102 protein-coding genes, 3 tRNA genes, 1 other RNA gene and 4 pseudogenes (2 of these 110 cut by a window edge) are annotated in these 115,343 nt (G+C 56.2%); 57 read left to right on the top strand and 53 right to left on the bottom strand.

The features are described 5' to 3' along the window. Both dcp and guaD read right to left on the bottom strand, forming a co-directional pair. Nucleotides 1–1,474: the 5' portion of a peptidyl-dipeptidase Dcp gene (gene dcp, locus AC559G_RS17540; RefSeq protein ID WP_498913483.1), read on the bottom strand. It extends 728 nt beyond the left edge of the window; the window shows 1,474 of its 2,202 coding nt (coding positions 1–1,474); the start codon lies at nucleotides 1,472–1,474; its stop codon lies off the left edge, out of view. An 80-nt stretch (nucleotides 1,475–1,554) separates the two neighbouring features. After that, nucleotides 1,555–2,886 carry a guanine deaminase gene (guaD, locus tag AC559G_RS17535; RefSeq protein WP_498913482.1) on the bottom strand — a complete coding sequence of 444 codons (1,332 nt, stop codon included), beginning with the start codon at nucleotides 2,884–2,886 and terminating at the stop codon, nucleotides 1,555–1,557. Nucleotides 2,887–3,327: 441 nt separating this feature from the next. Between guaD and AC559G_RS17530 the strand changes: the two genes are divergently transcribed. From AC559G_RS17530 to clcB, 7 genes are all read left to right on the top strand, one after another. Continuing rightward, on the top strand, nucleotides 3,328–4,770 hold the full coding sequence (locus AC559G_RS17530) for an MFS transporter (RefSeq protein WP_498913480.1): 1,443 nt from the start codon (nucleotides 3,328–3,330) through the stop codon (nucleotides 4,768–4,770). Between the two features lie 120 nt (nucleotides 4,771–4,890). After that, nucleotides 4,891–5,412: a GNAT family N-acetyltransferase gene (locus AC559G_RS17525; protein WP_462616246.1), complete on the top strand. Its 522-nt coding sequence runs from the start codon at nucleotides 4,891–4,893 to the stop codon at nucleotides 5,410–5,412. Between the two features lie 107 nt (nucleotides 5,413–5,519). After that, nucleotides 5,520–6,071, top strand: a complete 552-nt coding sequence (idi, locus tag AC559G_RS17520) for an isopentenyl-diphosphate Delta-isomerase (protein ID WP_498913664.1) — start codon at nucleotides 5,520–5,522, stop codon at nucleotides 6,069–6,071. Nucleotides 6,072–6,196: 125 nt separating this feature from the next. Beyond that, nucleotides 6,197–6,946, top strand: a complete 750-nt coding sequence (gene ydfG, locus AC559G_RS17515) for a bifunctional NADP-dependent 3-hydroxy acid dehydrogenase/3-hydroxypropionate dehydrogenase YdfG (RefSeq protein WP_438599612.1) — start codon at nucleotides 6,197–6,199, stop codon at nucleotides 6,944–6,946. A 238-nt stretch (nucleotides 6,947–7,184) separates the two neighbouring features. After that, complete coding sequence (locus tag AC559G_RS17510) at nucleotides 7,185–7,517, top strand: DUF1283 family protein (protein ID WP_498913662.1); 333 nt, start codon at nucleotides 7,185–7,187, stop codon at nucleotides 7,515–7,517. A gap of 88 nt (nucleotides 7,518–7,605) precedes the next feature. Further along, nucleotides 7,606–7,890 (top strand): DUF1161 domain-containing protein, encoded by a 285-nt coding sequence (locus AC559G_RS17505; RefSeq protein WP_498913477.1) that lies wholly within the window; start codon nucleotides 7,606–7,608, stop codon nucleotides 7,888–7,890. Nucleotides 7,891–8,042: 152 nt separating this feature from the next. Continuing rightward, a complete protein-coding gene (clcB, locus tag AC559G_RS17500; RefSeq protein ID WP_498913475.1) occupies nucleotides 8,043–9,323 on the top strand; it encodes a voltage-gated chloride channel family protein in 1,281 nt (426 codons plus the stop codon). A gap of 45 nt (nucleotides 9,324–9,368) precedes the next feature. Here clcB and bioD read toward each other — a convergent pair whose 3' ends face one another. From bioD to AC559G_RS17485, 3 genes are all read right to left on the bottom strand, one after another. Then, a complete protein-coding gene (gene bioD, locus AC559G_RS17495) occupies nucleotides 9,369–10,046 on the bottom strand; it encodes a dethiobiotin synthase (protein WP_095848645.1) in 678 nt (225 codons plus the stop codon). Nucleotides 10,047–10,277: 231 nt separating this feature from the next. Next, nucleotides 10,278–11,495: a sugar metabolism global transcriptional regulator Mlc gene (mlc, locus tag AC559G_RS17490; RefSeq protein ID WP_498913472.1), complete on the bottom strand. Its 1,218-nt coding sequence runs from the start codon at nucleotides 11,493–11,495 to the stop codon at nucleotides 10,278–10,280. A gap of 162 nt (nucleotides 11,496–11,657) precedes the next feature. Then, nucleotides 11,658–12,551 carry a LysR family transcriptional regulator gene (locus tag AC559G_RS17485; protein WP_121552661.1) on the bottom strand — a complete coding sequence of 298 codons (894 nt, stop codon included), beginning with the start codon at nucleotides 12,549–12,551 and terminating at the stop codon, nucleotides 11,658–11,660. A 149-nt stretch (nucleotides 12,552–12,700) separates the two neighbouring features. On the opposite strand from AC559G_RS17485, the gene AC559G_RS17480 reads away from it, so the two are divergent. Together AC559G_RS17480 and tus are read left to right on the top strand one after the other, a co-directional pair. Then, nucleotides 12,701–13,966, top strand: a complete 1,266-nt coding sequence (locus tag AC559G_RS17480; protein ID WP_498913660.1) for an MFS transporter — start codon at nucleotides 12,701–12,703, stop codon at nucleotides 13,964–13,966. A gap of 157 nt (nucleotides 13,967–14,123) precedes the next feature. Then, a complete protein-coding gene (gene tus / locus AC559G_RS17475) occupies nucleotides 14,124–15,053 on the top strand; it encodes a DNA replication terminus site-binding protein (protein WP_498913470.1) in 930 nt (309 codons plus the stop codon). Nucleotides 15,054–15,059: 6 nt separating this feature from the next. Here tus and AC559G_RS17470 read toward each other — a convergent pair whose 3' ends face one another. The 3 genes from AC559G_RS17470 to fumC all read right to left on the bottom strand — a co-directional run bounded on the left by AC559G_RS17470 (nucleotide 15,060) and on the right by fumC (nucleotide 17,699). Further along, entirely contained in the window at nucleotides 15,060–15,434 is a 375-nt protein-coding gene (locus tag AC559G_RS17470; RefSeq protein ID WP_498913467.1) for a VOC family protein, read from the bottom strand. A 62-nt stretch (nucleotides 15,435–15,496) separates the two neighbouring features. Continuing rightward, nucleotides 15,497–16,192: a helix-turn-helix transcriptional regulator gene (locus AC559G_RS17465; RefSeq protein ID WP_498913465.1), complete on the bottom strand. Its 696-nt coding sequence runs from the start codon at nucleotides 16,190–16,192 to the stop codon at nucleotides 15,497–15,499. 109 nt (nucleotides 16,193–16,301) lie between these two features. Further along, nucleotides 16,302–17,699 carry a class II fumarate hydratase gene (fumC, locus tag AC559G_RS17460; RefSeq protein WP_498913463.1) on the bottom strand — a complete coding sequence of 466 codons (1,398 nt, stop codon included), beginning with the start codon at nucleotides 17,697–17,699 and terminating at the stop codon, nucleotides 16,302–16,304. A gap of 199 nt (nucleotides 17,700–17,898) precedes the next feature. Between fumC and manA the strand changes: the two genes are divergently transcribed. After that, nucleotides 17,899–19,068, top strand: a complete 1,170-nt coding sequence (gene manA / locus AC559G_RS17455) for a mannose-6-phosphate isomerase (RefSeq protein WP_498913461.1) — start codon at nucleotides 17,899–17,901, stop codon at nucleotides 19,066–19,068. A gap of 136 nt (nucleotides 19,069–19,204) precedes the next feature. Next, the gene (locus AC559G_RS17450; protein WP_498913459.1) at nucleotides 19,205–20,683 is read left to right on the top strand and encodes a YdgA family protein; all 1,479 of its coding nucleotides are present in this window, start codon (nucleotides 19,205–19,207) and stop codon (nucleotides 20,681–20,683) included. A gap of 18 nt (nucleotides 20,684–20,701) precedes the next feature. On the opposite strand, the gene AC559G_RS17445 is transcribed toward AC559G_RS17450, so the two are convergent. Beyond that, on the bottom strand, nucleotides 20,702–21,859 hold the full coding sequence (locus tag AC559G_RS17445) for a serine hydrolase domain-containing protein (RefSeq protein WP_498913457.1): 1,158 nt from the start codon (nucleotides 21,857–21,859) through the stop codon (nucleotides 20,702–20,704). Between the two features lie 487 nt (nucleotides 21,860–22,346). Between AC559G_RS17445 and add the strand changes: the two genes are divergently transcribed. After that, nucleotides 22,347–23,345 carry an adenosine deaminase family protein gene (gene add / locus AC559G_RS17440; protein WP_498913455.1) on the top strand — a complete coding sequence of 333 codons (999 nt, stop codon included), beginning with the start codon at nucleotides 22,347–22,349 and terminating at the stop codon, nucleotides 23,343–23,345. Nucleotides 23,346–23,380: 35 nt separating this feature from the next. Here add and AC559G_RS17435 read toward each other — a convergent pair whose 3' ends face one another. After that, nucleotides 23,381–24,292, bottom strand: coding sequence for a LysR family transcriptional regulator (locus AC559G_RS17435; protein ID WP_498913453.1), 912 nt, complete (start codon nucleotides 24,290–24,292; stop codon nucleotides 23,381–23,383). A 124-nt stretch (nucleotides 24,293–24,416) separates the two neighbouring features. Between AC559G_RS17435 and AC559G_RS17430 the strand changes: the two genes are divergently transcribed. Continuing rightward, nucleotides 24,417–25,157 (top strand): SDR family NAD(P)-dependent oxidoreductase, encoded by a 741-nt coding sequence (locus AC559G_RS17430; protein ID WP_498913451.1) that lies wholly within the window; start codon nucleotides 24,417–24,419, stop codon nucleotides 25,155–25,157. A gap of 35 nt (nucleotides 25,158–25,192) precedes the next feature. On the opposite strand, the gene AC559G_RS17425 is transcribed toward AC559G_RS17430, so the two are convergent. Both AC559G_RS17425 and AC559G_RS17420 read right to left on the bottom strand, forming a co-directional pair. Next, complete coding sequence (locus AC559G_RS17425) at nucleotides 25,193–26,194, bottom strand: bile acid:sodium symporter family protein (RefSeq protein WP_498913449.1); 1,002 nt, start codon at nucleotides 26,192–26,194, stop codon at nucleotides 25,193–25,195. 186 nt (nucleotides 26,195–26,380) lie between these two features. Further along, nucleotides 26,381–27,421, bottom strand: a complete 1,041-nt coding sequence (locus AC559G_RS17420; protein WP_498913447.1) for an oxidoreductase — start codon at nucleotides 27,419–27,421, stop codon at nucleotides 26,381–26,383. Nucleotides 27,422–27,675: 254 nt separating this feature from the next. Here AC559G_RS17420 and AC559G_RS17415 point away from each other — a divergent pair, with 254 nt between their 5' ends. The 4 genes and pseudogenes from AC559G_RS17415 to rsxC all read left to right on the top strand — a co-directional run. Next, the gene (locus tag AC559G_RS17415) at nucleotides 27,676–28,116 is read left to right on the top strand and encodes a DUF2569 domain-containing protein (RefSeq protein WP_498913445.1); all 441 of its coding nucleotides are present in this window, start codon (nucleotides 27,676–27,678) and stop codon (nucleotides 28,114–28,116) included. A gap of 140 nt (nucleotides 28,117–28,256) precedes the next feature. After that, complete coding sequence (rsxA, locus tag AC559G_RS17410) at nucleotides 28,257–28,838, top strand: electron transport complex subunit RsxA (RefSeq protein WP_095848630.1); 582 nt, start codon at nucleotides 28,257–28,259, stop codon at nucleotides 28,836–28,838. Beyond that, nucleotides 28,838–29,413: an electron transport complex subunit RsxB gene (gene rsxB / locus AC559G_RS17405; protein ID WP_095848629.1), complete on the top strand. Its 576-nt coding sequence runs from the start codon at nucleotides 28,838–28,840 to the stop codon at nucleotides 29,411–29,413. The genes rsxA and rsxB overlap by 1 nt, the downstream gene beginning before the upstream one ends. Continuing rightward, nucleotides 29,406–31,265, top strand: a pseudogene (rsxC, locus tag AC559G_RS17400) (electron transport complex subunit RsxC); the annotation flags it as partial. The gene rsxB and the pseudogene rsxC, both read left to right, overlap by 8 nt. Before the next feature lie 48 nt (nucleotides 31,266–31,313). Here rsxC and AC559G_RS17395 read toward each other — a convergent pair. After that, nucleotides 31,314–32,207 (bottom strand): helix-turn-helix domain-containing protein, encoded by an 894-nt coding sequence (locus AC559G_RS17395; RefSeq protein ID WP_498913443.1) that lies wholly within the window; start codon nucleotides 32,205–32,207, stop codon nucleotides 31,314–31,316. Nucleotides 32,208–32,583: 376 nt separating this feature from the next. On the opposite strand from AC559G_RS17395, the gene rsxD reads away from it, so the two are divergent. From rsxD to dtpA, 5 genes are all read left to right on the top strand, one after another. After that, nucleotides 32,584–33,669 (top strand): electron transport complex subunit D, encoded by a 1,086-nt coding sequence (rsxD, locus tag AC559G_RS17390; protein WP_498913441.1) that lies wholly within the window; start codon nucleotides 32,584–32,586, stop codon nucleotides 33,667–33,669. 15 nt (nucleotides 33,670–33,684) lie between these two features. Further along, nucleotides 33,685–34,314, top strand: a complete 630-nt coding sequence (gene rsxG, locus AC559G_RS17385) for an electron transport complex subunit RsxG (protein ID WP_498913659.1) — start codon at nucleotides 33,685–33,687, stop codon at nucleotides 34,312–34,314. Then, nucleotides 34,311–35,009, top strand: coding sequence for an electron transport complex subunit E (locus AC559G_RS17380; RefSeq protein ID WP_462613586.1), 699 nt, complete (start codon nucleotides 34,311–34,313; stop codon nucleotides 35,007–35,009). The genes rsxG and AC559G_RS17380 overlap by 4 nt, the downstream gene beginning before the upstream one ends. Continuing rightward, nucleotides 35,009–35,650, top strand: a complete 642-nt coding sequence (nth, locus tag AC559G_RS17375; RefSeq protein WP_346080305.1) for an endonuclease III — start codon at nucleotides 35,009–35,011, stop codon at nucleotides 35,648–35,650. Before AC559G_RS17380 ends, nth begins: the two co-directional genes overlap by 1 nt. 570 nt (nucleotides 35,651–36,220) lie before the next feature. Further along, a complete protein-coding gene (gene dtpA, locus AC559G_RS17370) occupies nucleotides 36,221–37,732 on the top strand; it encodes a dipeptide/tripeptide permease DtpA (RefSeq protein ID WP_279028995.1) in 1,512 nt (503 codons plus the stop codon). A gap of 139 nt (nucleotides 37,733–37,871) precedes the next feature. On the opposite strand, the gene AC559G_RS17365 is transcribed toward dtpA, so the two are convergent. The 3 genes from AC559G_RS17365 to AC559G_RS17355 all read right to left on the bottom strand — a co-directional run bounded on the left by AC559G_RS17365 (nucleotide 37,872) and on the right by AC559G_RS17355 (nucleotide 41,305). Then, on the bottom strand, nucleotides 37,872–39,962 hold the full coding sequence (locus AC559G_RS17365) for a prolyl oligopeptidase family serine peptidase (RefSeq protein WP_498913438.1): 2,091 nt from the start codon (nucleotides 39,960–39,962) through the stop codon (nucleotides 37,872–37,874). Between the two features lie 144 nt (nucleotides 39,963–40,106). Further along, nucleotides 40,107–40,961 (bottom strand): aminoglycoside phosphotransferase family protein, encoded by an 855-nt coding sequence (locus tag AC559G_RS17360; protein WP_498913436.1) that lies wholly within the window; start codon nucleotides 40,959–40,961, stop codon nucleotides 40,107–40,109. A gap of 32 nt (nucleotides 40,962–40,993) precedes the next feature. After that, complete coding sequence (locus AC559G_RS17355) at nucleotides 40,994–41,305, bottom strand: hypothetical protein (protein WP_498913434.1); 312 nt, start codon at nucleotides 41,303–41,305, stop codon at nucleotides 40,994–40,996. 196 nt (nucleotides 41,306–41,501) lie between these two features. Here AC559G_RS17355 and AC559G_RS17350 point away from each other — a divergent pair, with 196 nt between their 5' ends. Further along, nucleotides 41,502–41,771 carry a hypothetical protein gene (locus AC559G_RS17350; RefSeq protein ID WP_462613590.1) on the top strand — a complete coding sequence of 90 codons (270 nt, stop codon included), beginning with the start codon at nucleotides 41,502–41,504 and terminating at the stop codon, nucleotides 41,769–41,771. A gap of 38 nt (nucleotides 41,772–41,809) precedes the next feature. Beyond that, on the top strand, nucleotides 41,810–42,469 hold the full coding sequence (locus AC559G_RS17345) for an HD domain-containing protein (protein ID WP_498913431.1): 660 nt from the start codon (nucleotides 41,810–41,812) through the stop codon (nucleotides 42,467–42,469). Between the two features lie 33 nt (nucleotides 42,470–42,502). On the opposite strand, the gene AC559G_RS17340 is transcribed toward AC559G_RS17345, so the two are convergent. After that, nucleotides 42,503–43,564 (bottom strand): NAD(P)-dependent alcohol dehydrogenase, encoded by a 1,062-nt coding sequence (locus tag AC559G_RS17340; RefSeq protein WP_498913429.1) that lies wholly within the window; start codon nucleotides 43,562–43,564, stop codon nucleotides 42,503–42,505. A gap of 280 nt (nucleotides 43,565–43,844) precedes the next feature. Between AC559G_RS17340 and AC559G_RS17335 the strand changes: the two genes are divergently transcribed. The 3 genes from AC559G_RS17335 (at nucleotide 43,845) to gstA (ending at nucleotide 45,704) form a co-directional block, all read left to right on the top strand. Continuing rightward, nucleotides 43,845–43,988, top strand: coding sequence for a hypothetical protein (locus AC559G_RS17335; protein WP_498913427.1), 144 nt, complete (start codon nucleotides 43,845–43,847; stop codon nucleotides 43,986–43,988). Between the two features lie 106 nt (nucleotides 43,989–44,094). Then, a complete protein-coding gene (gene dapA / locus AC559G_RS17330) occupies nucleotides 44,095–44,979 on the top strand; it encodes a 4-hydroxy-tetrahydrodipicolinate synthase family protein (RefSeq protein ID WP_498913425.1) in 885 nt (294 codons plus the stop codon). A 119-nt stretch (nucleotides 44,980–45,098) separates the two neighbouring features. Beyond that, entirely contained in the window at nucleotides 45,099–45,704 is a 606-nt protein-coding gene (gene gstA / locus AC559G_RS17325) for a glutathione S-transferase family protein (protein ID WP_498913423.1), read from the top strand. A gap of 71 nt (nucleotides 45,705–45,775) precedes the next feature. Here the strand turns inward: gstA and tyrS are convergent, their stop codons facing one another. The 4 genes from tyrS to anmK form a co-directional block, all read right to left on the bottom strand. Further along, nucleotides 45,776–47,050 (bottom strand): tyrosine--tRNA ligase, encoded by a 1,275-nt coding sequence (tyrS, locus tag AC559G_RS17320; protein WP_279024214.1) that lies wholly within the window; start codon nucleotides 47,048–47,050, stop codon nucleotides 45,776–45,778. A 137-nt stretch (nucleotides 47,051–47,187) separates the two neighbouring features. After that, entirely contained in the window at nucleotides 47,188–47,841 is a 654-nt protein-coding gene (gene pdxH / locus AC559G_RS17315) for a pyridoxamine 5'-phosphate oxidase (RefSeq protein WP_438599090.1), read from the bottom strand. An 86-nt stretch (nucleotides 47,842–47,927) separates the two neighbouring features. Then, complete coding sequence (locus tag AC559G_RS17310) at nucleotides 47,928–48,230, bottom strand: MliC family protein (RefSeq protein ID WP_498913421.1); 303 nt, start codon at nucleotides 48,228–48,230, stop codon at nucleotides 47,928–47,930. Between the two features lie 63 nt (nucleotides 48,231–48,293). Beyond that, nucleotides 48,294–49,424, bottom strand: a complete 1,131-nt coding sequence (gene anmK, locus AC559G_RS17305; RefSeq protein ID WP_462613594.1) for an anhydro-N-acetylmuramic acid kinase — start codon at nucleotides 49,422–49,424, stop codon at nucleotides 48,294–48,296. A gap of 364 nt (nucleotides 49,425–49,788) precedes the next feature. Between anmK and AC559G_RS17300 the strand changes: the two genes are divergently transcribed. Further along, nucleotides 49,789–50,253 carry an outer membrane lipoprotein gene (locus AC559G_RS17300; protein WP_121552686.1) on the top strand — a complete coding sequence of 155 codons (465 nt, stop codon included), beginning with the start codon at nucleotides 49,789–49,791 and terminating at the stop codon, nucleotides 50,251–50,253. Nucleotides 50,254–50,558: 305 nt separating this feature from the next. On the opposite strand, the gene slyA is transcribed toward AC559G_RS17300, so the two are convergent. The 6 genes from slyA to AC559G_RS17270 all read right to left on the bottom strand — a co-directional run bounded on the left by slyA (nucleotide 50,559) and on the right by AC559G_RS17270 (nucleotide 55,088). Continuing rightward, nucleotides 50,559–50,993: a transcriptional regulator SlyA gene (gene slyA, locus AC559G_RS17295; RefSeq protein WP_095848610.1), complete on the bottom strand. Its 435-nt coding sequence runs from the start codon at nucleotides 50,991–50,993 to the stop codon at nucleotides 50,559–50,561. Between the two features lie 330 nt (nucleotides 50,994–51,323). After that, nucleotides 51,324–52,220: an aldo/keto reductase gene (locus AC559G_RS17290; RefSeq protein ID WP_498913418.1), complete on the bottom strand. Its 897-nt coding sequence runs from the start codon at nucleotides 52,218–52,220 to the stop codon at nucleotides 51,324–51,326. 101 nt (nucleotides 52,221–52,321) lie between these two features. Then, on the bottom strand, nucleotides 52,322–52,561 hold the full coding sequence (locus tag AC559G_RS17285; protein ID WP_438596916.1) for a DUF1289 domain-containing protein: 240 nt from the start codon (nucleotides 52,559–52,561) through the stop codon (nucleotides 52,322–52,324). Between the two features lie 177 nt (nucleotides 52,562–52,738). After that, the gene (locus tag AC559G_RS17280; protein ID WP_462613597.1) at nucleotides 52,739–53,842 is read right to left on the bottom strand and encodes an amidohydrolase; all 1,104 of its coding nucleotides are present in this window, start codon (nucleotides 53,840–53,842) and stop codon (nucleotides 52,739–52,741) included. Between the two features lie 102 nt (nucleotides 53,843–53,944). After that, nucleotides 53,945–54,412, bottom strand: coding sequence for a YjiG family protein (locus AC559G_RS17275; protein WP_462613598.1), 468 nt, complete (start codon nucleotides 54,410–54,412; stop codon nucleotides 53,945–53,947). Continuing rightward, complete coding sequence (locus AC559G_RS17270; protein WP_438596919.1) at nucleotides 54,405–55,088, bottom strand: nucleoside recognition domain-containing protein; 684 nt, start codon at nucleotides 55,086–55,088, stop codon at nucleotides 54,405–54,407. The genes AC559G_RS17275 and AC559G_RS17270 overlap by 8 nt, the downstream gene beginning before the upstream one ends. 409 nt (nucleotides 55,089–55,497) lie before the next feature. Between AC559G_RS17270 and AC559G_RS17265 the strand changes: the two genes are divergently transcribed. The 3 genes from AC559G_RS17265 to rnt all read left to right on the top strand — a co-directional run bounded on the left by AC559G_RS17265 (nucleotide 55,498) and on the right by rnt (nucleotide 57,678). Further along, nucleotides 55,498–56,397: a LysR family transcriptional regulator gene (locus AC559G_RS17265; protein ID WP_438596920.1), complete on the top strand. Its 900-nt coding sequence runs from the start codon at nucleotides 55,498–55,500 to the stop codon at nucleotides 56,395–56,397. Between the two features lie 123 nt (nucleotides 56,398–56,520). Next, on the top strand, nucleotides 56,521–56,928 hold the full coding sequence (gloA, locus tag AC559G_RS17260; protein ID WP_438596921.1) for a lactoylglutathione lyase: 408 nt from the start codon (nucleotides 56,521–56,523) through the stop codon (nucleotides 56,926–56,928). A 69-nt stretch (nucleotides 56,929–56,997) separates the two neighbouring features. Then, nucleotides 56,998–57,678: a ribonuclease T gene (gene rnt, locus AC559G_RS17255; RefSeq protein ID WP_438596922.1), complete on the top strand. Its 681-nt coding sequence runs from the start codon at nucleotides 56,998–57,000 to the stop codon at nucleotides 57,676–57,678. Between the two features lie 57 nt (nucleotides 57,679–57,735). On the opposite strand, the gene AC559G_RS17250 is transcribed toward rnt, so the two are convergent. Then, nucleotides 57,736–58,080, bottom strand: a complete 345-nt coding sequence (locus AC559G_RS17250) for a Grx4 family monothiol glutaredoxin (RefSeq protein WP_095848601.1) — start codon at nucleotides 58,078–58,080, stop codon at nucleotides 57,736–57,738. Nucleotides 58,081–58,715: 635 nt separating this feature from the next. Here AC559G_RS17250 and AC559G_RS17245 point away from each other — a divergent pair. The 3 genes and pseudogenes from AC559G_RS17245 to sodB form a co-directional block, all read left to right on the top strand. Then, nucleotides 58,716–58,881 (top strand): annotated as a pseudogene (locus tag AC559G_RS17245) (C40 family peptidase); the annotation flags it as partial. A 200-nt stretch (nucleotides 58,882–59,081) separates the two neighbouring features. Beyond that, nucleotides 59,082–59,531 (top strand): annotated as a pseudogene (locus AC559G_RS17240) (C40 family peptidase); the annotation flags it as partial. A gap of 222 nt (nucleotides 59,532–59,753) precedes the next feature. Next, nucleotides 59,754–60,332, top strand: coding sequence for a superoxide dismutase (sodB, locus tag AC559G_RS17235; protein ID WP_498913412.1), 579 nt, complete (start codon nucleotides 59,754–59,756; stop codon nucleotides 60,330–60,332). 54 nt (nucleotides 60,333–60,386) lie between these two features. On the opposite strand, the gene cydH is transcribed toward sodB, so the two are convergent. After that, nucleotides 60,387–60,476 carry a cytochrome bd-I oxidase subunit CydH gene (gene cydH / locus AC559G_RS17230; RefSeq protein ID WP_165907102.1) on the bottom strand — a complete coding sequence of 30 codons (90 nt, stop codon included), beginning with the start codon at nucleotides 60,474–60,476 and terminating at the stop codon, nucleotides 60,387–60,389. A gap of 604 nt (nucleotides 60,477–61,080) precedes the next feature. Between cydH and purR the strand changes: the two genes are divergently transcribed. After that, complete coding sequence (gene purR / locus AC559G_RS17225; protein ID WP_498913410.1) at nucleotides 61,081–62,106, top strand: HTH-type transcriptional repressor PurR; 1,026 nt, start codon at nucleotides 61,081–61,083, stop codon at nucleotides 62,104–62,106. Here the strand turns inward: purR and punR are convergent. Then, complete coding sequence (punR, locus tag AC559G_RS17220; protein WP_498913408.1) at nucleotides 62,103–63,044, bottom strand: LysR family transcriptional regulator; 942 nt, start codon at nucleotides 63,042–63,044, stop codon at nucleotides 62,103–62,105. The two genes, purR and punR, sit on opposite strands and share 4 nt — an antisense overlap. A gap of 122 nt (nucleotides 63,045–63,166) precedes the next feature. Between punR and punC the strand changes: the two genes are divergently transcribed. Further along, nucleotides 63,167–64,372: an MFS transporter gene (punC, locus tag AC559G_RS17215; RefSeq protein ID WP_498913406.1), complete on the top strand. Its 1,206-nt coding sequence runs from the start codon at nucleotides 63,167–63,169 to the stop codon at nucleotides 64,370–64,372. A gap of 537 nt (nucleotides 64,373–64,909) precedes the next feature. Next, a complete protein-coding gene (gene cfa / locus AC559G_RS17210; RefSeq protein ID WP_498913404.1) occupies nucleotides 64,910–66,061 on the top strand; it encodes a cyclopropane-fatty-acyl-phospholipid synthase in 1,152 nt (383 codons plus the stop codon). A 103-nt stretch (nucleotides 66,062–66,164) separates the two neighbouring features. On the opposite strand, the gene AC559G_RS17205 is transcribed toward cfa, so the two are convergent. Then, complete coding sequence (locus AC559G_RS17205; protein ID WP_498913402.1) at nucleotides 66,165–66,812, bottom strand: riboflavin synthase; 648 nt, start codon at nucleotides 66,810–66,812, stop codon at nucleotides 66,165–66,167. Nucleotides 66,813–67,048: 236 nt separating this feature from the next. Here AC559G_RS17205 and AC559G_RS17200 point away from each other — a divergent pair, with 236 nt between their 5' ends. The 5 genes from AC559G_RS17200 (at nucleotide 67,049) to AC559G_RS17180 (ending at nucleotide 72,609) form a co-directional block, all read left to right on the top strand. Next, on the top strand, nucleotides 67,049–68,425 hold the full coding sequence (locus AC559G_RS17200; RefSeq protein WP_498913399.1) for an MATE family efflux transporter: 1,377 nt from the start codon (nucleotides 67,049–67,051) through the stop codon (nucleotides 68,423–68,425). A gap of 195 nt (nucleotides 68,426–68,620) precedes the next feature. Continuing rightward, nucleotides 68,621–68,697, top strand: a tRNA-Val gene (locus AC559G_RS17195). A 39-nt stretch (nucleotides 68,698–68,736) separates the two neighbouring features. Then, a tRNA-Val gene (locus tag AC559G_RS17190) sits at nucleotides 68,737–68,813 on the top strand. Between the two features lie 400 nt (nucleotides 68,814–69,213). After that, nucleotides 69,214–71,502 carry a TonB-dependent siderophore receptor gene (locus AC559G_RS17185; protein ID WP_498913397.1) on the top strand — a complete coding sequence of 763 codons (2,289 nt, stop codon included), beginning with the start codon at nucleotides 69,214–69,216 and terminating at the stop codon, nucleotides 71,500–71,502. Nucleotides 71,503–71,664: 162 nt separating this feature from the next. Then, on the top strand, nucleotides 71,665–72,609 hold the full coding sequence (locus AC559G_RS17180; protein ID WP_498913395.1) for an alpha/beta hydrolase: 945 nt from the start codon (nucleotides 71,665–71,667) through the stop codon (nucleotides 72,607–72,609). 91 nt (nucleotides 72,610–72,700) lie between these two features. Here AC559G_RS17180 and iroC read toward each other — a convergent pair whose 3' ends face one another. Further along, a complete protein-coding gene (gene iroC / locus AC559G_RS17175) occupies nucleotides 72,701–76,396 on the bottom strand; it encodes an ABC transporter ATP-binding protein (RefSeq protein ID WP_498913393.1) in 3,696 nt (1,231 codons plus the stop codon). A 131-nt stretch (nucleotides 76,397–76,527) separates the two neighbouring features. Next, nucleotides 76,528–77,643, bottom strand: coding sequence for a nucleotide disphospho-sugar-binding domain-containing protein (locus tag AC559G_RS17170; protein WP_498913391.1), 1,116 nt, complete (start codon nucleotides 77,641–77,643; stop codon nucleotides 76,528–76,530). 726 nt (nucleotides 77,644–78,369) lie between these two features. Here AC559G_RS17170 and AC559G_RS17165 point away from each other — a divergent pair. The 6 genes from AC559G_RS17165 (at nucleotide 78,370) to AC559G_RS17140 (ending at nucleotide 82,980) form a co-directional block, all read left to right on the top strand. After that, nucleotides 78,370–79,614 carry an enterobactin/ferric enterobactin family esterase gene (locus tag AC559G_RS17165; protein WP_498913389.1) on the top strand — a complete coding sequence of 415 codons (1,245 nt, stop codon included), beginning with the start codon at nucleotides 78,370–78,372 and terminating at the stop codon, nucleotides 79,612–79,614. Nucleotides 79,615–79,725: 111 nt separating this feature from the next. Beyond that, nucleotides 79,726–79,905 (top strand): hypothetical protein, encoded by a 180-nt coding sequence (locus AC559G_RS17160; protein ID WP_498913387.1) that lies wholly within the window; start codon nucleotides 79,726–79,728, stop codon nucleotides 79,903–79,905. 199 nt (nucleotides 79,906–80,104) lie between these two features. Beyond that, nucleotides 80,105–80,181 (top strand) — tRNA-Val (locus tag AC559G_RS17155). A gap of 108 nt (nucleotides 80,182–80,289) precedes the next feature. After that, on the top strand, nucleotides 80,290–80,589 hold the full coding sequence (locus AC559G_RS17150; protein ID WP_498913385.1) for a cupin domain-containing protein: 300 nt from the start codon (nucleotides 80,290–80,292) through the stop codon (nucleotides 80,587–80,589). 435 nt (nucleotides 80,590–81,024) lie between these two features. After that, nucleotides 81,025–82,437, top strand: a complete 1,413-nt coding sequence (pykF, locus tag AC559G_RS17145) for a pyruvate kinase PykF (RefSeq protein ID WP_498913383.1) — start codon at nucleotides 81,025–81,027, stop codon at nucleotides 82,435–82,437. Nucleotides 82,438–82,743: 306 nt separating this feature from the next. After that, nucleotides 82,744–82,980, top strand: a complete 237-nt coding sequence (locus tag AC559G_RS17140; protein WP_004943717.1) for a major outer membrane lipoprotein — start codon at nucleotides 82,744–82,746, stop codon at nucleotides 82,978–82,980. Nucleotides 82,981–83,108: 128 nt separating this feature from the next. On the opposite strand, the pseudogene AC559G_RS17135 reads toward AC559G_RS17140, so the two are convergent. The 7 genes and pseudogenes from AC559G_RS17135 to sufA form a co-directional block, all read right to left on the bottom strand. Continuing rightward, nucleotides 83,109–84,041, bottom strand: a pseudogene (locus AC559G_RS17135) (L,D-transpeptidase family protein); the annotation flags it as partial. Between the two features lie 314 nt (nucleotides 84,042–84,355). Then, a complete protein-coding gene (gene sufE / locus AC559G_RS17130) occupies nucleotides 84,356–84,772 on the bottom strand; it encodes a cysteine desulfuration protein SufE (protein WP_498913380.1) in 417 nt (138 codons plus the stop codon). A gap of 93 nt (nucleotides 84,773–84,865) precedes the next feature. Beyond that, complete coding sequence (sufS, locus tag AC559G_RS17125) at nucleotides 84,866–86,086, bottom strand: cysteine desulfurase (protein WP_498913378.1); 1,221 nt, start codon at nucleotides 86,084–86,086, stop codon at nucleotides 84,866–84,868. After that, a complete protein-coding gene (gene sufD / locus AC559G_RS17120) occupies nucleotides 86,083–87,369 on the bottom strand; it encodes a Fe-S cluster assembly protein SufD (protein ID WP_498913376.1) in 1,287 nt (428 codons plus the stop codon). The genes sufS and sufD overlap by 4 nt, the downstream gene beginning before the upstream one ends. After that, on the bottom strand, nucleotides 87,344–88,090 hold the full coding sequence (gene sufC, locus AC559G_RS17115) for a Fe-S cluster assembly ATPase SufC (RefSeq protein WP_121525896.1): 747 nt from the start codon (nucleotides 88,088–88,090) through the stop codon (nucleotides 87,344–87,346). Before sufC ends, sufD begins: the two co-directional genes overlap by 26 nt. Before the next feature lie 137 nt (nucleotides 88,091–88,227). Beyond that, on the bottom strand, nucleotides 88,228–89,727 hold the full coding sequence (gene sufB / locus AC559G_RS17110; RefSeq protein WP_438599063.1) for a Fe-S cluster assembly protein SufB: 1,500 nt from the start codon (nucleotides 89,725–89,727) through the stop codon (nucleotides 88,228–88,230). 14 nt (nucleotides 89,728–89,741) lie between these two features. Next, the gene (gene sufA / locus AC559G_RS17105; protein WP_438599064.1) at nucleotides 89,742–90,113 is read right to left on the bottom strand and encodes a Fe-S cluster assembly scaffold SufA; all 372 of its coding nucleotides are present in this window, start codon (nucleotides 90,111–90,113) and stop codon (nucleotides 89,742–89,744) included. Nucleotides 90,114–90,629: 516 nt separating this feature from the next. On the opposite strand from sufA, the gene AC559G_RS17100 reads away from it, so the two are divergent. Continuing rightward, a complete protein-coding gene (locus AC559G_RS17100) occupies nucleotides 90,630–91,034 on the top strand; it encodes a hypothetical protein (RefSeq protein ID WP_438599065.1) in 405 nt (134 codons plus the stop codon). 38 nt (nucleotides 91,035–91,072) lie between these two features. On the opposite strand, the gene menI is transcribed toward AC559G_RS17100, so the two are convergent. Together menI and ydiJ are read right to left on the bottom strand one after the other, a co-directional pair. After that, the gene (gene menI / locus AC559G_RS17095) at nucleotides 91,073–91,486 is read right to left on the bottom strand and encodes a 1,4-dihydroxy-2-naphthoyl-CoA hydrolase (protein ID WP_438599066.1); all 414 of its coding nucleotides are present in this window, start codon (nucleotides 91,484–91,486) and stop codon (nucleotides 91,073–91,075) included. Then, on the bottom strand, nucleotides 91,486–94,542 hold the full coding sequence (gene ydiJ, locus AC559G_RS17090; RefSeq protein ID WP_498913372.1) for an FAD-binding and (Fe-S)-binding domain-containing protein: 3,057 nt from the start codon (nucleotides 94,540–94,542) through the stop codon (nucleotides 91,486–91,488). The genes menI and ydiJ overlap by 1 nt, the downstream gene beginning before the upstream one ends. Before the next feature lie 479 nt (nucleotides 94,543–95,021). On the opposite strand from ydiJ, the gene ydiK reads away from it, so the two are divergent. Further along, nucleotides 95,022–96,122, top strand: coding sequence for an AI-2E family transporter (gene ydiK / locus AC559G_RS17085; protein ID WP_498913370.1), 1,101 nt, complete (start codon nucleotides 95,022–95,024; stop codon nucleotides 96,120–96,122). 239 nt (nucleotides 96,123–96,361) lie between these two features. After that, nucleotides 96,362–96,471, top strand: an RNA gene (gene rprA, locus AC559G_RS17080) — antisense sRNA RprA. 106 nt (nucleotides 96,472–96,577) lie between these two features. Here the strand turns inward: rprA and ppsA are convergent. Then, nucleotides 96,578–98,956: a phosphoenolpyruvate synthase gene (gene ppsA, locus AC559G_RS17075; protein ID WP_498913368.1), complete on the bottom strand. Its 2,379-nt coding sequence runs from the start codon at nucleotides 98,954–98,956 to the stop codon at nucleotides 96,578–96,580. A gap of 446 nt (nucleotides 98,957–99,402) precedes the next feature. Here ppsA and ppsR point away from each other — a divergent pair, with 446 nt between their 5' ends. From ppsR to AC559G_RS17045, 6 genes are all read left to right on the top strand, one after another. Next, the gene (gene ppsR, locus AC559G_RS17070; RefSeq protein ID WP_095848567.1) at nucleotides 99,403–100,224 is read left to right on the top strand and encodes a posphoenolpyruvate synthetase regulatory kinase/phosphorylase PpsR; all 822 of its coding nucleotides are present in this window, start codon (nucleotides 99,403–99,405) and stop codon (nucleotides 100,222–100,224) included. A gap of 222 nt (nucleotides 100,225–100,446) precedes the next feature. Further along, the gene (locus tag AC559G_RS17065; RefSeq protein ID WP_498913366.1) at nucleotides 100,447–101,493 is read left to right on the top strand and encodes a 3-deoxy-7-phosphoheptulonate synthase AroH; all 1,047 of its coding nucleotides are present in this window, start codon (nucleotides 100,447–100,449) and stop codon (nucleotides 101,491–101,493) included. A gap of 137 nt (nucleotides 101,494–101,630) precedes the next feature. Continuing rightward, nucleotides 101,631–102,131, top strand: a complete 501-nt coding sequence (locus tag AC559G_RS17060) for a glutathione peroxidase (protein ID WP_498913365.1) — start codon at nucleotides 101,631–101,633, stop codon at nucleotides 102,129–102,131. A 235-nt stretch (nucleotides 102,132–102,366) separates the two neighbouring features. Then, nucleotides 102,367–103,197, top strand: coding sequence for a heme/hemin ABC transporter substrate-binding protein (locus tag AC559G_RS17055; RefSeq protein WP_498913363.1), 831 nt, complete (start codon nucleotides 102,367–102,369; stop codon nucleotides 103,195–103,197). Next, nucleotides 103,197–104,201 carry a FecCD family ABC transporter permease gene (locus AC559G_RS17050; protein ID WP_438598785.1) on the top strand — a complete coding sequence of 335 codons (1,005 nt, stop codon included), beginning with the start codon at nucleotides 103,197–103,199 and terminating at the stop codon, nucleotides 104,199–104,201. The genes AC559G_RS17055 and AC559G_RS17050 overlap by 1 nt, the downstream gene beginning before the upstream one ends. Further along, nucleotides 104,194–104,982 carry a heme ABC transporter ATP-binding protein gene (locus tag AC559G_RS17045; protein ID WP_498913360.1) on the top strand — a complete coding sequence of 263 codons (789 nt, stop codon included), beginning with the start codon at nucleotides 104,194–104,196 and terminating at the stop codon, nucleotides 104,980–104,982. The genes AC559G_RS17050 and AC559G_RS17045 overlap by 8 nt, the downstream gene beginning before the upstream one ends. Nucleotides 104,983–105,034: 52 nt before the next feature. Here AC559G_RS17045 and AC559G_RS17040 read toward each other — a convergent pair whose 3' ends face one another. The 10 genes from AC559G_RS17040 to arnB form a co-directional block, all read right to left on the bottom strand. Continuing rightward, nucleotides 105,035–106,477 (bottom strand): protein adenylyltransferase SelO, encoded by a 1,443-nt coding sequence (locus AC559G_RS17040; protein ID WP_498913358.1) that lies wholly within the window; start codon nucleotides 106,475–106,477, stop codon nucleotides 105,035–105,037. 262 nt (nucleotides 106,478–106,739) lie between these two features. Beyond that, complete coding sequence (locus AC559G_RS17035; protein WP_498913357.1) at nucleotides 106,740–107,468, bottom strand: EAL domain-containing protein; 729 nt, start codon at nucleotides 107,466–107,468, stop codon at nucleotides 106,740–106,742. A 358-nt stretch (nucleotides 107,469–107,826) separates the two neighbouring features. Continuing rightward, nucleotides 107,827–108,285, bottom strand: a complete 459-nt coding sequence (locus AC559G_RS17030) for an NlpC/P60 family protein (RefSeq protein WP_095848559.1) — start codon at nucleotides 108,283–108,285, stop codon at nucleotides 107,827–107,829. Nucleotides 108,286–108,452: 167 nt separating this feature from the next. Next, a complete protein-coding gene (arnF, locus tag AC559G_RS17025; RefSeq protein ID WP_498913356.1) occupies nucleotides 108,453–108,857 on the bottom strand; it encodes a 4-amino-4-deoxy-L-arabinose-phospho-UDP flippase in 405 nt (134 codons plus the stop codon). Beyond that, on the bottom strand, nucleotides 108,854–109,198 hold the full coding sequence (arnE, locus tag AC559G_RS17020; RefSeq protein ID WP_498913355.1) for a DMT family transporter: 345 nt from the start codon (nucleotides 109,196–109,198) through the stop codon (nucleotides 108,854–108,856). The genes arnF and arnE overlap by 4 nt, the downstream gene beginning before the upstream one ends. Further along, complete coding sequence (gene arnT / locus AC559G_RS17015; protein WP_498913354.1) at nucleotides 109,195–110,859, bottom strand: 4-amino-4-deoxy-L-arabinose lipid A transferase; 1,665 nt, start codon at nucleotides 110,857–110,859, stop codon at nucleotides 109,195–109,197. Before arnT ends, arnE begins: the two co-directional genes overlap by 4 nt. Further along, nucleotides 110,856–111,761: a 4-deoxy-4-formamido-L-arabinose-phosphoundecaprenol deformylase gene (arnD, locus tag AC559G_RS17010; RefSeq protein ID WP_498913353.1), complete on the bottom strand. Its 906-nt coding sequence runs from the start codon at nucleotides 111,759–111,761 to the stop codon at nucleotides 110,856–110,858. The genes arnT and arnD overlap by 4 nt, the downstream gene beginning before the upstream one ends. Further along, nucleotides 111,758–113,743, bottom strand: coding sequence for a bifunctional UDP-4-amino-4-deoxy-L-arabinose formyltransferase/UDP-glucuronic acid oxidase ArnA (gene arnA, locus AC559G_RS17005; RefSeq protein ID WP_498913352.1), 1,986 nt, complete (start codon nucleotides 113,741–113,743; stop codon nucleotides 111,758–111,760). Before arnA ends, arnD begins: the two co-directional genes overlap by 4 nt. Then, nucleotides 113,743–114,753 carry an undecaprenyl-phosphate 4-deoxy-4-formamido-L-arabinose transferase gene (arnC, locus tag AC559G_RS17000; RefSeq protein ID WP_498913351.1) on the bottom strand — a complete coding sequence of 337 codons (1,011 nt, stop codon included), beginning with the start codon at nucleotides 114,751–114,753 and terminating at the stop codon, nucleotides 113,743–113,745. The genes arnA and arnC overlap by 1 nt, the downstream gene beginning before the upstream one ends. After that, nucleotides 114,710–115,343, bottom strand: partial view of a UDP-4-amino-4-deoxy-L-arabinose aminotransferase gene (arnB, locus tag AC559G_RS16995; RefSeq protein WP_498913350.1) — the 3' portion only. It continues 527 nt past the right edge of the window; 634 of the gene's 1,161 nt are visible here — the last part of the coding sequence; the start codon falls outside the window, past its right edge — the gene reads right to left on this strand; its stop codon occupies nucleotides 114,710–114,712. Before arnB ends, arnC begins: the two co-directional genes overlap by 44 nt.

The raw sequence follows: 115,343 nt of genomic DNA, 5'->3' as shown, positions 1-115,343 counted from the left end.
GTTTGCTGCCGTTGAGCGCCGACTGCTCGACGAAGTTGCCCATCCAGGCGCCACCGCCCTTGTTATCGCGCTTAAAATAATCGGTGTAGAACAGCGCCAGCGGCGCTCCGTTTTTGTCGAGCACTTCATAGACCCTCACGTCCGGGTGATACACCGGGATATCATGGCGTTGTTTGAAGCTGATGCCATACAGGCGGTTAGCCGCATAAAACACGCCGTTATTGAGCACGGAATCCAGTTCGAAATAGGGTTTGATCTGGCTTTCATCCAAATCGTAACGCGCTTTGCGCACCTGTTCTGCGTAAAACGGCCAGTCCCAGGCAGCCAGTGTGAAACCACCCTGCAGCCGATCGATCGCCGCCTGAATATCGTTGGCCTCGACTTTGGCGCGCGCCGTTGCCGCCGGGACAATGGCGCGCATGAACCTCAAGGCGGCATCCGGGGTTTTCGCCATCTGATTTTGTAACTTCCAGGCGGCATAGTTAGGGTAGCCCAGCAGTGTGGCCTGTTCGGCTCGCACTTCCGCCAGGCGGGCGATAGTTTGGCGCGTATCGTCGCCGTTGCCCTTCTCTGCCCGGGTGGTGGAGGCGACGAACAGCGCCTTGCGCGTATCGCGATCTTGTAGACTTTGCAAAGCCGGTTGCTGGGTGGTGTTCTGCAACGCTAGCAGCCACTGATTACTCAATTTTCGCTCACTGGCTGCCTGTGCGGCCGCGGCCAGTTCCCCTTTGGAAAGGCCGTTAAGCCGGGTTTTATCAGCGATTGCCAAAGCGCCGTTTTTTGTGGCCGCCAGCAGCCTGTTGGTGAACTGGCTGCTTAACGTGGCCGCTTCCTGATTCAGCGCCTTGAGTTTGGCTTTGTCGGCGTCGGGCAAATTGGCGCCGGCCAACTCAAAGTTTTGATAGGTAATCTCAAGCAAGCGCTGTGATTCTGCATCCAACCCCAACTGCTCGCGTTGCTGATACAGCGTTTTTATCCGTGTGAAAAGCCGCTCGTTAAGCTTGATGGCATCATCAAGTGCGGCCAGTTTAGGGGCCGTGTCTTCATCCAGTTGCTGCAGAGCATCGCTGGTGTTGGCCGCGGTCATGGCGCTAAAGACGTTGAGCACCCGGTTCAGCATGGCGCCCGCCTGCTCCAGCGCCACTACGGTGTTGGCAAAGGTCGGCGCCGCCGGGTTATCGGCGATCTTTTCTGCCTGGGCCAACTTCTGCTGGATGCCCGCGGCAATCGCCGGCGCGTAGTCTTCCTCTTCGATCAGATCAAACTGCGGCGCCTGAAACGGCAAGCGGCTTTGAGTAGAGAATGGGTTTTCATGTTTGCTGTTGTGTTGCAGCACTGTGCTGGTCACGTCTGCCTCCGTGGTCTGGCCGCCCGGCGGCGCCTGATGTACCGCCTGCGATTCATTGTTTATGGCCTGTGCCTGCGATGCCAGCGCCGGGCTGATTGCCAGCACCAAAATAGATAATCGCTTCAAAGCTAAGCTCCTTTTAGTAGACTCCTTAACCTTCCCTAGCTTAGCCCAGCCGGCGGCTATGGCAAAAACAGATTGCAGGCTTATGCGGCCACTTTACTCTCCCCAGCCTGATAGACCACCTTGCCGTCGACATAGGTGCGGTAAATATTGCGATCGTCCCCTAACGTCATCAATATAAATAGCTGTTCGGCCAGTTCGCGGCTGTTTTCATGGCGCAGCTTTTGCAATGGTGAAACCGCCGGATCGAGCACGACAAAGTCGGCCTCTTTGCCGACGTTGAAGTTGCCGATGTGCGCATCCAGCCCGAGCGCCCGTGCGCCGCCGAGCGTCGCATGATAGAACGCCTCACAGGCAGAAAGTTTATAACGCTGCAATTGCCCCACCTTGTATGCCTCGCCCAGCGTTTGCAGCATATTGAAGGTGGTGCCGGCGCCAACATCGGTACCCACCCCCACCTTCACCCGTTTGTGCCAGGCCTTTTGCATATCGAACAGGCCGCTACCGAGAAACAGATTGGAGGTTGGGCAGAAAGCGATTGATGAATGTGTGTCACACAGGCAACCCCATTCATCCTCTTCCAGATGCAGACAATGGGCAAACACGCTTTTATCGCCGGTTAAGCCATAGTAGTGATACACGTCCAGGTAACCGCTGTGTTCCGGGAACAGGTCTTTCACCCACGCCACTTCATCCGGGTTTTCACTCAAATGGGTGTGCAGGTAAACGTCCGGAAATTCTTCGCGCAGGCGCTGCACCTGGGCCAGCAGTTCCGGGGTGCTGGTCGGCGCGAAACGCGGGGTAATGGCGTAACCCAGCCGCTGTTTGCCGTGCCAGCGTAAAATTAATTCCCGGGTTTGCTGATAGCTTTGCGCCGGGGTCTCCAACAGCGCCTCTGGTGCGTGACGATCCATCATCACCTTGCCGGCGATCAGGCGCATATTCAAACCTGCCGCCTGTTCAAACAGCGCGTTCACCGATTGCGGGTGCACGGTGCCGAATACCAACGCGGTGGTCGTGCCGTTGTTCAACAACTGTTGCAGGAAAAACGCCGACATGCGCGCAGCGTGTTGCTCACAGCCGTACTGGCTCTCCGTTGGGAAGGTGTATTGTTGCAGCCAGGACAACAGTTGTTCGCCGTAAGCGCCAATCATCTCGGTCTGGGGATAATGAATATGGGTGTCGACAAAGCCCGGCACGATCAGCTTGCCGCGGTAATCTACCACCTCAAACCCCGCAGGCAGCAACGTTTCACCCTGCAGCCAACTGCCGTGCCAGACGATAGTGCCGCCATTGAGCAGCAGCAGCCCGTCGGGAATATGCCGTAGCACGTGTTCCAGCTGTTGCGGCTGATCCACACAGGCCGCCATGTCGAAAAAATTGCCACGAATCGCCGTGGTAAAGTGCATGCTCATCTGTTGTTCCTTGTTATGGCTAACCGGTTGTTGTTCTCTGTCTGCACTGACGGTCGATGACCCGCTGCAGATGTTAATAGAAGGTTAGCAATCAACATGCCAGGATATATACCCCTGATTTTTACCATTCAAAAACAATGAGATAAAAACAATAAAAACGGCGATTAAAAATAGCGACGCCGCCGGAAAATAAGCAAACGGTTGCATTTTTCAGGCAACCGTTTGCTTATTTGCGCCGATGAACGGCATGCACCAACACTGGGCATCAGCCCGCTCGCCCAAGAATCAAACATGAAAAACCGCCCATCCCTATGCCTGCTCATAATCGCACCCGGCGTGCTTTTTATGCCGGCACCATTACGCTATGCTCATCATCCTGCGTTAGTTTTGGTTTCGGGGTAGCCCCTAAGACCACTGTAATCTGATGGATATCATTCACGCATGAGCGTATTTACCCGCCTTAACGGCCTGCCACTGCTGGTTGCCGGTGCGATGTTTATGGAAAACCTTGACGGCACGGTAATCGTGACCGCTCTGCCGCAAATGGCGGCGTCTTTTGGCGTGCAGGCCGTTGATATGAACATCGGCGTTTCCGCCTATTTGCTGGCGCTGACGGTGTTTATCCCCGCCAGCGGTTGGATCGCCAACCGTTTCGGCGCACGTAATGTGTTTGCCGCTGCGGTAGTGGCATTCACCCTGGCCTCGGTGCTGTGCGCGCTCAGCATCAGCCTGCCCACTTTCACGGCCGCACGCATTTTGCAGGGGATTGCTGGCGCGCTGATGGTGCCGGTCGGCCGCCTGGTGGTACTGCGTAACACCGCCAAGACGGACCTGATCAAAGCGATTGCCACCATCACCTGGCCGGGACTGGTGGCACCGGTTCTGGGGCCGCCGGTGGGCGGTTTCATTACCACCTATGCTTCATGGCATTGGATTTTTATTCTCAATGTGCCGCTTGGGCTGATCGCATTGTTTTTCACCTGGCGCCTGATCCCGCATGAAGATACGCGCAGCCAAGTTCCATTCGATATGCTGGGCTTTGTGCTTACCGGCGTTGCCTGCTTCGGCCTGATGTTCGGCCTGGATATGATAAGCCACCCGCAGTTGCCGTGGTTGGTGCCAGTGCTGTGCGTTTGCGCCAGCGTGGCGCTCGGCGTGCTGGCGGTATTCCATGCCAAACGCAGCGCTGCCCCGCTGATCGAACTGTGGGCGATGCGGCTAAAAAGTTACGCCGTCACTATTTGGGGCGGTACGCTATTCCGCATCGCCATCGGTGCGGTGCCCTTTCTGCTGCCGCTGATGTTCCAGTTGGCGTTTGGACTAAGTGCCTTTAGCGCCGGGCTACTGGTGCTGACGGTGTTTGCCGGCAACCTGGCGATGAAACCCTTTACCACCGCCATTTTGTATCGCTTCCCGTTCCGCACCACGCTGGTGGTCAACGGCGTGTTGAACGCGGCGGCCATTTTCGCCTGTGCGTTACTCACGCCGCACACGCCGTTCTGGCTGATCGTCATTCTGCTGTTTATCAGCGGCCTGACGCGCTCCATGCAGTTTACCGCGATGAATACGTTGGCGTTTTCTGAAGTGCCGCAGGCAAAGATGAGCGGTGCAAATACCCTTTTTAACATGGCCCAGCAGCTCGGCGGCGGCCTGAGCATCGCCATCGGCGCACTGGCCCTGCGGCTGGCGGAAATGCTATTGCCCGGCGACGGCAACGCGGTACCGTTAGGCGCATTTCAGCTGGCGTTCGTGGCGATCGGCATAATTGCGTTACTGGCGGTGGCCAATGGGCTGACGCTGACCCGCAACGCCGGCGACGTCATCCGCCAACGGATACTGGCGCCGGCCAAGGAGAGCGCAGCAGGCAAGCAGCAACGCGAATAATCACGCCACAAGAAAAATCATTCTCATTGGCGATTAATCAACGTAGTATTAATGATCCGCTCCGTTTTTAACCGGCGCGGATTTTTTGCCTTTATTGGCCTGAAAAGCGAGGTAATAATAATGATATACAGTGACCTTTCTCAGTGCCGCCTGAATACTGACCGGTTGTTAATTGCCCCTTTTACCGCAGCAGACGCCGAAGAGGTTTATCAGGCGATCACCCCTACCCTGACCCGCTATATGAACTTTGAACCGTCGGCTTCGCCCGAAGAGTTCGCCAACGTCTGGCAAGGCTGGCTGCCGTTGATCCGCGAAGGTGAAGAAGCGATCTTCATCGCCCGCCTCTGCGGCAGTAAACAGTTTGTCGGCATGGTCGGCGCGCACAATTTGCAGAGCCAAACGCCGGAGCTGGGGGTTTGGGTGGCAGAAAACCTGCACAACCAGGGCTATGGGCGTGAAATGGTGCACGCCGTCGCCGCCTGGGCCAGCGAGCGCTATCACCCCAAACACTTTGTTTACCCGGTCGCGGAACAAAATACCGCCAGCAGGCGTATTGCGGAAGCGCTGGGTGGCGTTATCAACGGCCGGCGTGACAACATCAAATACGACTGTGTTGTCTATCACCTGCCGCCACAGCATTGATCCCGCTCAGGGCCGCACGTCTGGCCCTGCATTAGCATTCACTTTGCTTTATTATTCGCGTATTCATCATTAGGCAGAACAAGGGATTACCTGTGCAAAAAGACGCAATGCAAGAAATGCTGATTTTAGTCAACAAGGATGACAAGCCGATCGGCGCTGATACCAAGCTGCGGGTTCACCAACTCGGCATGTTACACCGGGCGTTTTCACTGTTCATTTTTGATGAGCAAGGCCGCTTTATGCTGCAACAACGTGCGGCATGCAAATACCACTCCGCCGGGCTGTGGAGCAATACCTGCTGCGGCCATCCGCGCCAGGGGGAAACGCTGGAATCCGCGGCGCACCGCCGTCTGCAGGAAGAAATGGGCTTTGATTGCCCGCTGCAGGAAGTCGCGACGCTGACTTACCGCTCACCGTTGCCCAACGATCTGATCGAGCACGAATACGATCATATTCTGGTTGGCCATTATAACCGGGCTCCCACGCCCAACCCATCTGAAGCCGCCGCTTGGCAATGGCTGGAAGAAACAACGATCGCCGCGCAGTTGCGCCGCCAACCGCAGCGCTACACCATTTGGTTCCAGACCATCTTCCAGCAAACGCCGAGCGCCGAGTTTAAACGCTGGCAGGACGTAGCCAGCGCTGCTGCCCAATCTTAATGCCTTAAATCAGTGAGTTAACAGCACAGAACCCCGTTTTTTTGTCTTGCAGACCATTCCCTCTGCCACTTGGTATAGGATTATGTTAATGGTAGTCAACGGTAAAACAGCTGAGGAACAGGATAATGATCATTTTTGTCACCGGCGCCACCTCCGGTTTTGGTGAAGCAATTGCCCGCAAGTTTATACGTGAAGGCCATCAGGTTATTGGCGCAGGCCGCCGCATCGAACGCCTGCAAACGTTGAAAAACGAATTAGGGGATGCACTGCATATCCTCCGCCTTGACGTGCGTAACCGCGCCGCCATCCAGGAAGCCATCGCCAACCTGCCGGCGGAACTGAAAAATGTCGACGTACTGGTTAACAACGCCGGGCTGGCGTTGGGGCTGGAGCCAGCCTATAAAGCCAATGCAGACGACTGGGAAACCATGATTGATACCAATGCCAAAGGCTTGGTGAACATGACCCGCGCGCTGCTGCCCGAAATGGTGGAACGCAATGTCGGCCATGTGATTAACATCGGTTCAACCGCCGCCAACTGGCCTTATGCCGGCGGCAACGTCTATGGCGCCACCAAAGCCTTCGTCCGCCAGTTCAGCCTGGGGCTGCGGGCGGATCTGCATGGCACCCAGATTCGGGTTACCGATATCGAGCCAGGACTGGTCGGCGGCACAGAATTCTCCAACGTGCGCTTTAAAGGGGATGACGGCAAAGTCAGCAAAACCTATGAAGGCAGCAATGCGTTGACGGCGGAAGATGTGGCGGAAGCCGTGTTCTGGGTGGCGACCCTGCCGGCGCATGTGAATATCAATACGCTGGAAATGATGCCTGTCAGCCAGTCATTCGCCGGGCTGAACGTTTACCGCGGTGCCTGATGCCTTGCCGGCGGCGCCATAGCCGCCGGCCTCAATACGTTCCCTTTCCCCTGCGCCATGATCTCCCTCTCTAAAAAGTAAACGAATGCGGCAGGTAACTGGCATCGCCCAAGATCGTAATGGTATAGTGCCGCCTACGCCCAGTGGCGAGATTATATGGCGTTGTTATCACCGCGCAACGCGAAATCATAAGGATGAATCGATGAAGAAAATGTCTACTCCGTGGTTGCTGCGTGGAATGCTGCCAGCCGCAATGTTGGTGTTTATTGGTGCGTGGCAGGGGCCGGCCGTTGCCGCTACCTGCACACAGGGCAGTACCTGCGTCACCGTCGATGGCAGCGGCAATAGCGCATTAAACAACGAAGCGGCCCGCCAGAACAAAGAGCAGTGGAACGATACGCGTACGCTGCGCAACAAGGTTAATACTCGAACAGAGAAAGAGTTCGACAAGTTCGATAAGGCGATTGATGATGAAGATCGCTGTAACGATAGCACCAACGTCAATGCTTATTGGGAACCCAATACCCGTAAATGCCTGGATCGCCAGACTGGCCGTCGGATTAATCCTTAATCGGCAGGCGAAGGCGCACGTTGGTTAAACTCTGTGATAACAGCTGTTATCCTCAGAAACGGAATTCATGGCAAATAAGGACGGTAGGATGAAAAAAGCGCTTATAGCAAGTGTACTTGTGCTGGCTGCCGCACCGCTGGCCGCTTTTGCGTCATGCGAAAGTGTGAAGGCAGACATCGCCCAGAAGATCATCAATAACGGCGTGCCCGAATCGGGCTTCAAGCTGGATATTGTGGCTAACGATCAGGCCGACCAGGCCGGCGGCCAGGTGGTGGGGCACTGCGAAAACGACACGCAGAAAATTGTCTATACCCGCTTGTCCGGCGATAGCGAAGGCAGTGACGCCGGCCAGGCTAGCGGCGCGCCGCAATAATCCGCTCTCACTCTGGGGCCGTAGCAACGGCCCTTTCTTTTTTGGGCTAATCCCACCGGCTTTCGCCTGCGTAACAATTCTCTGGTTTTCACCGGCACAGACACGCACAATGTACGCATCGCCTTCCCTTTTTCGCTTGCTTTGAAAGACATATGAAACCTTGGGCCCACCTGTACCAATATCGCGCCCTGCTGCGGCGGCTATTTATCGCCATTTTTATTGGCCTGGCCGCCGCACTGGCCGTCTGGGGATTCCATAGCGCCATGCTGCTGCTTGAATGGCTGCTGTTGGATCACAACAGCGGCAGTCTGGTTGCCGCGGCGGCGGCGCTGCCGGGCTGGCGACGGGTTCTGACCCCGGCTCTGGGCGGATTGGCGGCAGGGCTGCTGCTCTGGATCTATCAACGCTATCGCCACCAACGCCCGGCGGCACCAACCGACTACATGGAAGCGATCGAAACCGGCGACGGGCGGCTTGGCGTCAGCGCCAGCCTGGTGAAATGCCTGGCTTCGCTGTTAGTGGTCTCCAGCGGTAGCGCCATCGGCCGTGAAGGGGCGATGATTCTGTTGGCGGCGTTGGTGGCATCGGTATTTGCCCAGCGCTTTACCCACGCGCGGGAATGGAAGCTGTGGGTTGCCTGTGGCGCCGCCGCCGGTATGGCCAGCGCCTATCATGCGCCGCTGGCCGGCAGCCTGTTTATCGCCGAAATCCTCTTTGGCACACTGATGCTAGCCTCTCTGGGGCCGGTGGTGATCTCGGCCGTCAGCGCCCTGCTACTTACCAACCTGCTCAATGGCGGCCAGGCGCCGCTGTATGCCGTCGAAAACCTTCCGGCGCCCTGGCCATTGCAATACCTGCTGATGGCTCTGTTGGGCGTCGTGGCTGGGATTGGTGGGCCGTTGTTCCTGTGGGGGCTGGCGGCCAGCGGGCGTGCTTTTCGCGCGTTGCGCCTGAAGCCGCCGTTTCAGTTGGCGCTCGGCGGGTTGATTGTCGGTTTGCTTTCACTAGTGTTTCCCCAGGCCTGGGGCAATGGTTATAGCGTGGTGCAGGCTCTGCTTTCTGCGCCGCCGGGCGCGTTGCTGGTCAGTGCGATCCTGCTATGTAAACTGCTGGCGGTGCTGGCCAGCAGCGGCTCCGGCGCCCCGGGCGGCGTTTTCACCCCGACGCTGTTTGTCGGCGCGGCTTTGGGGTCGGTCATTGGGCAACTGTGCGCCATGTGGCCGGCGCTGGGTGCCACCACGCCATTGCTAATGGCACTGACCGGGATGGCAACCTTTCTTGCCGCCACGACTCACGCGCCGGTCATGGCCGCGCTAATGGTATTTGAAATGACAGGGGAATATGCCTTGCTGCCGGGGTTTTTGCTTTCTTGCGTGGTAGCCACCACGGTTTCCCGCGGGCTACGACAGGTTTCGGTTTACCACAATGCTTAGGCATTCACGCCCGCGCCAAGGCTGCGGGCGTGAACGAGCTGCACGTTATGCCTCGCGATCGAGCAATGGGGAAATATCCAGGTAGTGCGCCAGCTCGCGCTGCTCGGCACGCGGGAGATACGGGATCTCGCCCAGCAACGGCGCAGGAATACGCAGCTGTAGCGCATCGATGGTTTCGGCATAGTGCGCCAAGCCTGGGTTGATACGGTTGGCTACCCAGCCCAACAGCGGCAGGCCATCGTTAATGATCGATTGCGCTGTCAGCAATGCGTGGCTAACGCAGCCTAATTTAATCCCGACCACCAGGATCACCGGCAGTTGCTCCTGCACCACCCATTCTGCATATGGGCGTAAATCATTCATCAGCACCCGCCAGCCGCCGCTGCCTTCAACCACCACGGTATCAGCCTTGGCGGAAAGCTGCTGCAGGCCACGGCTCATGACATTGTATTCAATATCCTGCGTTGCGTGGGCGTGGAAAACCTCATCCATACAGGTGATAGGATTAACTTCTTCATAAGACAACGGCATGGTTGACGATGCCTGTAAAACCAGAGCGTCTTTATTGCGCACGCCTTCATCAGTTTCCAGGCAGTGCGCCGCAATCGGCTTATACCCTGCCACAGAACGGCCTTGCGCCGCAAAAGCCTGCAACAACGCGCGAGAAACCACAGTTTTACCGACGTCGGTATCCGTACCTGTCACAAATAAACGCTTTAACATGAATGCCCCGGAATACTCCGTTAATAAAAATGATGCTGAATACGCAGACTGAAACCCAGAGATAAAACCCAGCGCCACCACCGTTCACATTGACGGTAAATTTTAGCGTGGCGCAGCGGCCAAAATAGATACAGCCTATGACAGGCAAAAGTCTATGGGATGGCGATCCGAAGCGGATTGAGGTAGCTCAATATTTGTTGTTAAAACAGAAAATGTTATTACGCCTGTTTATTAACCCTGCAACAGTTTCACCAGCAACGAGCCGTTGTATAACGCTTCTTTTACTAGCGCCGCGCCGGGCATCGTGCCCTGATTGAAAAACTGCGTCGAGATCACTTTGATCTGTTCGCTGTAGGCGGGCAGCGACTGCTGACGGATGCAGGAAAGAACGGCCGGGAAAAGAATATCGGCAGCGCGGTTTAACGGCGAACCCACCAGGATTTTTTCCGGATTGAACAGATTAACCATGATCGCCAAAATGCGCCCCACGCTGTGGCCTACGCCAAGAATAACGTCCTTCGCCAATTGATCGCCCGCCAGCGCCGCATCGCACAGCGATTCAACGCTTAACGGCACGCCCTGCAGCATCGAATCTATCGCACCGTTCAGGCGCTGTTGGGTGAGTTCCAGAATACTTTCAATGCTGGCGACGGTTTCCAGGCAACCGTGATTACCGCAGTAACAACGTTTCCCATAGGGATCGACCTGGGTATGGCCAATTTCCACCACGCTGTGGCTGCCGGCATGCAGTACCCTGCCGCCAGAAATAACCCCGGCACCGACGTTGTGGTCGATCACGACCTGAATCACGTTCTGGTTGCCGCGGGAAGCGCCGTACAACGCTTCTGCCATCGTCCAGGCGCTGATGTCATGCTGTATGAACACCGGCAGCCCAGTGCGCTCTTCCAGTACCGGGCCGAGCGGCATTTCGCGCACATCGTAAAACGGCATGCTGTGCACGATGCCGTTGGCGACGTCAATGATGCCCGGTAAAGTGATGGCAATCGCGGTGAGGCGTTCGAGTTTCTGTTGATGGCGGATAAAAAACTGGTCGATTTCAATGACGATCCGCTGCAATAGCGGCTCTGGGTGATCTGCCGCGAGCTCCAGCAGATCTTCAACCACCAAACGGCTGCTGAGATCGCGCAGTGCCAGTGTAATACTGCCCCTGCTGATGCGCACTGAGAGGTAATGCCAGGCTTCGGTATCCAGCACCACCCCCACCGCCGGGCGGCCGCGGCTGCCTATTTCCTGGTATTCGGTTTCTTTCACCAGGTGGGCTTCAAGTAACTCACGCACAATTTTGGTAATGCTGGCTGGCGCGAGTTGCGCGCGTTTTGACAGCTCAATGCGCGAAACAGGCCCCCACAGATCAATCAGCCGATATACGGCACCGGCATTGGTCTGCTTAATCTGGTCAATATGCCCAGGCTTCCCGTCCGCGATCACACGATGCTCCTACTATTTTCGCGCTTCTAAATAAAGATTATTGGCTATGGTGGAGCTTTTATCAGAAGGCGTCAACTGTTTGATTATTTATGTGATTTACAGCACAAATTCGCTATTTCCCGCTGCAGGTAACGCCAATTTGTGCCACTCAAAATTTAGCGGTCAACGCCGCAGCATCAGCGCCTGCAGCGTCTTGGCCGCCGCGGTTAACGGCCGCTGCCGATGGAATACCAGCCACACTTCGGTCAGCGCTTCCGGCTCCGCCAACGGCAGGTAACGAACGCCATCAATTTTAACCCGGGCAAAAGACGCCGGCAGAATAGAAATGCCCAGCCCGGAAGAGACCAGGCCGATGATGGTCATCGCTTCCCCCACTTCCTGGGTAATAAACGGAGTGACCCCTGCGCGGCCAAGCATCGAGAGCGTTTCGTCGTATAGCGCCGTGCCAACTTCACGCGCGAAAAACACGAACGGCTCCTGTGCCAGATGGTGAAAACGCAGCCCACCGGGCGCGATCTGGTTAAGCGGGTGCCCCGCCGGCACCACCGCCACGAGCGGCTCATGCAACAACACCTCATGGCAAAGCGCGTCCGGCAGACGGGTATTGCGCATAACCCCCAGATCCAGTTCGCCGTTCAGCAGTGGGTTCAACTGCTGGCGGGAGTTGATTTCCTGCATTTTGATGTGCACTTCCGGGTGCTGATGGCGAAATGCCCGCAGGCTACGGGCCACGGCGCTAATGAACGGCGCAGAAGAAGTAAAGCCAATGGTCAACTCCCCTATTTCGCCACGCTCAAGGCGCGCGGCCTTTTCTGCCGCTCGGTTTACCTGATCGATAACCTGATAGGCTTCCTTGAGGAACATTTCCCCCGCCTGCGTGAGCGTCACGTTGCGGCTGTTGCGGGACAACAGCCTGGCGCCAACCATTTCTTCCAGCGCCTGAATCTGTTGGCTCAGCGGCGGCTGGGAAATACGCAGCCGCTCTGCGGCGCGGCCAAAGTGCAACTCTTCAGCTACGGTAATGAAATACCGGAGGTGTCTTAGCTCAATATTCATATTTAATACGTATCAATTTTAATTATTAATATATTAGACAAAATAGTACAGGCTACCTATCATTTTCCACACCAACGTAGCACCTATTTAACTCACCCGAAGTTCGGTAAGGAAACACTGTGACAACCCCTCAGCGTTCAGCGGCCGCTATGCCGTCGACGCCGGCCGCCAATGATGACACGGCCCCAGCACCAAAAACCAAACGCGCTTCCCTAAATAGACTCCCTTATATTGAACGTGGCACGCCGCAATTTATGCGCGTGACGTTGGCGCTATTTTCTGCCGGGTTAGCGACCTTCGCCTTGCTCTACTGCGTGCAACCGATATTGCCGGTGTTATCGCAGGATTTTGGTATCTCGCCGGCAGAAAGTAGCCTGTCACTGTCGCTTTCCACCGCGTTATTGGCGATAGGCCTGATGTTCACCGGGCCGCTTTCCGATGCCATCGGCCGCAAATCGGTGATGGTCGTCGCTCTGCTGCTGGCCGCCGTTTGCACGCTAATCTGTGCGTTTATGAGCAGTTGGCAAGGCATCTTGCTGATGCGCGCCTTGATTGGCCTTTCGCTCAGCGGTGTCGCGGCAGTTGGCATGACCTATCTAAGTGAAGAAATCCATCCCAGCTTTGTCGCCTTTTCCATGGGGCTTTATATCAGCGGTAACTCTATCGGCGGCATGAGCGGGCGCCTGATCACCGGTGTGCTGACGGATTTCTTCAGTTGGCGTATTGCCCTGGCGTTCATTGGGCTGTTGGCGTTGGCCGCCGCCTGCATGTTCTGGCGCATTCTGCCCGCTTCACGGCACTTCAGGGCCAGTTCGTTACGCCCGCGCACGCTGCTAATCAATTTTAAACTGCACTGGCACGACAAAGGGCTGCCGTTGTTGTTTGCCGAAGGCTTCTTGCTGATGGGCAGCTTTGTCACGCTGTTCAACTACATTGGCTATCGCCTGCTGGAAAACCCCTATCACTTAAGCCAGGCCGTTGTGGGGTTGCTGTCGGTGGTGTACCTCACTGGTTCATACAGTTCACCGAAGGCCGGCGCACTGACCGCCCGCTTCGGGCGTGGGCCGGTGTTGCGGGCATCTATCCTGATCATGCTGGCCGGCGTGGTGATCACCGCCCTGGCGCCGATTGCCGTGGTGTTTATCGGCATGATGCTGTTCTCCGCGGGCTTTTTCGCTTCCCACTCAGTGGCCAGCAGTTGGATTGGCCGCCGCGCCCGCCGGGCAAAAGGCCAGGCTTCCTCGCTGTACCTGTTCTGTTACTACGCAGGCTCCAGCATCGCCGGGACGTTAGGCGGCGTATTTTGGCACAGCCTTGGCTGGATCGGCGTGGTTGGGTTTATCAGTATTATGCTGCTGCTGGCTCTACTGGTTGTGCATTACCTGAAAAAGTTGCCGGAAGCCGCACGCATCTAATCGCCCTATCTTATGCCGGGGCCAGCCAACCCCCGGCATGACAATTTCTTGCTGTATGACCTGGTTTCCGCTTTATTCCCTGTTTTCACTGTTGCTGATGTTGCCCCCTTTTGTTGATACCCTATAATGTATGTTGTAACTAAAACGGGGTGAGATAATGAGCAAATACGATGTTATAGGCCGCATGAATACCTGTTTCAACACCCTGGAGCAGGAACTGGCGACGTTACAACAACAAATCCTGCCGCTGCGCCTGCTGGCCGCGCGGGTGTTCACCCTGCCAGAAATTGAAAAAGGCAAGGAGCACCAGGAAATTACCCAGATCCCGGTTGAACAACACCTTGGCCAGCAGGCGCGCGATCTGGCGCTGGCGCACTATCAGCGGCTGTTCCTCCACAACAATAAGCAACATATCAGCAGCAAGGCCGCAGTACGCCTGCCCGGCGTGGTGTGCCTGGCGGTGGAACACGCCGACTATCAGGCGTTAACCCAGCGTATCACCACCATTAACCGATTAAAAAAAGAGCTGGAGCACATTATCACCGTGGAATCCGGCCTGGCGCCGGAACAGCGCTTTGATTTTGTGCATACCCATCTGCATGGGCTGCTCACCCTCAGCGCCTACCGGACGCTCACCCTGCTCACTAATCCGGACTCGGTGCGCTTTGGCTGGGCCAACAAGCACATCATCAAGAATGTACGCCGGGACGATATTCTGCGCCAGTTGGAAAAAAGCCAAAAGGCCGGGCGCACCGTGCCGCCCTATAACCGCGAACAGTGGGCTGAAATGGTAGGCCGCGAAATCGCGGATATCGCTCGCCTGCCGCAGCAGGCGGTGTTGAAGATCAAACGGCCGGTCAAAGTACAGCCGATTGCCCGCGTGTGGTATCAGCAGCAGCAAAAACAGGTGCAACACCCCTGCCCGTTACCGCTGCTGGCGCTGTGCCAGGTAGAAAGCGGGCCGCAGATACCGCGCATTGGAGAACTGCTGAATTATGATGCCAATGCAGTAACACACAAATACAAACCTGAAGCCCGCCCGCTGCGGCTATTGATTAAGCGCCTGCATTTATACACCAACGCCTAGGCCGCATTACGATGCGTTATTTAACGCATAAACACGTAGGCGGTGGCGATCGGGATCGATCGCCACAAAAGTATAGCCAAACTCCATTTCTATCGGTGGCTGAATGATTGGCACATTTTTCCCGCACCACTGTTGGTAGAGCGCATCCACCTGCTGCGCGGACGCACACAAGAAACAGAACTCTGCCCCACCGCCACCGGTTTCAGCCGGCGGCACCACCTTATCGCGCTGCCATAACCCCAGTTTGCTCCCGTTATCAAACACAAATAACGCAAAGGTCGGTGAAAGCTCGACCGGCTCCAACGCCAACAGTTGGCGGTAGAAAGCGGCGCTTTTTTCGGGATTGTCGACGTACAACAGGGTAAGGCCTGGGGTATTCATAATGTTCTCCTGATGGATAAAGGCCGGTTGGCCCGATACCCATAGGCTAAACAATCACGTTGTCAGTTTTTGGCAGTAGCGATCCCTTCCTGTTGCCGCCAGTCTTTCAACAGCGCGCGGCGACGACGCGGATAGCGCTGTTCCAGCGCGGTTATTTGCCCAATGCGGTCCAGGCGAAAATGGCGAAATGTCTGGCGGAGTTCGCACCAGGCAACCAGCAGTTGCACCTGTTCAAAATAACCGATAGCAAACGGCCACAGCACCCGCTCGCTGGCGCCGCCTTCAGCATTCACATACTGGATAACGCACTTGCGTTCCTGGCGGATCAAGGCGCGAACCAATACCATCACGTCATCCGCCACCGGGGTGGCGTCCGCAGGCCCGATAAACAGCGTGCTACTGTCTAAATCATCGCGCAATGCGGCGGGCAATACGGCCGCGATCTTGGCTTGCGCATGGTTTGCCGCATCGGCCAATTGGCTGTCGCCACGCCGGCTCACCCAACGAATCCCAAGCACCAAAGCCTCAATTTCCTGCGGTGAAAACATCAGCGGCGGCAGCGTGAACCCAGGCTTCAACAGATAACCAACGCCGGCTTCGCCGCAAATGTCGGCGCCTTGCTGCTGCAGCGTTGCAATATCGCGATACAGAGTGCGCATGCTGACCCCCAGTTCCTGCGCCAGGGTATGGCCGGCGACCGGGTAACGATGCTGCCTGAGCATTTGCATCAACGCTAAAAGGCGCTGGGTACGTGACACCGCATTTTCTCCATAAAAAAGGCCTATGCAGGCGATAATACCTGCCAGCTCAACCCCTCGGTTTAAAGCTGGCGGGCATTATCGCCCCATAGGCCTGTATAACAACAGTTTATTTCTTCAGGCTGCCGACCATATCCTCCGGCCGCACCCATTCATCAAACTGCGCTTCCGTCAGGTAACCAAGCTGCAGCGCCGAGGCTTTCAGGGTCAGCCCTTCTTTGTGCGCCTTCTTGGCAATCTGCGCCGCCTTATCATAGCCGATGTGCGTATTCAGCGCGGTCACCAACATCAACGATTCATTCAGCAACTGGCTGATACGCTCGCGGTTCGGCTGGATCCCCACGGCGCAGTGCTCATTGAAGCCGCTGATACCATCGGCCAGCAAACGAACGGACTGCAGGAAGTTATGGATCACCAGCGGGCGGAACACATTCAGCTCAAAGTTGCCGGATGCGCCGCCGATGTTCACCGCCACGTCATTGCCCAATACCTGGGCGCACAGCATCGTCATGGCTTCGCACTGGGTTGGGTTGACTTTGCCCGGCATGATCGAGCTGCCCGGCTCATTTTCCGGAATGGCGATCTCGCCAATGCCACAGCGCGGGCCGGAAGCCAGCCAGCGCACGTCGTTGGCGATTTTCATCAGCGAAGCCGCCAACCCTTTCAGCGCGCCGTGGCCATGCACCAATGCATCGCAGGTGGCCAGCGCTTCAAACTTGTTGGGCGCCGTGATGAACGGCTGCCCGGTGAGCTCCGCCAGCGCCTTGGCCACCCGCACCGCATATTCTGGGTGGGTATTGAGCCCGGTACCAACCGCCGTTCCACCGAGCGCCAGTTCGCAAATATGCGGAATGCTGGCCTCGATATGCCGAAGATTATGCTCCAGCATGGCGGCCCAGCCGGAGATTTCCTGCCCCAGCGTTAACGGGGTGGCATCTTGCAAGTGGGTACGGCCAATCTTGACGATATCGCTGAACGCGGCGGCCTTATCGTTCAACGTGCTATGTAGCACCTTAAGCTGCGGAATCAACCGTTCGCGCAGGGCGATCACCGCCGCCACGTGCATCGCGGTCGGGAATACGTCATTTGAGCTTTGGCTCTTGTTGACGTCATCGTTCGGGTGCACCCGCCGCCCTTCGCCGCGCTCCCCACCCAACAGCTCGCTGGCGCGGTTAGCCAGCACTTCGTTCATGTTCATGTTGGTTTGGGTACCCGAACCGGTTTGCCAAATCGACAACGGAAACTCGCTTGGGTGTTTGCCCGCCAGCACTTCATCAGCGGCATCGATAATGGCGTGGCCACGCTCCCCCGGCAGCAGGCCAAGATCCATATTCACACTGGCGGCGGCACGTTTGGTCAGCGCCAACGCATGAATCAGTTCGGGCGGCATTTTCTCCGAGGAAATACGGAAATGCTCCAGCGAGCGTTGCGTCTGCGCGCCCCATAGTTGAGCGGCGGGCACTTCAATCGGGCCCATAGTGTCTTTTTCGATACGAACGGCTGCCATTATTGTCTCCTTAGCAGTAGCTAAACGCGCAAGGGCCGGCGGCACGCCTGCCCCGTGACAAACATTCCCAGCATAGTGACATAATAATCATTCGCATTAATAGAGGCGCCTCACAGCATTTTGAGACATCATCTACTTGCACATGGCTAACACTCATTGTTTACTTAGCAACAATTTCCTTATTTAGCAGGCAGTAATCATGCAAAAAATGATCAATACGGTACAAAACTACGCATGGGGCTCCCGCGATGCGCTGACCAACCTGTATGGCATCGCCAATCCGGACGGGAAGCCGATGGCGGAACTGTGGATGGGCGCCCACCCGAAAAGCAGCTCGCGCGTCGCCGGTGATTCTCGTTCGCTGCGGGATATTATAGATGCAGACCAGCCACGGCTGTTGGGCGCGCAAGTCGCCGGACGCTTTGGCGAACTGCCCTTCCTGTTCAAAGTGCTGTGCGCCGATCAACCGTTATCGATCCAGGTACACCCAAGCAAGGCTGCCGCGGAAGTGGGCTTCGCCAAAGAAAACGCCGCCGGTATTCCGCTGGATGCGGCGGAGCGCAACTATAAAGACCCGAACCACAAACCAGAGCTGGTTGTTGCTCTGACGCCATTCCTGGCCATCAATGGCTTTCGTGAACTGGCTGATATCGAAGCCCTGTTGCGGCCGCTTGCCGGCGCTCACCATGATATCGCTGCTTTCCTAAACCAACCGGATACCGCCCACCTCGCCACCTTGTTTGCCAGCCTGCTCAGCATGACCGGTGAGCAAAAAACACGCGCGCTGGGCGTGCTGAAGGCGGCGCTCAACAGCCAGCAAGGCGACCCCTGGGATACCATCCGCTTTATCGCCGGCTTCTACCCGGAAGACAGTGGCCTGTTCTCGCCGCTGTTGCTCAATGTGGTCAAATTAGAGCCGGGCGAAGCCATGTTCCTGTACGCAGAAACCCCGCACGCGTATCTGAAAGGCGTGGCGCTGGAAGTGATGGCCAATTCCGATAACGTGCTGCGCGCCGGCCTGACGCCGAAGTTCATCGATATCCCCGAATTGCTGGCTAATCTGCAGTTTCGCCCGCAGCCAGCCAGGGGGTTGCTCACCCAGCCGGAACAGCGCGGCAATGAGCTGTTCTTCCCGATCCCGGTGGACGACTTTGCCTTTTCACTGCATGAGCTGGCCACGGTGCCGCTGCCGTTAGCGCAAAACAGCGCCGCCATCGTATTTTGCGTTACGGGTGAGGCGGTGTTGGAAAAACAGGGTGAGACGGTGCGCCTGCAACCGGGTGAGTCTTGCTTTATCGGCGCCGACGAGTCCCCTATCACCGTCAGCGGCCAGGGCCGCATTGCTCGCGTGTATAATTTACTGGCGTAATCATCAAGTAAATTTTGCAAATCAGTTGCTATACCACGTGCATTACCTTCACAATTAAACGCCTGCGGGCGTTTTTTTGTTGGCCCATTTAGCCCACACGCCCCGCTCTGGGGCTCTAAAAAGGATGAACAGAACTATGAAAAAATCGTTAGTCGCTGTCAGCGTCATTGTAATTCTTGGCGCAGCATGGACTGGAGCGGCCTGGTACACCGGCAAACTTATCGAACAACGCATGGGCGAAATGGTGGATAACGCCAACGCCCAGTTAAAACAGAATGTGCCGCAACTCGGTATGACGTTGAGCTTCGACAACTACCAGCGTGGGCTGTTCAGCAGCCAGGTGCGCTATGTGTTGCGTAGCAATAACGCCAACGGTGAAGGGCTGTTCAAAGCCGGCGATGAAGTGGTATTACAAGATACTATCGATCACGGCCCGTTCCCGCTGGTGCAGTTGAAAAAGTTCAATCTGATACCCAGCATGGCCTCGGTACATACCCGCCTGGAGAACACTCCTGCGCTGAAAACGCTGTTTGACATCACCAAAGGCCAACCGCTGTTCAGTGCCGATTCGCGCATTTCCTACAGCGGCACCATCTCTACCGTTGCCGAGGTGATCCCGGTTGATTACCAAAAAGATGCGACGTCAGTCAAATTTAGCGGCGCCACCATCAATTCCGAGATCTCGCGGGATATGAAAGGCATGTCGATGAACATCCAGAACGCCAGCACGGTGTTCAGCGGGCCTAACCAGTTTGGCCAGGTCGAGCAGTTCACTTTTCAGGATGTGAAATTAACCGGCAACAACCAGCCGAGTTCGTTAGATATCACTCTGGGCGATCAGCAGTTGTCCGTTAAACAGATGAACGTGGCCATTGACGGTAAAGATACCGTACAGTTGGACGGTTTCAATGTAGTGAGCAAGTTTGGCGAGCAGGAAAGCAACATCAACGGCCAGCTTGACTACACCCTGGATGCGATGAAAGTGCTGGGCAACGATTTCGGCTCCAGCAAGCTCACGATCAAAATCGACCGGCTGGACGGCCAATCAGTAAAAGCCTTCTCTGAGAACTACAACAAACAGGCGTTGGCTCTGCTGCAGAAAAGCAACGAACTGGATAAAACCGAGTACCAACGGCAGGCAACGGATACCCTGCTGCAAAACCTGCCGCTGTTGCTGAAAGGCAACCCGTCAGTCAGCATCGCCCCGCTGAGCTGGAAAAACAGCAAGGGCGAAAGCAATTTCACCCTGAAGCTGGATCTGGCCGATCCAACCCAGGCAGGCACCAGCACGGCGGCGCAAAATCAGCCGTTGGCGAACGCGGTGAAAACCGTGGACGCTAAGCTGAGCATTCCTGTCGCCATGGCGACGGAAACCACTGCGCAAGCCGCGCGTTTGCAAGGCTACAACGCAGACGAAGCCCAAAAGCTGGCGCAGCAGCAAGTGCAAGGGCTGGCGGCTATGGGGCAAATGTTCAAACTGACCACCTTGAAGGACGACGTGATCGGCAGCAGCTTCCACTATGCCGATAATCAGGTGGATCTGAACGGCAATAAAATGACGCTGCAGGAATTCATTGGCCTGTTCGGCCTGATGTCCGGCCCAGCGCAGCAGTAACCTTCCCCACCCCGGCGTTTAGCCGGGGTTTACCCCATACACGGCATCACGAATCTGCATCGTATATTGGCCGTTCATCCCCTCATAAGCCGTGTTGGTTAACGCCACCACGCTCAACTGTGCAACCGGATCGATAAACCAACTGCTGCCATACACGCCGCCCCATTGCAGGGTGCCGTTATGCTGCGGCGTTGCCGCCCGTTGCGCATCCGCCAACAGCGCGCCGCCAAAACCGAAGCCCCAGCCGGGCCCCATCACTTCGGCCTCTGGCCCTACGTGCGGTTGGCGCATCAGTTCGGCGGTCTCTGGCCGGAGCACGTTACCACCGGTGCGCAGCGCTTCCAGCAGCGCCAGAACATCTTGTGCACAGCCCACCATGCCGGCACCGCCGGAAGGATACGCTGCGGCATCCAGCGCACGCGAAGGCGCAAACTCCACAATACTGTCAAAATCAGGCGGAATGGGCAGCTTAATGCCGTCATACATCAGTTGCGGGCCGGTTGCGCTGTTATAGTAGGCCGTTGCCAGATTCGCCGCATTATCCGTGCTAAAGCCGGTGTTGCTCAGCCCAAGCGGCTGTGCCACCCATTGCTCAAACACCTGGGGCAATGGCAAACCTGCCACCCGTTCCAGCACCGCCCCGAGTACATCGATCGCCAATGAATAATTGAACATTTGGCCCGGCTCTGCCAGCAAAGGTGCGCAGCTCAGACGGCGCAGGTTTTGCTCCAGGCTAAGCGACGATGGATCCAGGCCATCCTCCACGCCCAGCGCGTGGTAAGGCCCATCAGGCGGCTGATGGAAGCGGTAATCCAGCCCGGCGGTGTGGGTTAGCAATTGGCGAATGGTTATCGCTGGGCGCCGGCCATCCGGCAACGCCGGGGTAAACCAGGGCAACCACTGGCTGACCGTATCACTCAGCGCCAGTTTTTGTTGCTCGATCATCCGCATAGCCGCCAGCGTGGTGAACGGCTTGGAAACGGAAGCCAGCCGGAATTGCGTTGTGAGCTGCATCGCCTGCTGCCGCTCGCGATCGGCATCACCACAAGCCTCGGCGCAAACCAATGCCCCCGCGCGCGCCACCAGCACCACGCTGCCGACCAGGCGCCCTTCCGCCAGTGCCTGCTGATTGGCGTACCGTATGCGCGCCGCTAAACGCTCATCTTCATTGTGCATCTGCTGCTCCATCAATCGATAATGCCATTATTTTACAAGGCGCATCAGAAAGTTAAAGGCATAAACCATCAGATAGCCGGGTTGAAGTTTATACTGAATGTGACATAAGCGTTTACTGCTTATTTGAAGAAATTCTTTATCCCGGAGCTTGACGGCCAATCTTGCGAAAATGCACAACGAGTATGCTTTTTAACCTATTGCATTTACGGAGGAATTATCTGTTCAGAAAAGGATCTGATTAAGATCCTTTTTTGTTGGTAACAGGTTCTCTCTCACCCAGCATTGGTGCGTTCGTTCCAAGAGGCGCGGCACAGAATGTTATTATGCCTTTCAGCAAGAGCATAAAACGCTTGAGCTGCCTAGTGCTGGCATTGTGCGCAATTAACGTGATAAACATCACTTTTTTATGCAACATGATGGATATTTTCATCCATTTGTTTTTATACTGCTCTGCACTTTACCCACACCAAAACGACGAGTGCACATCATGATTGACTCCCGCCTACCGCTTACCGATATCCACCGCCATCTTGACGGCAACATCCGTGCGAACACCATTCTTGAACTTGGTCGCCAGTTTGCTATGGATCTGCCGGCCGAAGATCTGGAGGCGTTGCGCCCGCATGTGCAAGTGACCCATACCGAGCCGGATCTGGTGAGCTTCCTGCAAAAGCTGGATTGGGGCGTGGCGGTGCTGGGTGATTTGGATGCCTGCCGCCGCGTGGCCTACGAAAACGTTGAGGATGCGGTCAACGCCGGGCTGCATTATGCGGAACTGCGCTTTTCGCCCTACTACATGGCGATGAAGCACCAGTTGCCGGTGGCCGGCGTGGTTGAAGCGGTGATCGACGGGATCCGTTCCGGCTGCCGTGATCATGATATTGATGTGCGCCTGATCGGCATCCTGAGCCGGACCTTCGGTGAACAGGCCTGCCTGCAAGAGCTGGAAGGCTTACTGGCGCACCGCGACGGCATTACCGCGCTGGATTTGGCCGGCGATGAGCTGGGCTTTCCCGGCACGCGGTTCCTGAGCCACTTCAAGCGCGCCCGCGACGCCGGGCTGCGGATCACTGTGCACGCAGGCGAAGCCGCCGGCCCGGAAAGCATCTGGCAGGCGATTCGTGAGCTGGGCGCCGAACGCATCGGCCACGGCGTAAAAGCGATCCAGGATCCGGCATTGATGGATTACCTGGCGGCGCAGGGCATCGGCATTGAATCCTGCCTGACGTCCAATATCCAAACCAGCACCGTGCCTTCCCTTGCGCAGCATCCACTGGCCCAATTCCTGCGCCATGGGGTAACTGCATCAATCAACACTGACGATCCCGCGGTTCAGGGCATTGAGATCGAACACGAATACCGTATCGCCGCCCCGCAGGCAGGGCTAACGCAGCAAGAAATCCGCATCGCACAGAAAAACGGCCTGAAAATGGCATTTCTGAGCGAACAGGAAAAGCAGGCGCTGCGCGCCAAAGTGCAAGGCTGATTTAATGGCGCATCAGGGGTGTATGCCCCTGATGGCTATTGCGCGGTTAACGGCGGCAGCGTCCCCTGCTCACGCCAACACCGTTCCAGATAAGCCACCAGCGCCATCACCCGCGCATTGCCGCGGCGATCGGCCTGATAGACCAGATGCAACGGCATAATCGGCAAATGGTACGTCGGCAAGACCGGCCGCACGCTGCCCGCCTCAAGTTCTTTGCGAAACAGCCAAGGTTGCGCAAAACAGATCCCCATATCGGCCAACACGGCGGCGCGCAGCCCTTCTGAACTATTGCAACTCAACTGCCCATTGACCAAAAAGGTGGAAACCTGATCCTGCCGTTGTAACGTCCAAAAGCGTTGCCGCCCGCTGGCATTCTGATAAGTAATACAGGCGTGTTCGGCCAACTCGTCGGGCGACTGGGGGCAACCACGGGCCGCCAGATACGATGCGGAGGCAAATAATCGGCTGGGTATCCGCGCCAACGGGCGGGCTATCGCCCCTTCCGGCAACAGTTGGCCAAAGCGGAAGGCAACGTCAATGCCGGATTGCAACAGATCGACAATATCGTCGCTGAGCTGTACTTCAACTTTCAGCGCGGGGTGCCTGTCAAGAAAGCCGCTCAGGTATGGCAGAATTTCCAGTCGGCCGAACGCCGCCGCAACGCTCAGCACTCCGGATAAACGCTCCGCGGCGGCATTGAATTGATTTTCTGCCTCATCCAATGCCGCTATCGCTTTCCGGCATGCCTGATAATAGCTTAGCCCTTCCTGCGTTGGCACCACGTGGCGCGTGCTGCGGGTTAACAACGCCATGCCCAGACTTTGCTCCAGCTTGCGAATTTGCTTACTGATCGTGGGCTGCGACAACCCCATTTCGCGCGCTACGGCGGAAAAACTGCCGCGCTCGATAACCCGAATGAATATCCGCAGCGCTAATAATCCCTCCATATCCCCCCATTTATGCCAATAGAGAATGAATCATATACCCTGGCGCTAACTTATCATGCCGCATAAAACCAGAGAAACTGCATTTCCATCACAAAGTACCCGTGTCATTTAATGAGGAATCAGCATGAATCTATTCTCTGGAAAGGTGGCGGCAATTACTGGCGGAAGCAACGGCATCGGCCTGGCTGCAGCGAAATTGTTGCGCCAACAGGGCGCTAACGTCGCTGTCTGCGGGCAAAACCAACCCAGGCTGGCGCAAGCGGAAAGTGAATTGGGGGTCATGGCCTGCCAAACCGATGTTAGCGATACGCAACAATTAGCCGCCTTTTATGCCGCGACGGCCGAACGTTTCGGCCCTATCGATGTTTTGTTGGTTAACGCTGGGGTATTTGAAAGCCGGCCGTTGGCTGAGGTGGACGAAGCGTTTTTCGATTGGCAATTCCGCGTTAATACCAAAGGCGCCTATTTTTCCGTGCAACAGGCCCTGCCTTACTTGCTCGATGGCAGCGCGATTGTGCTGACCAGTTCAATGGTGCATTCTGCCGGTTGGCCGGGGTGCAGCGTCTATGCCGCCAGTAAAGCCGCCGTGCGCTCACTGGCGCGCAGCTTCGCCGCTGAACTGGCCGTGCGAAATATCCGCGTGAACTCGCTGTCGCCCGGCGTCACGCAGACGGCCATGCTAGAATGGCCGGCCATGACGCCGGAACAACGCAGTGCCGGCCACGAGGCGCTGCGGGCGCGTACCCCGCTCGGGCGTTTCGCTGCCCCGGAGCAAATAGCGCAAGCAATGTTGTTCCTGGCCAGCCCCGACGGCTATATGACCGGCGGCGATGTATTGGTGGACGGCGGCATCACCACGCTGTAATTCCCGCAGGCTGCGACGCATGTCGCAGCCTGGCGTCAGGCCGCTTTTGCCTCTTCGGCCGCCGCCTGTGCGGCGGTTTTGCGCGCATAACGCTGCGCCAGAACCGCGCAGACCATCAACTGCACCTGGTGGAAAATCATCAACGGCAACACCATGGCGCCCACGGCGGCCACCGGGAACAGCACGTTAGCCATTGGTACCCCGTTCGCCAGGCTCTTTTTCGAACCGCAGAATACGATGGTGATCTCATCGGCGGTATTGAAGCCCAACCAGCGTGCGGCATAGGTGTTCACCACCAGCACAATCGTCAGCAGCACCAGCGACATCACCAAAATCACCAACAGTGACCAGCCATCAATCTGGTGCCAAATGCCTTCCACCACCGCGGCGCTGAAAGCGGTATACACCACCAGAAGAATTGATGATCGGTCAGTGATATTGATCATCTTGCGATGGCGATCAACCCATTTCCCGATCAGCGGCCGCGCCAGGTGGCCAATGACAAACGGCACCATCAGTTGCAAAATAATCGCGCCAATCGCATGCCACACATCGATATTGCCGTCCTGGGTGTGCATCAGCGCACCCACCAGCAATGGTGACAGGAAAACCCCCAAAATGCTGGATGCCGACGCGCTGCAAACCGCCGCCGCCACGTTACCGCCGGCTGCAGAGGTAAAGGCAATCGCCGATTGCACGGTTGCCGGCAAGGCACACAGATACAGGAAGCCAAGGTAAACCGTAGGCGACATCACCCCCGGCACCAGCAGGTTCATCGCCAGCCCCAGTAATGGAAACAGCGCAAAGGTACTGAGGAATACCACCAGATGCAGTTTCCAGTGCCCCATGCCGGCCATAATCGCCTGACGCGACAGCTTGGCGCCGTGCATAAAGAACAGCAGCGCGATCGCCACCGTGGTCAGGCGATCGAAAAAGACTTTCCAGATCCCTTCACAGGGGAAAATGGAGGCGATGATCACCACCATGACCATCACCAATAAAAATTTATCAATGCGCAAGCGCTGCAGCCAGGACATGTATCGTTTTTCCTCAACGTTGAACAAAAAAATAACGGGCTGGGACGCGCCAACCCGCATTGGCTATGATGATTACTCCGGCGCACAAACAGCGCCCGCCACCACAGCATCACCGTGCTTCATGGTTTTCGATACGATAGCCGTGAATACCGTGAATACCGTGAATGCCGGGAAGCAACTTCAGGTTCAGGCCACCGGCAGGGCTTTCCCCTGGCTGGCTGAAGCGATGCCCAGCTCAATCAGCGCCATGACATCAATCGCCTGGCTGGCCGGCACCGGGTTTTCCCCGATGCCGTTAATGGCATCGCGAATAGCAGCATAATAAGCCGGGTAGTTGCCTGGAATGGTCAGCAGCGGTTTCTCCGCCAGCAGATCGTTTTGTGACAATGTCACCACGCCGTCACGCATATCATATCCCCAGTCGGCCTGCGGCGGCCGCTCGCCGGCTTTGAGCCGAACTTCCTGCGGATCTTCACCGTATTTAACGTAGCTGCCTTGGGTGCCGTGTACGATAAAGCGTGCACTGGCAGAGGCCGCCAACAGGGTGCTATGCAGCACAACGCGGCGTTGGCCATAATTCAACACGGCATGAAAATAGTCCACCGCCTGCGCGCCCGGGCGCAGTTCGCCCAGATCGACATACAGGGTTTGCGGTTTGCCAAACAGTTGCAGCACCTGATCGAGCAAATGCGGCCCTAAATCGTACCAGATGCCGCTGCCGGCACCGCCCTGTTCGCGCCAACGCTGGCGCACCTGCGGCCGGAAGCGATCAAAATGCGATTCAAAGTAAACCACTTCACCCAACGAGCCATCTTCCAGCAGCGCTTTGACGGTAAGGAAGTCGCTGTCCCAGCGGCGGTTATGGAACACCGAAAGCAGTTTGCCCGCCTGCACTGCCTGTTGTTCCAGCGACTTCGCTTGTGACAACGTCACGGTAAACGGTTTATCCACCACCACATGTTTGCCGGCGGCCAGCGCCTGCTGTGCTAATGGAAAGTGGGTATCGTTCGGCGTAGGAATAACGATCAAATCCAGCGACGGATCGGCAAACAGCGCCTGCGGGTTATCGGCCACCGCCATCGCCGGCCAGTCCGCCTGCACTTTCTCTGCGCTGCTGCTGGATATCACAGCCAGTTCCAGGCCCGGCGTACCGGCAATCAGCGGCGCATGAAATGTTTTGCTGGCAAACCCATAACCCACCAGCCCAACACGAATTTTTTCACTCATGGTGTTTCCTCAGATAGGGCGCTTCAACCTCTCCGATTTGACACTATGATGCCAGCGGGAACAAGCGGTAATTCAAGCCGTGTGGCCCACCCCCTATCACCGGCAGTCCGCAGCATCAGACATGTCCGCTTCACGGCGCAGCAGCCTATCGCCAGCGCAACGGATTGCCGCCGGCCATGCCAGATAAAAGTGACGAACGCCGTTTTAGCCGTTAAGCTATGCGGCTAATCGCATTGGCACCTTTCTGGAGCGTTATGTCTCAAGCTGAATACACTCGCATCGGTGGCTGGCTACTGGCCCCAATGGCCTATCTGATCGTCACGTTGTTGAGCGCCAGCCTGATGCTGGCCCTGTATACCATGGCTTTCATTACGCCGGAATCGCGTGAATATCTGTTGACCAATGCCCAGGCGTTTACACTTCAGTGGTATATTTCGCTGGCCACGACGTTGCTGATGTGGTGTTACACGCTGTGGTTGCTGTGGTTGTTCTGCCACCGCTCGCGCCGCTTCCCCAAGCTGTTTATGCTATGGTTACTGCTGACCGTACTGTTGGCGGTCAAGGCCTTCGCCTTCTCGCCGGTTCCTGATGAGGTGGCGGTGCGCGGCCTGTTCTGGCCATTGCTGATGGCCGCGTTGCTGGTGCCTTACATGAAGCGCTCCGTGCGGGTGAAAGGCACTTTTACCGAGCAGTGACGCACCGTGCGCCAAATGCGCTAATGCAGGGTAAATTGTGCGCATCCGGCGCCCAGGCGTGAATATCCCTGCAATTCATATGTTGTCGTTAGGCCGCTGATTCCCGATAATAGGCGGCTTTTATTTTTTTAGGCGTTGCAATGACCGAATACCTGCTGCTTTTTGTTGGCACCGTACTGGTGAATAACTTTGTTCTGGTGAAGTTTCTTGGCCTGTGCCCCTTTATGGGGGTGTCCAAGAAGCTTGAGAGCGCCATCGGTATGGGTATGGCCACCACCTTCGTTATCACGTTGGCTTCAATCTGCGCCTGGATCATCGATCACGCTATCCTGCTGCCGTTGGATCTGGTGTATCTGCGCACCCTGGCGTTTATTCTGGTTATCGCCGTGGTGGTGCAATTCACCGAAATGGTGGTGCGCAAAACCAGCCCGGCGTTGTATCGCCTGCTGGGGATTTTCCTGCCGCTGATCACCACTAACTGTGCGGTGCTGGGCGTGCCGTTGCTGAATATCAACCTTGGGCACAACTTCCTGCAATCCGCCGTATACGGCTTTAGCGCCTCGTTGGGCTTTTCCCTGGTGATGGTGCTGTTTGCCGCCATCCGTGAGCGCCTGGTGGTTGCCGATGTGCCAGCGCCGTTTCGCGGTTCATCCATCGCGCTGATTACCGCCGGGCTGATGTCTCTGGCCTTTATGGGCTTTAGCGGGCTGGTGAAATTCTAATGAGCGCTTTATGGATTGCGATAGCCGCGCTCAGCGCGCTTGGGTTGCTGTTCGGTATGCTGCTCGGCTTTGCCGCGCGCCGCTTCGCCGTGGAAGAAGATCCGGTTGCCGAACAGATCGATGACGTGTTGCCGCAAAGCCAGTGCGGCCAATGTGGTTACCCCGGCTGCCGCCCGTATGCCGAAGCAGTGGCCAACGGCGAGAAAATCAACAAATGCGCGCCCGGCGGCGAAGGCGTCATGCTGAAGTTGGCCGAACTGCTCAACGTTGAGCCACAACCGCTGGATGGCGGCGAAGAAGCGAGTAAACCGGTGCGCAAGGTCGCCTATATCGACGAAGCCAGTTGCATCGGCTGCACCAAGTGTATTCAGGCCTGCCCCGTGGATGCCATCGTCGGCGCCACCCGCGCCATGCATACGGTAATCAGCGATCTCTGCACCGGCTGTGATCTGTGCGTTGCGCCCTGCCCGACAGACTGTATTGAAATGCGGCCGGTTGCCACCACTACCGCCAACTGGAAATGGGATATGAAAACAATTCCTGTGCATGTGATTCAGGTGGAGCAACATGTTTAATCTGTTTGCCGCATTAAAGAAAGACCGCATCTGGGATTTTGACGGTGGGATCCACCCGCCGGAGATGAAAACGCAATCCAGCCGCACGCCGTTGCGCACCGCGCCCCTGCCCGAAACCTTCGTGATCCCGCTGCAGCAGCATCTGGGGCCGGAAGGCGAACTGTGCGTTCAGGCCGGCGATCGGGTATTGAAAGGCCAGCCGCTGACCGTGGGCCGTGGCCGCACATTGCCGGTACACGCCCCCACCTCGGGCACCATCAGCGCGATCGCGCCGCATATCACCGCCCACCCCTCCGGGCTGGCGGAACTGTGCGTGATCATCCAGGCCGATGGTGAAGACCGCTGGTGCCCATTAGACCCCATCGCCGACTACCGCCAGCACAATGCGGCCGATCTGATCCACCGCATTCACCAGGCCGGGATTGCTGGCCTGGGCGGCGCCGGGTTCCCGACCGCCAGCAAATTGCAAGGCGGGCTGAAAGGCGTCGAGACGCTGATCCTTAATGCCGCCGAGTGCGAACCCTACATCACCGCTGACGATCGCCTGATGCAAGAGCACGCAGACCAGATCATCGAAGGCACTGAGATCCTGCGCTACCTGCTGCAACCGACAACGACGCTGATCGGTATTGAAGACAACAAGCCGGAAGCGATTGCGGCGCTGAAACAGGCGTTACGCGGCAACAAGGCTATCCAGTTGCGGGTGATCCCGACCAAATACCCCTCCGGCGGTGCCAAACAGCTCACCAAAATTTTAACCGGCAAGGAAGTGCCGCAGGGCAAACACTCCTCGGCGATCGGTGTGCTAATGCAAAACGTCGGTACGGCGTTCGCCATCAAGCGGGCGATTATTAACGGCGAGCCGCTGATTGAACGCGTGGTCACCCTGACCGGCGAGGCTATCCAGCAGCCGGGCAACCTGTGGGCGCGCATCGGCACCCCGGTGCAACATTTGCTGGCGTTCACCGGCTTCCAGCCGCAGAGCCAACAAATGGTCGTCATGGGCGGGCCGCTGATGGGCTTTACCCTGCCGGCGCTCAACGTGCCGATCGTTAAAATCAGCAACTGTATCCTTGCGCCGACCCGTGACGAGATCGCTGAGGAAGAGCCTGAGCAGTCCTGTATCCGCTGTGGCCTGTGCGTTGATGCCTGCCCGGCCGGCCTGCTGCCGCAGCAACTTTATTGGTTTAGCCGCGGCGAAGAGCATGAAAAGGCACGCAACCACAACTTGTTCGACTGCATTGAATGCGGTGCCTGTGCCTACGTCTGCCCCAGCAATATTCCCCTGGTGCAGTACTACCGCCAGGAGAAAGCCGAAATAAAAGCGATCGATCAGGAAGCCGCCCGCAACGCAGAGGCCAAAGCACGCTTTGAAGCCAAACAGGCGCGCCTGGCGCGTGAAAAACTGGCGCGCGAAGAACGCCACCGTAAAGCGGCGGTTAAACTGACCGAGGCCGATCAGGATGTGGTGCAAGCCGCTCTGGCGCGCGTGCGCACCCAGGCCGCGCCGGCTAATGCGCCCGCCGGCGAAATGGACCCGAGTGCGATGATCGCCGCCCGCGAAGCGCGCAAGGCGCAGGCCCGCGAGCGCCGAGCGCAGCAGGCCGCGCAACCCACACCGGCTTCCAGCGCCGTAGCCGCTGAAGACGATCCACGCAAAGCCGCAGTGGCCGCAGCCATTGCCCGCGTGAAGGCGAAAAAAGCCGCCCAGCACGCGGAAAGCGCCACAACCGCAGACGTTGCCCAGCCCACGCAGGAAGAGGATCCGCGCAAAGCCGCAGTGGCCGCCGCCATTGCTCGCGTGAAGGCCAAAAAGGCCGCGCAGCAGGCGGAACGTTCCGCGGCGGCCGAGGAAGAGTGACAGGCGCCGTGCCTTGGCAAAAGTGAGGCACGGCCGCCATTAGTCAATTGAAATCAGGTAGGTATAGCTCACATCGATTTCGCGTAGTTTTGAATCCATATCCCATGCTTTGATTTCAATAATCTCCATTTCCATACTGCCTTTCGCTTCATTACGCAGCCCCGGCATCACGTTAGAGACCAGATAGGAAAAAAACTCCAAACATTCTTTGGCCGTGCCCTGATGAGAAATCGCCATGTATTCACGTTCTGGCACATGAATAGTTTCAATCTGGTGGCCAGAGACAATATCTTGCCGATGATCTGGATCGACCGCCATCACCAGGGTTGACGAGCATTCACCGGCCGCGCTTGGGTTAGGCGTGCGCAAGCTGTAAACCTTGCGGCAATCCACGCTCAGCCCTTTGAAAAAATCATTGAAAATTTCGTCTTTCATCGCAAGGCAGGACGAATGTTCGATCACCTGTTGCGTATCAAAATCCAGCCGCCGGCTAAACCCCACCAGTTGTAACGCTGGCAGTATCTGCCGCCGGATCTCCGGGTAGTAGCCGTTGCCGTATTCGGCATCAAAGCGAAAACGCGGCATCAGTTTACTGACGTCCCAATGCTCCATCGAACGGTAACGGTTGGGCGTGGTGCCAAAACGCTGTTTGAACATGCGGGTGAAGGTTTGTTGCGAATCAAAGCCCAGCTCATCAGAGATATCAATAATGGAACGGCGCGTGATGCGCAATGCGACGGCGGCGCGCGTCAGGATCCGCAAACGGATGTAGGTCGCAAGCTGCACACCGGTGGTGCGTTTGAACTTCCGCTGCAAATGCCATTTCGAATAGCCAGAGATACGAGCCACCTCATCAAGACTTGGGCGCTGCTCCAGGTGCAGTTCTACCCACTCAATGAGTTCTTCAATAAAAAAAACGGCTTCTTTCGTCATTAGAATTCATTCACTACTAAGCAAGGAATAGGATAATAATCCGTAAGGATACGGTGAAAGTTGTTATTTTGTGCGACCACGCTTAAAAATAATATTATATTCATTAAGTTACAACACTATTCGTAACTCATTGACCTTAAAGGGCCGCATTAACGCTTTTTGGCGTTCCGCCACGCTGCTGCACGGCACGGCGAAGCAACGCTGCGGCAAAAAACGCCACATCGGGCCAGCCGCGGCGAAAAACCCCTATATCCCTATGATTAAGGCGTATTACCCACGCGATGATTGCGGTAGAATGCGGCGCTAGAATTTTTTCCGGCGCCCCGCTTGGCGCAGAACCTGCCGTGAGTATGGCAAAGATAGGTGCAGTGACTGTATGAAGTTCAGGCCAGTACAACAGACAGCCGCCAAAGGCTTACACATCGCCAGTTCCCCTTTCACCCACAACCAGCAAAGCACCAGCCACATTATGTTGTGTGTCATGCTGGCCTGTATTCCGGGGATGGCGGCACAGTTATGGTTCTTTGGCTATGGCACCCTGGTGCAGACCGCATTGGCGATGGCCGTGGCGCTGCTGGCCGAAGGCGCCATTTTGGCGCTGCGCAAGCAGCCGGTGCGTGCACGGCTGGCGGATAACTCCGCCCTGCTGACCGCATTGCTGCTCGGCGTTAGCCTGCCCCCGCTGGCGCCATGGTGGATGATCGTTATCGGCACCGTGTTTGCCATCGTCATCGCCAAACAGTTGTACGGCGGCCTGGGGCAAAACCCGTTCAACCCGGCGATGGTCGGCTATGTGGTGCTGTTGATTGCTTTCCCGGTTCAGATGACCAGTTGGCTGCCGCCGGAAGCGCTGCGCGCCAGCGCACTGCCGTTCCAGGATGTCGTCATGACCATTTTCAGCGGCCATACGCTGCAGGGCGCCACCATGCACGAATTGCAGATGGGGGTTGATGGCGTCAGCCAGGCTACGCCGCTCGACGGCTTTAAAACCGGCCTGCGCAGCGGCCACTCGGTGGAACAACTGCTGCAGCAGCCGATGTTCGGCGGCCTGTTGGCCGGTATCGGCTGGCAGTGGGTGAATATCGGCTTCCTGGCCGGCGGGTTGTTTATGCTCGCCCGGCGTTTGATCCACTGGCAAATTCCCGGCAGCATGCTGCTGACGATCGCCGTCTGCGCTACGCTGGCCTGGTGGATTAACCCCGCACACCAGGCACCGCCTTTAGTTCACCTGTTTTCTGGCGCCACCATGATCGGCGCGTTCTTTATCGCCACCGATCCGGTTAGCGCCTCGACGACGCCGCGTGGCCGGCTGATTTATGGTGCGCTGATTGGCCTGCTGGTATGGCTTATCCGCGTCTATGGCGGTTATCCTGACGGGGTGGCGTTCGCCGTGCTGTTAGCCAACATCACCGTGCCGTTAATCGACCACTACACGCGCCCACGCGTGTACGGCCAACGCTAAGGAGCCATGATCATGATGTTGAGTTCAATGAGAAAGCATGGCACCCGTTTGGCGATATTTGCTGCGGTCACCACCGGGTTAACGGCAGTTGTCAATGCGCTAACGCAGAAAACCATTGCCCATCAATCGGCGCTGCAGCAGCAGGCGCTGCTCGATCAGGTCGTCCCGCCGGAACACTACGATAACCACATGCAGGCCGACTGTTTTCTGGTCAGTGACCCAGCCCTCGGCAATGCTGGGCCGCACCGCCTGTACCTGGCGCGTAAACAGGGTCAGCCGGTGGCAGCGGCTATCGAAACCACCGCGCCGGACGGTTACTCCGGCGCAATCCAACTGTTGGTGGGGGCGGATTTCAGCGGCACCGTGTTCGGCACGCGCGTCGTGGAACACCACGAGACCCCAGGCCTGGGGGATAAAATCGAGCTGCGCATCAGCGATTGGATCACCTTCTTCAGCAGGCAGAAGATCACCGGCCCGGATGACGCCCGCTGGGCAGTGAAAAAAGACGGTGGGATGTTCGATCAGTTCACCGGTGCGACCATCACACCGCGCGCGGTGGTTAACGCCGTGCGCCGCACGGCATTGTACCTGGAAACGCTACCGCCTAAACTTGATACCTTACCTTCCTGTGGAGCCAGCGAATGAGTGAAGCCAAAGAGTTAATCGTTCAGGGGTTATGGAAGAACAACTCCGCGCTGGTACAGTTGCTGGGCCTGTGCCCGCTGCTGGCGGTCACCTCCACCGCCACCAATGCGCTGGGGTTAGGGCTGGCGACCACCCTGGTGCTGACGCTGACCAATGCCTCCATTTCTGCCGTGCGCCGTTGGGTGCCGAACGAAGTGCGTATTCCAATTTACGTGATGATTATCGCTGCAGTGGTGAGTATCGTTCAGATGTTGATCAATGCCTACGCCTTCGGCCTGTACCAATCGCTGGGGATTTTTATCCCGCTGATCGTCACTAACTGTATCGTGGTGGGCCGTGCCGAAGCGGTCGCCTCGCGCAAGCCTGTCGGCCTGTCGGCACTTGATGGCTGCGCCACCGGCCTGGGGGCGACCTGCGCAATGTTCGTGCTGGGTTCGCTACGTGAGCTGCTGGGCAACGGCACGCTGTTTGACGGCGCCGATATGCTGCTGGGCAGTTGGGCCAAAGTGTTGCGGATTGAAGTGGTGCACTTCGACAGCCCGTTCCTGCTGGCGATGCTGCCGCCCGGCGCATTTATCGGCCTGGGCATGATGCTGGCGGCCAAATACCTGATTGATGAAAAAATGAAAGCGCGCAAAGCCAAAGCGGCGCTGGCTGAAACCAATCTGGCGCATGGGCAGGCAGAGAAAGCGTAATGAATAAAGAAAAACGCCGGGAAATTCTCACCCGTTTACGTGATAACAACCCACACCCGACCACCGAACTGGTGTACACCACCCCGTTCGAGCTGCTGATCGCCGTGCTGCTTTCGGCGCAGGCAACTGATGTCAGCGTCAACAAAGCCACGGCCAGGCTGTATCCGGTGGCCAATACGCCCGCCGCCATACTGGCGCTGGGGGTTGATGGGGTAAAGGAATACATCAAAACCATCGGCCTGTTTAACAGCAAGGCGGAAAACGTCATCAAAACCTGCCGTATTCTGCTGGAACAACACGGCGGCGAAGTGCCGGAAGACCGCGCCGCGCTGGAGGCTCTGCCAGGCGTGGGGCGCAAAACCGCCAACGTGGTGTTGAACACCGCCTTTGGCTGGCCAACCATTGCCGTCGATACGCATATCTTCCGCGTTTGCAACCGGACGCGTTTTGCGCCGGGGAAAAACGTCGAGCAGGTGGAAGAAAAACTGCTGAAGGTGGTGCCAGCGGAATTCAAGGTTGATTGCCACCATTGGTTTATTCTGCACGGCCGCTATACCTGTATCGCCCGCAAACCGCGCTGCGGCTCCTGCATTATTGAAGATCTGTGCGAGTTTCCGGAAAAGATCTACCCCGAAGCCTAACCCCTCCCGGGCGCGCCGGCGCCCATCGTTCCCCTGCATTCATCTGAACTGCGGCGCGCACTTACCGCCCACGGTCGCCAGCGACCCGAGAAACCCTTCTCGTTTAATTAATTCTCGACAAGAATTATGGCAAAAAAATAGCCGATCGGCACATACCACACAGCCTAAATGCCAGACAAACACACGCCATAAAAAATCAGACGATAAAACGCCAAAAAAGCAAAATTACCAGAATAACAATCCGATAATTAATAATTAAACGGAATTAAATAAATGTAAAATCTAAAAATACAGGAAAATACGCCAACAAAAATAAAGCAGGTGCTCAGCTAATATAAAAACCTACAGATCAAGGAAATACCCTATTTTATACGATATATTTTTTCAATTTGATCACATAAAACCATAAAACTGATATGTAACCAGATATAAAAAAGTGATTGCCCCGTTGACAAAGATCGTGAACATTACGCGGCTATGTTGTGCGAAACCCTACGGAAGAAGTGCCGCCCTCACCGTATTCGCCGTGATTTTCACTACTTTATACGCTTAATAAAAAAAGAGGCATTCGTGTCGACAGCAAACAACTCACAACCTGAAAACGTTAGCCTTAACGCGTTCAAACAACCACGGGCGTTTTACCTGATATTCTCCATCGAACTGTGGGAACGCTTCGGCTATTACGGTCTGCAAGGCATCATGGCCGTTTATCTGGTCAATATGCTCGGCCTTAGCGAAGCCGAGTCAATTACCCTGTTCTCCTCGTTCAGCGCGCTGGTGTACGGTTTTGTCGCCATCGGCGGCTGGCTGGGAGATAAAGTGCTGGGAACGAAACGCGTCATTGTGCTTGGCGCGCTGGTGCTGGCCGTGGGCTATGCGATGGTGGCGTATTCCGGCCACGACATCTTCTGGGTCTACCTGGGCCTGGCAACCATCGCGGTAGGTAACGGCCTGTTTAAGGCGAACCCGTCTTCGTTGCTTGCCACCTGCTACGCCAAAGACGATCCTCGTCTTGATGGCGCCTTTACCATGTACTACATGTCGGTCAATGTGGGCTCGTTTTTCTCTATGCTGGCAACCCCTTGGCTGGCCGCGCATTACGGCTGGAACGTGGCGTTTTCGCTGAGCGTGCTCGGCATGCTGTTGACCCTGATTAACTTTATGTTCTGCAGAAAATGGGTGCGTGCACATGGCTCAACACCGGACTTCGCCCCGCTGCAGGTAAAAAAGCTGCTGCTGGTTTTGGCCGGTGTGGTTGCTCTGGTTGCGGTCTCCAGTTGGTTGCTGCATAACCAAAGCGTGGCGCGCTGGGCGCTGGCGGTGATTTCGCTGGGCATTGTGATCATTTTTGCCAAAGAAACCTTTGCGCTGCGCGGGGCGGCCCGGCGCAAAATGATCGTCGCATTCCTGCTGATGCTGGAAGCGGTGGTATTTTTTGTGCTGTACAGCCAAATGCCGACGTCGTTGAACTTCTTCGCCATCCATAACGTGGAACACGCTATCTTTGGTATTCGCTTTGAGCCAGAGCAATACCAGGCCTTGAACCCGTTTTGGATCATGGTGGCCAGCCCTATTCTGGCCACCCTATACAATAAAATGGGCGATCGCCTGCCGATGCCGCACAAGTTCGCTTTCGGCATGGTGCTATGCTCCTGTGCGTTCCTGGTGCTGCCGTTGGGCGCCAGCTTCGCCAACCAACAAGGCATTGTTTCGGTCAACTGGCTGATTCTAAGCTATGCGTTGCAAAGCGTTGGCGAGCTGATGATCTCCGGCCTGGGCTTGGCGATGGTGGCGCAGTTGGTGCCGCAGCGCCTGATGGGCTTTATCATGGGCTCGTGGTTCCTGACTACTGCCGCAGCGGCCATTATCGCCGGTAAAGTGGCCGGCATGACTGCAGTGCCGAACGATATCACCGATTCCAATGCTTCACTGGCCGTTTATAGCCATGTGTTTATGCAAATCGGTGTGGTTACCGCCGTCATCGCACTTTTGATGCTGCTGACGGCGCCAACACTGCACCGCATGACGCGCGATACGGCGCAAGACAACGATACCGGCACACAGCCTGCGCTCGCCAATTAAGCCGGTAGCAAGCAGCAAAAAAGCGGGGTAACCCGCTTTTTTATTAAAATTCCACCAGATCCGCTACATCACAATACCGGCAGCATAAGCTATTGTGACGTTGTCACCTAAAATCGATAGCCACCGTTATCGTTAATGCTCATTTGCTATCCGCGCCCAGATGTGCCCACAGAAATTCGCTGACCAGCGCGGTGTGAAAAGCGGCCTGTTTTTTATCCGCTGCGGCGCTGTGCCCCCCTTCGGTATTTTCATAGAAATAGGCCTGCGAATACCCTAACTGCTGCATGTGCGCCGCCATTTTGCGCGCATGCGCCGGGTTGACGCGATCGTCACTGGTGGCGGTATAAAACAGCACCGGAGGATAGGCCTTATTCGGCTGCACGTTATGGTATGGCGAGAAGGTGCTGATATATGCCCACTCCAGCGGTTTTTCCGGATCGCCGTATTCCGCGATCCAGGAAGCGCCGGCAGAAAGTTGTGTGTAACGCCGCATATCCAGCAGCGGCACTTCACACACGATGCAGCCAAACAGCGCGGGATACTGCGTCAGCATATTGCCCACCAGCAACCCACCGTTACTGCCGCCGCGTGCCCCCATTTTTTGTGACGATGTCACGTTTCGTACAATAAGATCCTCGGCGACGGCGGCAAAATCCTCATAGGCGCGGTGGCGTTTATCCTTTAGCGCCGCCTGGTGCCATTGCGGTCCAAACTCGCCGCCGCCGCGGATATTAGCGATCACATAAACCCCACCGCGCGCCAGCCATGCCAGCCCTTGGCTGGCCAAATAGCTTGGCTGCAGCGCAACTTCAAAACCGCCGTAGCCATAGAGCAAGGTCGGGTTGCTGCCATCCAGCACCATGTCCTTCGGAGCAATCTGGAAATACGGAATTGCCGTGCCGTCTTTCGACGCCGCGAAATGCTGGCTCACCTGGTAACCGGCTGCGTCGAAAGCGTGCGGCGCCTGCTTGAGCAACTGCGGATCATCGGCACTGTCAAGGTTGCCCAAATACAGAGAGGTGGGCTGCAGGAAGCCGCTGGTCGTGAGGAAATAGGCATTACTTTCATCATCCACCCCACCGGCCGAGATGCTGCTAAGCTCGCCTGGGCGGCCCAATGGCCTACGTGCCCATGAGCCCTGCCGCGGCGTCAGCACCTCCAGCCTGTTGACCACGTTCTCCATAATGCTGAGGATAAGATGGTCACGGGTGGTGCTGTAACCGCTTAACGCCACGCGCGCCGTCGGGGCAAACAACACCGTCAGTTCGCGTTTGCCCGCCAGATAGTCGGCAAAGTTCACCGCCAGCAGCGAACCCGAAGGATAACTGGCCGCACCGACCTGCCACTGGCTAGCCGGTTTAATCAACAGCCATTCGCGGTGGCTGCCGATTTCAGCATCAAGCGGCACATCCAGTTTGGTTTTGCGGTCTTGATCATCAAGCACGAAGACTTCACGCTGATAGAAATCCACGATGCGTATCACATAGTCGCGTTCAAAGCCCGGCGTAGTGTCGTGATAGGCATAAGCCCGCATATCCGTCATTTGCCCTTCATACAGGGTTTCTGCGGCTTCCAGCGGTGTGCCCCGCCGCCAGCGTTTGGCAATACGCGGGTAGCCGGAGTGCGTCAACGACCCCGGCCCAACGTCGGTGGCGACGAAAAGGCGATCGCGATCGATCCACGACACCACGCTTTTGGCCGCCGGCAGCGAAAATCCCCCCTCGACGAAGCGCTTTTCCACCAAATCGAACTCGCGCATGGCCGAAGCGTCCCCGCCGTCCGGCGACAGAAACACCAGGCAATAGCGGTATTCCGGCGCAAGAGGCTGCGAGCCGTGGAAGACCCAATCCACGCCTTCCGCTTTACTTAAGGCGTCGATATCCAGCACGGTTTCCCACTGCGGTTTGTCTTTACGATATTCATCAAGCGTGGCGCGCCGCCACAGCCCGCGGGGATTATGCTCATCTTGCCAAAAGTTGTAATAGGCATCGCCATATTTGGCTACCCACGGGATCTGGGTCTCTTTGTTCAGGTTATCCAATACCTGTTTTTCAAGCCGCGGGAAGTTATCACCCTGGGCGAACTGCGCTAGCGTGCGCTGGTTCTGTTGCGCAACCCACGCCAGCGCGGGTTCCCCCTGCAAGGCTTCCAGCCACAGGAAAGGATCGTCTGAAGATACAGGGTGGGCCTGCGCCAGATCCTGGCGTGGTGAGTTTGGTAATGAAGGCATAGTGAATATCGCTCCTGCTGTTTTCCACGGGATTATCAGGGCCAACGCGGCGCCAATACGCCTGATGGGAGAGGTAGAGTCCGTCGCTTACAAGGTAGCATTCGGCGATGTGAAGTCAAAGCCTGTGCGGTGCAACGCGTTACGTTAACGCGGCCAGAGTTGCTGCAGGGTAAAAGCGGACTCACCGGCCGGCACCGGCAGGCCTAATGCCCTTGCCGCCAGCTCCGCCACGCGAAAATCGATATCCGCCAGTTGGCCATCCTCCAGAAACCAGGCGGCGGAAAGCCCGGCCCAGGCCAGAATCCATTGCAGCAGGCGCTGCCGATCAAGCTGCGCTATTCGGCACACCTGTTCAACGCGCCGCGTGAAGATAGCCGGATCGGTGGCGACGCCATAGTTGGGGTTACAAAAGAGATTGGCATAGTCGAAGCAGCGTTCGCCGTACAGGCGCTTGGGATCGATCGCCAGCCAGCCGCGCGTGCCGAAATCCAGCACGTTATCGTGATGGATATCCCCATGTAATACGCTTTGCTGCCGCGGGCTGGCCAGCAGTTCCGCCGCGCTGGTGGCGCACAGGCGCAACATGCCTTCATGGGCCTGCGCCGCGGGCCACAGAGCGGCGAACCAGTGATGCAGCGGGATCAACGCCGGCAAAGGCTGCGGGCGCGGCGCATGCAAGCGGGCAATCACGCGGCACAAAATCTCCGTCGCTTGGGTATCGTGCCCTTCACGCACCATCTGCGCCAATGATAACCCGCCCTGCGCCCGTTCCAGCAACAGACCGTCATGGTGCCATGCCAGCACCTGCGCCGCTCCCTGGCCCTGCCACCAGCACATCAGCAAGCCGCCGAACTTCTCTTCCTGTTCGTGCGCGATTTTCAACATTGCCGCTTTTCCCTGGTAGCGCACAGGCAACAACAGGCTACTGTGGGTGGCAAACGGCTGCCCATCCGTCTGCAGTTGCCAACGCTGTAGATAGGGAAGAAACGCTGGGTTCATGGCCGGATCAATCGTTGACGAACGCCCCCCGATTACAGCGTGGTGACTTCATCAACCCAGTGGTGGAATACGTAAGGATCGGATATCAGGCCGAAGGCCTCATCCTCCGGGTAAGTCACGGCGACCTGGTACTGTTTGCCGGCGAAATTTTTAATGGCCGGCAGCGAAGCCCAATAGGTCGCCAGGAAAAAATGGGCATACTCCCCCTGCACCTCTTCCCGGACAAATGCGCCACAGTTTCCGGCGGTTGTTTTAGCATGCTGCACACCGGTGGCGTTCAGGTGTGCGGCGAATCCCTTGCGATGCTGTAATGGCACGCAGCCGTGCCAGGTCCGGACGATCATACCCACCCCGCATTGAATAAAAACCCACAATAGATGAATAAATAACTTATCATTCTCGCGAATGAATTCAATACGCAGCCACAGGTAAATTTCTGCGCACCACAATAAAAATAGCGCGCCGGACAGCAGAGTGCTCTGCCGCCGGCGTGAAGATTCTGGTAATTTATAATGAGCTGTAGTTTTACGATGGTTACCTATGCAAAAAAAGCCCGTTCTGGATGAAGCCCGGCAGTTGAAACGCCTTAATGCCGCCACACGCAGGCAATCCCACCTCTATAAGTGGATTTGCTTTATCGCGGCGCTGGATGCGTTGCTGATCGTTTGTTACGACCAAGATGTGCGCAACATTACCTTTTCGTCAATTGTCGCGCTGGTCTGCGGCTATTTGTGGATCCGGGATCGCAATAAAGCGCGGGCCTATCGGCGGGAGTATGACAGAAAATTCGGCAAACACAGCGGCCGTTGACAGCCATGGCGGCAATGCGCCCCTTTAAGGATTATGCGATGCATTTACCGCCTGAAGAATGGCTGGCCCCTTTCGCCCCCTATCAATCATTAGCACGGCGGCTCTTGCCGGAAGCCTTCAGCGCTGTAGACGGCGCCCACGATGTGGCGCACCTACAGCGCGTGTGGAAAAACGCCAGCCGTATCCAGCAGCAAGAAGGCGGTGACCGGCGCATTCTGTGCGCTGCGGTCTTGCTGCATGACTGCGTCACGGTTGAAAAAAACTCCCCCCAGCGGCCGCTGGCCTCACGCCTGGCGGCGCAAAAAGCCAGCAGGCTACTGGCGCTATTGGGCTGGTCGAGCTCAGATATCCATGCCGTTGCCCATGCGATCGAAGCCCACAGTTTTTCTGCGGCCATCGCGCCAGAAACGCTGGACGCCAGGATCGTGCAAGACGCCGACAGGCTAGATGCGATCGGTGCGATTGGCATTGCGCGCTGCTTTTATATCGCCGGGCGCATGGGCAGCTCACTGTACGACGCCGCCGATCCGCTGGCACAGCACCGGCAATACGATGATAGCCGTTTCACCCTCGACCATTTTCACACCAAGCTTTTCAAACTGCAGACCGGGTTCCAGACCGCAGCCGGCCGCAAAATGGCCGCATCACGCACTGAACGTATGCGGCAGTTTCTGGATAATATGTTGGATGAGATCTGAGCCGGTGCGGGGCTTGCCGCCCCGCCGGTCGGTTTAGAAGTTTTGCGTTAAAGAGGCCATATCAATCACAAAGCGGTATTTAACGTCGCTTTTCAGCATCCGTTCGTAGGCCTGGTTAATATTTTGTATATCAATCACTTCTACGTCGCTGGCGATACCGTGTTCAGCGCAGAAATCCAGCATTTCCTGGGTTTCTGCAATCCCGCCGATCAGCGAGCCGCTGATTGATTTGCGCCCCATCACCAGGCCGCCGCCGCTAACGCCCGGCTCCAGCGGCTGCATTTGCCCGACCAGAATCAAATTTCCGTCACGCGCCAACGCTCCCACATAAGGGTTAATATCATGCGGGTTGGGTATGGTATCGAGAATAATATCGAAATAATCGCTGACCGCCGCCATTTGCGCGGCGTCGGTGGAAATGACCACGTTGTCGGCCCCCAAGCGTTTGGCCTCTTGTTCCTTGCCCGGCGTTCGGGTAAACAGCGTCACTTCCGCCCCCAGCGCTTTGGCGAACTTCAGCCCCATATGCCCAAGCCCGCCCAGCCCGGCGACGGCCACCTTCATACCGGGGCCAACCTGCCAGTGCCGCAGCGGCGACCAGGTGGTGATGCCGGCGCACAACAGCGGCGCCGCCGCTTTCATATCGAGCTTTTCCGACAGTTTCAGCACAAATTTGTCGGATACCACAATCTTCTCGGAATAGCCGCCGAAGGTCGGCAGGCTGTCGTGGCGATCCACCCCGTTATAGGTTGGTGTGAACCCCTCGGCGCAATACTGCTCCAGATCCTCTTCACAGGCCGCACAGTGTTGACAGGAATCGACCATACAGCCCACGCCGACCCAATCCCCCACCTGAAACTGGCTGACCGCGCCGCCGACCTGAGCCACTTTGCCGATAATTTCATGGCCCGGCACCATCGGGTAAACGCTGTGCCCCCACTCGTTACGCGCCTGATGCAGATCTGAATGGCAAACGCCGCAATAAAGAATATCAATCACCACATCATTATCGCGCGGATCGCGGCGGATAAAATGATGAGGGGCTAACGCACTGGTTGCCGACTCGGCGGCAAATCCACGGATATTTAACGGCATCACTTTTCTCCTGAGACTCAATACAAGGCACCCGGCCCGCCTGGCTACGCCTAGCCAGGCCAGGCGGCGTTACTGTTCATGGCGCAAGCTGATGCCTGCCCGCATGAAGCACGCTTATCAGTATGGCCAACCAGAAGCATTGTGCATTGCATAATCCTCGCCGATGCTTGCCTAAAGCTGGTTTTTAATCCGGCATCGCCGCACGCGCATTAGCAATACTCATTACCTGCGGATAATCATTAATAACAAAACGATCAAGGCGTTATAAATTGACAGCGAGATGAAGAATATTCATCATCAGATCTCATTCCTCTTTTGCGAGATCGCCATGGCCCAGGTTTCCTCCTATAACCGCCCGTCGCTGCCAGCGTTGTTGGTCGGTGGCCCATTGGCGCTCAAGCAGAAGAAACAGACGCTCGTTTGACCGGGGCGTGCTGTCCGGTCAGATGAACTGACAGGACGGCGCAGGTTTGCCCCGCTTGTTTCCTCATCTGACTTCATCTGGCGGTCACACACAGAAGGAGTTTTTCATGGCCTTATTTTCCGGCATCTGGGTTGCAATGGTGACCCCATTTGATAACAACGCGGTCGATCTACCGGCGGTAAAACGCCTGGCAAAACATTTGATTGCCAGCGGCGTTTCCGGGCTGGCAGTGTGCGGCACCACCGGTGAAGCCGCAGCCTTAAGCAAGGAAGAACAGTTGGCGGTGTTGGATGCGGTGTTATCAGTGGTGCCGGGCCATCAGGTAGTGATGGGGCTGGCGGGCAATAACCTGGCCGGATCGCTGCAGATGCTGCAAGCGATCCAGCAGCGCGATGTCGCCGGCGTGTTGGTTCCGGCCCCTTACTATATTCGCCCATGCCAGCAAGGGCTGGTCGATTATTTTACCACGCTGGCGGATGCGGCCCGCATTCCGGTGATCCTGTATAACGTGCCTTACCGCACCGGCGTCGCCATGGAGTTGGACACCCTCCGCCAGATCGCCCGCCACCCACAGGTGAAGGCGATTAAAGACTGCGGTGGCAACCCGAACGCCACCATGGCGCTGATTGACGACGGGGAAATCGATGTGCTGACCGGAGAGGACAACCTGATCCTCTCCACGCTCTGCCTGGGCGGCAGCGGCGCTATCTCTGCCGCGGCGCACCTGTATCCCGAACGTTTCGTGCAACTGGTGCAACAGGTGGCCGATGGCGACCTGACGGCGGCGCGCGCTAATTTTTATGCCTTGCTGCCGATGATCCAACAGATGTTCAGCTTCCCCAACCCGGCACCAGTCAAGGCCGCACTGGCGCTGCAAGGGCTGATTCACAACGAGCTGCGCGCGCCCATGCAACCGGCGCCACAGGCTTTGCGCCAGCAAATTGCCGCACAATTGGCGCTGCTGCAACCGGCGACGGCTGCGACGGTGTGAGGCGGCGGGCGGACCGATTCCGTGCCAACGCATGCCGCTACTGCGCGCAGTGGCCGGAAAACGCCTAAGCTACAAAGAGCATCGGTTCGCCTTTCGTCATCTGTAACAAGGAGCTTGCGATGAAATTGTTCTGTACGCCGGGTAGCTGTTCGCTGTCACCCCACATTATCCTGCGGGAAGCAGGGCTGGACTTTACGCTGGAAAATGTCGATCTGGCGCAGAAAAAAACCGAAAGCGGCGCTGACTTTTTGGCCATCACGCCGAAGGGGCAAGTACCGGCGCTGCTGCTGGATAATGGCGCTCTGCTGACGGAAGGCGCGGTGATTGTACAGTACCTGGCAGACCAGGTGCCGGGCCGCAAGCTGCTCCCCCCTGCCGGCAGCCTGTCGCGCTACCACGCCATAGCATGGTTGAACTTTATCGCCACGGAACTGCACCAGCAGTTCGCCCCGCTGTTCTCAGCGGAAACCCCTGCGGCCTATCAAGCCATCTGTCGGCAAAAGCTGGCAAAACAGTTCCGCTATCTGGCGGCCGAATTAAAACAACAACCATTTTTATTAGGTAACCGCTTTAGCGTTGCCGACGCCTATCTGTTCACCGTGCTGAGATGGGCTAAACATGTGCAGTTCGATCTGGCGGACTATCCGCCGCTGGCCGCCTATTACCAACGCATCGCCGCCCGCCCGGCGGTCGACGCCGCGCTGCAGGCGGAAGGCCTGCTATAACCACGCATGCCCTGGGTTCAGCTAAAAATAAAGGGGCCGTACAGGCCCCTTTATGTGTCATCGCGCGGTGATTACTGCCATTCGACCAGGCAGTAGTGTTTCTTGCCGCGGCGCAACAGAGTGTAACGCCCAAACAGCCGATCGCTGTCGCTGAAGGTGTACTCAGCGTTGGCCTGTTTCTCGCCGTTGACGGTAACCGCATTGGAGCCGATCAGGGTGCGTGCCTGGCCACGGGACGGTGCCAGCTCGGCATTCACCAGCGCCTGTTGCAGATCGGCTTCGGTACCCAGCTTGATGCTCGGCATACCGTCTTGCGCCAGTTGGGCGAAGTCGGCTTCGGTCAGCTCATGCAGTGCGCCAGAAAACAGGCTCTGGGTAATGCGCTTGGCTGCTGCCAGCCCTTCCGCACCGTGCACCATGCCGGTCACTTCTTCCGCCAGCACGTACTGGGCGCGTGGCGCTTTACCGCTGTTCGCATCTTCGGCCTGCAGCGCGTCGATCTCTTCCAGGCTCAGGAAGGTGAAGAACTTCAGGAAGCGGTAAACATCGGCGTCCGCAGTGTTGATCCAGAACTGGTAGAATTTGTACGGGCTGGTTTTTTCTGGCGCCAGCCACACAGCGCCGCCTTCCGTTTTACCGAATTTGGTGCCGTCGGCTTTGGTGATTAACGGCACGGTCAGGCCGAACACCTGTTTCTGGTGCAGGCGACGGGTCAGATCGATACCGGAGGTGATATTGCCCCACTGGTCTGAACCCCCGATTTGCAGCTCAACCTGATGGCGGCCGTGCAGCTCGGCAAAATCGTAGCCCTGCAGCAGGTTGTAGGAGAATTCGGTGAAGGAGATCCCCACGTCGTCGCGGTTCAGGCGCTGCTTGACCGCTTCTTTGTTGATCATCTGATTCACGGAGAAGTGTTTGCCGATATCGCGCAGGAAGGTCAGCACATTCATGCCGCCAAACCAATCGTAGTTGTTCGCCGCCACTGCGCTGTTGGCGCCGCAGTCGAAATCAAGGAACGGGGAAACCTGTTTGCGGATTTTCTCTACCCATTCGTTGACGGTTTCGTTGGTGTTCAGCTTCCGTTCCGTGGCTTTAAAGCTTGGATCGCCAATCAAACCGGTCGCCCCGCCCACCAGCGCCACCGGCTTGTGGCCAGCCAGTTGGAAACGCTTCAGGCACAGCAGCGGAACCAGATGGCCCAAGTGCAAGCTGTCAGCGGTCGGATCGAAACCGCAATACAGTGCAATTGGCCCCTGCGCCAGTCGCTCTGCTAACGCTTCCTCATCCGTAACCTGGGCAACGAGGCCCCGCTCTTGCAGTTGTTTAATCAAGTTACTGCTCGCCATCAATGTCTCCATGTATCAACAAATGTGCCGTTATTGGCGCACGGTTTTCGCCCGGTGGCGAAATCAAAAATTTGGGTAGCGCATAGGATAAAGCGCCAGCGGCAACAGTGCCAGCGCTTAAAGGGATATTTCCATACCTACGGCGCCAAGCGGTCGATTTTCCACTCATTGCCTTCGCGTTGGTACAGAAAACGGTCGTGCAGGCGGTGTTCCCCCCCCTGCCAGAACTCGACGGAATCGAAGCTGACGCGGTAGCCGCCCCAGAAGCTGGGCAGTGGCACTTCGCCCTGTTGGAACTTTTGCTTTATTTCGAGGAATTTGCTTTCCAGCACGCCGCGCGCGGAAATGCGCGATGACTGGCGGGAAACCCAGGCGCCAATCTGGCTATCCTTCGGCCGGCTGTGGAAGTACTTCATCACTTCCAACGGCGATAGGCGCTGCGCCGTGCCCAGGAAGCTCACCTGGCGCTCCAGCATATGCCAGGGGAAATGCAGGCTGATTTTCGGGTTGTGGGCCAACTGCTGCGCTTTGCGGCTGCCCAGGTTGGTATAGAACACCAGCCCGTTGTCATCAAAATGTTTAAGCAGCACGATACGCTGGTAAGGCTGGCCGCTTTCATCAACGGTGGCCACGCACATGGCGGTGGGATCGGCCAACCGCGCTTCGCAAGCCTGTTTCAGCCAGCGTTCGAACAAATCCAACGGGTTTGCGGTCAAATCGGCGCGGCGCAGGCCGCCGCGGGTATACTCACGGCGGAGATCCGCGATATCAAGATGTGTGTTTTCAGTCATTTGGTGTATCAACCAACCAGAGAATTCGTTGCCCCATTCTGCGCCCACCGCCACGGAATCTCAATAACGCGAACCGGAGTTGCCGTTTAGTTCACCCGCACGCAGTCGCTGATGATGACGTTGTCGTTACGCGCTACCTGCGCACGCTGGCCCTTGGACCAGAAGGTATATTTGCCGTCGCTGTACTTGGCGCCGGATGCCGCCAGCACCTGTTTCAGGTGCAGTTGTTCACCGTCCAGCAGGAAGTTGGCGGTTCTGCCCTCGGCTGCCAGGGTGACCGTCAACGGTGTCGTGCCACACTGGTAATGCAAAACCTGCCCTTTCTGCGGTAAAAAGTAGCTGCAACCCGCCAAAGCCAAAGTGCAGGCGGCTATCATGATTTTTTTCATCGCTCGCTCCTGCCGGGCAAACCACGCTGCGTACCGGCCTGATAGTGTGGGAATCATTTTATCCTAACACCGTGGGTTGCCGCCCGAAGGGAAAACCGGATAAATCCCACCCAGTAAGGTTTCACGGCTGGCGCCAGTGACCGACGGCAGGTTACCGGGCTGGCCGGAAAGCGTGCGGAATGCCAACCAGGCGAAGGCCAACGCTTCCATATCGTCGCCGCTAACGCCAAACCGGTCGGTCGGGCTGACTTCCGTTCCCGGCAACAGTGCAGACAGCCGCGCCATCAACAGCGGATTACGCGCCCCGCCGCCGCAAACCAGCAGCCGATCGCAGCCGCCAGCCAACAACACCTGCTCACAAATCGTCACCACCGTCAGTTCAACCAGCGTGGCCATCACATCCACAGGCGCGATGGCCGGCATGGTGGACATCTGCTGCTCCAGCCAACCGATATTGAAATATTCACGCCCAGTGCTTTTCGGCGCCGGCAGCGCGAAATAAGGATCGCCGCACATTTGTTGCAGCAGAGGCAAACTGACGCGCCCTTGCAGCGCCCAGGCGGCGTCTTTATCGTACGGCTTGGCACGGTGGCGCCAAACCCAGGCATCCATCAGCATATTGCCCGGCCCGGTATCGAAACCGCGCACCGGCAGGCCCGGCAACAGCAGTGAAAGGTTGGCGATGCCGCCAATATTTAGCACCATGCGCCGCTCATCCGGGTGCGCCAGCAGCGCCTGATGAAATGCCGGCACCAGCGGCGCGCCCTGCCCGCCGTAAGCCATGTCGCGGCGGCGGAAATCCCCCACGGTGGTAATGTTGGTCAGCGCCGCCACCCGGTTATTGTCCCCAAGTTGCATGGAGAAGCGCATGTCGCCTTCCGGCTCATGCCACACAGTCTGCCCATGACAGCCGATAGCCGTCACCTCATGCGCCGGCACGCCGGTTTGCCGCAGCAGCCCCAGCACCGCCTCGCCGAACAGGTTGCCCAGTTGAGCATCCAGGTGCCCCACCGCCGACAGCGTTGTTGGTTGCCCCTGGCACATGCCGAGAATGGCTTTCTTTAACGCTATCGGTATCGGGTGGCTGTAACTGGCCTGTTGCGCGACCATGCGCTCATCTATCGCGGCCAGCACGACATCGATGCCGTCCAGGCTGGTGCCAGACATAACCCCTATATAACGGCCTGACTTCATAACCACTTCCTTTAACCCGTCACGGGGAAAATACGTTGCCATCTTGCTCACTAAACCAGAATTTTTTAATTAACGCTATGAATTATTATGATTTTCCTAATTCCGCGCATTGATTTTCACCTTTGCCGGCCGGCGCGCACCGGCTTACGTTAACGGTACTGGCCCGTTGCTCTGCAATAACCGATAATCTTATGATAAACATAAACAGCCGTTTATTATTGGTTGAATCGCGCAGCGTTAAGCTGCAAAGCAGAATGGCAGGGTGAGCCGCGTAGCTTTAGGCCATACTTTGACCTATTATGTTCTCTGAATCTGGCCTGGATGGTCTGGTCAGGTTACGGACTATTAAACTCAGGAGTTTTATATGATCAAACGTCTTATCGTGGTTGCCATCGCTGCAGTGACGCTGGCGGGTTGTGCCAATGAATCCATGTCAGGCGATGTCTATTCTTCCTCCCAGGCAAAACAGATTCAGACCGTAACTTACGGTACGCTGGTATCCGTTCGTCCGGTGAAAATCCAGGGCGATGAAAGTTCCAACACCATCGGTGCCGTGGGTGGTGCCGTTCTGGGCGGCCTGCTGGGCAACACGATAGGCGGGGGCACAGGGCGGACGCTGGCAACCGCAGCGGGCGCAGTCGCCGGCGGCGTGGCAGGTAACAGCGTCGGCGAAGTGGCCGGCCGCACATCCGGTTATGAACTGGAGATCAAAACCGACAACAAAGAAAACATTGTTGTGGTTCAGAAGGCCGGCAACACCAAATTCAGCCCTGGCCAGCGCGTACGTATGGCCCGCAGCGGCAATACGCTGACGGTATCCCCGCTGTAAGCGTGGTGATTCGTGGCTAAAAAAAGCTAAACGATACCAGCCAGTGAACTCTGGCTGGTTTTTTTGTGCTTGCGCAAGCGGCGCAGAAAGCGCGGTATGAAGGCAGGCGGGGGTTTACCTCAAGGCGGCAACCAGAGTTGGCACCATAGCAGGCGTATTCACCGGGTATTATCCCCTCTTCATGCGGTGCGTTATATACGTTGCTGCAAGACACAATTAATCAATAATAAGATAAAACGGAGGCTAAAAGCCTCCGTTTCGGTATCTGGTGCTGTAAATTACTCTCATTCAATCACATCACTATATTATTGTTTGTCCTGGAGTTCCGTGATGTTTCTTTCCAGTTGCCCAATCAGTTTTATTAGCAGTTGTACTTCTTCGTCAGAGATTCCATTCAAAATTTTACGCCGTGTAGACGTGATAACATTGTCCAGTTCCCGAATTATGGGTTCTGCGGTCTCTGTCAACTTGATGCGTTTGGCACGCCGATCGTTCGCGCAGGTATGGCGGGTAATCAGCCCTTTCTCTTCCAACTGATCCAATGTTCGCACCAGAGAAGGTTGCTCGATACCAATCGCCTTTGCCAACTGAATTTGCGACTGCTCCGGCGGCAACCGGTTGATATTATGCAGCGTAATCCAGTGTGTTTGTGTCAGCTCTAACGGTTTAAGCCGATGGTCAATCAGTGCACGCCAAACACGAACCAAGCGCGCCAAGTCCGAACCTAATGTTGACTCCACTTTTCCTCCTTTATAAAAAGTATATTCACATCCTGCTCCCAGAGTGCAGCCTATGATTAGCAACAAATATTAATTTACATAATATAGCCACTTATTTAGTCAGCCTATACCATTCTACATATAAATAATTGCTCTGTCCGCTTAACGCACCGCGATGGCGAATAAATTTCCCCATCGCACCCATGATTTTACTTAAGCCAGCCACAAACCGATGGTTTCCTGCCCCGCTTGCGGCATTATTATCAGGCCAAAATAACATTTTGATATTATTAGGCCGCAAGCTTTTGGCCGGCGGCGCAATTAATTCTCATTGTTTTTAGCCGGCCGCCGCTACGGCACATCATAGCCCAGAGCCGCTTTGCGAATACGGAACCACTGCTGGCGGTTCATCACCAGATCCTGCGCCAGCAGCGCCGAACGCACACGCTCTATCTTGCCGGAGCCGATGATCGGTAACGGCGCGCAAGGCAGGCGCATCACCCAGCAATAGACCACTTGTTCCAGCGTTTGCGCACCGATTTCTTCAGCGACCAAGCGTAATTCTTTACGCAGGTGGTGATATTCCGCCGCGCTTAGCAGGCGGCCGCCGCCCAGGCAGGACCACGCCATCGGCCGAATACGCAACTGTTGGCACTGATCCAATACGCCATCCTGAATATTGGCCTGATGGATCGGCGAGATCTCTACTTGGTTGGTCACCAGCGAAAACGGCAGCCGGGATTGCAACAAGGTAAACTGCGCCGGGGTAAAATTAGAGACGCCAAAATAGCGCACCTTGCCGCTTTGATGCAGCGCGACAAAAGCCTCTGCCAGCTCATCGGCATCCATCAGCGGATCCGGGCGGTGGATCAATAAAACATCGAGATAGTCGGTATGCAGGTTAACCAAGGATTGCTCGGCGCTGCGCACGATATGCTGCCGGCTGGTATCGTAGTGGCCAATAGCGTTGCCCGGCCGGGCGGTTGTTACAATGCCGCATTTTGTCACCAGCTCCATGGCCTGGCGCAGCGCCGGTTTGAGACGAATGGCTTCGCCAAAAGCCTTTTCACAGCCGTAATCACCATAAATATCCGCATGATCGACGGTAGTGATGCCCAATTCAAGGTGCTGCTCAATAAAAGCCAGCCGTTGTTGCGGCGACATCCCCCACGCCAGCAACCGCCAGTATCCGCAGATCATCCGTGATAATTGAGGCCCCTGCGGCGCGAGTTGGATACGGTTCACCATCTGCACACTCCATGACAACGTTTTGCACAGCATACACAAGCCGGCTCACGTAGGGAAAGCAAAACCACAGCATTGCAAGCGGTATGCCAACAGGCTGAAAGTTAAAACAAAGAGGGTTGTTCTGGCTGCGGTTCGTCCGGCTGTTTCGCGGTGCGCTGCTGGCGCAGGAAGCGTTGGCGACACAGGCGCAGCACGTCGCGCTTTTGCGCATCGTTCATTTGCAGCCAGCCAAAGCGTTCATCACGGCTGCGCATGCAGCCACGACAAAAGCCACGCTCGTCGGTTTGGCAAATACCGCGACATGGGCTGGGAATATCGAAAAACTCAAGTTGCTGCGCCACACATCCTCCTGTCTCCCAGGCATTCACCCGGTAAGGGACTGCCCCTGTGTTAATTGAAGACGTATTCGGCAACGCTGGCAAGTGGCTTTACCGCCGGTTGAAAAAATAATGCAAAGCGGAACTCTCTGGCAAAACAGGGGAAAGCGCGCCGGGGGATCGCTCCCCGGCGCAGGGGCATCAACCAAGTACTTTTTTCACGCAGGCCTTAAATACCTGCACGCCGGTTTCCAGCGCAGACAGTTCAAATTTCATCTCCGGATGATGCAACCCCGGCGTCAGATTGACACCCAGGCCCCAAAAACCGGCCTTCACATTGGCAATCCGCAGCGGATAATGGAAGAAATCTTCGCTGCCCGGCGTGGTCTTTTCCGCCACCAGCCCCTGTGGCCCCAGCACGTCAGTGATTGATTCGGCGATCAACGCCGTCATTTCGCTACTGATCTCGGCGGCAGGCATCTCTTTAAGGATTTTGATCGCAACCGTTGCGCCAAACGCGGCGGCGCTGTGGTTGATCGCCTGTTGCACTTTGGTTTTCAACGTTTCCATCGGCTCATTGAACTGTGAGCGTAAATCCCAGCAGACGCGTGCTTCACCGGGAATGGCATTAGTAACGCCGGCGTCGCTGATAAAGCGCGTCGCCTTGGCGCTGTAGGTCAGATTCGGCGCCAAATGAATGGCATTGACCGCCTGCACCGCCGCCGCCGCGGCATCCAGGGCATTAACCCCCAGGTGCGGGCGCGCCGCGTGCGCCGGCACCCCGGTGAATACCGCTTCCACCGTGGCCGATGCGGAATAATACATGGCCGCTACCGCCTGCCCCATCGGGCACTCTTCCAACGGGCGCAGGTGAAAACCGAGGATCATCTCCACATCGTCGAGCGCGCCATTTTCCGTCATCGCCAGTGCGCCGGCGCCCACCTCTTCGGCCGGCTGGAAGATAATCTTCAGCTTGCCGCGTTTCACCGTGCCCTCGGCGATCATTTCCTGTGCGGCCGCCAGCACCACCGATGAATGGCCGTCATGGCCGCAGGTATGGCGCGCACAAGGTTGACCGTCGATAATATGCCCCAGCGCATCCATATCCGCCCGCAGCGCCAATACCGGCCCCGGCAGGCCGCTGTCCAATTCGGCGATAATGCCGGTGGTGCCATTCACATTTCGCGTCAGGGTGAAACCGGCCTCTTCCAGCTTTTGTGCAATATAAGCCGAGGTTTTGAATTCTTCAAAAGCCAACTCGGGAATCTGGTGCAGATGGCGGTAGTGCTCTAATGTTTTAGACACGCGTTAAATCTCCTACTTGCTGGTAAACAGGAACCGTGATCCTGTGGCGACCAACTCAGCAGGCGCCACAGGCGGCGATGCTAGTGTGCCTTACGGCGCAAACTAGGCAAAAAACCGCATAATAATCATTGCTATCACCGAGTTTAAGATGCTGGTCAGCATCAACAACGGCCAATATTTCTTCGGCACGTCAGCCACCCCGAGTAAACGCCCCATATATTGCAGTTGCGAACCCATCAGGAAAATCGCCGGCGCCAGGATGGTAATGTGCGTGACGTCCAGCGTGCCTTTTGTCAGCAAACTCACCGCCACCCCGGTGCCTGCCGATGACGACAGCCAGGCGGTCAGCAGCACGGTAACCGCCTCGCCGGGCAACCCCAGCAGCCCCATCAGCGGCGCAAAGAGTTTGCCGATGATGCCCATTACCCCGAGCAAGTTCAGCATTTCCGAAATGACATAGGCCATCAGAACGTTGGGCAATAAATTATTGATGGCGATATTGAAGCCTTTGCGCGCGCCAATCACGAAAATATCAAACGGGTTATTAGTGACCTTTGTTGCATTACTCATTTTCGAAGTCCTTTTTATACACCGTATTTAAAATAACCCGTACAAACGCCGCACCGACGAATTTCAATACAAACATCACCACCAACGGAAGAATCACCGGCAACGTTAAAGAAGCAAATAATGCAGAACCAATGGAGAAATAGTTATTGATCAAGCCCGCGCCTGAATATTGCCAGGCACCCATGATCACCACATCTTTTTTAGTGACCTGCTTGTTGTCATACAGTTCTTTGCTTAACGCCGCGCCGGCATCGGTACTTTGCAAATCGGTAATTAACGCCAGCCCGGTATGGCCGGGGATGCCGAGTATCGGTTTCAGCAACGGGGTGAGTAAGCGGTGCGCCGCGCGGATCGCCCCATAGTGAGTAAAGATCTCCAGCAACCCCAGCGCCAGCATCACCGTTGGCGTTAACGACAGCGCGAACAGAAAGCCCGCTTTGGCGCTGACGCCGCCGGCGCCGAGGAAGGTATTGGTGGCGGGATCCTTCATGGTGCCGAATGCGCCGCCGAGCGTGGTGAAGTCAAACGCGCCCAGCCACTTCATGCCATCAACTTTAAAAAACAAGCCGGAAAATAACAAAACGACCAGAATCAGTGCCAGATAGGCCCCTTTTCCCACACGCCACTCATCGTTTGCAGAAGTTACCTTCTCTTCTGCCGAATTTATATCTGCCATACTTACCCTATCTCCTGATGTAAAATTAAAAAGGCCGAATGCCGATTTAACAAAAAACCATCACCTGTACTTTATAAATAATGCGGCAGGTTATTCCATAATAAGCCGTGTATCACGCATGCCATCCGAAACAAAATAGAAAGCAGGAAACATGCAACATCATTTATTCGCGACTTCGCCATCCTCGGCATTTATTATAATTAAGGATGGCAGGCGCGATAACCGCACCATAATAACGCACATTACCCCACAATGAAGCACCACTCTGGTGCGTTCTGACCTTATACTGTAGGTTGTTGGTCATTTGTGCGTTTTTTTGATTATGTCCATATGCGTAGGTAATATAAATGTGGTTTTAAACACTTTATTGTTGCCCTGAAAGCAACGGTTACGCGGAGGCAGAAGCCCGTTGTTCCACGAAAAACAGATAAGCTATCTTTACGAAGTCGGCATCCAGGGTGGGATCCGCCGGGCGGCCGATATTCTGGGCGTCAACCCTTCGGTGATCAGCCGGCAAATCGCCATACTTGAGCGTTCGCTACAGTTGCCGCTGCTGGAGCGGCGGGGGCGCAACGTAGTATTGACGGAGGCGGGCAAGCTGCTGGCGGAAGATTTCTACCAGACCCGCCTGCGGCGCGAAAAGTTGGAACGCCACCTGAAAGATCTGCGTTATATGCAAGGCGGGTCGGTCATTCTCCATGTGGGCCCCGGGCTGATAGAAGACTTTGTGCATCATGTATTAACCGTATTCTCCGCCGCCTACCCCGATGTGTTCGTCGATATTCTGTCCGGCAGCATGCAGGCCATGATGACCGAGATTATCCGCGGCGAGGCCGATATGGCGCTGGCGTTCGGCCCGATCGGCAACCCGGAGCTGAAGCGGCACAGTTTCCCCTGGGGGCCGATTTGCGCCATCGTCAACCCGGAGCACGCCATCGCGCAGCAGCGGAGCGTGACGATTGAAGCACTGATGGAGCACCGCCTGATTGCGCTCAGCGACGTGTTCGGCCTGCAACGGCATATGAACGCCATGTTCCAAAGCAAAGGGATGCTGTTCACCCCCGCTTACCGCTGCAACCTGTTTTCCACCGCGCTGACCCTGAGCGCATCCGGGCTGGGCGTTTCCTTTATGACGGCACGGGCGGCCGGCAGCCATTTGAAAGACCATTCGCTGGTTGCGGTACCGATTGATCACCCCATTGCGCGCGAATCGCAGTGCCACCTGCTGCGCAATTCGGATCGTCGTTTTACACCGGCGGCACAACATTTATGGCAACTGCTGCTGCGCTTTCTGCAAAATGAGGTGTAACCGGTACTTGATTCCGCAGGGCGTCGCACATTGAATTCCCTTCTGGCGCAAGGCTATACTAGGTCTGTCCAAGCCGCTCGCGGTTAAGCACGGCGGCTTAATTAGCCATCATCAGAGGATATTATGCGCTTACTCCATACCATGATCCGCGTCGGGGACCTGCAACGCGCCATCGACTTTTATACCAAGGTATTAGGGATGCGCTTGCTGCGTACCAGCGAAAATCCGGAATACAAATATTCGCTGGCGTTTGTAGGCTATACCGATGAAAGTGAAGGGGCCGTCATTGAACTGACTTACAACTGGGGCGTTGACAGCTATGAGATGGGCACTGCGTTCGGGCATTTGGCGCTGGGCGTCGATGACGTAGCAGCAACCTGTGACAGCATCCGCGCCGCTGGCGGCAAGGTCACGCGTGAAGCCGGCCCCGTCAAAGGCGGCACCACGGTGATTGCCTTTGTTGAAGATCCAGACGGCTATAAAATCGAGTTGATTGAAAACAAACATGCCGGCCATGGCCTCGGCAACTGATAAATTCCTCCAGGGCGCGCTCAGCGCCCTTCTTTTTATCCCCTGCATCACGGCGCAAAATTTGTAATAATGCGCGCTGAATTCGATGAAGATAAGAAACTAATGGCAGAAAAAAGTGATCTTAATGCCCTGAGTGGCCGTTTTCGGGGTTTTTACCCCGTAGTGATTGACGTTGAAACCGCAGGCTTCAACGCCAAAACCGATGCATTGCTGGAAATCGCCGCCGTCACGCTGAAAATGGACGAAAACGGCTGGCTACAGCAGGACGAAACCCTACACTTCCACGTTGAACCGTTCGAAGGCGCCAACCTGCAGCCCGAAGCACTGGCGTTTAACGGGATCGACCCACACAATCCGCTACGTGGCGCGGTGAGTGAATACGATGCACTGCACGCTATTTTTAAAGCCGTGCGTAAAGGCATCAAAGATCAGGGCTGCAACCGGGCGATCATCGTGGCGCATAATGCGACCTTTGATCACAGTTTCCTGATGGCGGCGGCAGAACGCGCCGGGCTTAAGCGCAATCCGTTCCACCCGTTTGCGACCTTCGATACGGCGGCGCTCAGCGGTTTGGTGCTGGGGCAAACCGTACTGGCCAAGGCCTGCATTGCCGCAGGCATGCCGTTTGACAGCAGCCAGGCCCACTCTGCGCTGTACGACACCGAGCAAACCGCCCTGCTGTTTTGCGAATTGGTTAACCGCTGGAAGCGCCTTGGCGGCTGGCCGCTGGCCGTTGCCGAAGATTGCTAACGCGTTAAAACACACAGGGCGGCCAATTGGCCGCCCTGTTTTTTACTGCCAACGCCATTAAGGCTGCTGGTTTTCCTGTTCTTTGTACTTCTCTGCGGTTTCTTTGATCAGTTGCTGCAACTCACCGCGCTGGTACATTTCGATGATGATGTCACAGCCGCCGACCAATTCGCCGTCAACCCAGAGCTGGGGGAAAGTCGGCCAGTTGGCGTATTTCGGCAATTCGGCGCGGATATCCGGGTTTTGCAGGATATCAACATAGGCGAAACGTTCGCCACAGGCAGACAGCGCCTGAACGGCCTGCGCGGAAAAACCGCAGCTTGGCAGTTTTGGCGAGCCTTTCATGTACAACAGAATAGGATTGCCGGCAATCTGCTGTTGAATTTTTTCAATCGTCGTCATTTATTGCTTCCTCAAGCCACGTAATGGCTACAACTTACATCACATTAACTATTGTAGCGGCTGGAACCGGGGCAAGAAAACACCATCTTTAACAAGGGTATTATCCAGGTGCCGCTCGTGCTGCATGGGCTACGCCATTCCGGTAGAAATATGCGTGCAGAATAACATTTTTAATCAGCCCGTTTCACTACTATATTTTTACTGCGGCCTGACGTTGTTTTTTTATACTCTAAATAATTCGAGTTGCAGGACAAAAACGCAAAAGCGTTTTTGAACAGCGCTAGCGCTGGCCCCATCGGGGTTAGGCCCAAGGATGGGCCGAGTAACTAAGCCAACGCACCTGCAACTTGAAGGATGACGAGTATATACATACTAATGACACATTTAGCCTTACCTTAGCAAATAAATGGCGTTGCCGGAAAAAACGCCAACCGCGCGCAGCCCTACAGGGGCGCGGCCCAACGCACAAAATCAACACACCTGCTGCGTGAATTATGAAAGGTATTAAAGGCTATTAACTTTTTCTCACAATATGCATTATTATTTTTAGGTTCTGCTCTGTTTTATATGACGATTATCGGGAATACTGTAATCCTTTTGTGGCAAGCTTCGGGACCAAGGTTGGTAATATCAAAATGCGTTCACTGTTTACGCTCTTTGTGATGCTCTTTACTATGCTCTTTTTCAACCTGGCGCATGCCGCGCCACAGGCTCGCGTTTCCGCCGAGCAGCGAAAAAGCCACGTTAATGATGCCCGGGCTGACGATCGCAAGAAAAAGAAGCAGGACAAAGCCGGTAAAAAAGCCAAAGTGGCCGCCCCGCAAAAAACAGTAAAGCATGAATTAACCCAGCACAGCGAAAAAAAGACCGCCCATCTGCGTAAAGGGGTTAGCAAAACGCAACGCGTAACAAAAATAAAAGTCACGCCGCCGAAAAAGGGCTACAAAAAAGGCTACGGCCGGCACCGTGAAGCTGGCATTGCCACCGCCAAACTGCTTGGCGCTGAAAAACCGCTCAAACTTAGCCCCGCCCACAAAAAACGTTATCAGCATGCTAAACAAACCGCGCTGGCAAAACTATTGGATCAAATGGGGAAACCCTACCGCTGGGGGGGCGCATCGCCAATCACCGGCTTTGACTGCAGCGGCCTAATTTATTACGCCTATAAAGACGTGGTGAAGATAAAAATGCCGCGTACCGCCAATGAAATGTATCACCTGCGCGATGCCGCGCCGATCAGTCGCAGCGAGCTAGAACGCGGCGATTTAGTGTTCTTCCGCATCAATAACCGTGGCGCAGCCGATCACGTTGGTGTTTATTTGGGCAATGGCAAATTTATTCAGTCGCCACGTACCGGCGAAGAGATCCGCATCAGCCAGTTGGATAACGACTACTGGCAAAACCATTATATCGGCGCACGCCGCGTCGTTACCCCAAGCACCATCCGCTAATCCCCTCCTACGGCCGGCGGCTTCAGCCTGCCGTATTGTTATTCCGATCCTGCCGATGCTTTAATCAATCAGACAGTTAGCACGCTTTAAACCTTTTTTTCACCGGCAAAGTTGTTAAGATTAATATCCACACAAAAAATACAACAACTCTCTTTTACGGCGGCGGCCCCCGGTACTACGGCCGTCGCCGAAGCAGTCGTTGTAAATAAAAAGGAGAAAGCAATGTCGTTTGAATTACCTGCATTACCGTATGCAAAGAACGCCCTCGAACCGCACATTTCCGCCGAAACGCTGGAATACCACTATGGCAAGCACCATAACACCTACGTGGTTAACCTGAACAATTTGGTGAAAGGCAGCGAGTTTGAAGGGAAATCCCTGGTTGATATCATCAAAACCGCCAGCGGCGGCGTGTTCAACAACGCCGCACAGGTATGGAACCACACCTTCTATTGGCACTGCCTGTCGCCACAGGGCGGCGGTGAACCTACCGGCGCGGTGGCTGATGCGATCAACCAATCCTTCGGCTCTTTCGCCCAGTTCAAAGAGGCGTTCACCAAGTCTGCCATCGGCAACTTCGGTTCCGGCTGGACCTGGCTGGTGAAAAAAGCAGATGGCAGCCTGGCTATTGTCAACACCTCCAACGCGGCAACCCCGCTGACCGGTGACGACAAACCGCTGCTGACCGTGGATGTGTGGGAACACGCCTACTATATCGATTACCGCAATGCACGCCCCAACTACCTGGAAAACTTCTGGGCGTTGGTCAACTGGGCGTTTGTGGTAGAAAACCTGGCGTAAAATGGCAGGAAAGCAAAAGGCGCAGCCTGGCTGCGCCTTTTTTATGTCAGGGGATCAATGCATCACAGCGGTAAAGCTAAAGATAATAATCATCGCCAGCGCGCACACCGTCGTAAACAGCGATAACTTCAGATCGGTATCCATCAACAAACTCCTTATCAGATTGGCTGGGTTCGAGCATAAAAGCCATTGTATACCCAAAATAATTCGAGTTGCAGGCAGGCGGCAACGCAGCGAGTCCCCAGGAGCTTACTGGAGTAAGTGACTGGGGGGAGCGACAAATCTGCCGGGAGCAGATTTGAACGCTGCTGGCTGCGGCCCCATCGGGGCGAGGCCCAAGGATGGGCCGAGTAATAAAGCCAACGCACCTGCGGCTCGAAGTATGAAGGGTATATTAATACGTCAATGATTCTCCCACAGTTTGCAGATAAAATCTTGTGCTATGACAACGCCTCGACGCAGCGGGTGCCATCGACGGCGCGCGCCGTTATTGCCGAGCCGACCAAAACCTGCCCAGCCTGGCAGCGGAACATGATTAATGTTGATTAGCCCTTTCACTTTTTCTCAAGATAGGCCAAAATTCGCAGTTCACTGCTGTGCACCGGCAAAAGAGCCCTCACTCACCAAGCGCTGACGACCTCCACATTAAAAACTCAGTTTTCGCTTTTTTGAGGAGAGTTATATGCACGCAAACGATTAACAATGCGCTTACATCCTGTAACATGCGAATCCAGGAGTCATTCTTTACATGGCAACGATAAAAGATGTGGCCAAACGCGCGGGCGTTTCCACCACCACCGTTTCCCACGTCATCAATAAAACTCGTTTCGTCGCCGAAGAAACCAAAGCGGCCGTATGGGCAGCCATCAAGGAACTGCATTATTCCCCAAGCGCCGTGGCCCGCAGCCTGAAGGTCAACCACACCAAGTCCATCGGCCTGCTGGCGACCTCCACCGAAGCCCCCTACTTTGCCGAAGTGATCGAAGCCGTCGAAAACAGCTGTTACAGCAAAGGCTACACGCTGATTTTGTGCAACTCTCATAATAACCTGGACAAACAGCGCGCTTACCTGGCGATGCTGGCGCAAAAACGCGTCGATGGCCTGCTGGTGATGTGTTCGGAATACCCGGAGCAACTGCTGGGCATGCTGGAAGACTACCGTAATATCCCCATGGTGGTGATGGACTGGGGCTCGGCGCGTGGCGACTTCACCGACACCATTCTGGACAACGCCTTTGAAGGCGGCTATTTAGCAGGCCGTTACCTGATCGAACGTGGGCACCGCGACATCGGCATTATTCCCGGCCAGCTTTCGCGCAACACCGGCGGCGGCCGCCATCAGGGCTTCCTGAAAGCACTGCAGGAAGCCAATATCGAGGTGCGTGAAGAGTGGATTGTGCAGGGGGATTTCGAGCCGGAATCCGGCTACCGGGCCATGCACCAGATACTGTCGCAAAAACATCGCCCGACCGCCGTGTTTTGCGGGGGCGACATTATGGCGATGGGCGCGATCTGCGCCGCGGACGAACTTGGCCTGCGGGTGCCGCAAGACATTTCCGTCATCGGCTATGACAACGTCCGTAATGCGCGCTACTTTAGCCCGGCGTTGACGACCATTCACCAGCCAAAAGAGCGTCTGGGCGAGATGGCGTTCGCCATGTTGCTCGACCGCATTATCAGCAAGCGTGAAACATCGCAAGTGATTGAAGTGCACCCTAAGCTGGTTGAACGCCGCTCTGTGGCCGACGGCCCGTTTATCGACTACCGCCGTTAATCACATACGCCGGGGCATGCATCCCCCGGCGCATACTCGCTAAGCCACTCCTGATTCAGCGTTTCGCTATCGCCAAGATACTCCAGTAGCCAGGCCATCGCCGGCGCCAGTGATTGTTGCTGCCAGGTCAGGCAACAAGCGCTGGGTGGATAGGCCTCTTCCAGTTGCAGTTCATGCAGTTCACCACGGGCAATCAAAGGCCGCCCGCGGTGGGCCGGCACCATGCCCATGCATAACCCACTGCGCAGGCAGTCGATCGCCGATACCCAATCCGGCACCACCAGCCGCCGCTGGTTATTCAACGCCCAGGTCACGCGTTTAGGCAGGTTGCGCGAGGTATCCTCCAGCATCAGCGCCGGGAATTGGCGCAGTTGATCGTCATGCAGCGGCCCGGCGCACTGCGCCAATGGGTGATCGGGGCTGACCACACACAGCCAGTTCATAAACCCCATATCGCGGAAACTAAAACCACCACCCACCGGTACGGCTCGGGTGGCGCCGATCGCCATATCCACCCGCCCATCGGCCAGCGCGTCCCACACGCCGTTGAACACCTCGGGATACAGCATCAGCTCCACATCCGGAAAGTGGCGATAAAAATCCAGGATCAATTGACGGCTACGCTGGGGTTTAACGATGATATCCAGCGCGATTTTCAACTGCCCGCGCCAGCCGTTTGCCACCTGTTGGCAGCGGCGGCGTGTATCGAGCATATTTTTTATAACCACACGCGCGTCTTGCACGAACAGCGCCCCGGCCGGGGTCAATTCAACGTCGCGATGACGCCGTTCAAACAGCGGCACCGCCAGCCACTGCTCCAATTGGCGCACCGTATAGCTTACCGCAGAAGGCACCCGGTGCAGCTCCTGCGCCGCGGCGCTGAAGCTGCCGGTACGCGCAACGGCATCCACCACCTCAAGTGAGTATTCAGACCACATATCTTGCCTTCAAATTTTTTCATAGCACCTTGCAAATATTAGCGTTTCACAAGCGAAGATCCAGCCGGTTAGACTGGCGCCGCTGCCAAACCTCTAGCATAAAGAACTAACGAGAGCATTAAATGCGTAATTTTGGACTACTTTTTTACCTTTCCGGCCTAAGTATGCTGGGCTACCTGGCGACGGATATGTATCTGCCGGCCTTTGGCGTCATGCAACAAGAGCTGCAAATTTCCGCCGGTGCGATCAGCGCCAGCCTGAGTATTTTTTTAGCCGGCTTTGCCTTCGCGCAACTATTATGGGGGCCGCTGTCCGACAAGCTGGGGCGCAAACCGGTGTTGTTGATCGGCCTGACACTGTTTGGCCTGGGTTGCCTGGGCATGCTGTGGGTACAAACGGCGCTGCAACTGTGGTGCCTGCGCTTCATTCAGGCTATCGGCGTGTGTTCAGCCGCGGTGAGTTGGCAGGCGCTGGTGGTAGATCGCTACCAGGGTAGCCGGGCCAACCAGATCTTCGCTACCATTATGCCGCTGGTGGCGCTATCACCGGCCCTGGCGCCGTTGCTGGGCGCCTGGCTGCTAAGCCACGTCGGCTGGCGGGCGATCTTCGCCGTTTTACTGGCCATTACCGTCGCATTGCTGGCGCCGACTCTGGCGCTGAAGGATAAACGCCGCTTACCGCAAGCCAGCGGCGATAACGCGGCGCCGGTCGGTTTTCTGCAACTGCTGCGTTCGCCCATTTTCAGCGGCAATGTGATGGTGTTTGCCGCTTGCTCCGCCGGCTTCTTTGCCTGGTTGACCGGTTCACCGTTTATTCTCAACGCCATGGGCTACACGCCAAGCGACATCGGCCTGAGCTATATGCCCCAAACTCTGGCCTTCTTGCTGGGGGGATATGGTTGCCGTAGCGCGCTCAAGCGCGTGAACGGCAATGCGCTGTTGCCATGGCTGCTAATAGCCTACGGCATCAGTATGATTGCGTTGTATCTGGTGGCGACGCTGACACAACCCACACTGATCGGACTGTTGGCGCCCTTCTGCCTGATGGCGCTGGTGAATGGGGCCATTTACCCGATTGTGGTTGCCAACGCACTGATGCCTTTCCCTGCCGGCACCGGTAAAGCGGCCGCGTTGCAAAACACACTACAGTTGGGGCTTTGCTTTATTGCCAGCATGCTGGTTTCAGCCTTTATTGCAAACCCGCTGATTGCCACGGCGACGGTAATGGCTTCAACCGTGCTGCTGGCAATGCTCGGTTACTTTATCCAACGCGATAAGCCGCAACCAGGCAAACACGCCACCAGCGCCAGCGCCGACTCTTTTTCATAATTAACATTATTAATAATCACTATTAATAATCACTTGATAATACTTTTGCCAGGTGTGATTTACGGTTGAGTAAGCGCCCTGGCACGCCTATACTTTATTGCGAATAAGTTCGCTATCCCCCAAATAATTCAAGTTGCAGGATAAAAACGCCAACGCAAGCTAAAACTGCACTGGCGCCAAAGGGGTGAATCACGTCGTTTTGCGGTGAAAACGTGTCGGGAAAGCATGGCCTGCCAGCGGCGGGCCGCATTCATCCCCGGGCGTTTCACAGCCCCCCGCAACCTGAAGTATGAAGGGCATAACGCTGTTGCATAACTTTTATTATTAGTAGTTACTGCGCTCGCGTATTTGCGTCACAGTTTTTTAAGATGAGTGTCCCCTGCGCCCACTTGCGCCGGGTGTCTCCTTAAAGTTTTCCTCTGCTCATGTCGGATATCAGACACCGCGTTTTTTTCCGTAGGTTTACATATGTGCCCGCAAAATTGGCTAAGCTATTTCAAGCGGGCCATAAGTCAGAAGAAAGGTAATGGAGAAGCTATGAGTTCATCGTGTATAGAAGATCTGAGCATCCAAGATAACCAATGGTATCGTATCGCCCATGAAATGCTCAGCATGGCCGGTATTGCAATAAATGGCTCGCGACCTTTCGATATCAAGGTTAAAAACCCTGATTTTTTTAAACGTGTCCTCCAGGAAGGCTCCCTCGGCCTGGGGGAAAGCTACATGGACGGCTGGTGGGAGTGCGAGCGGTTGGATGTTTTCTTCCAGCGCGTTATCAATGCCGGTTTGGAAAGAAAACTCCCCCACCACCTGAAAGATACGCTGCGTATCGCTACTGCACGCCTGGTTAACCTGCAATCGAAAAAGCGCGCCTGGATCGTCGGGAAAGAACATTACGATCTGGGTAACGATCTTTTCAGCCTGATGCTCGATCCTTACATGCAGTATTCCTGCGCGTACTGGAAAGATGCCAAAACCCTGGAACAGGCGCAGGAAGCCAAACTGCAGTTGATTTGTGAAAAGCTGCAACTTCAGCCTGGTATGCGCCTGCTGGATATCGGCTGCGGCTGGGGCGGCCTTTCCGCCTATGCCGCCAAAAACTTTGGTGTTTCGGTGGTCGGCGTAACCATCTCCGCCGAGCAGCAGAAGTTGGCACAGGCGCGCTGTGCCGGGCTGGACGTGAAAATTTTGCTGCAGGACTATCGCGATCTACAGCAACAGTTTGATCGTATCGTTTCCGTCGGCATGTTCGAGCACGTTGGCCCGAAAAACTACCGCACCTATTTCAACGTGGTCGAGCGCAATTTAAAGCCCGATGGTTTATTCCTGCTGCATACCATTGGCTCCAACCGCACCGATATGAATGTCGATCCCTGGATCAACAAATATATTTTCCCGAACGGCTGCCTTCCTTCGGTTGCGCACATCGCGCAAGCCAGCGAAGGGCATTTTGTGATGGAAGATTGGCATAATATTGGCGCGGATTACGATCGCACGCTCATGGCCTGGTACGAACGTTTCCAACAGGCATGGCCGCAGTTGTCCGCACGTTATTCCGAGCGTTTCGAACGGATGTTCAGTTATTATTTGAATGCCTGTGCCGGTGCGTTCCGCGCCCGCGACATTCAGCTATGGCAGGTGGTATTCAGCCCGAAAGGCGTTGCCGGCGGCATCCGCGTTGCCCGCTAACCCAGGCGCCTGCGCATAACCCTTGCTCCCTTCCGCTCCCGGACAGGGAGCGGGTTAGCTAACACGCCAGCACACACCATCCCCTTGCTGGCGATAATCACCGTTACAGCTTGGCAACCACCTCTTCCACAGCCGCCGCCGCATTCCGGCTGGCGAGCACACGCTCAACGGTATCCACCACCGCCTGCGTTTGCGGATCAATTTCGATATTCACCCGGTCACCCAGACGTTTTTTACCCAAAGTGGTGCGCTCAAGGGTTTCAGGAATCAAGTGCACGCAAAAACGATTATTAATCACTTCGCCAATCGTCAGGCTAATACCGTCAATGCCAATAAAACCTTTGTGCAATACATATTTCATCAGCGTAGCGTCAGGAATCTGGAACCAAATCTGGCGGTTATTTTCCGAAGTATGAATTTTAGCGATTTCTGCCGTGCAGATAATATGGCCAGACATCAAATGGCCGCCAATCTCATCACTGAATTTAGCCGCACGCTCGACATTCACCAGGTCACCGATCGCCAACGCCCCAAGGTTGGTTAACCGCAGCGTTTCTTTGATCAAATCAAAGCTGACGTGGCTGCCCTCTATCGCGGTAACCGTCAGGCAACAACCGTTGTGCGCCACCGAGGCGCCCAACTCCAGCCCTGGCAGCAACTCTGCCGGCATATCAATCACATGGGTACGGAAGTTGGGTTTTTCATCGATAGCAACCAACGGTGCAGTGCCTTGTACTATGCCGGTAAACATGTTCGCCTCTTTATTCAATCAATGTGTGCAACAACGCTGAAGCAAGTTTGCCCCACTTGGCAAAAAAAACCAAATCTGCGGCGGTAAAAATCATTCAGGCACTGGCCTGCAGTAATGACAATGATTGATTCATAACGCCGAGCAGGTACAATATTTGTGAGTATGTTTCACAACTTTCATTGTTCGCCGTCACGGCGCCCTCAGCCTCTACTATAAATAACTCCAAAGGTGTATGCGTGCAGAAATACCTCAAGGAAGCGCGTAGTTTATTAGCCCTCGCCATTCCCGTCATTATTGCGCAAGTTTCACAAACCGCCATGGGCGTAGTGGATACCATCATGGCCGGTTCCTACAGCGCCACCGACATGGCCGCCGTTGCGGTGGGCACCTCAATCTGGCTGCCGGCCATCCTCTTCGGCCATGGCCTGGTGCTGGCTTTAACGCCGGTTATCGCTCAACTCAACGGTGCCGGGCGGCGTGACCGGATTGCGCACCAGATCAATCAGGGCTTTTGGCTGGCCTCGGCGGTTTCTGTGCTGATTATCGCCGTGCTGTACAACAGCAAATTCGTCATCGACATGATGCATAACATCGATCCTGAACTGGAAAGAAAAGCCGTTGGCTACCTGCATGCCATTATGTGGGGCGCCCCCGGTTTTCTGTTTTTCCAGGTGCTGCGTAATCAGTGCGAAGGCCTGTCAAAAACCAAACCGGGGATGATCATTGGTTTTATTGGCCTGCTGATAAACATTCCGATTAACTATGTGCTGATCTTCGGCAAATTCGGCTTCCCGGAATTGGGCGGGATCGGCTGCGGCGTCGCGACCGGGAGCGTCTACTGGCTGATGTTCCTGATGATGCGCTGGTATGTCAAACGCGCGCCGTCACAACGCGACATCAAACTGTTGCCGAACCAGCGCCGGGGGCCCGACTGGGCGACGATGAAACGCCTGATTGGCATTGGCACGCCGGTCGCACTGGCGATTTTCTTCGAAGTCACGCTGTTTGCCGTGGTGGCGCTGTTGGTTTCGCCGTTGGGCATTGTCGCCGTGGCGGGCCACCAGATTGCGCTCAACTTCAGCGCCTTGATGTTTGTACTGCCGTTGTCGTTGGGGGTGGCGGCAACCATCCGCGTGGGCCATAGCCTGGGGGAAGGTTCCGTCGAGGGCGCGCGCATTGCCGCCAATGCGTCCATCGGCGTGGGCATCGCTATGGCTACCGTCACCGCACTGTTTACCGCTATTCTGCGTGAACCCATTGCCTTACTGTATAACGACAACCCCGCCGTGGTCACGATGGCCTCGCATTTGATGCTGCTAGCGGCGCTTTACCAAATTTCCGATTCGATCCAGGTCATCGGCAGCGGTATCCTGCGCGGTTACAAAGACACCCGCTCGATCTTTTTTATTACTTTTACCGCCTATTGGCTGCTGGGCTTGCCGAGCGGTTATTTACTGGCGTTAACCGATATTCTGGTACCGGCGATGGGGCCGAGCGGTTTTTGGATTGGCTTTATCATCGGCCTGACCTTTGCGGCTATCCTGATGGCGCTGCGCATGCGCTGGCTGCAAAAACAGTCCGCCAGTGTGATTTTGCACCGCTCCGCACGTTGATGATTTTTTCTTGCGGGCAGCACCTCCCTGCCCGCCGTTAATTTCAACGCCAAATGCAGAAAAAAGCGGCATGCTGCACACTCGTTCAGCAATCGGATGAATAAGCGGATAAAATTGCATTTTTCCCCTTGCCAGCGTGCGGGTAGCTCGTTAATATTCGTCCCCGCTGTCAGCCATGACAGGCAGAAAAAAGATGCGTCCGTAGCTCAGTTGGTTAGAGCACCACCTTGACATGGTGGGGGTCGGTGGTTCGAGTCCACTCGGACGCACCAACGTTCTGTTCACCACGGTGACGAAAATTTGCTTACAGTGCGTCCGTAGCTCAGTTGGTTAGAGCACCACCTTGACATGGTGGGGGTCGGTGGTTCGAGTCCACTCGGACGCACCATTTCTCTTTCTCGCATTTATTAATCCCACTGCCATCAAAATAACAGTAATAATTTTTTACATTATTTATGCAGTGTCGTGTTCTCTGCGTTGGCAAATTTAATCCCCCACTACTTCTGTAATATTTCCTTATATTGGCCGCTAAAATTTCACCACACTAAATGCGCAGCATTTTATGTTCATCCGGGAAACCGTAGAGAAAAAAACCGCGGAACCCGCATCGCAGCCCTTCCCCCCAATATATCGGCAACCGGCACCGTATAATTTGTGGCCAGGCCAGACACCTGCCGCATCATTATTTACTTGCCAGTAAGAACATTCTTAATTGTAATTGGTAATAGTTCTCATTATAGTTGACTTTTTCGTTTGTCTCATTTTACAGGCAGGTAATTAATAACATCATGAAAATTGCGTACAAATATTCGCTATTGGCTTCGTTCATTGCTTGCAGCCTGGGGAACACTCAGGCACTGGCGGACGATACGAATACCGGGGCAACGCTGAAACACGCCCAGCCCAGCGAAACCGACCAGAAGAAAAACGCCGTTAATTCCGATAAAAAAAACAGCGGTGAAGATACGCTGCTGGTAACCGCCAGAGTGCAAACGCTACAGGCGCCTGGTGTATCAACCATTGACAGTGAAGCGATAAAAAAACACCCCATTCAACGTGATGTTTCTGAAATTATTCGCACCATGCCCGGCGTTAATCTTACCGGCAACTCCAGCAGCGGCCAACGCGGCAACAATCGCCAGATTGATATCCGGGGCATGGGGCCGGAAAATACCCTTATTCTGGTCGATGGCATGCCGGTAAGCAGCCGAAATTCAGTGCGCTATGGCTGGCGTGGCGAACGCGATACCCGTGGCGACAGCAATTGGGTACCGCCAGAAATGATAGACCGCATTGAGGTTATCCGTGGCCCGGCGGCGGCGCTCTATGGGAATGGCGCCATGGGCGGTGTGGTAAATATCATTACCAAACCGGCGGCCAATGAATGGCATGGTAACTTCAATACCTATTACAACATCCCTGAGCACAAATCTGAAGGGGCAACCCGGCGTTATAATGCCAGCCTGAGCGGTGCGCTGGCGGATAATCTGACGATGCGCCTGTACGGCAACTGGGGCAAAACTCAGGCTGACGCACAGGATATTAACAGCGGGCACGAAGCGGAACGCACCGGTAAATATGCAGGCATGGTGCCAGCCGGCCGTGAAGGTGTGATCAACAAAAATATTAACGGCGCATTACGCTGGGAATTTATGCCGATGCAAGCGCTGGAACTGGATGCCGGTTTCAGCCGCCAGGGCAACCTGTATGCCGGCGACACGCAAAACACCAACAGCAGTACGCTGGTGAAACAAAACTACGGTAAAGAGACCAATATCATTTATCGCCAGACACTGTCGCTGAAATACACCGGTGCCTGGGATAATGGTGTTACAACCAATAACTACATTCAGTTCGAAAAAACCCGCAACACCCGTTTGAATGAAGGCCTGTCCGGCGGTCTGGAGGGGCTTTTCAGCACCACGGATGAAGGTTTCTCGACCATTAACCTGAATGATACCAACCTGCATTCCGAGGTGAATATTCCGTTCGACTGGTGGGTCAATCAGACCGTCACTTTCGGTGCGGAGATGAATCATCAGACCATGAAAGATCCCACCTCGAATACGTTGACCAATACCTCTACGATTAACGGCGTATCCACGTCAGGGCGCAGTGAATATAGTTCGGCCGACATTTACGGTGTTTATACCGAAGATAATATGGATCTCACTGATTCAACGCGGCTGACTCCTGGGATACGTTTCAATTATCAGAGCGACACCGGCAGTAATATCAGCCCGTCACTGAACCTGTCACAAGAACTAGGGGATGATTTCACTCTGAAGATGGGGATTGCCCGCGCCTGGAAAGCCCCTAACCTATACCAGACCAACCCTAACTACCTGTTATACAGCAGCGGCAATGGCTGCTATGCCAGCTCAACCAGTTGCTATCTGCAGGGAAACAGCGATCTGAAGGCTGAAACCAGCGTCAATAAAGAGATCGGCATTGAGTACCACCACGATGATGTGCAGGCCGGGCTGACCTGGTATCGCAACGACTACCACAATAAGATTGAAGCGGGCTATTCGCCTGAGTACAACAACGGGACCTCAAACATCTATAAATGGGAAAACGTGCCTAAATCAGTGGTAGAGGGGCTGGAGGGAACGCTGAACTTCCCGATTAGCGAAACGGTGAAGATGAACAACAACTTTACCTACATCATCGAAAATAAAAACAAAACCACCAACGATTACCTGACGATTATCCCGAAATACACCATTAACTCGACGTTGGACTGGCAAGCCACCAGCGATCTGTCGGTACAGGGAACCATGACCTGGTATGGCAGGCAAAAACCGCAGAAGTATAATGCGCAGGGCGGCGCCACTTCCGGCAGTGAAACCTGGCAGGTCGCCCCTTACGCCGTATTTGGTATGAGCGCCGTTTACAGCATTAACAAGGATATTGATGTGACTGCGGGTATTGATAACCTGTTCGATAAACGCCAGTTCCGGGCCGGCAACGCCTTAACTTCCGGCGCCAACGGCACCTATGCCTATGGCGCAGGCGCACGAACTTATAATGAGTCGGGGCGTACCTACTATATGGAACTGGGGCTGCACTTCTGATCCAACCGCAATAACGGCCTGTCGATGATGGCTATGGGATTCCTCCTCAGCCGGACAGACAGGCCATTCTCATGCGCAAAAAGGCAAGCCACGGTGTTATTCTTAACGGCTATGAAAGAGGGTTCTGAAACTAAAACAGTATTCATCAGAGTGTCTGCGTAAATGAATCACCGAATATCTTGCAGCAAAAACAGGCGCAGTGCGCTATGCCTGGCCGCATTATTAACCTGCCTGTACGCAGGCAAAAGTTATTCCAGACCGGATATGACGCCTTTGGGCCCCAATATCGCGGATAAAGGCTCTTCTTTTTATCATTTCTCCGTCAGCAAGTTCGATTCTGCCGATGGGAAAAGGCATTACAAAGTGTGGACGGGGATCCCCAACAGCCCGCCACCGGCCGCTGGGTTTCCCGTTCTTTATATGCTGGACGGCAACGCCGTCATGGACAGGTTATCGGATGCATTGCTCAGACAACTGGCGGCACAAACCCCCCCCGTACTGGTCGTCATCGGCTATCAGACGGCGCTGCCGTTTGATTTGCCCGCCAGAGCGTATGACTACACGCCGCCGGTTAACGACAATAATGCGGGCAATCAGCAAAACGTGCATGGCAGAATGGCCGGTGGCGGCCTAATCTTTCGCCATCTGCTTGAAACAACCCTAGCCCCACAGGCAGAAAAAGGGCTGAACATCGACCACCGCAAACGCGCTATCTGGGGGCATTCTTTGGGCGGGGTTTTTGTGTTGGAGGCTTATTTATCCTCCACGTTTTTTCACCGTTATTACGCCGCCAGCCCGTCGTTAAACCGTGATTATGTCGGGTTATTACAACAGTTGGCGGCGATAGATAAGCAAAAATTTTGTGATAAACAGCTGTATTTAAGTGAAGGGAGCGGCGTACCGAGTCAGAACCCCGAAGCCCCGGCCCCCGAGGTGTTGAATAACGTTCACGCAACCCTTACGTCCCTTCATCACGCCGGGCTGCCCGTGACATTCTGGTCGTATCCCGGATACTCGCATGGCCAGATGTTTAACGTTGGTTTTGAACAAGCGTTGCTGGATATGGCAAAAAATGCCGCAAGCGACGCGCCGGCGGCATGCCAGTGATAATCAGCCTGGCCTGATTGGTATTCGCCACTGAATAACGCCGACGGCGAGGGGGTGTCGCCACCGCAACACCCCCGCACCGGTTTCATCGTCAGGATGATAGCGCCTCTGTCCCCTCATCAAAGATCTGTTCCACCCGGGTTTCCTTAGCGGCGCCGGCGCTATCACGCCACAACCGCGCGTAGAGGCCATCCGCCGCCAGCAGCGCCGCATGAGTGCCGTATTCGGCGATGCGCCCCCCTTCCAGTACCGCGATCAAATCGCATCGGCAGGCGGTAGTGAGCCGATGAGCAACCACCAGCGCCGTTTGCCCATGGTTACGGGCACCTGCGGCCAGCGACGTCATCAGCGCCTCCTCAGCCGAACGATCCAGGCGCGCCGTGGCTTCATCAAGCAACAGAACATGCGCATTGGCAAGCTGCGCACGCGCCAACGCAATGAGCTGACGTTGCCCTGCCGATAAGCCCGCCCCGCCGTTATTCACCGGGGTGCGGAACCCTTGGGGTAACGCGCGCACCGTTGCCAGCAACCCGGCCCGCCGCGCCGCGTCTTCCACCTCCGCATCACTGCTCTCTGGGCGCGCATAGCGAATATTCCCGGCGATATCGCCACTGAACAATGCCACATCCTGCTCAACCAGCCCCACCCGGGAGCGATAGTCGGCAAGTAACATCTCGTCAACCGCGCGTTCGCCAATGCGGATCTTGCCGCCCGTGGGGGTATAAAAGCCCGCCAGCAGTTTCACCAAGGTTGATTTGCCGGCACCGCTGGGCCCGACCACCGCCACCACCGAACCTTGCGGTATCGACAGGCTTAACGTATCCAGGGCCAGCTCGCTGCTGCCGGGATAGCGGAAGGTGATATCCTCCAGCGTCAGTTCACCCTTCAGCGGCACGTGCACCGATGGATCCGCAGGCTGCACGTCCTCCGCCCCTTCGGTAGCCAACAGTTCGTCAATATGCTTTGTGCTGGCAGTCGCTTGCTGGTAGGCGTCGACAATGCCGGACAACTGCTGCACCGGCCCATAGAACTGCCCCAGTAACAGGAAGAATGCCGCCAGCACGCCGGCGGTCATCTCACCTTCGGCAACGCGGGATGCGCCCACTAACAATACGACAGCGTAAGAGGCCTCGGTACAGAAGGTGAGAAAGGGAAAATAAACGGCGAGGTATTTCTGCGCACGCACGCGGGTGGCGCGAAAGCGATCCGACAGCGTCCGCAGCTTGGCGGCCTCTACATCCTGCTGCCCATGCGATTGCACCACACGGAGCCCCGACACTTTCTCTTGCAGGGTACTATTTACCTTGCCGATCTCAATCCGTGCCTTGGCATAGGCGGGGGAACTCAAACGGCGGTAAATCAGCGTCGCGGCGGCGATCACCGGCACCGCGCCTAACGCCACCAGGGCCAGCACGGGATCAAGCCAGAACATCGTTACCGCAATGGCGAGCATGGTGACCAGACTGGTCGCCGCGCCGGCAAGGCCGTTTTGCAGAAAGCGCGCCAGCGCGTCGACATCAACGGTCATACGGGTGAGCCGCGCATCAGCGTGCTGTTCATGGTAAGGCAGGCCCAGCCGCAACAGATGGCCGAAGCTGCGTAACCGTACCGTGTGCTGCACGGTTTCTGCCGCACGCGCCGAAACCACGGTCTGCAATGAGTAGCAGCACCAACTGACGATCACCAACAACAGGGCAAAACCGGCACAAACCGCGATAGTGGCCAGATTGCCCATGGCGACGCCCATATCAATACCGCGCTGCAGCAACACCAGCACCCCGACGCTCGCAGCCGAATCCACGGCGATCAGTATGGCAGCGGCCACAAACAGCCACGCGACAGGGGCCAACAACGATGCCACCCGCCGCCCTTTGCCTGCCTGCGCCAACCGCACTGCCTTTTCAGGCACGCGGCACATGCGCTCGCTAAACCCCAGGCCGGCCCCTGCCGCGCGCGGTTCATCGCGTTCAGTGTCCACCGGCGAGGCGCTCGGCTCTGGCCAGAGCACGTTGGCCGAATCCGCCGGTTGCTCCAGAAAATCTCCCGTGCCGGACATCAGCGCACGGAATGCCGGGCAGCGTTGCTCAAGCTCCGCCTGTGTGCCGATATCCGCAACGCGCCCCGCTTCCAGCACCACAATCTTATCGGCCAGTTGCAGCGTCGAACGGCGCCGCGCGATCACCAACAACATGTGCTCGTCATCGGCATAGCGTGCCAGTGCGCTATTGATCTCCGCTTCCGTACCGGCATCCACCGCCGACGTTGTATCGTCCAGGATCAACAGCTCAGGCGCGGTGAGCAACGCGCGGGCAAGCGCCAGGCGCTGCCGTTGCCCCCCGGAGAGGTTTGCCGCACGCTCTGCCAGCGGCGTGTTGAACCCCTTTGGCAGCGCTGAAATAAAGCCCGTGGCGCCGGCCGCATCGGCAGCACGGCGGATGTCATCTTCGCTGGCCTGCGGATGGCCATAGGCAATATTTTCAGCCACGGTGCCGGCAAACAAAAAGGTATCTTCAAACACCACGCCGACCTGCCGGCGCAGTTCGGCCAGCTTGAGATCGGCAATGTTCTGCCTGCCCTGCTCTGTGTTAAGCCACATCTGCCCGGCGGTGGTATCGTAGAAGCGCGCAAGCAGCATCAGCAGTGTTGATTTGCCCGAACCGGAAGCGCCGACGATCGCGACGGTTTCTCCCGCACGCATGGAAAATGACACGTCACGTAATACCTCCACGCCGTTGCCGTAGTGGAACCCAACACCATCCAGTTCCAGGCCGATAACCTTGCCGGCGACGGACTGATCGCCGTCCTGCATTTGCGGTCGGGTATCAATGAGGGAGAAAACACGTTCTACCGACGCCTGAGTCCGTTGGGCAATGACCAGAAACGAGGCAAATACTCGGGTCGGGCCGGTCAACATGGCCAGAAAGCTGGCAAAGGCCACGAACGTCCCCAGATCGATCCGGCCCGCCATGACCGACCAGCCGCCGAAGCCCAGCAGCACGATTTGGCCAAGCACCGGAAGCGCCAGCATAGTGGCGCCCGGCATCGCCTGGGAAATCGCCGCGCCAATGCGCACGCGGACTATCTGCCTCGATTGACGATCCAGCCACTGCATCTCGCGCAGTTCCGCCACACAGGATTTGACGATGGAGATTTGTGTCAGCACCTCACGCATGTGTTCTGTCATGTTGGCAAGCCGATCCGAAGCCTGGCCGGTTTGGGCAAAAACTCGACGACGCGCACGCAGCGCCGTAACAGCAAGGCCGGCCAGCACCACCACCACGATGAGCGTCATTGCCGGCGACATCCACAACATCACCGCCAGGCCAGCGATATAATAGGTGAGGACGGCCAATGGCACCGGGCACATCTGCAACAGAATGTGCATCTGCTGCAGATCGCTATTGGTGCGCGAAATAACCTGCCCGGTTCGCAAGGCGTCTTGCCCTGCGCCATCAAGTTTCTGAATACTGTCGAAGGCTCTTCCGCGCAGCGTGTGCTGAACCCACAGCGAAAGCTCGCCCGCATATCCGCGCCGCACGTAGTTGCCGATGAAATCAAACAGCGCAATCACCAGCAAACCAACGGCGAGCCATGGCAAACGTGCCGAGTTGCCGGCCAGCGCATCGTTAACCGCCTGGCGGGTAAGTAAAGGCGCCAACGCGGCCAGGACAATCGTCGATACCGAAGCCAGTATCACAATAATGCTTAACGTCTTTCGTTCCCAGCACACGCCGGCAAGACGGACAATCCAGGAATCAGTTGCCTTTGAAGAATGAGCAGTGGGCATCAAGCCTCCTTTATCTGCCTGAGCATAAATCCGATTAAAACTGCGCCAGCACAGGCTGCCTCCGGGTTCCTTTCCGCGTGAAGGCAACGCCATCGCTGACGCAATGCAATAACGTCACAGGTTGGCGCTAATCAGCCGTAATTCAGTTTGGCGACAAGTTGTTCAGCAACCTGCGCCGGGCTGGCCTGCGCAGCCATTTCGGCCGCTACCTGCGCGGATGCAGTACGCAGTGAGGCATTACTCAGGAATGCATTGATCAGATCGCTCGATAAGCCGTTCTTGCCGGGGATGATGCCGCAGCCGCGATCCACCACGGCCCTGGCGTTGACCGGCCGGTCGGCGCCCTCGCCGAACACGATTTGCGGAATGCCGGCGTGCAGGGCCGTCAGGGTGTTGCCTGCCCCGCCGTGATGAATAAACCCATCGGCGCCGTTGAGAAACACGCCCATTGGTATCCAATCGACCAGCCGCACATTGGGCGGTAGCTTGCGCAAATCTGAGCGCGCATTGGCCGAAAGCTGCAGGATAATCTCTGCATCCACCTCATCGGCCGAATCCATAACCCACGAGATAAGATCCAGCCCATCAACCATCGGCTTGACGGTGCCCAGGCTGACCAACAGGCGTTTACGGCCGGGCGATCTAGCCCACCAGTCTTGCCAGACGGCGCCGCCGTTATAGGGGACATAGCGCATTGAAATGACGGGCTCGCCGTCATTTTCCAATATGCTCATGCTCGGCGGCGTGACATCGATCCAGGCAAGATCGCGCGGTGGCGCAGTGACGCCGTGGCGGTTATAGGCATCGGCCAGCGAGCGTGTCACCCCTTTGATATGCCAGGGCGTGTGGGCGAACCCGACGGATTGCATGACAACCGGGATATGATACTTGGCCGCAATTAACGGGCCGACCACGCCAAGCGGCGGATAGATGATAAGATCGGGCCGCCATGCCCCGGCCTGTTCAACCAGCCGATCGGCCATCTCTTCACTGAAGAACGAGAAGTTACCCATTTTAGTGCCGGCATGGCTTTTTTTACGCAGATCTTCCCGCCGCCGATAGTCGGCCTCCGAATCGAAGCCGGGCGCGGCATCGAACGCGACCAGGCCGGCCTCCGCCGCCTTTTGCGCAAATTTGCCTGCGCTTGCGATCAACACTTCATGCCCCTGAACACGAAAAGCCTGGGCAAGCGAGAACACGGGATACAACAAACCGTATAAGGGTGGGCCAACAAAGAGAATACGCATGAGAAAATTCATCTCCGGCCTGACACAGTGAAATCCTGAAAGTCGCGCAGGCCCCCGACTGCTAAGGCGCCCATGGATTTCCAGTCAAGCGAATATTCAGCCAACCGGCGCTGAGTCCCCGTTGAAATGTCATGGGGGTAAATTTTCGACGACCCAGCAACCGTAACCAACGCAAGCTATTACCTACCCCGTGCACTACGTCACTAGCGAATAATGTTTTCCGCTTCCGTAAGAACAATAGCGATTAATACATGCCCGCTTTCTAAAATAGTGACACAAAATACATTGTCATTATATTTAGAAATTACCTCAAACATTGTGGACAATAGCAATCACCGCAATCCATAGAATCTTTAACATTAAAAACAATAGGATATATTACACTTATTCAGATTATGGGAAAGACCTGTGGTAAGCATTGCTGCGTTCCTAAATAGCTCGCATTAATATTACGGCTTGCGAGACTATTTGCCTGGAGCCCGTCTTAGCCTTCATTGGCGGACTCTGCGCATTACGTTAGCATATAATTATAATACGAGTGAAAATTAAATCGATAATAGGAATTTTACCATGTCAAAATTAACCATTTAATTTCCCCGGCTTATTAGTAATAAATCAGACGGCGATGTTTTATCGTGACACGAGTTCTTACACACTTTAATATAACGTTGAAATAATTTTATTGGCCAAATTAATAAACCCCGTATATTTCATGGAATGCCAAGAATGAAGAATGTCACCGCTTTCACACCCGATAAGCTTAGTACAACAGAACGCATACTGGCACAGCTGGCGAACCCGACATCGCTGGATGTGGCTCAGTTCTGGCATGACGTGGAATCTGTCGATGTTCCTCTGGTGACGGTGGCCGACGATAGTCGCGGCGAGCGTGACGTCACTTTTCTCTGGCGCTCGGAAAAAGTATTACAGGGTGTTTATCTCTGCCTGAACCGTGTGACCGATAAAAGCCACGTTGCCAAAGGGATGATGACCCATATTCCCTCCAGCGATATCTGGGCGCTGCAACTGCGCTTGCCGGCCAGTTACCGCGGCTCATACACCATTACGGAGATTCCGCAAGGAACCTCGCCTGAGCAGATTTCACAACTTGGTGGGCGCTTCACGCCGTTTATCGGGCAAGCCGATCCTTTCTGCAAAGCGCCAGGCATCAACGTGCGTGGGGAGGCGTGGGTCTCTGTTCTGGCCCTCGATCAGGCCCCCGAGCAGTGCGAATGGGCCGCCACCCCCGCACCCCACCGCGGCACGCTTACCACATCGTATCCCGTGGTTGCCGGGCAGCAGCGCCGTGTGCGCCTCTATATCCCCGATGTCGCCAGCTCAACGCCTTTAGGTTTGCTGGTATTGCCCGATGCTGAAACCTGGTTTGATCACGTCGGCGCTCTGGGCGCTATCGACGCCGCCATAGCCAGCGGCCGTATCCACCCGCTGGCGGTGCTGGGCATTGACAATAAAGATGAGCGGGATCGCGCCGCAATCCTGGGCGGCAATAACCAATTGGTGATCGACATTGCCGAGCGCCTGATACCGCAGGTGCGCACTGCACACCCAGATAGAGCCTGGGCCGGCCGTTCTCAGACCGTGCTGTGCGGGCAGAGCCTGGGCGGCGTAACCGCTCTGATGGCCGCCGTGCATACGCCTGACGTTTTCGGCGCCGTAATCAGCACCTCCCCCTCCATGTGGTGGATGCCGGACAACAGCCGGCGCCCGATCATGTTTAAAGAAAGCGATACCTCTTGGGTGAGCGAACGGGTATTGTCCAGCCCGCCGCAGACGGTGCGGATCAGGCTGTGCGTGGGGGCACTGGAAGGGGCAATGGTTCCGCATGTCGAGCAATTGCACCAACGGCTATGCACCGTTGGCGTCGATAGCCAGCTTGCGGTCTATACCGGCGGCCACGACTATGCCTGGTGGCGCGGTGCCCTTATCGACGGGTTGGCCACAATGCTCTAGCACCGGCGAGATATGCTTTTTTTGTCTTAAGATATGTTTTTTAATTTTTTCCCATCATACGCTCGGCGCCGTAGTATGGCCCCATTAGCTAGTGTGACGATGGGGTGGGAAATGCAAAAAATTAACCGTTTTCTTGAATTGCTGACCGGTTTTTTGATGGAAAAAGAAGACAGCGATACTGCCATCAGCAAAACCACCGGTGCGGAAGATCTGGAAAATCATGTGATGCACTCGTTGCAACCGCGCGTTGCGCGTTCGGTCCCCCTGGCCGATCGCTTTATGTTTATGTAATCCAATCGCCCTAATCTACGGGTGGCCAGCAGCATTGTTGCCCTGCCGCCCGCAGCGCTTTCGTATAACTTCCGTGCAAACGGCCCGACGCGGCTTGCCATGCCCATAGCGTTAGTCCATAATCCTTCCACTGTTGTTGGCGGGCAAATAAAGCCTTAGCAATCAGCGGGTCACAATATCAGCATCGTTTCACTCACGTGCGTCCGTAGCTCAGTTGGTTAGAGCACCACCTTGACATGGTGGGGGTCGGTGGTTCGAGCCCACTCGGACGCACCAAGTCTATGCCTTATCTTCCCGCACCGCGCCAATACGCCACAGCTTTACCGCCCTGCTTCGGCATTGCGGGCAGCATTCCCGTAGATACCCTGCTATCAGGAACATTGCATGCTGACATTTACCGCACAAACGCCGCCCGCCGATCTGGGCAACGGCCTGAAACAATGTACCGGCATACTCAGCGACGGCACCGCGGCAAAACAGCTGGATTACGCGGCGGGCGCGTTCGGCCAACTTCTCAAGCATCCCCATCCGGTGCAGAAACGGGTTGTCGCGGGTGAATTTGAGTTTACGGTAGGTAATGACGTTTTTATCGTGATTGCCGGCGAATCGGTCACTATCCCCGCCAACACCCCCAGCGGCTGTTTTTGCCTGGTTAGCGGCAGGCTATGGGAGATTTCCGCCTGATTGATGAGCCGGATAATAGCGGCCAGGTGAACAGGATGTAAACGCTGCGCAAACAGCCTGCGCATCGTGCGTTTTTTTGCGCAACAGCGTAAGTTACTCCGATGTGTTTTTCCTGGCGTTTTGGCTAAAGCTGCGTCACTCATCGGTTTTTTATTTTGTTTCACGCGGCGATAGCTTTATAATGCCAGCGTCTTTTAGTTGAATGGTTTCAGCCCTTGATTCGCGAAAATACAAAAACAACATGCGCTGATTACGTCACTTTTTGCGGTGTCCTGTCTCCCATACGCGGACCAAAATTTTCCACCCGGTTGCTATCGCTGTCACCTATCCTTAACTATATTTTGCAACGTCAGGCACAATTCCTATTCCATCCCGGTGGCTTACCCTCCGGTTTATTGTTTCTCTAATCCATCACAACTTGTAGAAAACATCGTCATGAAAAAGACCAAAATCGTTTGTACAATCGGCCCAAAAACCGAATCAGAAGAAATGCTGACCAACCTGCTGAACGCAGGTATGAACGTAATGCGCCTGAACTTCTCCCACGGCGATTACGAAGAACACGGTAACCGTATTAAAAACATGCGCGCCGTAATGGCCAAAACCGGTAAAAACGCCGGCATCCTGCTGGACACTAAAGGCCCAGAAATCCGCACCATGAAGCTTGAAGGCGGTAAAGACGCGGCACTGGTTGCCGGCCAGACCTTCACCTTCACCACCGATCAGAGCGTGATCGGCAACAACGAACGCGTTGCCGTAACCTACCCAGGCTTCGCCGCCGACCTGCGCATCGGCAATACCGTGCTGGTTGATGACGGTCTGATCGGCATGGAAGTGCTGAACGTGACCGAAAGCGAAGTGGTTTGTAAAGTGCTGAACAACGGCGATCTGGGCGAAAACAAAGGTGTTAACCTGCCGGGCGTTTCCATCCAACTGCCGGCGCTGGCGGAAAAAGACAAACGCGACCTGATCTTCGGCTGCGAGCAAGGCGTAGACTTCGTTGCCGCTTCCTTCATCCGTAAACGTTCCGACGTACTGGAAATCCGTGAGCACCTGAAAGCACACGGCGGCGAACACATTCAGATCATCTCCAAAATCGAAAACCAGGAAGGCCTGAACAACTTCGACGAAATCCTCGAAGCTTCCGACGGCATCATGGTAGCGCGTGGCGACCTGGGCGTTGAAATCCCGGTTGAAGAAGTGATCTTCGCACAGAAGATGATGATCGAGAAATGCAACCACGCACGCAAAGTGGTGATCACCGCCACCCAAATGCTCGATTCCATGATCAAAAACCCGCGCCCTACCCGTGCGGAAGCCGGCGACGTTGCCAACGCCATCCTCGATGGCACCGACGCAGTAATGCTGTCTGGCGAGTCTGCAAAAGGTAAATACCCGCTGGAAGCGGTGACCATTATGGCCACCATCTGCGAACGTACCGACCGCGTAATGCAAAGCCGCATCGACGCCCTGAATGACAGCCGCAAACTGCGCATCACCGAAGCCGTATGCCGCGGCGCGGTTGAAACGGCGGAAAAACTGGAAGCTCCGTTGATCGTTGTTGCCACCAGCGGCGGTAAATCAGCCAAATCCGTGCGTAAATACTTCCCGGGCGCGATGATCCTGGCGTTGACCACCAACGAAGTGACTGCCCGCCAGCTGATCCTGAGCAAAGGCGTTATCCCGCAGGTAGTGAAAGAAATCGCTTCCACCGACGACTTCTACCGTATCGGTAAAGAAGCGGCTGTGGCCAGCGGCCTGGCACAAAAAGGCGACGTTGTAGTGATGGTTTCCGGTGCTCTGGTACCAAGCGGCACCACCAATACCGCCTCTGTACACGTGCTTTAATCGAAAAGTGACAAAAACAAGTTACGCTAAACGCCGCATTGCGGCGTTTTTTTTAACTGTTGTAAACTATCCCGCCTAAAAAACCGCTGCAGATGCTTATTATTTAGCAAACAACAAATCGGAGCTGTCCGATAGAATCCGGCTGTTTTAGCTCGCTTTTTTAACTATTTTGTAAAACAAGATGCAAGTTTGAGCGAACGATCAAAATAAAGGGCCTCAACACAAAAAAATTATTCTCTTTCGAAAAAAGTTTGTGTAATACTTGTAACGCTACATGGAGATTAACTCAATCTAGAGGGTGTTATAATGAATCGTACTAAACTGGTACTGGGCGCTGTAATCCTGGGTTCCACTCTGCTGGCAGGCTGCTCTAGCAATGCTAAAATCGATCAGCTGTCTTCTGACGTTCAGACTCTGAACGCTAAAGTTGACCAACTGAGCAACGACGTGAACGCAATCCGTTCTGACGTTCAAGCAGCTAAAGACGACGCAGCACGTGCTAACCAGCGTCTGGACAACCAGGCTCACGCTTACAAAAAGTAAGATAGCTTTGGTAATTGAAAACGGTGCACATTGTGCACCGTTTTTTTTTGCCTGCCGTTGGCTGAAACGGGCCAGGCCGGCAAGGCGCCGGAACCGGCCCTAAAAACGCCTTAAAAGCCGTTAAACGGCGTTTCAGCACTGCCGCTGCTCACCAGCACCGGCATCCCCGAACGGCGCGCCATAGCGCTGTCAAACTCGTTTTTATCGGTCTGTGGATCGTTCACAAACGCCTGCTTGCTGCTTGAGAGCGCAATCGGCATGGTTTGCGGATCGTCTTTTTCAGTCTTCGACAGCGGTTGATGCACCTCAACGTAGCGTTTGCCGTCGGGTTCCACCGCCACTTTTACCGGCTCGTTGATGATTTGCACCCGGGTGCCCTGCGGAACACGGTTGAACAACGCTTCGATATCCTCCGGCCGCAGACGAATGCAGCCCGAGCTGACACGCATGCCGATGCCAAAGTTGGCGTTGGTGCCGTGGATCAGATATTGCCCCTTGCCCATCGCCAGGCGCATGGCGAACAGCCCCATCGGGTTATCCGGCCCGGCCGGCACCACCGCCGGCAATATCTCGCCCTGCGCGGCATAGCGCTTGCGGATATTGGCGGTCGGCGTCCAGGTCGGGTTCGGGATCTTCTGGCTGATATGCGTCACTTGCAGCGGCGTATGCATCCCAACCTGGCCAATGCCGATCGGATAGACAATCACCTTGTCCTCACCCTTGGGATAATAATACAGCCGCAGTTCCGCCAGATTGACCACGATGCCTTCGCGTGGGGTATCGGGCAGCAGCATCTGGGTTGGAATCGTCAGCACCGAGCCGGTTTTCGGCAGGTAAGGATCGGTGCCTGGGTTGGCTTCCAGCATCCCAAGCAGGCCAATTTTATAATCGGCGGCAATCATCTCCAGCGAACGGCCATCATTCGGCACCACGTAAGTCGTATTCTCCCCAATCAGGCGGCTGTTTGCCGGTGGCAACGGGTATTCGGTCGCATTGGCGGCGGAAACGCCGGCCAGCGCGGTGGCGAACAACATGCTCATTAAAGTCAACGCACGTTTCATGCTTTTCCCTATATTATGACGGTTTGGCTTCGAGGCTACTCTGGCGCCCGGTGACAGGTAAATCAGACAATGCCCTGATTAAACGCCGTACGCTGAACGTTCAGCGCGCATCATGAGGCATGCACTAATAGTAGCAACCCTGCTTCCAAAGGCAATAACTCCCCTAGAAATCAAGGTGTTATAACATGCGCAATGCGTAAGCCGGCCAGCCGATAGCGGCGATAACTAACTGAAACAGAAGTGATTTAACAGAATGACCTTAGAAGGGAGAATGGCAGGTACGCACCGGCGTTGCCGCCAATGCGCACGGGCAATCAGGCCAGCAACGCCGCCTTGGCACGAATAGCGCGAATCATCGCTTCCAGCCCCTGGGAGCGGGAAGGCGTCAGGTGCTGACTCAACGCCAGTTGGCTGAAGAACGGGCGCACGTCAAACTCAACGATGGCGCACGGCCCCATACCGTGATAAAGGCTGAACACCACGGCCAGCAGCCCCTTAACGATAGCAGCGTCGCTATCGCCCTTGAACACCACATTCCCCTGCTCGTCCAGTTGCATGACGATCCACACCTGGCTTTGGCAGCCTGAAATCAAGTTTTGCGGCTGGCGATCGGCCTCATCAAGCGCCGGCAGCTTAGCGCCCAGCTCAATCACATACAGGTACTTTTCTTCCCAGTTCAGGCAACGGGAAAAATTGCGCACCAGTTTTTCTTTGTCCGGCAAAGTAGCCATGGAACTCCTTCTCGTAATATCAGGCCAGCCACGGCGTAATGTTTACGCCGATCCTTGAGAGAGAATAGGAAACAGGCTGGCTTCTGCTGGGGCTTACCCCAGCAAAGTATGGATACGCTGCAGACCGGCAACCAACCGATCCACCTCTTCGCGCGTATTATACAGCGCCAGCGAAGCGCGGCACATGCTCGCAACGTGATAAAAATCCATCAGCGGCATGGCGCAGTGGTGGCCGGTACGAATAGCAATGCCATAGCGATCGAGGAAACTCCCGACGTCATAGGCGTGGTGTTTCCCCAGGTTGAACGCAATCACCCCAGCGCGCTCCGCCGGGCCATAGACCGTCAACTGCGGCACCTGCTGCAGTGCCTCATGGGCATAATGCATCAGCGCCTGCTCGTAGCGCTGGATGGCCTCCAGCCCTAACTCGCTGACATAAGCGATCGCCGCCCCCAGCCCCATGATGCCGGCGGTGTTAGGCGAACCGGCCTCAAAGCGCCACGGCGGCTCGGCATAAGTGGTGCCGTTGCTCAGGCTGACCTGCTGGATCATCGCCCCGCCGCCTTCCCACGGCGGCATTTGCTGCAGCAACTGCTGCTTGCCGTACAATACGCCGATACCGGAAGGCCCATACAGCTTGTGGCCGGAAAATACATAAAAATCGCAATCCAGCGCCTGCACGTCGACAGCCTGGTGCATAACCGCCTGCGCACCGTCCACCAGCACTTTCAGCCCGGCCGCTTTGGCCTGCGGAATAATTTGCTGCAGCGGGTTAACGGTGCCCAACACGTTAGACACCTGCGTGATGGCCAACAGCTTGGTGGTGCCGTCGATCAACGCCGGCAATTGGGCAATGTCCAGTGTACCGTCTGGCTGCAACGGCCAAACGCGCAGCTTGACGCCCCGCGCCTGGGCCAGCATCTGCCACGGCACAATGTTGGCATGGTGTTCCATCTCGGTGATGATGATGCTATCACCCGGCTGGAGCAGATGGCCGCCAAAGCTGTTGGCCACCAGGTTGATGCCTTCGGTGGTACCGCGTACAAAGACAATCTCTTCCGCCGAGGCGGCATTGATAAAGCGTGCCACCTGCTCGCGCACCGCCTCCATCTCGCTCGTGGCCTCGGCGCTCATGGTATGAATGCCACGGTGCACGGCGGCATAGCCATGGCGATAAAAATCCAGCTCGCGATCGATCACCGCCTGCGGCTTTTGCGCGCTGGCGGCGCTGTCAAGGTAGACCAATGGCTGATCGTTCACCTGGCGCGCCAGAATGGGAAAATCACTGCGAACGCGTTCGATCGGATAACTCATTTTGCCTCCCCTGGCAGGCGTGGGGCGATTTGCGCCAACACCCGCTCACGGATTGCTTCGTTTTCGATGCCTTCGGTCAGTTCAGCGGCGAAGGCAAAGATAATCATCTGCTGCGCCGCGTGCTCGCTGATGCCGCGCGAGCGCAAATAGAACAGCTGTTCGGCGTCGATACGGCCAACGGTGGCACCATGGCTGCACTTAACGTCATCGGCATAGATTTCCAACTGGGGTTTGGTGTCGACCTCGGCCGTTTTCCCCAACAGCAGATTATGGTTGGTCATCTGCCCATCGGTCTTCAGCGCATGCTGAGCCACTTTGATCATGCCGTTAAACACCGCGCGCGCGCGGTCGCTGACCACGGTCTTGTGCAACTGGCGGCTTTCGCAGTAGCCCTTATTATGTTCTAGGTAGGTACGGGTATCGCACACTTCCTGGCCAACCGGCAGCACCAGGCTGTTAATGGCAAGCGTCGCCCCTTCGCCATTAAGCTGGGCGCTGGTGTTGTGGCGCGTCAGGCCGGCACCGAGCAGGAAGCTGTCGCTTTTCACCCGCGCGTCGCGGCCCAGCACCAGATCGTTATGGGCAAAGTGGTAACTGGGTTGGCTTTCAAACGCCAGCTTGATGTGGCGCAGCCCAGCGTTATCGGCCACGTTGGCCGTCAGGCGCGCCCCGGTAAAGTGCGCCGCACCGTCCAGGCTAACGTAGTGCTCAATGACTTCGGCCTCGGCACCGCGGCCCACGTCAAGGTGATGGCGGTGATGCACGGTGTTCACCTCGCCTTCCGCCGCGCGCCCGCTGCTGATGTGCAGCAGGTACAGCGGCCGCGCCGGGGCTTTGCCGGCCGGCAGGCGGATCATGCCGGTCTGCTGCGCCAGGCTTTCCGTCAGGTGCAGAAAGATCTCGGGTTGGATCGGCTCCGGCAAGGCGCGCAGCGTGCCGTAGTCGGCCAGCTCAAACTGATAGCCGCCCAGATCGCTGTCGCTCAACACCGGGCTAAAACGCCCATCGACGAACACCAGGCGGTAGGCGTCAATCGCCAGCGCCAGCGCGTCGCGCACGGCAGGGCTAACCTGCTGCGGCTGCGGCTCCAGGAACTGCTGTTCAAGCAGCCCCTCCAGCGGTGTGTATTTCCAGTTTTCCTGTTTGCGCGTCGGCCAGCCCAAACGCAGCGCCTGTTGCCAGTGGGCCAACGCATGGGCGGAATGTTCGCCGCCACGGGCTTCGAACAGGCTGTAAAGCTGGCGCAGCGCCTGTGAATTATTGTTGGTCGGTAAGCCAGCCATAGCCCTGCTCCTCCAACTGTTTCACCAGCGAGAAGTCGCCGGATTTGACGATACGCCCCTGCGACAGCACGTGAACGTAGTCGGGCTTGATGTAATCCAGAATACGCTGGTAGTGGGTAACAATGATAAACGCGCGCTTGCCGTCGCGCAGCGAGTTAACGCCGTTAGAGACGATTTTCAACGCGTCGATGTCCAGGCCGGAGTCGGTTTCATCCAGAATGCACAAATCTGGTTCCAGCGCCGCCATCTGCAGGATGTCGTTGCGTTTTTTCTCCCCGCCGGAAAAGCCGACGTTGACCGAGCGGGTCAGCAGATCGGCCGGCATGTTCAGCAGCTTGATTTTGTCTTCAATAAAGTCGGCGAAATCGAAGCGATCCAGCGGTTCTTGCTCGCGGTATTTACGCACCGCATTGACCGAGGTCTGCAGGAAAAAATGGTTACTGACGCCGGGGATCTCCACCGGGTACTGAAACGCCAAAAACACCCCTTCACCCGCGCGATCTTCCGGATCCAGTTCCAGCAGTGGTTTGCCTTTAAACGTCACCTCGCCGTCAACCACTTCGTATTCTTCACGCCCGGCAAGCGTCGCCGAGAGCGTACTTTTCCCTGAGCCGTTGGGCCCCATAATGGCGTGCACTTCTCCTGGTTTCACCTCCAGGTTCACCCCTTTGAGGATTTCATTGCCTTCCACGCTGACTTTTAAATTTTTGATGCTTAACATTCTGTGTCCTTAAAGACGCGCCATGGTGCTGACTCCCGTTTGCCCTGCCGATATGGCGAAGCAACACGGGGTGGGTATGCTGCATATGAGCCGTGAAGCTCTGGCACGTGCAACTCAAATAAACGCGCGATGCTGGGTTAACCCACGCTGTGTTCCAGACTGATCGCCAGTAATTTCTGCGCCTCGACGGCAAATTCCAACGGCAGCTCGGAGAAAACATCTTTACAGAAGCCGTTGACGATCATTGAGATCGCATCGTCTTCGCTGATGCCGCGCTGCAGGCAGTAAAACAGCTGATCGTCGCCGATTTTCGAGGTGGTGGCCTCGTGCTCCAGTTGTGCGCTGTTGTTGCGCACCTCCACATACGGGAAGGTGTGCGCACCGCTGTCCGGCCCGATCAGCATCGAGTCGCACTGGGTGAAATTGCGCGCGTTTTCCGCGCCCGGCAGGATTTTCACCAGCCCACGATAAGTATTTTCGCTGTGCCCGGCGGAAATCCCCTTCGCAATGATGGTGGACTTGGTGTTTTTGCCGATGTGGATCATCTTGGTGCCGGTATCCGCCTGCTGATGGCCGCTGGTCAGGGCCACAGAGAAGAACTCGCCGATCGAGTTATCCCCCTGCAGGATCACGCTTGGGTACTTCCAGGTGATGGCCGAACCGGTTTCCGACTGGGTCCAGGACATCTTCGAGTTCGCCCCTTCGCACAGCGCGCGTTTGGTCACGAAGTTGAGGATCCCGCCTTTGCTTTCGCCGCCGGAGAACCAGTTTTGCACGGTGGAGTATTTCACTTCGGCATCTTTATGCAGAATCACTTCAACCACCGCCGCGTGCAGTTGGTAGCTGTCGCGTACCGGCGCAGAACAGCCTTCAATGTAGCTGACGTAGCTGCCTTCATCGGCGATCAGGATGGTGCGTTCGAACTGGCCGGTCTTCGCCGCGTTGATACGGAAATAGGTGGACAGCTCCATCGGGCAGCGCACCCCTTTCGGCACGTAGACGAAAGTGCCGTCCGAGGCCACCGCCGCGTTGAGCGCGGCAAAAAAGTTATCGTTGTGCGGCACCACGCGGCCCAGGTATTTGCGCACCAGATCCGGGTGCTCCTGGATCGCTTCGCCGAACGAGCAGAAGATCACTCCGCTTTCGGCCAGTTTTTCGCGGTAGGTGGTGGCAACGGAAACGGAGTCGAAAATCGCATCCACCGCGACTTCGCTGCCTTCGCGTACCGGCACGCCCAGTTGGTTGAACGCGTTTTCCACTTCCTGCGTCAGATAGCTTTTTTCCGCCATCGCTGCGCCGGTTTGCTGTTCGGCGCCTGGTTGCGAACCGCAGGCATCGTCACAATTGCCGCATGACGGCGCCGAAAAATAGCTGTAATCCTGGTAATCAAGCTTATCGTAGTGCGCCTTGAGCCAGTGCGGTTCTTCCATTTGCAACCATGCACGGTACGCCTCCAGGCGGAATTCCAGCATCCACTCCGGTTCATTACGTTTGGCCGAAATCGCCCGCACCACATCTTCGTTGATGCCATTGGCCAGTTCATCGGTTGCCAATTGGGTGAAGAACCCTTCTTTGTAACGCCCGTCACCAACCCAAGACTGTACATCGTTAGGAAGGTCTACATTGCTTCGTGTCATGTTAGTTACATCGCTTAAACGCCAAAGCTTTCGCCACACCCGCAGGAATGTTGCGCTTTGGGATTATTAAATTTGAATATCTGATTCAGCCCTTCACGGACAAAATCCACCGTGGTGCCATCGATAAACGGCATTGCTTTCAGCGGCACGTAGAGTTTAGCGCCGTCACGTTCAAACAAGAGGTCGTCTTCCGCCGGAGCTCGGGTCAAATCCAGCACGTAGCCGAATCCGGCACAGCCAGATTGTTTCACGCTCAGTTGCAGCCCTTTCACCTGCGGATCCTGCTGCATGAGTTTGCTGATTTGCTTTGCCGCGCTGTCGCTTAATGAAATGCCCTGCCAGACATTTTCATCCAGCGAAAACGTGCCAACACTTTCCGTTTGCATATGGCCTACCTCTTACCTTGTTTTTTATCATGCCAATCTGGCTTACTTACTATGTTAGTGATAACAATAATCACTTCAACCGTTTGTTTTACAGGGGTATGCAACAAAAAATGCGCTTTTGGGCGCCGGCAGGCAATAAATCGGCCCGGCAACCCTCTGGCCCACGGCAAAACCCTTGCCAGCACGCGTTTTCATCCCCATGACTTTCCAGCATTATTCACTATTTATCGCCGTGTCATCCGCGAGGTGATAAACCGCATAGCCCCTGGCGGGCAGATAATACTGAACATTCATAGAAAATACCTATTTCTGTGTTCAGGTGCGATAATATCCTTATTTATCTTGTGGTAATAATGCGCCTTATCTGTATTAAGTTTAGTCCTTAGCCAATAAATTGGGTCGCTAACGCAAAAATACAGCCCTATTTGCGGAAAATATTATTGCCAGGGAATTGATCGTTATCGCGCCAGCAAATATGATAATGATTATCATTTAACTGCATTAAGCGTGGGGCCAATGACTATTTCAATAAATGCGTGGCTGCTGAACAAGATTGATCAATACAAATTCAGCGTGCGTGACGCCACGATCGATTTCTATATGGCGGAAGCCGCACTGAAACGGCCGGGATGCGATATCGAACACCTTAAGCGCTACAACAGTGTTAGCCTGAACATGGCCAATCTGTGCCAGGAAAACGGCGATGACGAAAGCTATCTGCACGCGCTGAGTAAATTGCATAACCGATTGATTATGGAGATTAATAACCCGGATCGCTGCCAGCTGTTTCGCGTACAGAGCTACCATTTTGCCCGCCATACCCTGCAGCTGATTTGCCATCAGTACGCCATAGAAGGCACCTGGGACAAAGCCAACGCCTTTCAGAAGGACTTCGTTAAACGGGTGCCGTTTCAGCTGTAGCACCCGTTATGTGCCACGCCGGCGCGCGGGCTTGGTGCTTAGCCCAACACCGCCGTCGTCAGGCGGGAGGTGCAGCACAAGCGATCGCGCTTGTCGAAGATCTCGATTTGCCAAACCTGGTGGCGGCGGCCAACGTGCAGCGCGCGGCACACGCCACGCACCTGCCCGTCAAACACGGCACGAATATGGTTGGCATTGATTTCCAACCCCACCACCTGTTGATCCCCTTCGGTGCACAGATAACCGGCGATGGAACCCATCGATTCGGCCAGCACCACCGAAGCCCCGCCGTGCAGCAGGCCAAAAGGCTGAGTGGTCCGGCCGTCGACCGGCATGGTGGCCTCCAACGTGTCCGGCCCCAGTTTGGTAAACTCAATGCCCACATGGGCGACCATGCAACCTTCGCTGGTTTTGTTCAACTCCTCCAGCGTTGTCTGACGTTTCCATAGCATTACGCGATCATCTCCAACAGTGCTTGTAAGGGGTGGCGCACCCCGTTTCCTTCAATGCGTTTTACCTGGCTGCGGCAAGAGTAGCCGGTGGCCAGACAACGCTGGCGCGGTAAGCGCTGCATCGCCTGATGCCAGGATAGCTCATAAATACCGAGCGAATTCTGCAGATTTTTGCTTTCGTGCCCATAGGTGCCGGCCATGCCGCAGCAGCCAACGTTGATGTTCTCCAGGCGGGCGCCAAAGCGGGCAAAAATCGCGATCCACTGCTGGGTGCTGGTTGGCAGCGCGGTGCTTTCCGTACAGTGACCGAACAGATACCACGACTCGCCGCCAAGCGGCTGTTCGGCGCGCTCGGCCAACACTGGTTGCAGCCATTCATGCACCAGTTGCACCTTGAAGTCCCCACGCGCCTCGCCCAGGATTTCCCGGTACTCATCGCGGTAGCACAGCACCAGCGCCGGATCGACCCCGACCATCGGCACGCCCAGCTTCGCCACACGGTTGAGGAAATCGGCCGTTTTGCGCGCGGTTTTGGCAAAACGCACCAGGAAGCCTTTAATATGCTGCGCCTTGCCGTTCGGCGAAAACGGCAACAATACCGGCCGGTAGCCCAGTTTTTCCACCAGCCGAACAAAGTCGGCGACGACGTTGGCATCGTAATAGCTGGTAAACGGATCCTGCACCACCAGCACGTAATCCTGGCGCTGGCGTTCATCCAGCGCTTCAAGCTGCTCCAGCGTGACCGCGGTGGCGCTATGGCCGGAAAGCTGCTGGCGCAGCGTAGGGCTTGAGAGCATCGGCAAGTCTACCATCCCCAGCGTGCTGCGGCTCAGTTCCCGCACCCACGGCTGGCGGAACATAAAGTTGAACGCCTTCGGCGCTCTGGCCATCAGCGGCGTGTAGCTTTCCACCCCGGCGACCATGTAGTCGCGCAGCGGCCGCAGGTAGCGGGTGTGGTATAACTGCAAAAAACGCGAACGGAAGCCCGGCACATCAATTTTGATCGGGCACTGGGTGGAGCAGGCTTTACAGGCCAGGCAGCCAGACATCGCCTCTTTCACCTCGTGAGAGAAGTCATACTCCCCTTTGTTGGCATACCAAGTGTTGCGCGTTTTGTCGATGATTGCCCGGAAACTCAAACGCTGCTGCGGCAACTGTTTCTCCAGCGCCACCGGATCGGCGCCCTGCTCGCTGAGCAGCCGCAGCCATTCACGCACCAGCGCCGCGCGCCCTTTAGGCGAATGAATACGGCTGCCGGTGATTTTCATTGACGGGCACATTGGGCTGCGCACATCGAAATTAAAGCATAAACCGTTGCCGTTGCACTCCATCGCACCGCGGAACGAGGTGCGCACCGCAAGCGGAATGCGGCGATCGAGCGTGCCGCGCTTTTCCGCATCCACCTTCATCATCGGAGCCTCCACCCCGAAAGGCGGGCAGATTTTCCCTGGGTTGAGGCGGTTGTGCGGATCGAACGCCGCTTTAATGCGCCGCAGCTCTTCATACAGCGTTTCGCCGAAAAAGGCCGGGCTGTATTCGGCACGGAAGCCCTTGCCGTGTTCACCCCACAGCAGACCGCCGTATTTGGCCGTCAGTGCCACCACCTGATCGGAGATTTGCTTCATCAACATCTCTTGCTGCGGATCGCACATGTCCAGCGCCGGGCGCACGTGCAACACGCCGGCGTCAACGTGGCCGAACATCCCGTAGCTCAGATGATGGTCGTCCAACAGTTGGCGGAACTCGGCGATGTAGTCGGCCAAATGCTGCGGCGGCACGCAGGTATCTTCGGCAAACGGGATCGGCTTCGCCTGCCCCTTGGCGTTGCCCAACAGCCCGACCGACTTTTTACGCATGTTATAAATGCGCTCAATGCCCGCCAGATCGCCGCAGATCTGGTAGCCAATCACACCGCCCTGATGCGCCGCCATCAAATCGTCCAGGCGCTGGCACAGACTTTCTAACTGTTGCTCAATCAGCGCGTTGTCGTCGCCGGCGAACTCGACGATGTTCAAACCGAGCATGTCCTTGTTCGGCACGTCGGTAATCAATTCTTTTACCGAATGCCAGACAATATCTTCCCGTGCCAGATTCAGCACTTTGGAATCGATGGTCTCCACCGACAGCGCCTTGGCTTCCACCATGAACGGCGCGTTGCGCAGTGCGGAATCGAAAGAATCGTATTTCACGTTCACCAGTCGGCGCACCTTGGGTAGCCGGGTAATGTTCAGCTTTGCCTCGGTGATAAACGCCAGCGTGCCTTCGGCACCGGTCAGAATGCGCGTCAGATCGAAGGTTTGCAGATCGTCGCTAAACACGTGCCGCAAATCATAACCGGTCAGAAAGCGGTTAAGTTTGGGGAATTTTTCCAGGATCAATGCCCGCTGATCGCGGCAACGGTTCAGCACCGTATGGTAAATACGCCCTTCGGTGGTTTCTTCAGCCGCCAGCGCTTCCGCCAGAGGGGTGGGCATTGGGCGCGTATCGAGCATTTCACCGCCCAGCAGTACCGCGCGCAGCCCCAGCACATGGTCTGAGGTTTTGCCATACACCAGCGAACCCTGGCCGGACGCATCGGTATTGATCATGCCGCCCAGCGTTGCCCGGTTACTGGTTGAAAGTTCCGGCGCGAAAAAGTAGCCCAGCGGCTTCAGGTATTGATTAAGCTGATCCTTAATCACCCCCGCCTCGACCCGCACCCACCCCTGCTCGATATTGATATCCAGGATGCGGTTCATGTAGCGCGACATATCAACGATAATGCCGCTATTCAGCGCCTGCCCGTTGGTGCCGGTACCGCCGCCGCGCGGGCTGAAGATCAAACTGCTGAAGCGCTCATCCGCGGCCAGGCGGGCAATCAGCACCACATCGGCGGTAGAGCGCGGGAAGATCACGGCGTCGGGCAACAGCTGATAGATGCTGTTGTCCGTTGCCATCGTCAAGCGGTCTGCGTAACTGGTGGCGGTATCACCGCTAAAGCCGTTTTGTTCCAGTGCGTCCAAAAAATCGAGCACCCGTTGAACAATACCGGGTGCCTGAGAAATCTGTGGGATCATTCGCTTTTTATACTCTGTCTGTCTTTAATGCGTGATGCACGCTAACCCAGGCCCGTTGCCAAGCCTACCCTGCTTTTTGTTATCGTTAAAAGCCGCATATTGGAATGGAAGACGTGAGTATTTTTTTTATTTCCATTTCAATATGTTGATACCTATCCGTTTTACCACAAGTTGTTCCGTTCTGCCATTTCCGGCCCCGAAGCACCCCATACAGGCGGATTCATGTTCTTATTATTAAAGTAAAATCGATGAATTAATAAGAAATGACGCGGTGTAGCCTGCACGCGCCGCCGCATTAATTTACTCCTGCCGGGCGCCACTGTCGCGGCCATTTATTGCCAACGGAGCCGCCGTGGCCGACAAATCGCTACGCATGGCGGCCGCGAATTAATATCGCGCGTAATACTGTGAAATCCGTGAAAAATGCATCATGATTAATCGGCTGAAGGAACTAACATAAATAGGATGAGAACGCTTTCATGACACTCCCGCGAGACCGGTACGATTTGGCCACCATCATTTTCGGCGTGTTGTTTATCGCCATTTTGATCCTGGCCTGTTTTTGGGTGATCCAGCCCTTTATCCTGGGTTTTGCCTGGGCCGGCATGGTGGTTATCGCAACCTGGCCGTTACTGATCAAACTGCAACGGTTGTTCTGGGGCCGGCGCTCGCTGGCCGTCGCCGCGATGACGCTGCTGTTGATCCTGCTGTTTGTGCTGCCCATCTCTTTGCTGGTTAGCAGCATTGTGGACAATAGCGCCCCCATCGTTGCCTGGGCCAGTAAGCCAGGGCAATTCCATATTCCCGATCTGGCCTGGCTGCAGGATATCCCGATGATCGGCACCAAGGTTTACAACAGCTACCATACTCTGGTGAACACCGGCGGTACGGCGTTGCTGGCCAAGGTTCAACCCTATTTCGGCCAGACCGCCACTTGGTTCGTCGCACAGGCGGCACACATCGGCCGCTTCCTGCTGCACTGTGGTCTGATGCTGTTGTTCAGCGTGCTGCTGTATGCCCGTGGGGAACAAGTGGGCACGGGGATCCGCCGCTTTGCCATACGCCTGGCGGCAGACCGTGGCGATGCCTCCGTGGTGCTGGCCGGCCAAGCAATCCGCGCCGTTGCGCTGGGCGTGGTGGTTACCGCACTGGTGCAGTCGGTATTAGGCGGCATTGGCCTGGCGGTTACCGGTATCCCGGCAGCCACCTTGCTGACCGTGCTGATGTTTATCTGCTGCGTGGCGCAGTTGGGGCCATTGCTGGTTCTGATACCGGCCATCATCTGGCTGTACTGGAGCGGTGATACCACCTGGGGAACCGTGCTGCTGGTCTGGGCATGTGTGGTGGGCACGCTGGATAACTTCCTGCGGCCGGTGCTGATCCGCATGGGCGCCAACCTGCCGATGCTGCTGATCCTCTCTGGCGTCATCGGTGGCCTGCTGGCCTTCGGTATGATCGGGCTGTTTATCGGGCCGGTGGTGCTGGCGGTTTCTTTCCGCCTGCTTAGCGCCTGGATCGATGAAGCGCCGAAACCCACCAATGCGCTGGAAGATGTGGCCAGGGACATGGAAAAAGAATAATAGCCGTACGCCACTCCACCATTGCAAAAATTGCCCGGTTAGCCGGGCAATTTATTAATCAGCCCGCGGTTCCGCTGGTCTGACTAATAAATTAAAACGATATTGAAAACAACACGCTTCCCCACTTAATCACGCTGTGAAATTAAAAAAACCGTCTATTACGCCAATAAACTCTCCGCTGGATAACCGGCAATAGCGTTCAATCTATTAGGAGGATTCTTAATGACGCAGCCGGCATAACTGCCTAATATTACAGGCATATGCTTAGCACAAATTCACTGTGTAATGCCATACATGTAAATTGCTGTGTGTAGTCTTTGCCCGTCTCCTACGATGGGCTTTTTTTTTATTTTTTGCACGCCCATTTACGTTTTGTCATATTTAACGCGCGGCTTAAAAAAAAGCCGTAATATTACTTACGGCTTTTTATCAGTTAACTCATTTATGCCTGGCTATCATTTTTTATTTGCCAAATTCAGCCAGGTTTGCACCACCGTATCCGGGTTTAGCGAAAGGCTATCAATGCCCTGATCCATCAGCCATTCAGCAAAATCTTCGTGATCGGATGGCCCCTGGCCGCAGATACCGACGTATTTGCCCTGGCGCTTGGCTGCCTGGATGGCCATAGACAACAGTGCTTTCACCGCGTCGTTGCGCTCATCAAACAGCTCAGACACCACACCGGAATCGCGATCCAGGCCCAACGCCAACTGGGTCATGTCATTGGAGCCGATCGAGAAGCCGTCAAAGTGCTCCAGGAATTGGTCCGCCAACAGTGCATTGGAGGGGATCTCACACATCATGATCACTTTCAAGCCGTCCTCGCCGCGTTTCAGGCCCTGGCGCGCCAGCTCCTCAACCACCGCTTGCGCCTGCGCCACGGTACGCACGAAAGGCACCATGATTTCGACGTTGGTCAGCCCCATCTCATTACGCACCCGCTTCACCGCCTCACATTCCAGCGCGAAACACGCGCGGAAGCTGTCGGCGACATAACGGCCGGCGCCGCGGAAGCCCAGCATCGGGTTCTCTTCATGCGGTTCGTACTTATCGCCGCCGACCAGATTGGCGTACTCATTCGATTTAAAGTCTGACAGGCGCACGATGACGCGTTTCGGCCAGAAGGCAGCGCCCAGCGTAGAGATGCCTTCCGTCAGGCGGCCAACGTAAAATTCGACCGGATCGTCATAGCCATGCATCAACGCTTTAATTTCATTCTGCAATGCCGGCGTTTGCTGATCGAATTCCAGCAGCGCTTTCGGGTGGACGCCAATCATGCGGTTGATGATAAATTCCAACCGCGCCAGGCCCACGCCATCGTTCGGCAAGCGCGCGAAATCGAAAGCTCGATCCGGGTTGCCGACGTTCATCATGATCTTCAAAGGCAGCGCTGGCAGTTCGTTGATCTCGGCGCTTTGCACATCGAAATCCAGCAGATCGCTGTAGACGTAGCCGGTATCGCCTTCAGCGCAGGAAACGGTGACCTTCTGGCCATCTTTCAGCACGTCCGTCGCCGAGCCGCAACCCACCACCGCCGGAATACCCAGCTCACGCGCAATGATCGCCGCGTGGCAGGTTCGGCCACCGCGGTTGGTCACGATCGCCGAAGCTTTCTTCATGATCGGCTCCCAATCCGGGTCGGTCATGTCGGTAACCAACACATCGCCCGGCAGAATACGATCCATTTCATTGATATTGTGGATCACTTTCACCGGGCCGGCGCCGATGCGGTGGCCGATGGCACGCCCCTCGACCAGCACATTGCCGCTGCCGTTCAACTGGTAACGCTCCATAACCTGCTCATTGGAACGCACCGTCTCTGGACGCGCCTGCACAATCAACAGTTTGCCGGTGTGGCCGTCTTTGGCCCACTCGATGTCCATCGGGCGGCCGTAGTGTTTTTCAATCAGCAACGCCTGGTGCGCCAACGCCTGCACCTCATCATCCGTCAATGAGAACCGGTTGCGCTGCGCTTCCTCGACATCCTCAATGCGCACCTGCTTGCCATGCTCCTGGGATGGCGCGTACACCATGCGGATTTTCTTAGAGCCCATATTGCGGCGCACAATGGCCGGTTTGCCATTTAGCAGCGTGGGCTTGTGCACATAGAACTCATCCGGGTTCACCGCGCCCTGCACCACCATTTCACCCAGGCCGTAAGCCGAGGTGATAAACACCACCTGGTCGAAGCCCGATTCGGTATCAATGGTAAACATCACGCCGGACGAAGCCAGATCGGAACGCACCATGCGCTGCACGCCGGCGGACAACGCCACGCCACGGTGGTCATACCCCTGATGCACCCGGTATGAAATCGCGCGATCGTTAAACAACGAAGCAAACACATGCTTGATCGCCACCATCACGGCATCGATGCCCTGAACGTTGAGGAAGGTTTCCTGCTGGCCGGCGAAAGACGCATCCGGCATGTCTTCCGCGGTTGCCGAAGAACGCACGGCAAAAGAGGCTTCCGCCTGGCCGTCGGCCAGTTGCTGATAGGCCTGGGTGATTTCACGCTCAAATTCAGGATGGAAAGGCGTATCAATTATCCACTGACGGATTTTTGCACCGGCAGCGGCCAATTGATTTACATCATCAACGTTGGTTTGATCCAGCAGTTGGTAAATGCGCTGGTTAACGCCGCTTTGTTCCAAAAAATCATTGAATGCCTGTGCGGTGGTGGCAAAGCCATTTGGCACGGCGACACCCAGATCGGAAAGGTTAGTGATCATTTCACCGAGCGAGGCATTTTTGCCGCCGACGCGGTTAACGTCATTCATACCTAGCTGGTTGTACCAAAGCACATTATGCAAATCAGAGCCATTGTTGGACATCGAGACAATCCTTATTGCTATCAGTAGGGTATTAGCGTTTTTGCTCTCAACAACAGAGTAAATTCAGCCTAGCACATTAATCCCTAACAAATGGAAAGGTGAATCGATCAATCAGATGAAAAAAAACACTTTTAGGAGAATGACCTAATACGCCAGACGGCTAAAATAAAGGATAACTAAATAATAAAATTTTATTTTTTCAAGCAATTAAATTAAAGAAATCGCCGATACCGCAAAGACCTTTAAATCATGAAGGTTAATCCATGGGGTACGTGTGAAACGCAGTCAATTCGTTTTATCGTCATTGGCTCGTTAGCGGGTGAATCGGCATAATTGCAAACTTATTGCTACTCTCTTTACCCAGGCCAAACCAAAGCCCATTATGCATTACCACGTGCAGCCCAACTGTGGCCATAAGGTTAACGTTATTAGCTAAGGAGTCTCGGGTGGAAAGAAGCGTTTTTTATATTTCGGACGGCACGGCGATCACCGCAGAAGTGCTGGGCCATGCGGTCCTTTCGCAATTCCCGGTCAAAGCCTCGCCCTTTACGCTGCCGTTTGTCGAAACGGAGGCCCGCGCCCGCGCCGTTTGCCAGCAAATCAATGATATTTACCACCAAACCCAGGTGCGCCCATTGGTATTTTACTCCATCATTTCACCCGCAGTGCGCAATGTGATTACCCAAAGCGAAGGCTTCTGCCAGGATATCGTTCAGGCGCTGGTCGCGCCGCTGCAGAGTGAATTGGGGGTGGAGCCAACGCCGGTGCCCAACCGCACCCACGGGCTGACCGAGAGCAACCTGGGCAAATATGACGCGCGTATCGCGGCAATCGACTATACGCTGGCGCACGATGATGGCATTTCATTGCGCAACCTGGATCAGGCCCAGGTAATCCTGCTGGGGGTTTCGCGCTGCGGTAAAACGCCCACCAGCCTTTATCTGGCGATGCAGTTCGGTATCCGCGCAGCCAACTACCCGTTCATCGCCGACGATATGGACAACCTGCAACTGCCGGCGGCGCTAAAACCGTTTCAGCATAAGCTCTTCGGCCTGACCATCAACCCGGAAAGGCTGGCGGCCATCCGCGAAGAACGGCGGGAAAACAGCCGCTACGCGTCGCTGCGCCAATGCCGGATGGAAATCGCCGAAGTGGAGGCGCTGTTTCGCAAGAACCAGATCAATTACCTCAACACCACCAACTATTCAGTGGAAGAGATCTCCACCCGTATCCTGGATATTTTAGGGATGAGCCGCCGTATGTACTAGGCCGCATCCCACGCCGCCGCCCTCTCTGCGGCGGCACACCGCCACACACCAGCGTTAACTTCTGCCATTTTCGCCTTATCCAGCTTATTTTATTGCCTTATCCCGCCATTGCTTAAAATAACACTGTTTACACGGTTGAATTCAGCCACTATTGCGATATCGTGAGCGTCATGACTTCCGGCATTCCTTGCCGTTGAAGAGCCACTTTTAGAGTTGAAAATCATGCATAACACAGTTCAACCGCGCAGGACGCGTATCGGTAGCCTGGTTAGCCCGCACACATTGGCCAGCAAGCTGCCGACAACTGAAAACCTCATCGAAAACGTGACATCGTCACGAAATCGCATTGCAAAAATCCTGTCAGGCGAGGATAAACGCCTGTTGGTGATCATCGGCCCCTGCTCCATCCACGATGTCGAAGCCGCCATTGACTACGCGGCCCGTCTGAACGCACTGCGCCCACGCTATCAGGATCGGCTGGAAATTGTGATGCGCGTCTATTTTGAAAAACCGCGTACCGTGGTGGGATGGAAAGGACTGATAGCCGATCCCGATCTGGACGGCAGCTACCAGGTCAACCGCGGTATCGAAACCGCCCGCCGGCTGCTGCTGGCGGTTAATGAGCTTGGTTTGCCTGCCGCGACCGAATTCCTCGATAGCGTCACCGGCAACTACATCGCCGATCTGATCAGTTGGGCGGCAATTGGCGCGCGTACCACCGAAAGCCAGATCCACCGGGAAATGGCGTCGTCGTTACCCTGCCCGGTGGGGTTCAAAAACGGCACCGACGGCAATACCCGCATCGCCATCGACGCCATCCGCGCCGCGCGCGCGGGCCATATGCAGTTGGCGCAGGACGAACATGGGCAGATCGCCATCTATCAAACCCACGGAAACCCGCACGGCCATATCATTTTGCGCGGCGGCCAATCCCCCAATTACCACCCGCAGGATATCGCCGCCGCCTGCCAGGCGCTGGGCGACGTTGGCCTGCCGGAACGCGTGGTGGTCGATTTCAGCCACGGCAACAGCCAAAAGCAACACCAGCGGCAACTGGCGGTGGCACAAAGCATCTGCGAGCAAATCCGCAGCGGCAGCGATAGCATCGCCGGCATTATGGCGGAAAGTTTCCTGCAGGAAGGCGCACAGCACGTCGATGCAGACCAACCGCTAACCTATGGCCAGTCAATTACCGATCCCTGCCTCGGCTGGGCGGACAGCGAGCGGCTGTTGGCGATGCTGGCGGACGCCGTAGACAGCCGCTTTTAATCGGCAAATCAAGCAAATGGAGGATTAACTTTGCTATAATGACGCGCATTGCCCAGCAACGGCGGGCAATGCCGTCTTTGTCTTACATCATGGCCATCCCGCCCGGGAGCGCCCATGCGGCAGGCTACGGAGCCCCTATGAATCAATCGCTGTTATCCATTCCCTGCAATACGTTGCAAGGCAAGGCCACCACACTGGCGGACTTCCCGGCCAACGCCTATCTCATCGTAAACACCGCCAGCAAATGCGGCTTTACCCCACAATACAAGGGGCTGGAAAACCTATGGCAGTATTATCGTGCACGCGGCCTGGTGGTGATGGGGTTCCCGTGCAACCAGTTTGGTGCCCAGGAGCCGGGCGATCCGCTGGAGATCGCCAATTTTTGCACGCTCAACTACGGGGTAACCTTTCCGCTGTTTAGCAAGATCAACGTCAACGGCCCGGCGGCGCATCCGTTGTTTCGCGAACTCAAACGCCGTGCGCCCGGGCTGTTTGGCAGCCAGCGGATAAAATGGAATTTCACCAAGTTCCTGCTTAGCGCCGACGGCCAACGGGTTAAACGTTTCGCACCGGTCACCAAACCCGAACGGCTGTTCGATCATATTGAAACCCTACTGGCATCATCCCGCTCGTTGTGAGCGGTTTATTCTCCCCGCAACGCCTGCCGCACAACGGCTAACGGCCCGTTCAGCGGCGCAAATTTCCCTTGCTGTCGCCCTTTGTTCACATGATAATAATTATCAGTTTGATATTAATTACCATTTTGCTGCCACTGCATTATCGCCTGTAAAATCATATTGGCATGCTGCTGGCCAACAGAACAATATCGTGGCGCGAATCGTTCGCCATATCGCAACCCAAGGAAATTGCCGCATGAAATCTTCTCTGACACGCCGCCTGGCGCTTTGTATCGCACTGGCATTACCGTTCACCGGCGCCGCCGCTGAGCGCATTGTTTCAATCGGGGGCGACGTCACAGAAATCGCCTTCGCGTTAGGCGCAGGCGATGAAGTTGTGGCCCGTGACAGCACCAGCCTGCACCCAACCGCCGTCACGAAATTACCGGACGTGGGCTACATGCGCCAATTGAATGCGGAAGGTATTCTTGCCCTCAAGCCGACGCTGGTACTGGCCAGCGAGTTGGCAGAGCCGGCGTTGGCGCTGCAACAGGTTGAACAAAGCGGCGTTAAAGTGGTACGCGTCCCCGGTGACAGCACACTGGATGCCGTGCCGCAAAAAATCAGTGTGATCGCCGCAGCGGTTAACCGCGCGGCTCAAGGCCAACAGCTTACCGAGCGCTATCGCCAGCAGTTGGCCGCCGTCGCCAAAACGCCATTACCCGTCAAAGTCTTGTTCGTGATGAGCCACGGCGGAATTTCGCCAATGGCCGCCGGCCAGCACACGGCCGCCGACGCCGTTATTAACGCCGCCGGCCTGAAAAACGCCATGCAAGGCTTTACCCGCTACCGCCCGCTGTCACAGGAAGGCGTGATCGCCGGCCAGCCGGATCTGTTATTGATCACCACCGACGGCGTGAGCTCCATCGGTGGGATGGAAAAGCTGTGGCAACTGCCGGGCCTGGCGCTCACGCCGGCGGGTAAAAACCACCGGGTTTTGATCATTGATGATATGGCCTTGCTGGGCTTTGGTCTGGAAACGCCGGCCGCATTGCAAAAACTGCGTAATGCGGCGGAGCAAAAATAATGCGTTACCGTGTAACTCCGCGCGTGGCCATCAGCAGCCTGCTGCTGTTGCTCACCGTTTTGGTGTTGGGGGCGGCGAACATGGGGGCGCTGTCGCTCTCTTTTCGCACCCTGTGGCAAATGCCATTTAGCGACACCGCTTGGCAAATCTGGCTGAATATCCGCCTGCCGCGCGTGCTGTTAGCGGTGGTGATCGGCTGCGCGCTGGCCGTCGCCGGCACGGTGATGCAGGGACTGTTTCGCAACCCGCTGGCCGATCCCACCCTGCTGGGCATCAGCAGCGGCGGCGCCTTTATGGTGGCGATGGTCATCGTGGTTCCTTTCGCATTGCCGCCGGTCATCGCCCTCTATAGCCATATGGCGGCGGCGTTCCTCGGCTGCCTGGTGGTGTCGGTTGTGATCTTCGGCATCAGCCGCAGCGGCCACGGCAATTTGTCCCGCCTGTTGTTGGCCGGTATCGCCATCAATGCCCTGTGCATGGCGGCCGTCGGTGTGTTGTCTTATCTCAGCAGCGATCAGCAACTGCGTCAGTTCTCTCTGTGGATGATGGGTAGCCTGAACCAATCGCAGTGGCCGACATTAACCGTCGCGGCATCGCTTATCCTGCCAGCCGTATTCCTGACGCTGCAACAGGCCAGAAAACTCAACCTGCTGCAGTTAGGCGATGAAGAAGCCCACTACCTTGGGGTTGACGTGCAACGCACCAAGCTGCATCTGCTGCTGCTTAGCGCCCTGTTGACCGGCGCCGCCGTAGCGATGAGCGGCGTGATCGGGTTTATCGGCCTGGTGGTGCCGCACCTGATCCGGATGCATCTGGGCGGCGATCACCGCTGGCTGCTGCCGGCTTCGGCGCTGGGCGGCGCCTGTCTGCTGTTGGTGGGCGATACACTGGCGCGCACCCTGGTCGCCCCGGCGGAGATGCCGGTTGGGCTGGTAACCAGTTTGCTCGGCGGCCCTTACTTTTTATGGCTGGTGATGCGCCAGCGGGAGCGTACCGGTGGCTGAGAGCACAACGCTGCTGGCGGCACGCCAGCTTTGTTACAACCTGGGTACACGGCGGTTGATTGATGATGTGTCATTGACTATCGCCAGCGGTGAAATGGTGGCCATCATTGGCCCGAATGGCGCAGGGAAATCCACCTTGCTGCGCCTGCTGACCGGCTACCTGGCGCCCGGCAGCGGGGAATGCCGCCTGCTCGGCAAGCCGTTGGCGCAGTGGCAGCCACAGCAACTGGCCAAGGTGCGGGCGGTCATGCGCCAACACAGCAGTTTGGCGTTCCAGTTCAGCGTGGAAGAAGTGGTGGCGATGGGGCGTGCGCCCTACGGCCAGCGCAACATGCAACAGGCGGTGCAACAAGCGTTGCAACACACCGACTGCCTTAGCCTGGCGCAGCGTGACTATCGCCAGCTTTCCGGCGGGGAACAACAGCGGGTGCAGTTGGCGCGGGTCTTGGCGCAGCTCTGGCAGCCGGAACCAACGCCGGCCTGGCTGTTCCTGGATGAGCCCACGTCGGCGTTGGATCTGTATCACCAGCAGCATAGCCTGCGCCTGTTGCGCGGCTTGACGCGCAGCCAACCGCTGGCGGTATGCTGCGTGCTGCACGATCTGAACCTGGCCGCGCTGTATGCCGATCGCATTTTGCTGTTACACCAGGGCCGCCTGGTTGCCGCCGGCACCCCGGCGCAGGTGCTGCAGGCCGAAATCCTCACCCGCTGGTATCAGGCGGATCTTGGCGTTGGCGCTCACCCGGAAATGTGCCTGCCGCAGGTCTACTTGCGCCAGTAACACGCGCAGTGCCTCATGGCGGCGGCATTCAGCCCCGCCATGAGGCCATTCATCAACTGGAACAGGAAACTTCCAGGCGTTTTCCCCATTCCGGCGGCAAGGCGGCAAGATCGTCATACTGCGGATCATCTGCGAACGGCGCCAGCAGCGCCTGATGTAACCGGGCCAGCACGCTGGCATCATCCTGCTCTGCCGCGTCAATCGCTTGCTGCGCCAGGTAGTTGCGCAAGATCAGCTTCGGGTTGGCCGCCTTCATCGCCCGCCGGCGTTCAGCATCGCTCACACCTTCCTGCTGCAACCGTTGGCGATAACGTTGGTACCAACCGTCAAACGCCGCACGATCGATAAACTCATCGCGTAATGGTGATTGCGCCTGCCCCTGCTGCACTTCGCTCAATAAATAAAACGTGCGGGTATAGTCGCGCCCTTCCTGCGCCATCAGGCCGAGTAACCCGGTCAGCAGATCGTTATCCTGTTTGCTTTCGGTAAAAAAGCCCAGCTTGGCGCGCATCTGCGTACCGTATGCCCGCATCAGCGCCGGTTCATAGGCCGCCAGCGCGGTTTGCAGTTGCTCTGTGCTCATCAAACCAGACAGCGCCTGCGCCAGGCGGTGCAGGTTCCACAACGCCACCGCCGGCTGGTTGTCAAACGCATAGCGCCCTTGATGATCCGAATGGTTGCAGATGTAATCCGGCCGGTAATCATCCAGAAATCCATAGGGGCCGTAGTCGATGGTGATGCCGAGAATCGACATGTTGTCTGTGTTCATCACGCCGTGCGCAAAGCCAATGCACTGCCACTGCGCGATCAGGCGCGCGGTGCGCTCCACCACATCAGTAAACCATGCCGGGTAAGGGTCTGCCGCACCGGCCAACTGCGGCCAGTGGTGCGCGATCACATAGTCCGCCAGCTGTTTTACCTGCTGCGGCTGTTTGCGATAGTAAAAGTGCTCAAAATGCCCAAAACGCACATGGCTTTCCGCCATCCGCATCAGCATGGCGCCCCGCTCCGGCCGTTCGCGAAACACCGGCTGTTCGCTGGTGACTACCGTTAATGCCCGGGTGGTCGGGATCCCTAAATGGTGCAGCGCTTCCGAAGCCAGAAACTCACGGATCACCGAGCGCAGCACCGCCCGCCCATCCCCCATGCGCGAATACGGGGTTAAACCGGCACCCTTCAGGTGCCAGTCCATACGGCGCCCATCGGGCAATATTTGTTCACCGAGCAAAATCCCCCGGCCGTCACCCAACTGACCGGCCCATACGCCAAACTGGTGACCGCTGTAGACCTGTGCCAGCGGTTGCATTCCCGGCAACAGGGTTTCACCGGCCCATTGAGGGCTTTTCTCTGCGCTAAACTCGCTTTCAGCCAGCCCCAGCTCACGCGCCAGTGGTTGGCTATGATACAGCAGGCGCGCATTTTTCAACGGAGTCGGTGCTAATGCCGTATAAAAACCAGGCAACTGCGTGTAATAACTGTTATCAAACTGCGGCATAGGCTCCCCGTTCAGCTATTTATCGCCCGCCATGAAGCATCAGGCACCCACGCAGGGCGATATAAAATCAACGTAATAGCCATAAGTGTATACACAAAATCATTCAAGATGCATCGAGGCGGCAAGTGAGAAAATCCCCGGGAGCATAGATAGCTATGTGACCGGGGTTTCTGAACGCAGCCAACAAAGAGGCAGTTTGAAGGATGACGTGTATAGCACCTGGAAGGATTAACATAAAGTAACTGCAAGGAGAATGGCGGCATTAGGCGTTACGCTGCCGTGAAGGAAGCAATGAATTGGCGATATCCTGTTGCGTGTAGCAGTGCCATAAATAGCCCTGCATTAAATACTCCCCGCTTTGCTGCGCCTGCGCCAAATACTGCGTTGACTCAACGCCTTCGATAATCACTTTGTTACCGGCATATTTTTTAATTTTGGCAAGCGCAAGCGGGAATATTGGCCTATTATGGTATTTCCAGAAAAAGTCTTTATCCACCTTCACAAACTCATAAACCCGATGGCGTATGGCTTGAATGCCGGCAGCACCTTTACCAAAATCATCCAGCCAGAGCGTAAAGTGCTTATACAACTGTGCGATTAGCCTGTTGCCCACCCCTTCGTTAATGCCCGGGAAAAACTCATTGATTTCCAACCGGACGAAGGGCATTTTTTTGATCAATTTGAAAATATGGTGCGAGCCCAGTATCAATGTCGCGCAGTCAGCATCAACGTTGACGGAAACCAGCACGCCTTTGGCAACAAAAAGATCCGCATACTGGCTTATGTATTGAATCTGTTTGATAAATATCTGTCGGCGGGTGTCTATATCCAGATCGTAATACGTCAAGCAACTCCCTTGGGGGCCATTGTCGCATCTTGTTAATACTTCAAAGGCAAAAAAGTCTCCTGAAGGGAAGACAATAGGCTCAAAAATGAACCTAACCTCTTCAACAGAAAGAATTTTCAATTTTCCCACCCCGTCACGACTCATTATCAGTATTCATTATATATGATCGTCTTTAATGATCAATTAATATAATTCGATAGATATTAACTATTAAGGATATCAGATATTACCCTATTCGCTTACTCAAACCCAATGAATTAGTTAATGATTTTTTATTTTTTAAGAATTCCCGTATAAAAGTGACATAAAATTGCTGTCACCGCCATGAGATAATTTAATGAAAAATCATTGGCGCGTTAATAATCACGCGGTGACGTACTGCGTGTTTCAACCTGCCGATTAAGGCGCATGAAAATGATAAAAACAGGGGAAAAAGCACGATAGCGCGAACAAAACCGGGGAGCAGCGGGAAAAAAACGGTGTGTGCCGGGCAAACGCCCGGCTAAATGCGGCGAGCCTGCCAGTACACTTTTCGCCAGTAGACATTATCCAGCGAGGAGCGGATCACCCCGCGGCTGGTCGAGGCATGAATAAACTGATCGTTGGTATCATAAATACCCACGTGTAGGCCATTTTCACCGGAGCCGGTTTTGAAAAAAACCAGATCGCCCGGCATCAATTCATCGCGCGAGATACGCGTGCCAAGCGCGGTTTGTTCTTCCGTTGAACGCGGCAGTTGCATATCGAAGCGATCGCGGAACGTGCGGTAGACAAAACCCGAGCAATCCACACCGGCATGATCCAGCCCACCGTAGCGATAAGGCGTGCCGTACCATTGGCGCAGCTGTTCATTCAATTGGGCGACCACCACGATCGAGTCAGCCAGTTTGCCACTGGGCGGTGGCGCATGGCTGCTGCAACCGGCAAGAATCAGGCAGGCGAATAAAAACCAAACACGCATCCGTTAATATCCTTACAGTGAATACGTTGCGCCAGCGCCGGCACAGGGGATAACGATCGCCGCCCGGCCGCCGCCCGCAAGGGAAAGCGCTATTTGGCATTAATTTATCCCCGGCCATAAGAAAAAGGCAAGCATTGTGAAAGAGATAATCGAACCGGGTCAGATTTTCACCGGCTTTTGGCGGCGCAATTGCCACGGTGGCTGCTGATTAACCCGACGCCGAGCAGAATCAACAGCATGCCCAGCGTCTTGAGCAGCGTCGCGGATTCGTGAAACCAGGGCAGCAACACGGCGCACACATAAACCAGCGCATAGCTCAAACTAAGCAACGGATAGGCCAGGTTCAGCGGCAAATAGCGCAAGGTAAAGAACCAACACAACATCGATAACGCATAGCCCAGCACCCCGCTGGCCACCGCCAACAATTGCCATTGGTAAAGCCAGATGGTGAGTACGCTGATATCCGCATAGTCCAACAGCGGGATCTGCCCCATTCCCCATTTCATCAGCAATTGCGCCGCCGTCACCAGCAGCACGCTGGCGATACCCCACAGATACCCTTTGCCTTTCATGCGCCTACGCTCATCAACACGATCCCCAGCATAATCGCCGCCACGCCACACCAGTGGCGCAACGAAGCTACCTCGCCGAACAGCCAACGCGCGGCCAGCGTCACCAACACAAAATTGAAGCTAAGAATGGGGTATGCCAGGCTAAGGGGCAGCCGTTGCAGCACGTTCAGCCATAACGCCATACCGGTGGCCAGCAACGCCACCGCCAGCCACAGCCAACGCAGCGTTGCGCCGATCCGCTGCGCCGGCGGCAGTTGCCAGCTTTGCGCCGCCCGTTTTTGGCACAGTTGCCCGGCGCAGGTCAGCAGGCTAACCATAATTATCAGTAGATAACCCATCATGGCCGTTGTGCATACCATAACAGCACCAACCGGTTCATCACCACCTGCTGATCCGGCTTCGGCAGCCCATCCGGCACGGAATCACCGCGCGGCAGATGCAGCACCAGTGCCACATTCCCCTGGCTGCGCGCCTGGGCCAACCAGCGAGGGAAATCATCTTCGCTGATGAAACGGCCGGCGGCATCCGGATACGCCAGGCCGTACTCCACTTCCCCTTTTTCGCGGTACATCGTGATATCACTGCGCTTTAGCTCCCACGCTAACCCGGCGGCAATACCGACGCTATTGGTCAGCACGTAGCGGCTGTGGCCAAGCGCCGGCCGATTGGCAGCGATGAAGTTCTGCGGCTGTTTCGAGTCAATCACCTGCTGCGGGATAGCGCCGCCAATCAGCAGACACAGCAGCAGCGGGCAACCGGCGGCCAAAGGCCAGCGCCGGCCATGATCCCCCAATGAAAGCAGTGCAAACAGCAACCAACCGCCAAAAGCAATCATACCGATAATCATTTTCGGCCACTCATCGGGGGCAAACAGCCGCACATCCGGCAACAACCCCAAGGCGATAACCAGCAGCGCCAGCATCCCCAGTAGGCCAAAAAGACCATTCAACACGGCATTGGCTTTAAACACCCGGTAACGCAACGCGCCGGCGCAGTCTTCGGCATATGCGGCGATCAACAGCGCCAGCGGTGCCATGCACGGCAGGATATACGTCGGCAGTTTCCCCTTGGCAATGCTGAAAAATAGCAGCGGCATGATGCCCCAGCTCAACAGGAAAAAACGCTGCGGATGCTGAAGGCGTTCACGCCAGCCCGCGGCCAACGCACCAGGCAGCAGCGCAAGCCACGGCAACACCCCGGCCAATAAGATCGGGATGTAATACCAGAACGGCGCTTTATGCTGGGCGTTGTCTTCAGCAAAACGTTGAATGTGCTCAACCCAGAAGAAATAGTGCCAATAATCCGGCTCACGCAGAGCCACCGCCCACGCCCACGGCAGGCTGATCAGCACGGCGGCGCAGACCGCTATCGGGCCATAGCACAGCAGTTGTTTAAAACGCCGTTGCTGGATGGTGATCGGCAATGCGGCAATCACCGGCACGGCCAGCGCCAGGAACCCTTTGGTCATAAACCCCATACCGCAGGCCAGGCCCAGCAACACATAAGCCCCCAACCGGGCTTTACGCGACGCCGCCTCCAGCGCCAGGTAGTAACAGACCATCGCGGCCGTCAGCCAGAGCGTAATCATTGGATCCAGCACGCTGTAGGAGCCAATGCTGAAAACCAGGGTCATGGAAAGGAAAATCAGCGCGGCAAGACCGGCCCGGCGCGTATTGCGCCACATCAGCCACGCCAGCGTGAAAATCAGGCAGGCCGTTAAGCCGGTGCTGAACGCCGCGCCAAAGCGCACGGCGAAGAGTGTGTCGCCAAACAGCCACTGGCTGACATTGTTGAACCAATAGCCTGCCACCGGTTTTTCAAAATAGCGCAGGCCGAGCAGATGCGGCACCAGCCAATCCCCACGCTGCAACATCTCGCGGCTGATTTCGGCATAACGGGTTTCATCCGGCTGCCAGAGCAAACGCCCGTTGAGCGGAATCAGGTAAACCAGGGTAAAAAAAACGGCCAGAATCGCGGCCCAAGCACTCTTTCTCGCCTTCATGGAGTACCCTTCACTTCGGTTTGACAGCCCAACCAGCCCTCTCGCCCAGGGAACGGCGCCCGTATGATCTGCCCTAACGGCAGCGCCGTGGTATCAACAGGCAACAGTGCGCCGAGTGGGCAAAATTGAATAGCCAGGCGTTCCGCCTGTTGCAATAGACGTTCGAACATCGCGCTCTGCGACATGCCTTCCACTTCGGTGTGGATGGTGTATACCGGCACACCGCGGCTGTGTAACATCCGCTGCAGAATGTAGTCGTTGTAATCCGCCAGGCTGACCTCATGACCAATCACCTCATCGAACGTCGGCAAGGTCACCGGGATCTGCACCGTGCCGATGCGACCATCCGCCAACAGCGGGCGGAACGGGTGCGTGCCGCGGCAATCGCTGTTGTAATGAAAGCCAAAGCGCTGCTTCACCGACAATACGCGTTGATCCGCACGCCAGCCGGCCACCGCAGAACACTTCACCGGCTGTTCAATGCAGGCGCGCAAAGCCCCGACGCCAAGCTGAATCTGGCGCGCCAGTTCGGCCTCGGACCAGCGCGCCACCTTGCCCTGCCAGCCCTGGTGATCCCAGGCATGCAGCCCCACTTCATGCCCGGCGCGCGCCGTTTGCTTCATCAATGGGCCAAAGGCGCGGGCGATGTTGCGCCCCGGCCACGCGGTGCCGGCCAGCAGGATATCCCAGCCATACAGCGAAGCGGCTTGTGAACGCAGCATTTTGCGCAGAAATGCCGGCCGCAGCAGGCGCCACACGTGGCGCCCCATGTTGTCTGGCCCAACGCTGAAAAAAAAGCTGGCCGTGATCCCATACTGTTCGAACAATTCCAACAGGCGCGGCACACCGTCACGGGTGCCGCTATACGTGTCGACATCTACCCGCAGGCCGACTTTTATCATCGGCTAACGCCCTTTTCCTGAACGTTGGTTTGCAGAAAGTAATCTAGCGTTTCGGCCACCGTCTGGCGCATTTTAATCGTCGGTTGCCAATCCAGCAGGCGTTGCGCATTCCTGATGCTTGGCGTGCGGTGCTCAACGTCCTGATAGCCTTTGCCATAGTAGCTGCTGCTTTCCACTGCGTTAAAACCGGCGAACGGTGGGAAGCGGTCACGCAACGGGTGCTGGTTGAAGCAATCCAGCAGCATTTCCGCCAGTTCGCGGATACTGGCTTCGTTGGTGGGGTTACCGATATTGATAATCTGGCCGTCGCACTGGCCGTCGCGGTTTTCGATAATGCGGAACAGCGCTTCGATACCGTCGTTAATGTCGGTAAAGCAGCGTTTCTGCTCCCCACCGTCCACCAGCTTGATCGGCGAGCCTTCCACCAGGTTGAGGATCAACTGGGTAATCGCGCGGGAAGAGCCGATGCGTGCGGCATCCAGGCTATCGAGCCGCGGCCCCATCCAGTTGAACGGACGGAACAGGGTAAATTTCAGCCCCTGTTGCACGCCGTAAGCCCAGATGACCCGGTCCAGCAGCTGTTTGGAGACCGAGTAGATCCAGCGTTGCTTGCTGATCGGCCCAACGATTAAGCGCGAACAGTCTTCGTCAAACTGCTGATCGTCGCACATGCCGTAAACTTCGGAGGTGGAGGGGAAAATAATACGCTTGTGGTATTTCACGCAGTCGCGCACGATTTTCAGGTTCTCTTCGAAATCCAGCTCGAACACACGCAGCGGGTTGCGGGTGTATTCGATGGGCGTTGCGATGGCCACCAGCGGCAGCACCACGTCGCACTTTTTAATGTGATATTCAATCCACTCGGAGTGGATGCTGATGTCCCCTTCCACAAAGTGGAAATGCGGATCGTCAAGGAAGCGGCAAATGGCGTCGGAGCTGATATCCAGCCCATAGATATCGTAGTTGCCGTCACGCAACAGGCGTTCGGTCAGGTGGTTGCCGATAAAACCGTTCACCCCCAGAATCAGCACCCGGGTGCGGCGTTTAACGGTGCTCGTCGGCTTGGCGCCCAGGCGCACATCGGTCACGATGCCCATTTCTTCTGCCAGGCGAACGCCGTGCACATACAGCCCCGCCTCGCTCTGGCCGGCGACGATTTCCAGCGCGCCTTCGCCACAGGCGATGGTCAGCGGTGCAGTGGCCAGCACGGTGCCCGGCTGTTTGTCATGCGGTGTATTCAGCACGCGCCCCTGCCAGACAATCACTTTCTGCTGGCCCAGGTAACTGAACGCACCCGGGTAAGGATCGGTTACCGCACGCACCAGGTTGTTGATTTCCCGCGCGGATTTATGCCACTGAATCTCGCCATCGGCGGCAGTGCGGCGGCCGTAATAGCTGGCTTCGGCCTCGTTTTGCGGGGTGAAGGTTACGCTGCCGTTCTTCAGTTGCGGCAAGGTGTCGTTCAGTAGGCTCTGCGCGGCTTCCCGCAGTTTACCGTGCAAGGTTAACGCCGTGTCATCCTCGCTAATCGCGACCTTATGCTGGGCAACGATGTCGCCGGCATCTGGGCGCTTAACCATTTTATGCAGCGTGACCCCGGTTTCGGTTTCGCCGTTAACCAGCACCCAGTTGACCGGTGCCCGCCCGCGGTAGCGCGGCAACAGCGATCCATGCAGGTTTAAGCCCCCCATCGGCGCCAGCGCCAGGATCTCTTCGCTGATCATGTTGCGGTAGTAGAACGAGAAAATCACATCCGGCTGCAGTTCGCGAATACGTTCAACCCACAAAGGGTGATTGACGTCCTCTGGCGCATAAACCGGCAGATTCAGCTCTGCGCCCAACCGCGCCACGGAAGAAAAGAAATGGTTTTCACCCGGCGCGTCGGTATGGGTGAACACGGCCTGCACGTCATAGCCGGCCTCCGTCAGCGCTTTTAAACCGGCGCAACCGATATCATGGTAAGCAAATACGATAGTTTTCATTACTCTTCTTCCTGAATGTGGTGGTTTGGCGTGGCGCCAACCACTTTCTGAACAAAATAACGTGGGCGGGCGCGCACATCGTTGTAGATACGCCCGATGTACTCGCCGAGTAGCCCCATACCGACAAACTGGGCGCCAACGAAGGTAAACAGCACGGCAAACAGCATGAATACCCCTTCGGCCCCCCACTGGGTGCCTAAGATCAGCCGCATGGCGATCAGCACTATCGCCAGTGTGAAACCGGACAGCGCTACGACGCTGCCCACCACGCTGAGCAGGCGCAGCGGCGTGGTCGTCAGGCAGGTGATCAGGTCATACATCAGGTTAATCAGCTTCATCAGGCTGTATTTCGAATCGCCGAATTCACGCTCTGCGTGCTCGACGTCGATTTCCGTCGTGCGGCGGGCGAAGGTATTGGCCAGGATCGGGATAAAAGTGCTGCGCTCATGGCAATGCAGCATCGCCTCGACGATGTGGCGGCGGTAAGCACGCAGCATGCAGCCGTAATCGCCCATCGATTTGCCGGTGGCGCGCTGGATCATCATATTGATGACGCGCGATGCGCTCTTGCGGAACCAGGAATCCTGGCGGTTGGCGCGCACTGTACCGACCACGTCATAGCCTTCTTCGGCCACGCTCACCAGCCGGGGGATCTCTTCCGGCGGGTTTTGCAGATCGGCATCCAGGGTGATGACCAGATCGCCGTGCGCCTGGTTAAAACCCGCCATGATCGCCGAATGCTGGCCATAGTTGCGGTTCAGCAGCACGGCGACGATATGGCTGCCCGGGCGATCGGCGGCCTCGGTTAATATCTCGGCGGAGTCATCGCTGCTGCCGTCATCAACCAGAATGATTTCATAGGCCTGGCGCAACTGCTGACAGGCGGCGGTGATACGTTCAATCAGCGCCGGCAGGCTCTGCTGTTCGTTGTAGACCGGGATCACCACCGATACGTTATTAATAGGTTCAACCCGCGGCACGTTCTGACTCCACAATTGAAAACAAGGCATTAACGACGCGATCGACATCTTCATCGCGCATATCAGGAAATAACGGTAACGAGCACAACCGCGCCGAGTTCCATTCAGTATTCGGTAATGAAAGCTGCGGATAGCGTTCGCGGTAGTATTTCTGCGTGTGTGCCGCGCGGAAATGCAGGCCAGTGCCAATGCCCTGCTCTTGCAGGCGCTGCATCAGCCGATCGCGGTCCAGGCCGCAACGTTCGGGATCGACGCGTACGATAAACAGATGCCAGGCATGGTCGTGCAGATAATCCGGCAGACCGAGCGGTTGGAAGGGGGAATCCTGCAACATCGCCTGGTAGCGCGCCGCCAGTGATTTGCGGCGGGCGTTAAGCTGCGGCAATCGTTGCAGTTGCACCACGGCAATGGCCGCATGTACGTCGGAAAGATTGTATTTGTAGCCCGGCGCGATCACTTCCGCCTGGGGTTTACGCCCTAGCTGTTGGCGATCGAACGCATCGACACCCAGGCCGTGGAATTTCAGGCTGCGCAGGCGCGCCGCCAGTGCGTCATCATCGGTGGCGATCAGGCCGCCTTCGGCACAGGTCATGTTTTTGATCGCATGGAAAGAGAAAATC

Source organism: Gibbsiella greigii, assembly GCF_039540155.1.
Lineage (GTDB): Bacteria > Pseudomonadota > Gammaproteobacteria > Enterobacterales > Enterobacteriaceae > Gibbsiella > Gibbsiella quercinecans.
This window is presented reverse-complemented; position numbering and strand designations above follow the sequence as displayed.

Bases quoted from the DNA above. Each gene is read 5' to 3' on its own strand.
- guaD (WP_498913482.1), bottom strand. From the start codon at position 2,886: ATGAGCATGCACTTTACCACGGCGATTCGTGGCAATTTTTTCGACATG.
- AC559G_RS17530 (WP_498913480.1), top strand. From the start codon at position 3,328: ATGAGCGTATTTACCCGCCTTAACGGCCTGCCACTGCTGGTTGCCGGT.
- AC559G_RS17525 (WP_462616246.1), top strand. From the start codon at position 4,891: ATGATATACAGTGACCTTTCTCAGTGCCGCCTGAATACTGACCGGTTG.
- idi (WP_498913664.1), top strand. From the start codon at position 5,520: ATGCAAGAAATGCTGATTTTAGTCAACAAGGATGACAAGCCGATCGGC.
- ydfG (WP_438599612.1), top strand. From the start codon at position 6,197: ATGATCATTTTTGTCACCGGCGCCACCTCCGGTTTTGGTGAAGCAATT.
- AC559G_RS17510 (WP_498913662.1), top strand. From the start codon at position 7,185: ATGCTGCCAGCCGCAATGTTGGTGTTTATTGGTGCGTGGCAGGGGCCG.
- AC559G_RS17505 (WP_498913477.1), top strand. From the start codon at position 7,606: ATGAAAAAAGCGCTTATAGCAAGTGTACTTGTGCTGGCTGCCGCACCG.
- clcB (WP_498913475.1), top strand. From the start codon at position 8,043: ATGAAACCTTGGGCCCACCTGTACCAATATCGCGCCCTGCTGCGGCGG.
- bioD (WP_095848645.1), bottom strand. From the start codon at position 10,046: ATGTTAAAGCGTTTATTTGTGACAGGTACGGATACCGACGTCGGTAAA.
- AC559G_RS17485 (WP_121552661.1), bottom strand. From the start codon at position 12,551: ATGAATATTGAGCTAAGACACCTCCGGTATTTCATTACCGTAGCTGAA.
- AC559G_RS17480 (WP_498913660.1), top strand. From the start codon at position 12,701: ATGCCGTCGACGCCGGCCGCCAATGATGACACGGCCCCAGCACCAAAA.
- tus (WP_498913470.1), top strand. From the start codon at position 14,124: ATGAGCAAATACGATGTTATAGGCCGCATGAATACCTGTTTCAACACC.
- AC559G_RS17470 (WP_498913467.1), bottom strand. From the start codon at position 15,434: ATGAATACCCCAGGCCTTACCCTGTTGTACGTCGACAATCCCGAAAAA.
- fumC (WP_498913463.1), bottom strand. From the start codon at position 17,699: ATGGCAGCCGTTCGTATCGAAAAAGACACTATGGGCCCGATTGAAGTG.
- manA (WP_498913461.1), top strand. From the start codon at position 17,899: ATGCAAAAAATGATCAATACGGTACAAAACTACGCATGGGGCTCCCGC.
- AC559G_RS17450 (WP_498913459.1), top strand. From the start codon at position 19,205: ATGAAAAAATCGTTAGTCGCTGTCAGCGTCATTGTAATTCTTGGCGCA.
- AC559G_RS17445 (WP_498913457.1), bottom strand. From the start codon at position 21,859: ATGCACAATGAAGATGAGCGTTTAGCGGCGCGCATACGGTACGCCAAT.
- add (WP_498913455.1), top strand. From the start codon at position 22,347: ATGATTGACTCCCGCCTACCGCTTACCGATATCCACCGCCATCTTGAC.
- AC559G_RS17435 (WP_498913453.1), bottom strand. From the start codon at position 24,292: ATGGAGGGATTATTAGCGCTGCGGATATTCATTCGGGTTATCGAGCGC.
- AC559G_RS17430 (WP_498913451.1), top strand. From the start codon at position 24,417: ATGAATCTATTCTCTGGAAAGGTGGCGGCAATTACTGGCGGAAGCAAC.
- AC559G_RS17425 (WP_498913449.1), bottom strand. From the start codon at position 26,194: ATGTCCTGGCTGCAGCGCTTGCGCATTGATAAATTTTTATTGGTGATG.
- AC559G_RS17420 (WP_498913447.1), bottom strand. From the start codon at position 27,421: ATGAGTGAAAAAATTCGTGTTGGGCTGGTGGGTTATGGGTTTGCCAGC.
- AC559G_RS17415 (WP_498913445.1), top strand. From the start codon at position 27,676: ATGTCTCAAGCTGAATACACTCGCATCGGTGGCTGGCTACTGGCCCCA.
- rsxA (WP_095848630.1), top strand. From the start codon at position 28,257: ATGACCGAATACCTGCTGCTTTTTGTTGGCACCGTACTGGTGAATAAC.
- rsxB (WP_095848629.1), top strand. From the start codon at position 28,838: ATGAGCGCTTTATGGATTGCGATAGCCGCGCTCAGCGCGCTTGGGTTG.
- AC559G_RS17395 (WP_498913443.1), bottom strand. From the start codon at position 32,207: ATGACGAAAGAAGCCGTTTTTTTTATTGAAGAACTCATTGAGTGGGTA.
- rsxD (WP_498913441.1), top strand. From the start codon at position 32,584: ATGAAGTTCAGGCCAGTACAACAGACAGCCGCCAAAGGCTTACACATC.
- rsxG (WP_498913659.1), top strand. From the start codon at position 33,685: ATGTTGAGTTCAATGAGAAAGCATGGCACCCGTTTGGCGATATTTGCT.
- AC559G_RS17380 (WP_462613586.1), top strand. From the start codon at position 34,311: ATGAGTGAAGCCAAAGAGTTAATCGTTCAGGGGTTATGGAAGAACAAC.
- nth (WP_346080305.1), top strand. From the start codon at position 35,009: ATGAATAAAGAAAAACGCCGGGAAATTCTCACCCGTTTACGTGATAAC.
- AC559G_RS17365 (WP_498913438.1), bottom strand. From the start codon at position 39,962: ATGCCTTCATTACCAAACTCACCACGCCAGGATCTGGCGCAGGCCCAC.
- AC559G_RS17360 (WP_498913436.1), bottom strand. From the start codon at position 40,961: ATGAACCCAGCGTTTCTTCCCTATCTACAGCGTTGGCAACTGCAGACG.
- AC559G_RS17355 (WP_498913434.1), bottom strand. From the start codon at position 41,305: ATGATCGTCCGGACCTGGCACGGCTGCGTGCCATTACAGCATCGCAAG.
- AC559G_RS17350 (WP_462613590.1), top strand. From the start codon at position 41,502: ATGCAAAAAAAGCCCGTTCTGGATGAAGCCCGGCAGTTGAAACGCCTT.
- AC559G_RS17345 (WP_498913431.1), top strand. From the start codon at position 41,810: ATGCATTTACCGCCTGAAGAATGGCTGGCCCCTTTCGCCCCCTATCAA.
- AC559G_RS17340 (WP_498913429.1), bottom strand. From the start codon at position 43,564: ATGCCGTTAAATATCCGTGGATTTGCCGCCGAGTCGGCAACCAGTGCG.
- AC559G_RS17335 (WP_498913427.1), top strand. From the start codon at position 43,845: ATGAAGAATATTCATCATCAGATCTCATTCCTCTTTTGCGAGATCGCC.
- dapA (WP_498913425.1), top strand. From the start codon at position 44,095: ATGGCCTTATTTTCCGGCATCTGGGTTGCAATGGTGACCCCATTTGAT.
- gstA (WP_498913423.1), top strand. From the start codon at position 45,099: ATGAAATTGTTCTGTACGCCGGGTAGCTGTTCGCTGTCACCCCACATT.
- tyrS (WP_279024214.1), bottom strand. From the start codon at position 47,050: ATGGCGAGCAGTAACTTGATTAAACAACTGCAAGAGCGGGGCCTCGTT.
- pdxH (WP_438599090.1), bottom strand. From the start codon at position 47,841: ATGACTGAAAACACACATCTTGATATCGCGGATCTCCGCCGTGAGTAT.
- AC559G_RS17310 (WP_498913421.1), bottom strand. From the start codon at position 48,230: ATGAAAAAAATCATGATAGCCGCCTGCACTTTGGCTTTGGCGGGTTGC.
- anmK (WP_462613594.1), bottom strand. From the start codon at position 49,424: ATGAAGTCAGGCCGTTATATAGGGGTTATGTCTGGCACCAGCCTGGAC.
- AC559G_RS17300 (WP_121552686.1), top strand. From the start codon at position 49,789: ATGATCAAACGTCTTATCGTGGTTGCCATCGCTGCAGTGACGCTGGCG.
- AC559G_RS17290 (WP_498913418.1), bottom strand. From the start codon at position 52,220: ATGGTGAACCGTATCCAACTCGCGCCGCAGGGGCCTCAATTATCACGG.
- AC559G_RS17275 (WP_462613598.1), bottom strand. From the start codon at position 54,412: ATGAGTAATGCAACAAAGGTCACTAATAACCCGTTTGATATTTTCGTG.
- AC559G_RS17270 (WP_438596919.1), bottom strand. From the start codon at position 55,088: ATGGCAGATATAAATTCGGCAGAAGAGAAGGTAACTTCTGCAAACGAT.
- gloA (WP_438596921.1), top strand. From the start codon at position 56,521: ATGCGCTTACTCCATACCATGATCCGCGTCGGGGACCTGCAACGCGCC.
- rnt (WP_438596922.1), top strand. From the start codon at position 56,998: ATGCGCGCTGAATTCGATGAAGATAAGAAACTAATGGCAGAAAAAAGT.
- AC559G_RS17250 (WP_095848601.1), bottom strand. From the start codon at position 58,080: ATGACGACGATTGAAAAAATTCAACAGCAGATTGCCGGCAATCCTATT.
- sodB (WP_498913412.1), top strand. From the start codon at position 59,754: ATGTCGTTTGAATTACCTGCATTACCGTATGCAAAGAACGCCCTCGAA.
- cydH (WP_165907102.1), bottom strand. From the start codon at position 60,476: ATGGATACCGATCTGAAGTTATCGCTGTTTACGACGGTGTGCGCGCTG.
- purR (WP_498913410.1), top strand. From the start codon at position 61,081: ATGGCAACGATAAAAGATGTGGCCAAACGCGCGGGCGTTTCCACCACC.
- punR (WP_498913408.1), bottom strand. From the start codon at position 63,044: ATGTGGTCTGAATACTCACTTGAGGTGGTGGATGCCGTTGCGCGTACC.
- punC (WP_498913406.1), top strand. From the start codon at position 63,167: ATGCGTAATTTTGGACTACTTTTTTACCTTTCCGGCCTAAGTATGCTG.
- cfa (WP_498913404.1), top strand. From the start codon at position 64,910: ATGAGTTCATCGTGTATAGAAGATCTGAGCATCCAAGATAACCAATGG.
- AC559G_RS17205 (WP_498913402.1), bottom strand. From the start codon at position 66,812: ATGTTTACCGGCATAGTACAAGGCACTGCACCGTTGGTTGCTATCGAT.
- AC559G_RS17185 (WP_498913397.1), top strand. From the start codon at position 69,214: ATGAAAATTGCGTACAAATATTCGCTATTGGCTTCGTTCATTGCTTGC.
- AC559G_RS17180 (WP_498913395.1), top strand. From the start codon at position 71,665: ATGAATCACCGAATATCTTGCAGCAAAAACAGGCGCAGTGCGCTATGC.
- iroC (WP_498913393.1), bottom strand. From the start codon at position 76,396: ATGCCCACTGCTCATTCTTCAAAGGCAACTGATTCCTGGATTGTCCGT.
- AC559G_RS17170 (WP_498913391.1), bottom strand. From the start codon at position 77,643: ATGCGTATTCTCTTTGTTGGCCCACCCTTATACGGTTTGTTGTATCCC.
- AC559G_RS17165 (WP_498913389.1), top strand. From the start codon at position 78,370: ATGAAGAATGTCACCGCTTTCACACCCGATAAGCTTAGTACAACAGAA.
- AC559G_RS17160 (WP_498913387.1), top strand. From the start codon at position 79,726: ATGCAAAAAATTAACCGTTTTCTTGAATTGCTGACCGGTTTTTTGATG.
- AC559G_RS17150 (WP_498913385.1), top strand. From the start codon at position 80,290: ATGCTGACATTTACCGCACAAACGCCGCCCGCCGATCTGGGCAACGGC.
- pykF (WP_498913383.1), top strand. From the start codon at position 81,025: ATGAAAAAGACCAAAATCGTTTGTACAATCGGCCCAAAAACCGAATCA.
- AC559G_RS17140 (WP_004943717.1), top strand. From the start codon at position 82,744: ATGAATCGTACTAAACTGGTACTGGGCGCTGTAATCCTGGGTTCCACT.
- sufE (WP_498913380.1), bottom strand. From the start codon at position 84,772: ATGGCTACTTTGCCGGACAAAGAAAAACTGGTGCGCAATTTTTCCCGT.
- sufS (WP_498913378.1), bottom strand. From the start codon at position 86,086: ATGAGTTATCCGATCGAACGCGTTCGCAGTGATTTTCCCATTCTGGCG.
- sufD (WP_498913376.1), bottom strand. From the start codon at position 87,369: ATGGCTGGCTTACCGACCAACAATAATTCACAGGCGCTGCGCCAGCTT.
- sufC (WP_121525896.1), bottom strand. From the start codon at position 88,090: ATGTTAAGCATCAAAAATTTAAAAGTCAGCGTGGAAGGCAATGAAATC.
- sufB (WP_438599063.1), bottom strand. From the start codon at position 89,727: ATGACACGAAGCAATGTAGACCTTCCTAACGATGTACAGTCTTGGGTT.
- sufA (WP_438599064.1), bottom strand. From the start codon at position 90,113: ATGCAAACGGAAAGTGTTGGCACGTTTTCGCTGGATGAAAATGTCTGG.
- AC559G_RS17100 (WP_438599065.1), top strand. From the start codon at position 90,630: ATGACTATTTCAATAAATGCGTGGCTGCTGAACAAGATTGATCAATAC.
- menI (WP_438599066.1), bottom strand. From the start codon at position 91,486: ATGCTATGGAAACGTCAGACAACGCTGGAGGAGTTGAACAAAACCAGC.
- ydiJ (WP_498913372.1), bottom strand. From the start codon at position 94,542: ATGATCCCACAGATTTCTCAGGCACCCGGTATTGTTCAACGGGTGCTC.
- ydiK (WP_498913370.1), top strand. From the start codon at position 95,022: ATGACACTCCCGCGAGACCGGTACGATTTGGCCACCATCATTTTCGGC.
- ppsA (WP_498913368.1), bottom strand. From the start codon at position 98,956: ATGTCCAACAATGGCTCTGATTTGCATAATGTGCTTTGGTACAACCAG.
- AC559G_RS17065 (WP_498913366.1), top strand. From the start codon at position 100,447: ATGCATAACACAGTTCAACCGCGCAGGACGCGTATCGGTAGCCTGGTT.
- AC559G_RS17060 (WP_498913365.1), top strand. From the start codon at position 101,631: ATGAATCAATCGCTGTTATCCATTCCCTGCAATACGTTGCAAGGCAAG.
- AC559G_RS17055 (WP_498913363.1), top strand. From the start codon at position 102,367: ATGAAATCTTCTCTGACACGCCGCCTGGCGCTTTGTATCGCACTGGCA.
- AC559G_RS17050 (WP_438598785.1), top strand. From the start codon at position 103,197: ATGCGTTACCGTGTAACTCCGCGCGTGGCCATCAGCAGCCTGCTGCTG.
- AC559G_RS17040 (WP_498913358.1), bottom strand. From the start codon at position 106,477: ATGCCGCAGTTTGATAACAGTTATTACACGCAGTTGCCTGGTTTTTAT.
- AC559G_RS17035 (WP_498913357.1), bottom strand. From the start codon at position 107,468: ATGAGTCGTGACGGGGTGGGAAAATTGAAAATTCTTTCTGTTGAAGAG.
- AC559G_RS17030 (WP_095848559.1), bottom strand. From the start codon at position 108,285: ATGCGTGTTTGGTTTTTATTCGCCTGCCTGATTCTTGCCGGTTGCAGC.
- arnF (WP_498913356.1), bottom strand. From the start codon at position 108,857: ATGAAAGGCAAAGGGTATCTGTGGGGTATCGCCAGCGTGCTGCTGGTG.
- arnE (WP_498913355.1), bottom strand. From the start codon at position 109,198: ATGATGGGTTATCTACTGATAATTATGGTTAGCCTGCTGACCTGCGCC.
- arnT (WP_498913354.1), bottom strand. From the start codon at position 110,859: ATGAAGGCGAGAAAGAGTGCTTGGGCCGCGATTCTGGCCGTTTTTTTT.
- arnD (WP_498913353.1), bottom strand. From the start codon at position 111,761: ATGATAAAAGTCGGCCTGCGGGTAGATGTCGACACGTATAGCGGCACC.
- arnA (WP_498913352.1), bottom strand. From the start codon at position 113,743: ATGAAAACTATCGTATTTGCTTACCATGATATCGGTTGCGCCGGTTTA.
- arnC (WP_498913351.1), bottom strand. From the start codon at position 114,753: ATGCCTTGTTTTCAATTGTGGAGTCAGAACGTGCCGCGGGTTGAACCT.